Source organism: Pedobacter psychrodurus, from assembly GCF_032678585.1.
Lineage (GTDB): Bacteria > Bacteroidota > Bacteroidia > Sphingobacteriales > Sphingobacteriaceae > Pedobacter > Pedobacter psychrodurus_A.
This window is the reverse complement of record NZ_JAVTSN010000004.1, coordinates 57,672-173,014: the sequence shown is the minus strand read 5'-3', so window position 1 is coordinate 173,014 and position 115,343 is coordinate 57,672. Positions and strand designations below refer to the sequence as shown.

Genomic DNA, 115,343 nt, shown 5'->3' with positions numbered 1-115,343 from the left:
TCAATCTATATGTACCATCGGTTCTCGACTGGACAGAAAAAAAGATTAAAGTGGAGCAGACCACAGATTTTCCGAACGAGGACGAGACGAGGCTAAAAATAAGTGGCAGTGGAAGCTTCGACGTCAATGTACGCGTGCCAGGATGGGCAACCAATGGATTCTTTGTTAAAATTAACGGCAGGACAGAAAAAACCCAGGCAAAGCCAGGAAGCTACCTCAAAATCAGCCGCCAATGGAAAGACGGCGATATTATTGAACTCAAAATGCCATTCGGATTCCATCTTGACCCTGTAATGGACCAGCAGAACATCGCCAGTTTATTTTATGGCCCCGTGCTGCTGGCTGCGCAGGAGCCTTCTGCAAGAAAGGATTGGCGCAAAGTTACCCTGGAGGCGGGAGATATCGGAAAAACGATTCAAGGTGACCCAAAGCTTTTGGAATTTACGATAGATGGAATACTTTATAAACCCTTCTATCAAACCTATGGAAGACACTCTGTCTACCTGAATGTTACCCTGAAATAAAAGAAAACAGCACAACCCATCAGCTATAAGACTGATGGGTTTTTTCGGATAAAATAAGGGAAGCATTTTATATTCATCAGAACAAAAGAGTAACTGGGGTCACATGTAGCGTATTTCTTGCTGAATTGGTGGTGCGAAAAAAAATTAAAAGAAGATCAAAAATTTTAATTTAGCCGTAAAACTAATTATCCCTATTTTTCGTTTATGGCATTATATGAGCACATACACTATTCAAGAGCAGTTTAATCAATACCTCGATCTGCTTAATAAAATCCATAACCTTGGACACGACATCGACGCGTCGATCAATGAAGTAGAAATAAAAGACATTGAGGCTAAAAGGACCACGCTAAAACAACGGTTACAGATGGTTACCAAAAACCTGGTGCTGTCTCTTAAAGAGATGGACAGTAAATACCCGATCCATAACTACCTCGGAAACCAGACCACCTACCTTTTTGTCGAAAACAATAAGCTTGTGTTTGAATATCATTAAAATAAAAACTTTCTGTCATGCTCCTTTTCTAGTTGAAAACGCCACCGTTAATATAAAAGGTGCCACGGATACCTAAAAAACATTATTACATAGCCGTAACAATTGATTTGATATTTGCAGTTAATTTCAACTGTTAAACCAAATCAGATTATGGAAACCATACTGGCCGCAACCGATTACTCCAAGCTAGCAGAAAATGCAGTCCATTATGCCGCAGGGGCAGCCCGCATGAGCGGGTACCGCTTAATCCTATTAAACGATTTTTCTGTTTCCCTGCATGCCGGCAATACCCGTCTCTCGGCCGAAACATTCGAAGAACTCATCGACGAAAATAAGTTACTCCTTGAATCAAAAGCATTATTACTTTCTGATCAATATGGGATAGAAGTAATAGCAGAGGCCACGTTTTCATTTATTGACCATGCCATCAGGGAAGTAGTGGAAAGATATCAGCCCAAAGCGATCGTGATGGGAATGGAAGAAAAATCTCTAGAACAGGAACTTTTAGGAAACACAACCACATTCATCATCAAAAAAATACAGACCCCTGTGCTGGCTGTTCCTGCCTGCGCGCGCTTTACTGTGCCAAAAAAAGTAATTTTTGCATGCGATGTTCTGAATGGTGTGTCTGAACAGGTACTGGCCCAGATTAAAAATATAGCTGTGATTACCAAAGCCGAAATAGAAGTTTTGATCATTAATGAAACAGTGCAGGAACTGAAAGATTTAAGTGCAGGTACAAACGCATTAAACCGTATCGACGAGGGGCTTGAAGGCATCGATTATTATTACAAAAATGTGAGATCAGATTCCATTATAAAAGGGATTGCCAGCGAGGTAAAAACCTCAGGTGCTGATCTGCTGATCATGGTACCTGAAAAACATGGGTTCTGGGGCTCGGTGGTACACCGCAGCAAAACACGAATCATGGCATCAGGCCTGCATATCCCCTTGCTTTCCATTCCTATTTAATTTTATCGCTGAGATACTGGCAGCCTGAACAGATCGCTCCAATGCTTAATTAGTATATATGTCTTGTGGCCTGAAATGAAAGCTTTTTTTAATGGATATTATTATGCTCATTTTTAGCGTTTCTGGATATAATAATATCCATTTAAACTGCTTTTACCAACATCATGATCTTATCGAACTCCTCTCCAGGAACCAGTGCCTTGGCCTTTATGCGCATTTTGTATACATATATCGTGTTAACAGAATATTCTAAAATGGTTGCTATCGCTTCGTTATCATTTATTCCGAGCCTGATCAGTGCAAATATCCGGAGGTCTGTATTTAACAGCTCTGGCGCTTTGGGCCATATCTGGTCTTCCTCCTTTAACAGGGAGTTGAATACCGTTATAAAATTAGGGAAGATGCTCATGAATACCCTATCGAAAGTATTGAAAAGGATTTCACGCTCTCTTTTGATATCAATATCATTTAAGTCGGGAAGGATCTCGCCAAAACGTTTTGCGAGGATTTTGCGTTCCACATTTTTTTTCAATCGATCCAATTTCAATATGTACCCTGAAATCACATCAAAAAAGTAGCCGATGTATTTTTCGTTCACGGTAGCAAATTCCCTCAGTTTATCATTGATATTCAACAACTGATCGTTAATCTGATTCAATTCTTTGTTTTTCTCCTTGATCACCTGGTCCTGGATCTTGAGCTTCCGGAGCTGGATAAAAATCATAAACAACACCAGCGCGATGACAACACTAACCAACGAAATGGAAATAAAATAGGTCAGAAATTTATTCTTCTCGCGTTGAGTAGCCATATTTACCTTTGCGGCGATATCAGGCAAAAGAGATTCAATTTTGAGCTTCCGCAAACGGTTACCATAAAAACCGGCATCATCTCTGGATTGCTGGATAAAATGATAAGCATTATCCACGTCTCCATGTTTAAAAAGATCTTCGGCCAAAAGCAATGTGGCCAGTGTTTCTTTTGTGGACGACCGGATATCACTGATCGCTGATTCGGCAAGTAACCAGATCCTTTGCTCATTTTGATCATCCCTTTGGTAAAAAGCCGCCAGACCTGTTAATAACCTTGCGCGATTATGCTCCGAGAGCTTATGTTTTTTTAAAAGTTCCAGAAAATATTTTGGCGGTTTGTCTGTTTCGCCAGCCACCACCTGCCGGTTGCCCATTGTAAAAAGCAGATCGACAGAATTGGGCGCACAAAAGGCAATGGCAGAATCTATGTAACTTATTGCCTTTTCATTATATGATTTTGTAAAGTTCTCATCGCTGTTGTATATAGCAAGATTGGAGTAAGCACCAGACTTCAGCGCATAATATGCGTATTGAAATCCCCTATCAAGCAGTGTCGCATCTATTTCCCCGAGATAATCAAAAGTTTCCTTAAACATACCTGCGTGCAACAACAGGGAGGCGAGTTTAACCTTGCTTTCATTTTGTTTTACCCGGTTGCGGAGTTTAAAACTGAGATCGAGCATTTTCTTCCCATAGAAATAGGCAGAATCGAATTTATAGTACTCATATTCGTCAAACAGTTTCAGATAGGTATCGAACAACTCATTAGGTTTACGCCTTATATCTGTTCTGAGTTTTTGGATCCTGCTAAGTTTTCGTTCATCATATTCCTTCTTTTTCGATATTTCCATTTTTAGCTTAGCCAGCACACTATCCTTCTTTGCCGAAGAATAAGTGTTAAGACTGAAAGTCAACAGGAATATGTTAAGTATAAAAAATTTCATTTTAGGGGAATGGCTTTTATCCAAAATTATAACAATTTATAATCCGAGAATCAAAAAATCAAATTATCCGTTCATCCACTGAGCTTATAGTGCGCCTAAACATTGCGGAAACAAACCTAAAATAGCTGGCACAACGACTGTTTGGTTTAGTTATATTCCTTAAAAAAACAACTGTTTAACCATGATACCGAGCTCAAGTTAGTCAGATTGGCAGTGGGATACTGAAAAAAAACGCAAATCTGGATCTCATCATATTTACGCTGAGGTTATTTACGGTATAAACAGGCCAATTAGGTTTATATTTTCGCTAAGCACACATATTGCAAGACATTTAATATCAAATAATTACAAATAAAAAAAAGCTTTTTTCCTTATACATTTTACTGCATTCCTCTTCAGGCTATACACCCATGAAAGGCAATTGATAATTTAGTTCTTTCTACCTGGACCGGATAATCCGGTCCTGATCAGAACTATCATTTAACCAAATTAAATACATTTCCTCCGGCCAGAGTTTATCCCGAAAGCTTGATCAGGCAGATCCTTTAAGCTTCGTGAGCTTCCAATTGAACCGTAAGGAGATGCATGATGCATTATGAGCAAAAACAAACCACCTTAAGATTAACAAGGTATCCGCCTGCCAGGTATTACACCGCACTATCAAGCTTTACCTGATTACGATTTGTATTTGTAAAGGAGCATTGCGTGTCAACTTACCTGGTTTTTATAAGTCTGCTTTACCTCAGGCTTTTTGAAAAACTAAACTAACAATAACCAATTTAACATTTGATTACATGTACAGGAAATTTTTACTGTTGCTAGGGGTATGCTCATTTTTGTGTGTACTCGCATTTTCAGCAAATGCACAAACCAAAATCCTATCCGGAACGGTAACCGATATAACCGACAATTCGACACTTCCAGGAGTGAATATAACGGATAACACCAAATCATCAACGGCAACCACAAATGCCAAGGGAATGTATTCCATTACCATTCCCACAAGTGCTAAAACCGTTACATTTTCATTCATTGGTTACAGTTCCAAAACATTGCCGGTTCCGGCAGAAAATACGCTCAACGTAACATTAAGTTCGGCTTCTAACACCCTGGATGAAGTTGTTGTGGTGAGTGTAGGTTATGGAACGCTTGATAAACGGGAAGTATCGAGTGCCATTACGCACGTTTCATCGAAAGATCTGCTTGCTGTTGCTTCAAACAATCCGCTGATGTCGCTTCAGGGAAAAGTGCCGGGATTGAATATCACCAATACAGCTGGCGCTGATCCAAATTCGAGCCCGAGTATCCAGCTTCGTGGTGTTTCTTCCCGTAACGCAGGATTGGGTCCGCTTTACGTGATAAACGGCGTACCTGGCGGAAACATCGACAACATTAACCAGAACGACATTGAGAGTATCGATGTGTTAAAAGGAGGTGCTGCCTCTGCAATTTATGGTACAAGGGGAAGTAATGGGGTAATTATCATTACCACTAAAAGAGGAAGCTCACAATCGAGAATGTTCTATGATGGATACGCCAGTTTTGACTACCTGACTAACCGTTTAGAGAACCTGAGCGCAGATGAGTTTATCGCAAACCGCGTACAGAACAAACAGGGACAGGATTATAAAGCAAAAACCAATTGGCTGGATGAGGTTACCAATTCTCCTGCTTTTGCACAAAAACATACCGTTCAATTTTCGGGAGGCTCTGCAAAAACAAATTATTTTGCCTCAGGAGATTACCGTGATGCCAATGGCATTGACTTGCGGGCCCATAAGCGCGAATATGGAGCCAGATTAACGATAAACCATACAACCGATAACAATATGTTTGTTGCTTCACTCAGCGTAGCACCAAGGATGATGAAGACAAATAACGCTGATCAGGGAAATTTCAACAATGCACTCACACTCAACCCCACTTATCCCATCTTCGATAGTGCAGGAAAATATAACTATATCAATACAGGCTTTTTTTCAAGCAATCCTGTTGAAAATGCAAACCTGATCAGATCAGAGGGTGAAATAAAGGAACTGGATATGAATGGATCCCTAAAAATGAACATCCTTTCCAACTTGAGTACTACGGTAACGATATCAGAAATTAGCCGTTCACTAAAGAATCTGGATTTTTCTCCGTCCACTCTTTCATCAATTGTTCACGACAATAAGACCACACAGACGAATTTCGGCAAGCAGGAACAACAGGAAAATGATCAGAAAAATCTCGAATGGATTGGAAACTATGCATTAGATTTCGGAAAAAATCATTTTAAAGTACTTGGAGGTTACTCTTATTCGCTTTACAATTACAAACAGTTTTCTGCCCAGAACTACGATTTTCCGTTTGATACCTACGAATGGAACAATTTGGGTTCAGGCCTTTACAATGGTGGCGCTGCAGGCCAGGGCCAATCGGCAGTAGGTTCTACACAGAACGGCTCTACGCTTATTTCTTTTTTTGGCAGGGTAAATTACGATTTCAACAACCGTTATATCCTTACAGCCAGTTTACGCCGTGAGGGTTCATCAAAATTTGGCACCAATAATAAGTGGGGAAACTTCCCTGCAGTATCTGCCGCATGGCGACTATCGGAAGAAACTTTTATCAAAGACAAACTTCCCTGGGTTAACGAATTGAAAATCAGGGCTGATTATGGGATAACAGGAAATCAGGATTTCGACAATTACAAGTCCCTTTTGTTATATGGCGGTGCAGGATATTTTCCATACAATGGTCAGTATTACCAGGTGTATGGGCCATCTTCTAATGTTAATCCAGACCTGAGCTGGGAGAAATCAGTAAATTTTAACGTTGGTTTAGACTTTTCGATCCTAAAAAACCGCATTAGCGGTTCCCTTGATTACTATATCAGAACCAATAAGGATCTATTGGCCGACTATAGCGTACCTGTACCCCCAAATCCTCAGGGAAGAACCTTTGCCAATGTTGGTACTATGAAAAATTACGGTATTGAGTTTGCCCTTAGCGGAGAGGTGATTAAACAGGATGATTTTGGTTACAATATTAACCTTGCCTTTTCTTATAACCGCAATAAATTCATTTCTTTTTCAAATGAACTTTATAATGGCGGTACTTTTCAGGATGTTGCCGCACTTCCTGCCCCAGGCTCCCCAGGTAATATCCAACGCATACAGGAAGGCCGTAGTATAGGTGAATTCTACACCCTCCGCTCAGCTGGTGTAAGCGATGCTGGTGCATTATTGGTATACAAAAAAGACGGTTCCATTGTTCAGGCAAATCTTGCCTCCGAGGGTGATAAACAGTTTGTAGGTAACGGACTACCAAAATTTATCGCATCGATGGGCAATACCTTCCGCTATAAACGTTTCGATCTGAGTGTTTTTCTCCGCGGTACCTTCGGATACAAAATATTTAATACTTCTGCCTTTTACCTCGGTACGCCATCCAGCCAGACGGATGCAAATGTGTTAAAATCTGCTTATGACAGCAGTAGCAAATATTCGCTTTTAAAAAGCGGTGCAACAACGTCGATCGCCTCGGACTACTTTCTTGAAAACGGGTCGTTTCTAAAAATCGACAATGTTTCGCTCGGTTACCGGCAGCCACTTAAAACGAAATACCTCAATTCGTTGAAGATTTATGCTACCGGACGGAACCTGCATACTTTCACCAAATTTAAAGGTGGTGATCCGGATCTTATCCAGGTAAACGGGCTAACGCCAGGCGTAAACACTTCTCTTAATTATTATCCTTCCACACTTCAGCTGATTTTTGGCTTACAGGTAACATTTTAAAACTGGAAAAATGAAAAATTACAAATTATTTATCGCCGGCATCCTATCATGTTTTATGATCGTTGCAGGATGTACAAAACTAGACGAACAGGTATATGACCAGGTTGATGCGGCCAACTTTCTTACCCGCAGGGACGATGTGATCAGGGATTTTCTTCGTCCATTTGAACATGCCTACTGGAGCATACAGGGGAACGATGTATATGCAGCTGGTGAAAACGCTACAGATGAAATTGGTACTTACAACCGCCAGGGCGACTGGCAGGATGGCGGGTACTATCAGCGGATGCATTACCATACCTGGACACCTGAAGATGGTTTTACCAACGGGGCCTGGAGAAATTTTTACCAGGGCATTGTGCTCTCTACCAACTCCCTCCAGGATATGGAAGGCATAACCGATCCAGCCAAACTTAATGTTACGGTTGAAGAACTGAACGATTTTAAGGCAGAACTCAGAACCCTAAGGGCATGGTTTTACCTTCGGGCATTTGATTTTTACCGGAATATTGAAATTGTAAAGGATGTAAAAAATACCACCCAGGGTGGCGAGCAAGCTTCTCCACAGGAAACTTTTACCTATATCGAATCGGAATTAAAAGCAGCAATCCCTTTTCTTCCCACCCGCGAACAACTTGGCGCAAATGGCATAGGCCGCTGGACCAAAGCAGCAGCAGCAACCTTGCTTTCGCGCCTTTACCTTAATGCCAAAGTGTATATCGGTACGGATAGGTACAGCGATTGTGAAACCGTCTGCCGTGATATCATCAGTGGCAAATACGGCGCTTATACCCTGGATACCCGTTGGGACGCACCCTTCGATTATACTAATAAAACACTGAACTCGGAGGTGATCTACGGATTTCCGGGCACCCTAGCCAGAACACACTGGCAATATGATGGGGGAATGTTTTTCTGGGGAATGACTTATGATGCCGCTACGCTTTATTGCGGATTTACGGATCTGGGCAAATCGAATCCACGGTATGCCCTTCAGCCTGGTCGTGATGTGGATAGCGTAGAATATACCCATGTTTTGGGAAAACCCTTTGTAAAATTCCAGAAGTATCCTGATGATCTGCGCCTGAAAAAATACAAAAACCTTGGCGACAGTAAACGCGAGGGGATGTTCTTATATGGTTATCTTCCGTATACGGCAACTGTTAATGGTACGCCAAAGGCAGATACGGTAAGGGGAAATAAAGGACCATACGCGCTTTTTATCCGCGATCAGGTGGGCTTTTTCCTGGATGCCAAACCAGGCACCAGGATTGCAGATAAGGAATCTAACATGAACCATGCAGATCACAATTCGGGTATTTTTCTGGTTAAATATCCTTTCTACCCCACTCCAGACCCCAATCGTGTTACCTCTGCATATGCAGAAATCAGGCTGTCTGAAGTCTACTATACGCTTGCCGAGTGCCGTTACCGTAGTGGCGACAAAGCTGGGGCAGCAGGTTACCTGAACCAGGTAAGACAGCGGAACTACCCTGCTGGCTCACCAAGTTTATATACTCCAGGTGGCGAGCAGCTTACCGATCAGGAAATGCTGGATGAATGGGGAAGGGAATTTATTGGCGAAAACCGCCGCAGAACCGATCTGATCCGCTGGGGTGTTTTTAACAAGGGGACATGGTGGGATAAAAAACCAGATGCCGATAACCATACAGAGATCTTTCCATTGGGAAGGGATATCCTTAGTTTAAATTCTAAATTAAAACAGAATCCAGGATATAATTAAATAGTATAAAATTTGGTTTAGTTAGGGGTGTTTCCGGTAAAAGGGAAGCACCTTTTTTATTCTTGTTTACTAATCAGGATTGAATAAATGGAGAATTAATAAAAAAAATGCAATTTCATGGGTGATATTTCATCCATATCATACACCTAGTAATAAACAATCACGATGGCAGAGGATCACAACAGATTATTAAAGGTTGAAGCACGCGAGGCATTTTTTATGGCACTTTATAAAAAGGCTTTTTCTCCTGTTGCCCATTATGTGGCACGGATGGGCGGTAGCCTGGAAGAAGCGCAGGATATTTTTCAGGACACCCTGGTGATCTATTACGAAAAAGTATTGTCGGCAGAAACCGCAACCATTACTAACGAAAAAGCCTATCTGTTAGGCATTGCAAAAAAACTATGGTTGCAGCACTATAAAGTAAGCCATAAAAACCAGCCCTTAAACGATTTTGATGCGGAAGTTGTAACCGATGAACAACTTGCCAGCGGCAAAATACTCCATTACCTGGAAACTGCCGGTAAGCGGTGCATGGAATTGCTACAAGCTTTTTATTACGACCATTTACCGGTTGGTAAGCTCGCCAGCCATTTTGGTTATTCAGGTACACATTCGGCAACCGTGGCGAAATATAAATGCCTGGAGAAAGTTAGGGAAACTGTTAAACAAAACTCATTAAACTATGCGGACTTCATTGAATAACATCAAAAAGATAGAGGATTACCTATTGGGCTGCACCGCACCGGAAGAAGCGTTTTTGTTTGAGGCGAATATGCTATTGGATACAGGTTTGGCAGATGATGTAGCCCAACAGCGCATCACTTATGAAGTGATTAAACAATATAGCCGTAAAAAAATAAAGGCAGAAATCATCGCCGCACAAGAAAAGTTAACTGCTGTACCAGAGTATCAGGATTTTATACAGCGCATCACCAACCTATTTAAAAAGTATTAGCCATGAACGTAAACCGTAACGAATTCAGAAAATATGCAGTGAAACACCATCGGATAGGTAGTCAGTATGTGGATAGGTTTATCAACCGTTCGATAAGCCTCCCAAAAAGCATGACCCCTTACATTACTGAGGAGCGCCAGCTGAACGTGGCACAAATGGATGTTTTCTCGCGGTTGATGATGGACCGGATTATATTTTTGGGCGAACCTGTTGCCGACCGGATGGCCAACATCATTCAGGCGCAGTTGCTTTTTCTGCAGTCGGTAGATGCGAAAAAAGACATTCAGCTTTATATCAACTCGCCGGGAGGTGATGTGTATTCGGGTATGGGCATTTATGATACCATGCAACTGATTACACCTGATGTAGGCACCATTTGTATTGGGATGGCTTTTTCGATGAGCGCTGTTTTGCTCTGCGCAGGCAAGGCTGGAAAACGTGCTGCCCTGCAACATTCGCGGGTGATGATCCATCAGCCTTCGGGCGGAGTCCAGGGGGTTTCAGCCGATATCGAGATCACGGCGCAACAGGTGATAAAGGTGAGGCAAGACCTGTATAACATCATCGCGAAACACAGTGGCCAGAGTTATGATTGGGTACACCGGGCATCCGACAGGGATTACTGGATGACGGGCCCTGAAGCCAAAGCACATGGTATCGTAGATGAGGTATTGGGTGATACGGATTAACTATAACGGAATATGATGAATGAAGAAAAAATGCATAGCAATGAGGTTTTAATTAAAAATGCATATACTGCTTTTAACGCAAGAGATATTGAAGCGATACTCCATGTGATGCATCCCGAGGTTAAATGGTCGAAGGCATGGGAAGGCGACTATGCCATCGGACATGAAGACGTTAGTGCTTATTGGACACGGCAGTGGAAAGAGATTAACCCAATTGTTACTCCCCTTGGCATACAGGAAAGAGCAGATGGAATCTTCGAAGTTGAAGTACATCAACTGGTAAAGGATTTGGAAGGCAATATTTTATTTGATGGCAAAGTAAAACATATCTATACCATCAATGATCACCTGTTGCAGCAGATGGATATTGAATTAAACTAAGGGTTACTATCCTTAGGCTGCCCAATTTCAGATCAAATGTGTTCGCCCAACGCATAGCTAATTGATTAGATTGTTATTCCGAAAAAACCACTGTCGGGTCTATATCTTTGAACAGATAAGGTTTGTGGTCGGGCAATGTATCATGGCTAATTGTTGATGGCATATCTTCTTTCATCGTATTGATATCCTCAACGGTTACCTTGCTGTTAAAAACATCATATTCGACCCTGGTTTGTTGCCCGGCGCCAACATTATAGGTTTCCATATAGGCAAGCACCAGCTCATGATTAATAAAGCGGTACCTGGTTTCGCGGTTACCAACCGGGCCACTGCCGAAGGTGGAGATGATTAAATTTCTTTTTTGATCGATCTTGATATCTTCACTATCATATTGCTGATAATCGCCATTGATATAGGCTGCACCGATGGCCTGCCAGGAAGCAGCATATAAATGGTATCCCCCTTCGGGCTGCTTTAATAAAACCAAGGTAGGCCGTAAATCGGTACTATCGGTTTTGTTCTGAAGCACCAAAACCACATCTTCCAGCTCATCATCATCCAAAAAACCCTTTGCATCCATCGCAATTTCATAGGTTCCGGTTACAAAATCTTCAACTTTGTTTCCACTTTGTGGAAATTCGACATCTGGCATAGCTTTGGGCCCGTCGGTTTTGGGTAGTGATGTTACTTCAGGTGTATCTACAACTGCCTGAACAACACTATCGGGATGACTGATTGCGGCCTGCTGAGGTTTCATGCCCGCACCAAACCAATGTAACTTATAAACAAACACCATGGCGAGCACAAGCACAGCCGCTAAAACGGCAACAATAATTTTGGTCTGTTTCTTCATAAGTTATCTGTTTTTTTGATCAGGTCTATTGGTTTAAACCGTAAACAGCAATAAATGTTGATGAAATTATTCAATTTTCCTTTCAAACGGATATTATTTTTTGATCAAACCGGATTTTCAATTTCCGATTAACTGGCATAAGCCAAGGCATTAACTGTAAAATCAATTCTAATCCTTATTTTTGAGCATCCGTTTCTATACAGCAGATATCCAATACTTTTTAAAACCCAATGATAACAAGAAATTCATTCTCCATAGCCATCCGAAACCTATTACCGCTACTTTTTATCCTGTTTTTTACGGGCAATGCCTTTGCACAAAAGGATAAACCTGTAGATAAGGGTCAGGATGTTTCTATACTTTCAGATTCGGCCACCCTCACCAAAGGCGATTATCTGGCCCATCTGGAGAAAGTATTCGAAATGGTGAATAAAGTTCCGGTTACGGTATCTTCTTTTAAAAAGTTAAAACCGATTGAAGCACATTTAACACAGGATGAAGCCGCACTCACATTGCTTAAAAGCCGCTTAACACAAAGCGACCGCACCATGAACCTGCAGAATTTGCAGATGGATGAAACCTTGCTCGGAGAACTCCGCAGCAATAATAAAGACTGTTTGGCCGACCTTGATGAATATGAAAGAGAACTACGGGCGCTGAAAACAGAAATCCTTAACCTGCGAAAAGATACCGTACTGATTAAGGTATTCACCTTACCTGCCATGCGCATCATGTTTAAAGATCAGTTTGCAGAATTACAGAAGAAACGTATCGTGATGGATAGCCTGTTAAAAACCACCACCCTAACGATCAATAACCTGCAGGCAAGAACTTCATCTAACCTGATCAACATCAAGGAACTATTGTACCTTACCGATAACCAGCTCGATGCGGTGAGCATTAAGGCTTTTGGCAAAGAGCGCCGTTACCTTTGGGAATCGGTGAACCGCCCCGCCAATAAAAGCATGGGCTTCCGAAGGTTTATTAAAGGTGAACAGGAAATATCTGGCTATTATTTTGTGTATACCAGAAGTAGCCGCTTACTGTTGCTCTTTACCTGCGCGGTATTTTTCTTTTGGGTTTTCTTCAATTTCAGGAGTGTAAAACAACGTGGCCGTTTAGAAACCCTCGACGGTTTTTCGTTGATCAGTCCGCAGCCCTACCTGATTACTTTTATCATGCTTTTTGCGCTGGCCCCTATTTTCGATCTGCGGGCCCCGGCACTTTATATAGAAGCAGTACAGGTGATACTCGCCATATTACTCACGGTATTTTTCCGTAAAAAACTGGGTTCAAAGCTATTTTATTATTGGTGCATGTTTGTGGTATTGCTCCTTGCCCCGGTTTTTCTACGTTTATTGGGTATGCCACCAAGATACCAGCGTTGGCTTTTACTTTTCTTAACGGTAAGCTCGGTTGCTTATGGTATAATGGTGTGGCGAATGCTCGATGAGAAAAGCAAAAGGTATAAAATGATCCTGACTACAGGATTTATCTATACCATCTTTGCCGTTATCGCCACCTTTTGCAACCTTTTTGGCCGTTTTACCCTTACACAGATCTTCTATTCTACCGGCGTAAGCTCATTGCTAAATGCCATATCCTTAACCATTCTGGCCACGGTATTGGTAGAAGCTTTCCTGCTTCAGATGAAAAGCAGCAGGATCAGAAAAGGATTCCCGGAACATTTCGACTGGCAGCCGGTAATTACCGGACTTAAAAGACTTACTGGAATTGGTGCTACCATTATCTGGTTTGTGATTTTTACCACCAACCTTAATATCTTCAACGGCCTTTACGAATCGGTAATGGAAATCCTGACGGAGAAAAGAACCATCGGAAGTTTTTCTTTCACCTATGGTGGGATTGTACTTTTTCTGGGCATCATCTGGATTGCCAACTTCCTGCAGAAATACATTGCCTACTTTTTTGGCGATACGGGAGACGATAGCTTCGACGACAATAAAGGTGAACGTTCGAAATTACTGGTTACCCGTTTGGTATTGCTGATCGGCGGATTTATGATCGCCGTTGCGGCATCGGGCCTTCCTATCGATAAAATCACGGTCATTCTGGGTGCACTGGGTGTAGGAATTGGATTGGGTCTCCAGAATATCGTAAGCAATTTCGTTTCGGGGATCATCCTTATTTTTGACAAAACCATCCGTATCGGCGATATTGTAGAATTAAGCAATAAAAAAGGAAGGGTAAAAGAAATTGGGGTACGTGCCAGCACCCTGCTTAGTGATGAAGGTGCCGAAATTATCATCCCCAATGGTTCTATCCTATCCAACAACATCATCAACTGGACATTGAGCAACAACCAGATGCGCGTGGATATTTCCCTATCAATCGCCAAACCATTTAGTTCTTCTGAAGTGGCCAGCCTGATCAGGGAAATTATTGCCGCGAATACGAACGTATTTATCAGCAAAGAGCCGATTGTAATGATCAGTCCGGTAAGCAAGCTGAACAGCACCATCAATATTTATTTCTGGTGTAAGGATATCTCTAAAGCAGATTTAACCCGCAGTATGATCAACGAACAGATTTTTGAAGTTTTCGAACAGAAGGGGATTGAAATTTTGTAATTATATGCGCTACTGATAATGACGATCTAAGTGAGCAATAAAGTAAAAACCTTAACACTCCTTTATATGTTCATTTTTTCAATAAATCTGAACATATAGTAATAATATGTTCAGGTTTATTGCAGATCTGTAGCATTTGTCCGATTTTCAAAAAATGTGGAAGATGATGTATATATTTTAAAAAAATTAGTGACAGCATGAAGGGCATTAGCATAAGTGAAGTTTCCCCGCAGACTAAACAGATCATTACAGATTTTAAATTAAACTCAACTGTATTTACCCCATAAATCAAAATGTGTTTTTTATCTTTAAAGCATGAACCATTTTGTGCTTTCTGAAATCAATATCTACCCCATTAAATCGCTGGGCGGCATAAGCCTTAGTAAAGCACAGCTCGAAGATAAAGGACTGCAATACGACAGGAGATGGATGCTTGTGGATGAAGAAGGTATCTTTATTACCCAAAGGAAACATTTTGAACTGGCCCTGCTGGAGGTAAACATTACCGAAGGAAAATTAGTGGTATCACATAAAACGTCACCTCAACAAACGATTTCTTTTGCTTTGGATGAAGACACCGGCGTGCAGATTCCAGTGGTGATCTGGAATGATACCGCAACTGGCCTTGAAGTGAATACAATGGTAAGCAAATGGTTTTCTGATTTCCTACAGTTCAATGTGAGATTGGTCAAAATGCCGCTGGTAGAAAAAAGATTGGTAGACCCCAGGTATGCTGCCAATGATGAAGTGGTCAGTTTTGCAGATGGCTATCCCTGCCTGCTCATTGGCCAGTCATCACTCGATGGCCTGAATGAAAAACTCCAGGACCCAATCCGTATGGACCGTTTCCGTCCAAATTTTGTATTTACAGGAGGTGTACCACACATTGAAGATACTTTTAAAACATTTTATATCGGTGAGACTTTATTTTCTGCTGTAAAACCCTGCGCAAGGTGTGTACTCATTACCATCGATCAGCAAACAGGCGAGAAAGGACAGGAACCGCTGAGAACATTGGCTGGCTACCGCACCATAAATAAAAAAATCATGTTCGGACAGAACCTGCTGCATCAGCACAACGGCGTAATTGCTGTTGGTGATGAGTTAAAGGTGATTGATTGGAAAACAGAAGATTAGTGCTGTTATTCGTGATTTCTGTCCATACAGCATCATAAAAGGAAAAACAACTCATTCGAAAACATTTCTGAAGGTCTGTACGTTTACAAATTGCTCTCACTCTTTTATTGTAGGGAGTAAAATAATTTTTCACTTGATTATTGCTCCATGACCAAAAAAATTATTATCGCAGTTCTTGCGATCTTTATTGTTTTATCCGGTGTAACCTTCTGGATATTCAACACCTTTGATGAGACGACCAATGAGGCCAAAAACCGTAGCGAAGCAGATTTTAGTACCACCAAGTTTGTGGTAAAAGAGCTTTGGGTAATGCAGCAGAAACAGAACGATCGTGTATTGGTTTCTTATCTCTTCATCAAGCCCGAAAAAGAAGAAATTAACCTCAGACTACCCTGGGAAGGCAGTGCGGAAGATGAAAAGGCTCTTGCCGACAAAATCAAAGAGGGTGATACGGTTGAAGTAAAAGTCCTCACCGCCCAGCTTAACGATGCCAGAAAAGGAGGTGTGTTTAAAGCGATATCCCGTTTTATTATGGGTGATAAAAGGGAGGTGACCATATTTAAACTGTCCGTAAAAAATGAACTGCTGGTGGAGAAGGGAATCCATGACTGGGATGAGGCAAAGATTACCTTATTGGGCCGACTCGCAGACAATCCATGGATTCTGCTCGTTCCATTTTTTATCCTGATGTACATTATCGGCCTGGTAAAAAGAAAGCAGGCAAAAAAACAAAGGGTTTAACACATGGCAAAATATTATCATATCACGGCTGATTCCATTACCATCAGACCACTTGCCTTTTTGGTTCCCATTGGGATAGCGATTGTTGTTCTGCTGCTGCTTTTGCCTTTAAGTACGATCCTCATTCTGGTTAAAGGCCATTTAGGAGATATTGAAACAAAATATTTCGCCAGTTATTTCTTTATGTTGCCATTCCTGTTCGCCTGTATCCCTTTTTTTACCTATGGCAAAAGACAGGTCATATTTGATGCTTTACATCATACTATTAGCCTCAAAACTATTTTTGGCAAAAAGAAATTGATGGATTTTAATGAGGTGGCATCAATTGATCCACAGGTTCGTTTTGGCCTGGTGTATTATCTGAAAAGCAGCGCAGACCGCTATGGCAAAGGGTATCGCATTTCTCCATCCTTTACGGGTGAGCAAGACAAGGACAAACTACATTTCGACAGCCATGTGCTCAGTGAAATTAAACTGATGATCGCTAAGGTGCCAGATCGCCAGGCAAACAACATCCTCCAGCCCATCAGCATGGGGATATTGACCCATTATGTATCGGAGAATGACAGTTACCGCCTAAAAAGTACCGGGATTGGAAAGTTTTTGCCCATGCTGATTTTCTTTGGCCTTTTTGCCTGTTACTTTTGGTATAACCTGTTTACCAAAAATGAGCCGAGTGGTAGCGACAAACAACTATCGTTCATTATATTGATCCCGATACTGATCTTTTTGCTGAGTGTGACTAAAAGAGTTGTTTTTGAAACCAGCACAAAAAAAATAAAGGTCTACAGATTAGGCATCGTATTTAAAAGTTATGCACTTGAGCAGTTTGCCGGCTTTAACATCGTACGCAAAACCACAAACGGACTTTATAGCGGTACTGATGTACGCCTAAAGTTCAACAAATCGGCCGAGCTCACCCTCGCTGATTTTGGCAAAACCAATCCGATAGAAACTTTTATCGCTGAAACCGAATATATATTAAAAAAAATGGAAAGCGGCACCAGTGGTCGCAGTTGAAGGATGGAGAATGGATTCGCTTAATTATTAGGGCTTTCAATTTTGACGAAATTTTTCATTAACATCACATCAAGATCTTTTAAAAAAAGCATGTCCGGAAATATCATTGCAAAACTTTTATTGGCTATCGTTGTGGGCAGTGCTTTTGGCCTATTTTACTCGCTATTGCTCAACCTGCATGGTTTTACCAAAATCAAATTTAAGCATGTGGCGCTCGTGATCGGTAGCATCCTGTTTTTACTTGGGCTGTATAGTTTCGAGGCTGCCGGTATTGGCTGTTTCATTATTGGTATCGGAATTTTTATCCTCGCCATTGCACTGATAGCAAGGGGCACGGCTGATTCACTTAAAGGGCTCTCCGCTAAACTTTCCTCCGGCAACACACCGCAGGATAATGAAAACGGGCAATTGAACAAACCTGGATTTGCGAACTATGTTGGTGTAATATTTCACCTTGTGGTGATCGTACTGATTTCACTATCGATATTTACTTACTCAGATGATACAGTTCTGGACCAGGCTAAAATGGATAGGTTGATTGCTGACGCTATTTTTCAATTTACAAGTACCATTCTGCTGATATTGCTTGGTGTGTTCAATCCATTCGTCCCACCATCACCAAGATTATTGGGCATTGCTGATCATGTTGATAGCTTTAAATACCCTAAACTATATCTTATGCTCTCGGCTAAAAAATTCTGGATCGCTTTAAAAACACTCATTTGCCTGCTTATTATCGTCTACTTTGTTTCTAAAGGTTATTTTGGCCTTTTGGTATGGAACAATGCAACGCCCTATATGAACGTTTACATTTTCATGATAGGCTTTTTTATCCTCGCCAATCTGGTACAGATGGTTCGAAATCCTGAATATTTCTTTCAGAAAAATCTGTTTAGGATCACCATGTTATTACGCTCAGCCTTTGTCAGTATCTTTTTAAGTGCCATCCTGGTTTTCTCCACGCTATTTATTTCATCAATTTTAGGCGCAGACATCAATAAACTCAAAGTAAGTTCGGAAGCGATACTTTTTCTTGGCTTCAATATCATTATGTGTTATAATGAGTTTAGGCTGGCAAGGGCGTAAAGCCGATATTAAGAAATAAGGTTTCACCACAGATGTGCACAGATAAACACAGATTTATTCTTAACGAAAATCGCCTAGTCATATTTACCATTTAAGAAACATAAGCTCATATAAGCCGATCTGCCCTTATAGGGAACCCTAACGGATGTATTCTTAAAATTATTCTTAAAAAATATGTCTAATCCACCAATGGAGAAACCTTTACCGATTTAAAGCTCACCTTTCCATGTTTGGCATAAAACCATAAAAAACTGCCCTTCTGCTCTGGTGTACGGTTAACAATGCAACGTTTGCCATCGATAGACATATCGATAATGTCCCCTTTCATAATCAGAGCGATTTTAATGGTCCTGTTCAGGCCACCTACTGCTTTTATTTCTGTATTGCCCAATGAAACAGTCTGATTATTGGCCGAAAAACTTGATTTATAGCCATTATCGGCCCGGTTATCCGAACGGAGATAAAAGCCAAATTCATCGTTGCGCCCAATAGGTTCCACTTCCAGACTAAGCCTCACATTTTGTGGAATATTTTCTAAATAACTTGCTCCGGTTCCGTTAGGGGCATCGATTGTAATCGAATTTTCGCCGTTTTTGGTTGAATACAGACCATTACTGAAATTTATTTTCAATGGCGCGCCAGTTTGCGGGATCATTTCTTCCGGAAAGCGGGTTTGCAGTGTACCATTTGGCATTTGGATCACTTCTCTAAAAAGTGCGTTACCGCCAAATATCTCGCCGTTATTATCCTTGTTTTCATGTCTGGATGGGATCCAGGAAGCGGAAATCCGCCTCTCATTTTTAAAGGAAGCTGTTTTGAGTACATTAGACCAGGATTCGTTGAGTGCCTGAAATTCAGGTTCCTCCCAGGGGCCATAAGCCTGCTTGGATTTCACATAATAGGTATCACCATTATCTCCATAAACCAGGTAGTACCACCCCTTCCATAAAAAATAATCGGGACATTCTGGTACCGATGATTGCCCGGTAAGTACAGGATCTTTTAGGTCCCATTTCTTGAGGTCTTTCGATACCAGATGAACCAGACAGCCGCCTGCGCGTGCCAGCACCGAATTTTCCTGCCAGCTGGATACAAAAAGATGAAACTCGCCTGTTTTTTCATCAATAAACACTTTAGGATCCCTAAAATCCCTTTTGCTATATCCCGGGGCTGAAGTATAAAATGGATTTGGCTTCTGCTTGTCGAAATGGATACCATCCTTACTGGTTGCATAACTGAGCTGCTCGTTTACCCTTCCGTTTTCATCAATTAACCGCGTAGCATAAAAAGCGTAATATGTGTTATGGTAAAATGCTACCGAACCTGTGCAAATCGACTTTTCCCATTCCTGATCGATACCCAGCACTATCGGCTCTTGTTTCCAGGTTTTCAGGTCACGAGTGGTGCTCAAAGCCCATTGATGTCCGCCCAAACCTTTTAAACTGGCATGATGGGCCGAATCGAGCAGCCAATAGAAAGAAAATTTTCCATCCTGGTAATAAGGCATGCAATCGCCTACAAAAAGATTTCCCTTTGGCCGCCAATATTGCAGGTTTTCTTTTGATTGAATGCCAGGATCGTATTTTACACCCAATTGGGCATCAGCAGCAGTGCAGGAAAGCACAAAGAGGATCAATAACAGAAAATTTCTCATCAAGTTCAGTTGTTATATTTTGGCTTAAGCACTATTTCTTTGGTGCGGTCTGTTTTATTATTAATGTCTGTCCGATAATTTTTACCGGTCCCAAAAGCCCTGATTCGAACAATGGTGAATCAGCATTGTACTGTTTGGTGCTGGTAAAGGTAAACCTGCCGCTGGTACGGGGCTGTCCGTTCAATAACCATTGTGGCCATTGATCACCAACAATACCGTCGTCTGGTTTTTTCTCATCTCCGATCAAACGGTTTGGCCAGAGGTTGGCAATTTCGATGGTAAGTTCATTTTTGCCCTGTTTAATGAAAGGCGAAATATCAATTCTCCAGGGTGCAGCCCACAATACGCCAACGGCTTTGCCATTTAAGGTTACGCGGGCCATGTTTTTAACTTTACCAAGATCGAGATAAATTTCTTCTTTGCTATGGGTTTCTTTAAAATCAAAAGTTTTGTGGTAGGCCGCTATGCCTGAATAATATTTAATGCCTTCGACTTTGTTTTTGGACCAATCGGATAACGAATCGAAAACTGCTGTTTTTGGCCCGCCCCATTTTGGATCGAAATTGACTTCCCAGGCCTCATTAAGACTGAGCAGTTCCATACGCTTGGTTTCGTGCAAACCTGCCAGTGGCTGGTGCTGGTTTTCTTTGGCAAACACGATAAAACAGCTTTGATAAGGTGCAAGTTCCAGCGGGATCAGCGTTTTTCCTTTGGTAACGCTGAACTCTGGAACCCGTCGAGATTTGCCGGTTATGGCATCCCAAAGCTGAGGACTACCTTTTACCGTCCGAAAAGTAGCCTTGAAATTGATTTCGGCGTTTGTGCTATTCGAAACAAAATAAATATCCCAGTCTTTACCCGTACGATGGGTATATCTTACAGGAGCTGTTGTACTGAAATCTTCATCCAGGGATAATTGATGTAACAATCGGGCGGTGAGGTCATACTGAGGATAAAGATGATCTGATGGTTTGAGCAGCGCCTCACCCCAGATGATTTTTCCTTTACCATAATTTCTGATCTCCTGCGTTTTAGGCAAGGTTCCAGCTCCCCAGATTTTACCGGCCATTTGTTTTACCTGCTCATCACAAACAGGGTAACCTACCAGGCTCGGTGAACGTTTTGGCGGATTTCCAATTACGGTTGCGCCGCTGCTAATGAGCGCATTGATTTTTGTAAGCAGTTCGGGCGTGATGGTTTCACTTTCAGGTAATACCAGTATGCGGTATCTGGCACCACCTGGAAATACAATATATTGGTTTTCTACGTATGCTTTCATTAGTTGCGCTGGTGCACAGCCATCAAAATTATAACCTTTACGGTCGGCCAGTGTATCGCCTCTTAGCGCAGTTGATGGCGGAACAAAAACATGTGGAGAGCCTTCAGGTGTGAGGTATAATATATCCGCAACTGTTCTGCCCTGCTGCAGCAAATACTGGCACCTGCTTACATATTGATGGTAGGCATCTACCATGGGCCACCAGGTTTGGTTCCTGTCCCAATGCACCCCATATGGCCCCATTGTTGCCCCTGGACGAAGCGAGTCTGGCAAAAACTGATTCTGAAAGGTATGGTATACAAAACGGTTCACTCCGGCAGCAAATGCCCAGTCGCCCTGGTTTTTCATGCTGGTGGGATGTTGTTTCCAGCCTTCATTATCCTGAGCAGTAAAAGCTTCGGCCGGAATGAGCGAGCGGCCCATTACATGTCCGATAGAAGTAGCTTCAATAACACTATAAGTAGAATTGAAACCAAATCCTTTACTCCAGAATTCGGCCATAGGCACATCAGCAACCGCTCCAAGGCGCAGATCGGCTGTTGGGTTCATATCATAAGGCTCGATGGAAAGCGACAGACCGTGACGGTGTGCATAGGCTTTTACCTGTTCCGCATGGTTTTTCAGGATGAGTTCCTGAGCAGTTTCCCTTAAATCCCACAAAAAGCGTTCGCTTTCTTGTAAACTGCCCACAATATTGCCCGAATAGGCAGGGAAATACTTTAAAGGATCATAGCCCCTGCTTTTGATAAAAGCCTGCCTAAAGCTGCCCGTCCAGTTCTGGGCGCCCATTTCCCAGCTATCCATATGTAAACGTTTCAGTCCGCCAGGGATATTTTTTTGTGGTTTTCCGATAGCACTCAAAAGTCTACCCACGTAAGTATCGAGATGATGGTTTAGCGCCAGTGTATCGAATTTATCAGATTCGAAACCCAGTCCTGGGATAGGCGCAGGTCTGGTAATGGCGCCATTGTTCCGCGCACCAAACCGCATCACTATCCATTTACCAGAAGGAGGCGTCCAGTTAAGCGAACCATCCGCAGACATTTTGGAAGTGAGATCCAGAATAGCGGACTTTTCTATGCCCTTAGCCTTCCCTCCCTCACCGGCAAGTGGAGCAGAAAGATAAGGTTTAACCGTTCCTGAACTGTAAGGTGCCCGGTAATAAAGTGCCTTTTCATCCACATCTGTTATTTTAGTGGTTTGCTCCTTGTAGGGAAAGGCCAGCACGGCCACATCCTTATAATAAGCCATCCATTGTTTTCTAACTTCTGCAGAGAGGTTACCTTCTCCAAAAAACGGTCTTTTGGGCATTGGAAGTGGCAATACAATTTTACCTTTATCTGCTGAAGAAACGGTTATCTCACTGGAAACAAGATGTTGCATTGATTCTTCTGCCTTTACCCAGGGGCCACCACTTCCTGTCCACCCAGGTCCGATACCTAAGGTAATCTCGATTCCCAGGCGCCTCGCTTCTTTTTCTGCATGAGTAAAAAGACTGACCCATTGCGGGCTTAAAAAATCGACTTTACCACGGGGTATGCCTACATTAACTTCAAGAAAAACCAGGTTACCGATACCCGCTTTTTTCATGGCCTCGAGATCTTTTGTGATCGATCCGGCAGAAAGGTTGCCATCCATGAAATACCAATATACCCCGGGTTTATAGCTATCCTTCGGATTAACGAAACCTGTTTTCATTTTACCTATCTGTGCATGAGCAGAAAGGCAAAATGACCCAGATAGGATTGCCGTGCCAAGCAGAAACAAACCAGTTTTTTTGAATATATTTTTCATGTCATTCAGCATAAATATTACTTTATCAAATTGATCTTCACTGGTCCTAAAAGCCCTGAGGGATGCAAACCTGCACCCTGGTCAGGTCCAAATAGTGCTGCGGTTTTTCTCTTCTCTTTTGGTAATTGGGCATCTCCCATCAAACGGTTTACCCAATTGTTCACCACCCTGATCTCCAGTTTATTCTCGCCAGTTTTTATTGCGCGGGTGATATCAAGCTGGTAAGGAGGCGTCCATACGCCACCAAGTTCAACACCATTGAGGGTAATTTTTGCAATGTTATTAACCAGACCAAGATCGATGATATAGCTTCCACCCTTCTCAATGGTTCTTAAATCGAAAGTATTATTGTATACTGCTGATCCGGAATAATACCTGATGCTATCGTTTGGATGAACCGACCAATCGGAAAGCTCATTAAAAATCACTGGTTTTTCTGGTCCACCGCTATTTTTATCAAAGCTTACACTCCAGGACGTTTTCACCTCGATGCTTGCTGAAACAAAAGGGTAATTTGCTTTTGTAGTATCACCCTGCGATCCGTCATTTCTGAAAACAATAAATGCGCTTCCATTTGCCGCTAAGCGAACGGGTACTGTGGTACCTGCAGCAGTTTGACTAAATGCAGGCATATCCCTTACTGTACCCGTTACCGCATCCCATAATTCGGGTTTTTTGCCCTTTATACGAAATGTTGGAAAAATGTCAACGGATTCGTTTTTCTGGTTGGAAAGAAAATAAACTGAGGCATCACCCACCTGTCTGTGGATGAATAATACGGGATCATTTTTTTCAGTCTTAAAATCAGGAATGATGTTAACTGTATGCAAAGCCTCCTGCATATCCATAGCACTCAGCACCATTCCTTTGCCATAGCGGTTTATCTTCTTATTCTGGCCATCAATACCTCCCCAAAGTTCGTTAGCCATTGTTTTTACCTGCTGATCGGCTTTTGGATAATTCTCCAAACTCGGAGATCGCTGCGGTTTCGGCCCCAATATCACTGCACCCTGTGCCACCAGTTCCTTTATTTTTTTTAACAGTTCTGGCCGCATGCTTTCTTGTTTGGGAAGAACTAATATGCCATAACTGATGCCATTGGGCAGGAAAATCCGTCCATTTTTTACCGTCAGCCTGCTTTTGATCACCTCCGCATTGATATAATCGAACGAATAACCCTTTGGCAATTCCGGATCGGTAGTGCCCATTAGTTTTGGTGCATCTTCTCCAATAAAATAAGCCACATCAGCCACATACCTACCCTGTTGCAACATCAGGTTACAGCGTTTAAGGTATTTTACAAAAACATCCATATCAGCAAACCAGGTATTGCCCCGATTAAATTCGGTACCGAACCAGGCACTTATGCCCGGTTTGGGCAAAGTATCAGGTTGATGGATAAAAACATGTAGCAGCGTATTATTGATCCCATCGGTAAAAAAACGGTCTCCCCTTGCTTTCAGCGATGCCGGATGTGCACGCCATGCTGCACCTGCCGAAGTAAATGATTCGGCAGAAACCCTATTTTTTCCATAAATATGCGCTGCCGAAGAAGCGGCCCTGTTTTCTACTGTTCCTAAACGTCCGTCGAGCCAAAACTCACCGGCAACTTCATCCGACTGTCCCCCATATTGTAAAAACTCGCCGGGAAAACCGAAATATCCGTAATTCTCGAGCCAGGTAGTCAATCCATGTTTATGGCTCACCTCAGTTAAACCTCCAACATATTTGAAAGCGGCATCATCGGCAATCAATCTCCTTAAATCCCACAGAAAACGGTCTGAAATTATAGCGCTACCTACCACTTTCCCCTGTAATACTGGCATAAAAGGCAGAGCATCGTAATGGTACTTTGCTTTAAACTCGCTAAGCAACAGATCGGTCCAGTTTTGGCTACCGGTTTCGTAACTGTCTGCCACTACAACGGTTAAGGTTTTGCGGTCTTCGGCAGGGACCCTCTTTAATACCTGGCCGATATAGGCATCAAAATAGCTGGTAATGTGCTGTTTGCTCATCTTATCGGTTTCCAGTCCGGTTGCTTCTGGTGTTGCAGGAACATTTGTGGTATTGGTGGTCGTCATCCCGGTACGTTCAATGATCCATATGCCCTGGGGTACTTTCCAGGTTAACTTTCCATCTTTTTGCATGAAACGGGAAATATCGATCACTTTGGCAGGATCTAAAATAGAGTTGGATGGATCATTCTTTTGCTCGCCCCATACATAAGCGTTCCAGATCAGGTCTTCCGTTTGCCAGGCTTTGGCAAGGGTTTTTTCCGAATAGGCATCAAGCATCGAAGTAGAAGAAAGTTCCAGTTCACTAATCCCTGAATCGCCTGAAACCTGGGTAAAGGAAATCCTAAAATCTGTAGAAGTACTGGCAGGCACCGAAATTACGGATCTGGCCCAGGGCAAAAAACCAAAATTAAGGGCCGGTGCACGTCTATCAATAGTAAAATGTTTAACGGTTATATAACCCGTTTTGGTTTTCACCTGTACATCGCCCTCCAGATACACGGCACGGTGCTGCGTGGATAGGATAATACTGCGTAAAGCATAAGGCTGTTGTGTATGGATATCCAAAGCGAATTTTTCGCCGTTTTTAAAATGAATGGAGGTCTGTTGCTTATGGTCCATCAGGTTTTCCAGCGAATCGATAGGCTGTGGAGAGGTTATTGCTGGTTTCAAGATACTCAAACCTTTTCCGTAATCGGCAGGAACAGGATAAGCAATTACTTTTACGTCCTGAAAATTTTTATCCGGCTTGCTCAGGGGTCCGCAGAATAACTGTGGCCCTTTTACCTTGATCTCTGATGAAGTGAGGTAGCGCATTGCCTGTTCAGGGCGCACCCATGGCCCGCCCGCCTGACTCCAGCCCGGGCCATTGAACAAACCGATCTGGATATTTAAACGGGTTGCAGTTTTAAGTGCAAGGTGCATAATTTCCCACCACTCTTCCGACAGGAACTTAACCTTTCCATAAGGTACATCATGCAGTCCGATATCACCAATAAAGGCTCTATTAATCCCGACCTTTTTCATGGCCTCAAGGTCTTTTACCACACCTTCTTTCGATATATTGCCCGAAAGCCAATACCAATATACACTGGTTTGGATGGAATCCGGCACCGTTATAAAACCTGTCTCCAAAGCCTTTAAAGTATCAGAGCGTTTTACCGGATTTGGTTTGGGTATACTAGATTGGCCATTAGCGATGCTAACGGTAAAAAAACATAAAAGCAGGCAGTTATATGTATTCCTCAAAAATGTCATGTTGTTCGGTTAGTCAACCTGTACTGATTACGGTTGCTGTTATATCTGGTTAAATCCGATTCCTAAAACATAGTGTAAGCATCATATACACCGAATTAGTAAATCGTTTTATTAACAAATATATCATAATAATCCATTACCTGTTTTGACTAAAATGGAATTTATTTTGTGTTTTTTGATACATTATAATGCCCGTATAATAAAAAAGCTGGACCAGTTTACACCGATCCAGCTTTAGCAAAAATATTAATGATCTGCTTATTTATTCACAGGCACACTAATCTGATACAATTTATCGTGCAAGGCTTTCATCTGTGCTTCCGAAAACTTGATATCTTTTCTATCATAGGTCATTAAACCGTTGGTTTCTACTTCTACGTCGGTTGTTTGGGTGTAAACACCTGCAGAAAGTCCCAATGAAATCAATTGCTCTAAACGTTTGGTAAATTCAGCGTATTTATTGAAAAGATCGGTTTTGTTTTTGAAACTCTGGTAACCCCAGTTGTTTTTCTGTTGCCATACATGGCCATCAATAGGAAGACCAAGGCCACCAAACTCACCCAATACAAGTGCATAGTCTTTTCCAAAATAATCCGGACTAGGCATGGCTGGATGTGGATAGTTGTGTAAATCGATAATATCGCCTACCGGATGGAAGTTACCCCCACTGGCGGTATTTACCAATCTTGAAGGATCTTTTTCTTTCGTCCACTTGGCGATTTCTACAGTCTTAAACTGACCCCATGCCTCGTTGAAAGGCGTCCATACTACGATAGAAGGTACATTGTAAAGGGCATCGATAATGGCATTCCACTCTTTTTTGTAATACCCTTCCGATTCGGCACTTCTGTTTTGATCCGATCCATGATCCAGGATACCCGGGCGATTTTCCCATCCGTTACCTAAATCGCCACTTGGCATATCCTGCCAAACCAACATACCGGCTTTATCGCAATAGTAATACCAGCGTGCAGGTTCTACCTTAATGTGTTTCCTGATCATGTTGAAACCCATTTCTTTGGTTTTATCCACATCGAACTTTAAAGCGGCATCTGTTGGCGCAGTATAAAGTCCATCTGGCCACCACCCCTGATCTAAAGGACCATATTGGAAAACAAATTCATTGTTCAGCAACATGCGCTGGATACCGTTCTGATCTTTACCGATGGAGGTCTTGCGCATGGCGAAATAACTCTTCACCTCATCTACCTTTTTATTTTTAGAGATTAGCTCTACCTTGAGGTCGTATAAAAATGGATTTTTAGGGCTCCATAGTTTTGGGTTAGCAATTTTTAAGCTAATGGCATCGGTTCCATTGCCAGTTTGCTCGGCCACCTTTGTAGCACCGTCCCATGCAGAAACTTTAACCTGATCTCCTGCAGCCGCACCCGTTAAAATTGGTGTAACGGCTAACGATTGCTGATCAATATCAGGTGTTACCTTGATATGATCGATGTGCGCTTTATTTACTGCCTCGATCCATACTGTTTGCCAGATACCCGTTACCGGTGTATACCAGATGCCTTCTGGTCTTTTAACCTGTTTTCCTCTTGGCTGAGGACCTTCATCAGTTGGATCCCAAACTTCTACAGTTAAGGTCTGGTTGCCACTTTTGGTTAAAAACGGGGTGATGTTGAAGCTAAAAGGATCAAAACCACCTTCGTGTTTACCCACTTCTTTACCATTGATACTTACGGTACTTCTCCAGTCGACCGCACCAAAATGAAGCAAAATTTCTTTTCCTTTCATGTTCGAAGGAACGGTAAAGCTGGTTTTATACCAGAGCAGACTGTCTTTACCCACCGTTTTACCAACACCCGAAAGTGATGACTCGACAGCAAAGGGGACAAGGATTTTACCTTGGTTAATTGCAGGTTGCTGCGATTTTCCGGCAATGGCGTAATCCCATAGTCCGTTCAGGTTTTTCCAGTTGCCTGTGCGCTCAAACTGAGGGCGTGGATATTCTGGAAGCACATTTTTCGGGTTTACTTCCTGTGCCCATGGTGAAGAGATTTTCCCTTTAACCATCGACCACGATTTGTCCTGTTGCTGCGCAGAAAGGGAAAGAGAGAGCCCCAACAGCGAGAAAAGGATGGATACTTTTTTATTCATCGGTTTAAATTTGTGTGTTAAGGCCGGCTTTCACCGACCCATATTGTGTTTATTTGTTGTTGAGTTTTTTGATCAGATTAACTTCATCCTGGCGGTACGGTGTTCCATCCGGTTGAAAGATTTCGTGGAACCACTCAATCGGATCAGATCCATCAGCCAATGGGGTATCCCATGCATATTTAGTATTGGTTTTACCTGCAGCAAAACCCCAGTTAATGGCACCCACATTTTCGTTTTTAAGCAGTGGTAAAATGTTAGAGAAACGGCTATTGCGCGAGCGGGCCATATATTCGGTACAGATTAATGGTCTTCCGCTGGCTTTTAACAGATCGATTGTTCTCTGGTGCCAGTCTGGTGCCTCATAATTGTGATAGGTAACGATATCGGAGTTTGCCAGTTGTATTTCATTAAGCTTTTCGAAACCCCAGCTCCATAATCCGATAGAAATCGGCTGATCAGGATTTACCGAACGCGCCCAGCTAATGGTTTTGGTTAATAAAGGTATTGTAGCATCAAGCTTTCCACTGTTTCCTGGTTCGTTATATAAATCCCAAAGCAAGATTCTTTCATCGTGTGCGAAATGGGTAAGCACATCTTTTACATATTTTTCGAGTTCAGGGAAGTTTGCTTCTTCTTTGAACGCAGGATCACCCGGATCTTGTAACCAACCTGAATTGTGGATACCCGTTTTTGGCTCTGGCTGTTTGCCAATAGCAGAAGTTTTGTTCCAGCAATCATCAAAGAAAACAAACATCGGTTTAATGCCGTGTTTTCGGGTGATGGTTAAAAACTGGTCCATGCGTTTTTTAAATCCTTCAGGATCCTGGCTCCAGGCCTTGCTGAAGAGAAATACGCGCAAAGTGTTAAAACCAATTCCTTCGGCCCAGCCCAGTTCCTTATCGATTAAATCGGGAGAAAAGGTATCGGCCTGCCACATTTCCAGTTGATTGATGGCATTTGAAGGGATATAGTTTGCCCCGGTTAACCATTTATTTTCCTTGTACCAGGCATTGGCTTTTTCTACCGACCATACTTTTGCCGGCTCAGCAGTCTTTTTGTTTTTTTGTGCAAATCCAACGCTCACGCTAAGACTCAGCGCAGCAAGGACAACATAGTTTTTTAAGTTCATATCGGTTTTATCTGGTTTAGTTTTATTTGTTGTTCGATGGTGAGGCTAAACTTTCACCTGGTTTGACGGGCATTCCGAAATTCGGCGTACCATCAGCATTCCAGCTAAATTTTTGTGCCCTCGGCGAACGGAAACCTCCACAGCCCTGACCTGGTTTATCATTGGCGTGATATAGGATCCAATCTTCCTTCCCATCGGGCGATTTAAAAAATGAGTTGTGTCCCGGAGCATACACCCCATCTTTTGGCGATTGCTGAAAAACAGGCTTTTCAGATTTTGTCCAGGATTTTGGATCGAGCAGGTTGCTCTTGGCCGAAGCAGAAAGCATGCCTAGTGCATAAAAATCTGTCCAACAGCCGCTCGCTGAATAAATAATAAAAATTTTATCGCCATGCACCAAAAACTGAGGCCCCTCGTTAACGTCTACATGTGCACCACCGCCTAAATCACCAATCTTTTCCCAATCAAATTTCGGGGTAGAAATTTTAACCCGTTGTCCGTATACTGTCCATGGGTTTTTAAGTTTGGCCATAAAAATTTCCTGTTTTCCGTTTTCATTTCCTTCCCATCCCGACCAGATCATATATAGCTGGCCTTTAAAATCGATTACATCTCCGTCAATGGCCCATTTATCGGTTGGATCAGCAATTTTACCCTTAAAAACCCATTCGCCTTTCATCGGATCGGCAGATGCGTTTTCCAAAACATACATCCGGTGGTTATCGTTTTTACCATCATCGGCAGCAAAATAAGCGTACCATATGCCTCTCAAAAACATCACCTCTGGTGCCCAGATTTCTTTACTATACGGGGTACCTGCTGGCGCTTTCCAAATGGTTTTCCGCTCTGCGGTTTTAAGACCGTCGAGTGTTCTGGTTTTCCAAAGATCTATACGGTTTCCTGTGGTATGGGTATAATAATAGTAACCGTCTTTATAATAACTATAGGGATCGGCACCTGAAGGCAACAAGGGATTGGTAAATGTTTGTGCATTCAAGATCCCTGCAAACAACAGACATAATATCGCCAATAGGTATTTCATTTTAAATATATTCATTTTTAAGCTTCACACGCGGTGTTTGTACCGGGCTGCAGGCATTTCTTTAATCTTTAAAAAAAGCGATTTTTTTTCGTAAACCGATTTAGTTTTGTTTCAATATTTCTACAAATGCAGTCAATTTAATTTATGTTAAGGAGTACGGTCTAAGTTTTCCTTTAGAAACCGGAAACTTTTGGGATCAACCTGCATTTGATTTATGCCGTTTTTATCTTTTACGAAACTGGCTTTTATAACCATTGTAGCCCTTGGTGATACTTTTTGGTTTGAATAATGGGTATGGAACACATACTGCATCTGGCCGTTTTTATCGGTAAAAAAATCACCATGCCCGGTTCCATTTATTTTGAGTAGTTTCCTACTGATGATCGGATTGCCTGCATATTTTATCCAAGGCCCCAACGGTGATTTTGAGGTCGCATACCCCACCGCATAATCCGGATTCCGGAAATCATTTGCCGAATAAAAAAGATAATATAAATTGTCTTTTTTTAATACGGTTGGCCCTTCGGTTACCGGCCAGTCGGTTTTGGCCGTATTTTCCCAAGCTTCTGTGCCCGATAAACATGCTTTTGTTGTGTTCGGGATGACGTCTGAAAAATCGTCTTTGAGTTCTGCTACAAAAATCCGGTTCCCTTTATCCAGTTTTACATGATAGAGGTAGTTTTTGCCATCGCTATCGGTAAATACAAAAGGATCGATCTGTTTACCTGTGCCCGAAATGGCTTTTAATTCTCCCTGTAAAAAAGGTCCAAGCGGACTATTACTATGGGCAATGGCAATTTCCTCATCAGCGGTATAGGCCATATAATATTTATTGCCTCTTTTAAATACCTGAGGTGCCCAAAAACCTTTGCTTCCAAAAGCATCACCTTTTTTTAAGGCAAAACCATTGTTTTTCCCGGCAGCTTTGCCCCAGTTTTTAAGATCTGTAGAGGTGTAAACCAGAAAACCTTTATCACTGCTGGTCCCGTATAAATAATACACGCCCTTATCTACAAAAATGGTTGGATCGGCAAGATAGATGGTATCATTTAATACCTTGTCAGCGGGGTTGGCGAATACTTTCTGTTGTATAGAAAATATAGATAAGCTTAAAAAAAAGGCAAAGAGAGATTTCATTTAGCTTTGGTTTACGGATAGGTAAGATAATGATCTTTAAAGAAACAAGCCACATATAACAGGAATGCTATATGTGGCTAACAATTATACTTAAAAATTTATTTTAGCAACAGGGGTAAAGATCATGTCATCGACTCCTACAATCTTCACTCCGATACGTGCAAAGACATAATTCTGGATAGGCACGATTGCCGGTATACTCACACTCATATTTAAGTTATTAAGATCGGCTATATCAGCTCCCCCAAGGTCCTGAAAGGCAATATTATTGGCGCCATCAACAAACTGCGTTTTATTGATGTACAGTGATACCCTCTCGATATCTTTTGCATTGACATCGGTAATGATCTTTTCGAGTTTACAAAAACCGTTTACCTTACCCGAAGCAGCTGCGAGTGTCGCACCACGGATCATATAATAAGGCATTACCTCAATGTCCATGGTTTTACCCCCATTAATATTTACAGCGATGGTATCCTGCCTTCCGGCAGCATTCTTTTTCCAAAGAAACGGGCCCTGATTTGGCGAGAAAACAAGTTTATAATCGCCATCAAACAATTTCGCAGAATAGTTGCCATCCTGACTAACGTTGACATTTAATGCTGAATAGTTACCAAAACCCGATTGCCAGAGTTCGAAATTAACCTGACCATACTGTACATTGATCGGCTCCCCTTTATATACAATCCTTCCAGTAAAATCTGCTGCAGGCGCATCGTAATTATCTTTTTTACATGATGAAAAAAGCACCGCAACTGCGGCTATGATGAAATAAAATCTATTTTTCATGTTTTTACTGATTAGGGTTTCTAACAATTTTCGGATTTCCGTTGAGCACTTCCTGTGCGATAGATGAATAGTAATTGCCTAGACGGAAACGGTGAGCAGCTGTTACTTTACTTGGCTTGATTACTTTAAAGATATATTTGCCATTGTTTGCATTGCCCGGATCGTAATATTTATATGGCCACAAACCAAATACCTGTGTGCTGGTGCGTGTGGCACTGCCAATATTGGTGGCATTGATAAAATCAGCCGCCGACATGTTGTTGCCGTTCCATACTTTATCAGCCAGCCTCCAGCGCTTCATATCCCACAGTTCGTGATCCTCGAAGGCAAACTCCACCTTACGCTCATGTACAATCCTGTCGAAAGTGATCTGCGCGGGTGTTAAAGCGGTGGTTAAACCGGCACGGTCTCTTACGGGTTTGATATAATTGGCTGCTGCAGCTAAATCGCCCAGTTCGAAAGATGCCTCTGCAGCATTTAGCAATACTTCGGCATAACGGTAACGCACCCACCATACCTCGCTGCGGGTACCGATCTGACCTGATCCCTTAGCAGGATCTAAATATTTACGGATATAAAAACCTGATTGTGCACTGAACTCCAATCCATCTATCGGACCATCGCCACCCACTACCTGCACTGAACCGGCATTACCCGGCAATACATTGGTTTTACTCTGCGCAAAATTATCTCCTGTTACGATTGTGCCGTTCGCCAATTGGTAACCGGCCCAGATATCGACAGTTTTGCCCTTAAACGCTGTTCCAGGAAGGATCACCGTACCTGCCAATCGGGCGTCCCGGCCAGCAAAAATATCGGTTACATTGGTATAATATAGCGTATTTCCACTTGCATCAACCGAAGCCAGCGATGCATAGGTATTATCTAGTTTTTCGAACGACTGTACCAAATTTAATGATGGATTTAAACGTCCGCCCTGTGCTTCCTCCGCAGAAGAACGTGGTTGGTTATCGATGGTAAAACCATGTACCTTATTGGTTTTTAATTTGAAGTCTTTCACGAAAATCACTTCAGGATTGTTGCTTTTATCGGTAAAAAGTGCAGCAAAATTATCTGATAAAGTTGGATTCTTTTTATAGAGAGTGTATTTGCCGCCATTAATAATTTCTTTTGCCGCATTTAATGATTTTGTAAAATAACCATTGGCCAGAGCAGAAGAAATCCCTACTTCGCCTCCCGGAAGCGTAAGCTGGGCATTGCTGTATTTTGCTATCGAACCTGCATAAAGTGCAGCCCTCGACTCCATGGCAAGCGCGGCAGCCTTCGTAGCCCTGCTTTGAATCGTAGGATCGTCAGGCAAGATGGTTTTAATGGCTTCAAGCTCTGAAATCACAAAATCATATACCTCAGTTTCTTTCGACCTTGGAAATTGAAGGTTGCTCACATTATCGCCATTGTTATACTCCAAAGGGGTAGTGAGCAAAGGAACGCCCCCCATTCTTTTCACCATTTCGAAATATACACCAGCTCTGATAAAACGTGCTTCTGCAAGGAAACGGTCGCGGTCTTCGGTTTTCAACTGGGTTGATTCCTGTCCACGTTTGATAAACATATTAAGGTCGCGTATATAACCATAAACACCTAAATCCCAGTACCTCCAGGCATCATAACCATACTCTATATTTTGATGACGGAAATAGTCACCACCCGCTGATGCAAATGCTTCATCAAAAACGGCAAATGATGCCCAAGACTCTATCGTTTGATTGTCGGGATAGCGGTCGTAAAGGTCTCCCATTACAGTAAGCACCAAATTGGGATCTTTCCAAACGGCATCAATTGGCAGCACATTGGTAGGTTGTTTATCTAAAAATTCTGAATCTTTTTTGCACGACTGCCCAACACTTAACAAAGCGATGGCAGTAAAAGCATATATAATTTTTTTCATCTGATTAGTCTTTTTCATGTTACAGCGTTAATTTAAGACCGATATTATAGAACTTATTCTGTGGATATTGCAATCCATTATCATCCGCGATTTCAGGATCTACGCCATAATCGCTCAGGTTATCAAGCGAAAACAGGTTGTAACCGTTAACATATATCCGGGCATTCTGGATCTTGATTTTTTCGGCCCATTTTTTTGGGATCGTATAACCGATCTCCAGTGTCCGTGCACGCAGGTATCTCACATTGTGAAGCCAAAAAGTCGAGTTTTTATCATAGTTGCTATGCGTACTGTCATTAAAACGCAATGCAGGGTACTTACCTGGTACCCATGGACTGTTTAAGTTAAATGGGTCGGTACGGTGCCAGCTATCATCGGCAAAATTCTGCAATAATGCTCCGGTGTTCTGAAATGCCCAGCGCTGTTCCCAGTTCTGGTTCCATGAGTACATGCCACCGCCAGAAAAATCGGCAGTAAAGTCGAAATTTTTATAAGAACCTCCTATCGAAAAGCCAAACATTACGTTTGGTTGCCCGGTAGTGGTATAACCAATTGGCCGCACATCCAGTGGATCGATCACACCATCACCGTTCTGATCTTTATAAATTAAATCACCCGGCAATAATGAACGGTTTCCCTTTCCATCAATATTCACTTTGTAATTATTGATTTCATCAACATTCTGGAATTGTCCGGTTACTTCATAACCCCAAAAAATATCTGTATAACGTTGATTTTGGCTGTTTCTATAGTTATCCCACGAGTTACCATAACGCGGTTTGTACTGATCTAAATACTTTCTTCTGCTGATGGAAATATTTCCCCCTACATTATAATTAAACTCTCCGATTTTATCACGGTAATTCAGTGCAAATTCGGCACCATATTGGGCATCACTTTCCAGATTTTCGGGAGGCAGTTGATATCCCAGTTCGATCGGTACCACCACATCATTTTTAATGGCCTTCAAACCCGAACGTTTTCTATAGAAATAATCAGCAGTTCCGGTTAATTTGTTATTGAACATGGTAAAATCCAAACCAACATCGAAAATCTTGCTCTTAAACCAGGTGAGGTTATCTATCACAGGTCCTTTATCACGCGAAGTGGTAATGCTTTTTCCATCTAAAATAGCTGTACCCGCATTGTATCGGTAACCGGTAAGATATGCGAAAGGATCAATACCTAGATCGTCATCCCCAAGCACGCCATAGGAAGCACGGAGTTTCAAATCATTTAAAATTGTGCTTTCACCTAGAAGCGATTTCATAAATTTTTCCTGTGTAATTCGCCATCCTATGGATGTCGAAGGAAAGTAACCTACACGTCTATCTGGTGAAAATTTCCATGATGCATCTCTACGGCCAGAAAGTTCGACGTAATATTTATTATCATAATTATAATTCACTCTGGCTACATAACCAATACGGGCCTCTTCTTCCTGAATGTCGGCAAAATCCTGTCCGTCCATATCAGCGAACTGCAAAACCGGCAAAAGATTCGTCTGCGGTACCGCATGTTGGAAAGAATAGGTCCTAAAACGGTCTAAACGTTCCGCAACCAATACCCCACCAATGGTATGTTTACCAAAAGTCCGGTTATAATTGGCCTGTAACTGATAGGTATTGGTGTATATTTTTTCATTCCTGCGTTCTCTGTAGGGATTAGAACTCCCTACTTTTTCTTCATAAACACCAGTTTCAGGATGGTAGGTATATACATTATAAGTATATTCATGTCCGTTGATGATGTTATCGGCAATATAATAAGAGTATAATCCTTTTATTTCGAGCCCTTTAATCGGCGTATCGTAACTTGCTGATAAATTAGTCTGTAAAACCCTCCAGTCTGACTTCCAATAACCCGTAAGGGCTTTACTCTGTACAGCAAACTGTTCGGTATTGTGCCCAATATCATTCGGGTAATTCGGGTTGCCATTGGCATAAGCCTGTTCAGTTGGTCTGTTTCTTAACAAGGCAAAACGTGCGGCGAAATAATCATCACCTCCTGGTACGCCTGGTTGATCACGGCTTTCAATACGGCCATTGATTAACATACCCACTTTGAAACGGTCGGTTATTTTAGCTTCGATATTACTCTGAATATTGGTTCTGTTGAAATCAAATTCACGCTCGGTACCATAAACACCTTTCTGATCTAAGCGGGTAGCCGAAAAATAATAGTTCACTTTATCCGTTCCTCCAGATGCACTTAAGTTTACTGAACTCTGGGGAGCATTTGGTGCAATGATAATATCTTTCCAGTTTTGGCTTTGATAACCATACTCGGTACCCGCCTTCCATTTATCGAGTTCTGCCTGCGTAATATCTGTTTTTCCGTTTGCATTCAATTCTGCTGTAGCTTTTCCCAACATCCAGGTATAAGCATCGGTGGTTTCAGGGAAACGTACCCAGTTCTGCCAACCGGTATAGGCATCAACAGTAAACGTATTACGTGTGCTGTTTTTACCTCTTTTTGTAGTAACCAATATTACACCGTTTGCTGCCCTACTACCATAAATTGCCGCAGATGCATCTTTTAACACACTAATGGTTTCGATATCGTTTGGCGAAATGTTATTAAACTGGCCAGCATCCTGTTGGATACCATCGATAACATATAGCGGGTTACCCATGTTACGGATCTGGATATTGGCACTCGACCCCGGTCTTCCATCAGGCATCCTGAATGAAACCCCAGGTAGTTTACCTGCCAACCCGGTACTTACAGTAGAACCTCCGTGCACTTTTTCGAGTTCTTTACTGCTAATAGAAGAAATAGCACCAGTAATGGCTTCCTTTTTTTGCGTGTTATACCCTACAACAACAACTTCCGAAAGATCGTTATCGGAAGGTTTAAGTTTAACGTTAACCTGTGTTCGGCCAGCAATCGCAACTTCCTGATTGGCATAACCAACGTAAATAAAGATCAGCGTAGCATTTTTATCCGCTACCTGAATTTTAAATTTTCCAGCTCCATCAGTGGTTACACCTGTACTGGTACCTTTAATTTTAATACTGGCACCAACCACGGTTTCACCTTTTTCGTCGGTTACTGTTCCGGTAACGGTAGTTTGCTCCTGCGCACTAAGCTGCAAAGAGAGTGAGAGTAGCGTAATAGAAGCGAAAATAAAAGAAAGTACCTTGCGTTTCAAGAACATTTTTTGAAGCGGGTACCAATCCAGGCGTACAAAGCCGCCGTAAGAGAATAAACTTCTTTTCATATGGGTAAGATATTTGGTTAGTTACTAGAAGTAAATGGTTTTAGTTCGATTTAATTCTTTCCAAAGATTCGCTTTTTAGCTGTAGCGCGGGATACGCATTTGTATCAATATTTCTTCATTTTGTCTCGATTTGTGTTTGCGATGGATAGTTTTTGTAATTGTTTTTTTTGCCACGGAAAACACTTGAGGCCGGGGAAATGCATGCGCTTTGTCATCGTGAAGAATAATTCATTGCATAAAATCAGTATGGATGAAAGGAGGATTTAAGGAAAATAAATCTCCTCGGAGCATCGTCATTGCAACGAAGACACTTCATTAGGATCTGTTAATTATGGTTTATTCAGTATTAATAGTAAACTGATCGCGCATGGTAGATACTGATCCCTAAATTTCAAAACGGTATAGCGAGTAAGGAGATCACAAATCTCATCTTTTATTTTGAAACCTTCCAACCGTGGGTAGCGGTAAAGTAAATGCAGGAAGTCAAGCTTCAAAAGCTTTACTTGCTCGATATGTTAATCCATTAAGGCTGCCCCAGATAAAAATCGAAGGGTTTATCGCGGTCGCATACGAGTATTCCATCTTTAAATTCGATTTCGGCAACATGGATAGAGGTACGTTTATTGGAATACGAAAAGGTATAGTCTTGATCTAAACTGCCTTCGAAATGCGTTTTCCGTCCCGGATGGGTAAAATAAAAAATGTAAGCCTTCTCTCCCACCACCTGCACATCGGCATGGGCACCAGTTGGCGTGTCTTCTGGGCGGTGACCTGGAACGTCTAGTATCATACCCTGCTTCTCCCAGCTTTTACCATCTTTCGACCGGTAAACACGTTGCCCGTGCCACTCGTCGGTAATCATCCAAAACCAGTTGTTAAAGAAAAATGCTTTGGCACCTTCGTGCGGGACACCGCCAATGGCCGGTTCGGCCTGTGCGGTCCAATGTTGGAGATCAGTACTTTCTGCCGTCATGGTAATGCTCCCTTTCGAACTGTCCTTATACCACATGTGCCATTTTCCATCGGGCATTTTCAGCAAGGTAGGATCAATCACATGATCTGAATTTAGCGAGATAAAGCCCTTGTATTTCCATTTGAGTAAATCTTTACTGGTATAATGTGCAATTTTTGCCGTGCCTCCCCAATGGTTGCGTACGCCTTGGATATAAGCAAGGTACATGTGGTATACACCTTTCTCGTAAATAACATCAGGTGCCCAAAAGGTATTTACACCAGGCTCGAAATCTAAATCGAGCGCGCCTTTGTATACAAAGGTTTGCCCGTTATCGATAGAAGTGGCCACACCGATATTGGTACCATAACAATAGGCTACATCATTGGTTTGTGCATTTGCCCTGCGCTGGGTATAAAGCATCCACCAGCTTTTTTCGGCATGATTGTACACCATAACCGGATCTGCAGCACCATCATATATCGGGTCGCGGTACAATGGTGAGGGTGCGATCCGCAGCTGTTGGGCAAGAGCATTAACGGATAAAAACAACATTATCGATAAACTTAAAACCTTGATTCTTTTCACGTTTAGTTGGTTTGGTTAGAAAGGCACAAATAATAGAATTTGCCCCGCAGCACAAAACCGATCCGTCTCAATCTTTCTACTTATCCTCTCAAATGCGATTTCAGTTAAAAGCAAAGCATTTCTTTAATATATTTGAAGCTGCTGACCAATATATATTGAAAAAACTCCTTATCCTTTTATGCCTCCTGTTTTCGACCAATCTGCTTTTGGCCCAGCCTTACTATTTCAGGCATTATCAGGTAGAAAACGGGCTCTCTAACAACACGGCATTTTGCAGCGTTCAGGATGGAAATGGCTTTATGTGGTTTGGCACTAAAGATGGCCTCAACCGTTTTGATGGTTATTCTTTTAAAACCTATCGCCACGATCCGGATAAGGCAGGCAGTTTGGGCAACGATCTCATCTATGCCCTTCACCACGATCAGGATAAAACCCTGTGGGTGGGTACAAATAATGGGGTTTACCGCTATAACCCCTCGAAAGAAAGTTTCAGCATGATCAATAGCACCAAAGGGATGCGGATCATCGATTTGGGCAGCGACCAGAAGGGAAATTTATGGATCCTATCTTCCTTCAAAATTTACCTCTACCAGAAAAGTACCAGGAAAATACAGGTTTTCGGCAGCAATGCTCCGTTTGATGCTTCACTGATTAGCGTTTTAAAAAATGGAAGTGTGTGGATCAGTACCGGAAAAGGAACAATAGAGAAATATAACCCCAAAGAAAATAATTTCCAGAGTTTTAATATCAATGGCAAAAACCAAAAGCCCGAATATGGCTGGGTATCGAGACTCACTGAAACCGAAAACGGCAAATTGTTAATCGGCACCACCAACCAGGGTGTAAAACTTTTTGATCCAGCTACACTTCAATCCAAAAATATTTTAAGACTGAACGACGATCAGACCCCAATTTTTGTAAGGGACATCAAAAAAACAGGGTTACATGAGTTTTGGATTGCGACAGAATCGGGGATTTACATTTATAATGATTCGACTGAAAAAATTACACACATCCAAAAACAGTATAATAATGATTATTCATTAAGCGATAATGCCGTTTATACGATTTGTCAGGACCGCGAAGGCGGTGTTTGGACAGGCACTTATTTTGGAGGTGTAAATTATTATTCGAGTCATACTTCATTGTTCACTAAATATTTCCCACAAAAGGGCACCAACTCCATCAGCGGAAGTGATGTTAGGGAAATTACCAGAGACCAGGCCGGAAATTTCTGGATTGGGACTGAAGATGCGGGCTTGAACAAACTCGACATCAAAACCGGACAGTTTAAACACTTCCTGCCCGATGGGGTGCCCGGGAGCATTGCATATTCCAACATTCATGGGTTGCTTATTGATGGCGACAAACTCTGGATAGGAACTTTTGAACATGGACTGGATGTGTTAGATTTGAAAACCGAAAAAGTAATCAAACATTATCAGGCAGGTATTGGGAATGCTTTACGCACCAACTTTATCGTTACCTTCTGCAAAACGAGATCGGGCGAAATTTTGGTCGGCACCATTAATGGCATTTACCGTTACAACCGCAAACGTGATGATTTTGAGCCTATTGAGGGCCTGCCCTTTCTTTTTTATGATTCGGTTATCGAAGATCGTGAGGGAAATATCTGGGCAGGCAGTTTTAACGATGGCATTTTCCGCTTCAATTTATCCAAATCTGGATCTGTAAATTATCGGAATATTCCAGGTGATGCAAAGAGTTTAAGCCACAATACGGTTAATAGTATTTTTGAAGATAACAAACAAAATATTTGGGTCACTACTGATGGTGGCGGGCTTTGCAGGTTTGATCAAAAAACTCAACAGTTTAAACGCTATGGCACAAAAACCGGTTTTCCAAGTAACTATCTTTTCCGCATAGAAGAAGATTCTGCGCATAAATTTTGGATCAGCAGTACCAGGGGCCTTGTCCACTTTGATCCGGCAACAGGCCTTAGTAAAACTTATTCTAAAGCAAATGGATTGTTAACGGATCAGTTCAACTACAATTCGGCTCATCAGGGGAGAGATGGGCGCATCTATTTTGGAAGCGTAAAAGGATTGATCAGTTTCAACCCAACCGATCTGAAAGCAACATCTTATGAAACCCCTGTGTTTTTAACCGGCTTTCAGGTAAACAGTACCGAAAAAGGCTTAGATGGAGCAGATGCGGTATCTGATAAATCTATTGTTTATGCCGATACCATTGAACTTAATTATAACCAGTCATCCTTTAGCATCGATTTTGCAGCCTTAAGCTACCGTTCTCCTGAAATGACGGAATATGCTTACAAAATGAGCGGTCTTTACAAGGATTGGGAATATTTAAAAACCAACAGAAAGGTATACTTTACCAAACTGGCGCCGGGTAAATACATTTTTGAGGTGAAAGCACTGGTAGAAGGAAGCAATATTTGGAGCAATAAAAACGTAAAATTACTGATCAGAATCAGTCCGCCATTTTATTTAAGCCCTTTTGCCTATTTTATTTATTTTATCAGTGCAGGCGCGATTATCTTCTTTTTGGTGTTGCATTACCACCGTAAAATCGCGTTAAAAAATAGCAGGCGCATGGAAGTTTTTGAACATGAAAAACAGAAGGAAGTTTACCAGGCCAAGATCGAATTTTTCACCAACGTGGCCCATGAAATCAGAACACCCTTAACGCTGATTATCGGCCCGATGGAAAAACTGATCAAGCAGGCAGATGCCATACCGGCCATCGAAAAGAACCTCCGGATTATGGGGCGGAATACCGATAGGTTATTAAAACTGACGAATCAGTTACTGGATTTTAGGAAAACAGAAACCAGCGATTTCAGCTTAAACTTTGTAAAAGCGGATATTGCGGAGATCCTTCGAGATGTATTTCTCCAGTTTCAACCGGCAGCCGACCAGCGGAACATCAATTATATGATCAATCTGCCCGAAAAGACATTCCTTGCTTATATCGATAGGGAGGCTTTTTATAAAATCATCAGCAATCTGGTTGATAATGCCATCAAATATGGAAAAACAACTGTCGAAATCAGTTTAGAAAAAACAGTAGAAAGAGATAAATTCACGGTGTTGGTTAAAAATGACGGCAATAAAATCCCAACAGAAATAAAAGAGAAGATTTTTGAACCTTTTTTCAGGGCTAAAGAAACGGAGATCACCACTGGAACAGGAATAGGACTTTCGATTTCAAAATCGCTGGCACAGCTCCACAGTGGCGAGCTTTATCTGGATTTTAGTCGGCACGATTTTAATATATTTGTATTGGAACTGCCCATTCATCAACTTATAGAATTTAACCTGAACGGCAAATGGAAGAAATTGTAGGTACACACGCGATAAAAGATCCGCAGGAAAGCGAAAAGGCCGTGGTGTTGTTGGTAGATGACAATGAGGATATCCTCGATTTCATATCAGATGATCTGGAGGAGAAGTACCATGTGTTGCAGGCCAGAAATGGTGTAGAGGCCTTAAAAGTTTTGGAGCACGAAATTGTACAATTGATTATCAGTGATGTAATGATGCCTGAAATGGACGGTTTCGAATTCTGTGCAAAAATTAAGTCAACATTAGAATTTAGCCACATACCGGTAATTCTGCTGACCGCAAAAAATTCACTACAATCAAAAATCGAAGGTTTGGAACTCGGCGCCGATGCTTACGTAGAAAAACCTTTTTCTCCAGAATTTCTTCAGGTGCAGATTTCCAGTCTGATCAAAAACAGGAATAAAATCAAAGAATACTTCTCCAGCTCGCCCCTGTTGCATATCAAAAGTATTGCTTATTCTAAGGCTGATGAGATATTTTTGGAGAAACTTCAGGATACGATCAATAAAAACATCAGCAACCAGGATCTGGATGTAGAACACCTGGCCGAAAAAATGAATATGAGCCGCCCTACCTTATACCGCAAGATCAAATCCATCTCTAACCTGAGCCCCAATGAACTGATTAACCTGGCCAGATTGAAGAAAGCAGCCGAGCTTTTAAATGAGGGCATGCTGAAAATATATGAAATTTCGGAAATAGTGGGTTATAGTTCTCAATCACATTTTGGCAGAAACTTTGCTAAACAGTTTGGAATGTCGCCCACCGACTACATAAACAGCAAAACCACAGATAAAAAAAAGCCTTAAAATCAAATAGTTAAGCATTGTTTTCTATTAAATTTTGCGTAAATTGTCATAACCAAAATATAGAAGTTATGAACATGCTAAAGAAAATCGAAAACTGGGGCGATCACCATCACCCAAAATGGTTAGACTATTTTAGAATCTTATTGGGCCTTGTTTTAATTTGGAAGGGCATTGATTTTTATATCAATATGCAAGCCTTTAGCAATTTAATGAGAGGTGCATTTTTAGGCACCGCGGTAAGCATCAGTTTATTGGCACACCTTATTATTATGTTGCACGTTATCGGAGGTCTTGCCATTACATTAGGTACACATACCCGCATATTCTGTTTGGTTAATTTACCGATACTCATTGGTGCTGTATTCTTCATCAATATGTCTGGAGGTATTTTTAAACCCTACTCGGAATTTTGGTTTTCGGTTTCAGTACTGGTAGGTTTAATCTGTTTTGCCATCGAAGGAAACGGAATATTATCTGTAGACAGAGACAAAGTTTATCCCAAACAGGTGGTTTAGCTTAAATATATATGGATCAATTAGCGGATAAATAGCCCATTTGAGCTACTTATCCGCTTTTTTTTATTTTTTTTCTCCCGCTAACTAAATGATTAGCAAGGCTTAGAAACTTTTTTAAAAAATTTAATTGGAAATCATTTGCAGATTTGCTTCAAGTTTGTACTTTTGCGGCGGAGAGTTGGCAGAGTGGTCGATTGCGGCAGTCTTGAAAACTGTTGACTTGTTAAAGGGTCCGCGGGTTCGAATCCCCCACTCTCCGCCAAAATGGTTTCAAAAACCAACAAAAGCCTGCAAATCGTATGATAGCAGGCTTTTTTCGTTTCCGGCACTACACAAAACATGCATGAATTCACATAGTTCTGGTGAGTGATTCGGTGAGTAAAACGAAAAATTGAAATGACTCACCGAATTAGTTATAAAACACTGACCATCAATATGTTCATAAAATGAACATCTTGACTTTTGAATACTGCAAAGCTAAATTTGTTAACCATTAATGTAAGACATTATGAAAACCAATTTCAGCTTGCTCTTCTATTTGAAGAAGTCAAAAAATTATCAAAACGGCCCTGTAGCAATCTACATGAGGATTACTGTTGATGGTAAAAGATCCGAAATCACGACAGGAAGATCCTGTGAACCGGAGAAATGGATTGTTGCCACCGGTCGGATCAATGGGAAAAAGGAGGATGCAAGGTCCTTGAACGCCTACCTAACGGACCTACAGATGAAGGTCTATGAAGCGCACCGTCAGCTTACCCTATGCGACAAACTGATTACTGCGGAAGCCATATGCGACAGGTTCCAGGGAAAAGAAGAGAAACAGACTACATTGATCGAGGTCTTCACGGAGCATAACCGTAAGATGGAAGTTCTGGTAGGGACCGAGTATACCAAAGGCACAGCTCAAAGATACCGCACTTCCCTTAAACACACTGTGGGGGTTCCGCTAAAAGTGGTTCTTCGTCACTTTTAGCGGAACCCCCACTCAGTTTCCTGCCCTTATAATAATCCGGCAAAAAAAGAGGTTTTATCATAAATATAGATTTGTCATCCTGAGCCTGTCGAAGGACCTGTTTAAATACTCTTTAAGGTGTTTCGACAGGCTCAACATGACATCATCTGGGCTAAAATCCTTTTTATAATACACCCTCTTTCTTTTGGCTTTCAGGCACGATCGAAACGAATATGAATTTGGATTACAGATCTTGTTATTGAAAATATAATGTATCATATAAACACGTTATAGCCCCCCACCGTGGTTTAACAGCGTCGATAACTCTCTAAATTCAAGTTAAAGGTAATAGCACGATTCGAAAGAAAATAGCTATCAACTAGAGACCGCTATTTAGTTTTATCATTTTACAAAAGCATAAACTCATTGAATCTGTCTTAAAATCCATTGTTGATTATTACCTCCATTAACTATTTTTTGGGCAATATTAGCACCGTCTGCTGTAGATGATCCCACAACTTCTACGACCTTATTACTATTCACATTTGTAATGGTGTAATAACCTAAAGTATTGGGTATTAATTTAAACTTTTGGCTATCTGTACTGACTGGTGTCGATTGAAGAATATTTGCTCCGTCGGCTGTCGAGGCTGCAGCAACATCCATCACTTTTTGGCTATTCACATTTGTGAAACCATACATCAGGTTACCTAATGTATTGATTTTCCATAAACGGGCATCTGTAATTGAATTTGGACCTTGCTGTATATTCGCACCATCCAAAAGAGATGCATTAGCTACTTCCATGAGCTTACTGCTAGTTCTATTCAGTAAATAATAATTTGTAGAAGGGTTGAAACCACTATTATTTGCTGCTGTCTCGTTGATTAATCTTGCCAACGAACTGTTATCTTTTGTATCAAATAAAATCTGCCATATCATAATCCCACCCATATTCTGTTGCAATGCGTATTCGACTTTTTGTCTCATGCGAGGATGTCCGTCAAAGTAAGTTACCTTATATGGATCCAGATATTTATAGTTTAAACTATAGGCATAAGGAAACTGGGCGATGATCGATTTGTATGAAATTGTGCCTGAACTTGCCCCGCTCGTAAAATTATCCCCGTAAAAAGGCACCCCACCGTTAAATTTCGAAGCCGGTATTCCTCTGGTATTCTTAAAATATCCAAAATCATTAACAAAATCACTGAATGGTGCCCTGGTTCCGGCACCGCCTTCTGCTGGCCCACCATAAGATTGAGAATTAATGTAATCTATTTTTGCATAAGCAGCATCAGAGACAACCGCCCCTTTCCAGGTAGAAATTGATATAGAAAGCTTCTTTGAATATTTATGTAGTGTATCGGCCAGTTGCATTACAAAAGCATTGTAATTAGAAGTAACCCGTTCTCCTTCCAGATCTACATCAACACCATCAAAATTATGGTCTGTAGCAACTTTTCTGATATTTGAGACAAATTTTGTGCGGTTCTGCGCATAAAGTAGTGTATCAAAATATAAGGCACTACCTCCTCCTCCAAAAGAAAAGTACATGCGGACGTTTGCATTATGTCCTTTTACTACAGCATCACTAATGTTGCTACCAACGGTAAAATCGCCCTGATTATTGGGGTTTACAAAAGACAAGGCTACATCGGTGAACTGGTTCAGGTCCAATGAGTCCATATAGTTTGAAAAATCTTTGTCTGAACGGTAAAAATATCCAAATACCCTAAATTTGTTCTGCATTGCTGCAGTGGGTACTACTGATCTGGATTTGGTTTTGAATGAGGTTGATCCAATTTCTCCTTCAGGCACCTGCTTTTTACAGGAAATAAAAAAGAGCATGGTCATGGCTACTAGTGAAGCCGAAACGCTTAACTGAAATTTAGTTTTCATTTTTCAGATTGATTTAGTTTATAGAAAATAATATTTGATTTTATTTGTTAAATTCTTTCACTCATAACTTTCAAGAAAATTCTGCTTTTCCAGGATAGGAGATAACAGTAAGGTTTAGCTATTTGCCCGAAACAGCAAAACAATAAATGCTTCCGTCAAAACCTGCAACAAAGGCTTTACCTTCGGAAATTGTACTTTCTGCGTAAATCGGCGTACCTAAATTAATCTTGGAAAAAATATGTCCCGTAGTTCCGTCAACAGAATAGAAATACCCATCCGATGCGCCATAAAACACCCGTTTATCATTTCCAACCAAAGAAGGTTCAACGGTTTGGATTGGTGTTAAACGATCTGGACTGTAATAAGGAGAAGAATAAATCAATGCTTCTCCTGTAGGTTGGTGCCAAACCTGCTGTAAAGTATTTTTATCGTAAGCAATTACACCATTGGCAGCAGTTGGGAGGATCACTAGATGATCGGTTACCAAAGGCTGGGCCATCACCTTAAAATCAAAAGGGGAAATTATTTTCTTTACTGTTTTGCCATCTTTCGGATCTAATACAAAAAGGCCGTTGTAACCTGTAATGTAAATCAGCCCATCCTTAAAAGCAGGGCTGCTACTCCTGAAGCGTAAACCTTCGTCGTCCCGCTTCCACAACAATTTCCCCGTTTTAATATCATGGGCAAAAAGTGCATTCCAGTTACTTCCAACCAAAAGAGTATTCCCTTCAATTGCCATTTGCGCTGGTGTTCCCATACCCGATGTCCAGGCCGTGTTTTTCCAAAGTAATTCTCCATTGCTTATGCGGATAGCCTGTAGGTATTTTCCGAATCCAGTATAATAAATGCCCTGGTGTGCAATACTACCGATGAGGTTACCTGGCAGATAGGTCATACCAAGGCTTTTCGTCCAGATGAGTTTTCCATCTTTGGCATTCAAAGCATATACCATTCCTTCCATATCAGTAACCAGCAGCATACCATTTTCAAAACAAAGACGGTTTTTAACCGAATTCTTGGTCTGATACTTCCACAGTACCTTTCCTGTTCTGGTATCTAGTGAGGTTACACCACAACGCCCGTTTCCACCATCATCTATTGTGCCTACAAAAAGCTGCTGTCCTATTACAAGTGGTGCTGCTTTCCAAACCCCTGCCCCAATATTGGTACTCCAATTTAGCTTTAATGCTTTTTCAGTTGGGTGATTGTTCAGAAAAAAGTCCTGGTGTTTTATGGTATGCGCTCCATTGGCATATTCTGCCTCAACATATATCGTAAATTCTTTTCCTTTCCAGTTCGCCACTCCAGCAATACTTCCACGCCAGTCCCAATCTCCCTTTAAAGTAAGTTGCTGTGAGGCAAGACGAATCCCCGAGCGTGTAAAAATAGTCGCTAAAACACTTCTTACAGTCCATTCGCTATCATATACCTTGGCACTTATCTTAAGAATTCCATTATTAACAAGGTCCATATTACCTGCAAATGGTTCAACAATGGCCAGATGTTCTTTTAGATTGGCATAACGGGGTTCTATTTTTTTGATTCCATTTTCATCAAAATCAATAGAAAGGAACTGGCCGGCAGAGTTATCAATACCGCCTTTATTGAGCGGACCGGTGCAGACTGTATATATTCCTGTTTTTTGGTCTTTCTGTACAAAGTTACTGTGCCAGTGACCATAAATCCAGGCCTTCAGCCCGTTTTGGTCCAAGGCGATACTATCATTAATCCCTTTAAGCATAAAACTCCCATTCTGAAACGGTAGATTATGATTGAACATAATGATCGGCTTACGCTTACCAGTTGCTTTCAGATCATTCCTAAGCCACACGATCAACTGATCGAGCGTGTAATCAGGTTTAAAATCTCCATAAGCCATTGGTGTGATAATGAAGTGTGCCGGGCCTGCATCAAATGAATAATAGGGCGGTCCAAACAATGATTCAAACATCGACTCGCCATATGGCCCTTTTACCAGATCGTGGTTTCCCATCGCATAGTGAACTGGTTTCTGAATCCGTTGTGCATTTACCTGTGCGGCATGAAAGTTCATTCCTTTTTCATAACATATATCCCCGGTATGCACCACAAAGGAAGCATGATGTTCTCTTGCAAAGTTCCGGGTATTAGCGATCCAGTCTCCGTACACATCTGTTTCGGTATCTGATATATGCAACATCCGAACCTGTTTACCTGAAGTTGTAGAATCCCTTTTCAAGCCAAAATTATAGATAGAGTCCTGCCCTATTGCTTTTAGATAATGTGATTTAACGGGTGTATAACCTGCAGGAGCAGTAATAAAAATAAATCTGGTTTTTGCAAATCCAGGAAGAGAGAAGCTACCTTCAGAATTCGTCTGCACGACATTTAATCCATCCGAGACATTAATATTCGAAAGTCTTTCCTCCCCCGCATCAGGCTTCCCATTCTGGTTGGCATCTACAAACACATTTCCGTTATACTGGCCATAAACATTAACCGAAAAGGCTAACAAGAACAGCAAAAGCAATTTTTGTATCATAAAATCTTCTGTAAAATGAAAAATGCACGAGATCTGATCTGACCTTCGTGCATTTAAGTTATCTGTTACCAGCCCGGAGACTGTTTGAGGTTCGGATTGAGTACCGTTTGCTGAAGTGGAATTGGGAAATAATAATATTTTGGCGCAATAAATTCCCTTTTCTGCGTCTTGTCCTTGGTAAACATAATATTACCAGAACTTCCGTTTGAAAGGTAAAATGTACCGTCACTGATAAAATATTTAACCAGTCTTGCCTGCTCTGCGGCTGGAAGTGATGAAATCGGGCCAAGTGAACTTGGATTTTCCAAAATTGCAATATCATTGATACCGTCTCCTGTAACATCAAGTGCTCCCAGTGCAGGTACATACATACCTTTTGGGTCCTGGGCTAAAAGCGTCCCTGCTTTCCATCGCATTAAATCGTCATATCTAAAACCCTCGCAGGCCAGCTCGGTTCTGCGCTCACGTCTGATCTCCAATAATAAACCTTTATTTGCACCGGTAATGTTTGGATATTTTGCTTCCTGAACAGGATCGATGCTTGTATTTGCAACAGCCATATTTAGGGCTGGCAATCCCGCTCTTGTTCTTAACAGACCTACAGTCTTATCAAGGTCTGCCTGGGTAATGGTACCCAGCTCGGCCTTCGATTCTGCATTGATCAACAATACTTCTGCATAGCGCATAATCGGCAAGTCAGTATAATTTAAGGCAAAACCTCCACGCTGTGCCGGGTCTCTCGGGTAATATTTTACCTGAAGGTACCCACCAAAACTTGGCCGGATCACATAAGGCTGTGGCAATGCAGGGTTTGTTGAAAATCCCGGGGGCATAATGGTTTCCCCCATACGTGGATCTCTGTTGGTAAAAATTTCGGTCAGTGTTTTGGTGCTGTAATTAGGTACATCTGTAAAACGTGTTCCATCTTTCATCAGGAAATCGTTTGCCAAACTTCCGCTTAATGCCCATTGATAATCGAATACAGTGTGTGAATTATTGGCAACACCTTCGTTTTTATCGCCTCTGTTCAAAAATATCACCTCAGGATTCGAAGCCAGACTGCTGCTGCAGAACAAAGTCCTAAAATCAACAGAAGGATTGCCGGTACTGTAAATCCTCAGCCCGCTGTTATCCATAACTGTTTGAGATGCGCTCACTGCCCTTTCCAAAAACCTGCTTGCTGTACTTTGTAAACCAAGTTCGTCATGGTATTTACGGAAAGTGCCCTCATGCTGGGCAACCCTTGCCAATAATGTAAGCGCGGCCCATCTGGTTATTCTTGAATTAAGTGTATTCGTAGCAGCATCAGATTTGATATTGGCAGCAGCATACTCCAGATCAGCCATTACAGAATCTACTACCAAGGTACGCGGATCCTTTGGTTTAGTCAAGGCTGCCTGATTTTCGGTAGCGATAACGTGATTGTACCAAGGTAAATCGCCATACTTTTTTACTTCCTGGTAGTAAACATAAGCCCTGAAAAACCGGGCTATGCCTACGAAATGTTTAATTGAAGCGGCATCTCCGATAGTCTGGTCAAGGTGGTCCATCATAAAATTGATCCTTCTGATATTCCCCCAGGCATCCCAGCCCGAAACATTTGCCGGCGTTACCCCTCCACGGAGCATATTATCAACCGTTGATGACCCTGTGTAAGCTGAAAGATTATCTGAAAAGATATCTTCGTAAACTGCCGGTACCATTCCATAAAAACCGTTGGTATAGGTTTCAAGGTCAGCTGGGGTCCTAAAGAAATTCTCCTCTGTTACACCTGTTTGTGGCAGGCGATTTAAAAATTCTTTCTTACATCCAAGTACAAAGACAGTAAGAAGAAATAAAACATACTTTATATTTCGCATGATGATATAATTATAAGCCAACATTTAAACCAAAAGAATAAGTCCGCTGAAATGGATAGATATTTCCGTTCAGCCCTTCAGGATCAAGTTTTACCTTGAGGTGTGATATTTCGAAAAGGTTTTCGCCGCTCACATAAAAGTGTACATTACTCAGGCGTATCTTTTTCAACAAGTTTTTAGGAAGACTATAGCCCAGGGTTATGTTCTTTACACGTAGGTAACTTGCATCCTGCATATAACGTTCGTTAGGGATACCCAATACCTGATTGGCCCTTTCGGCAGTGTACGCCCTAACTGCGGGGAAGTAAGCATTTGGATTTTCAGGGGTCCAATGATCTAAATTTTGAACGGTAACATTTGTCCAAGGCTGTGCGTATATGCCCCAAAAATAGATATTCGCAGCTGGCGGATACCAGTCACGTTTGGCTACCCCCTGCAGAAACACCCTGATATCGAAGTTTTTCCATCCACCCGATAAATCAAAGCTGTATGGATAACGGATGCTAGAATTGCCAACACGCTGAAGATCGCCATGATTGGCAAGTGTATTGTTGCCAAAATTTACTTTATTATCACCATTTATATCGGCAAATTTAACATCGCCTACATAAAACTTATAGTTCTGGTTCGTAGATCCTACCGCTGTCTGATCCGCATGTGATGCCAGTTCCTGGGCATTCTGAAAAAACCCTTCGGTTTGCAATCCCCATATTTCGCCGAGCTCCTTGCCCTCATAATAATCGGTCAAGATGCCCGTAGGATTATCGTACTTGGTAATAATTGCCTTATTGTCTGAAATTACAAATGCCGCGCTATAAAAGAACGGGGAACCGGCAAGGTCACCGCTATCTCTCCAACCCAAACGCAGTTCCCATCCTTTGGTTTTGAGGTCGGCCGCATTAAATCTTGGTGCTGCTGTACCGAATACACCTGGCAAAGTACGCCCTGGTACAAGCATGTCTTTTGTATAACGGGTGTATTTATCAAAATTCACCTGTAACCTATTTTTAAACAGGCCGAGATCCACTCCAAAGTTTACCGTAGAGACCTTTTCCCATGTCAAGCTTGACGCCACCGCACCAGGGGCGTTCACAGTTGTTGGTCTGGTTGGTCCGAGCAACTGCCCGATCTGAGAACTTGGCATTGTAGGGATGTAAGGATAGTTCAACAGGTTACCTGCTGAATCGTAAACGTACTGATTACCCAGGGAACCGTATGAAGCCCTGATTTTAAAAACATCAAACACATTTTTTAAAGGCTTGAAGAATGATTCTTCAGATACCAGCCATCCTGCTGATGCCGAAGGAAAAAAGCCCCACCTATCGTTCTGTGGAAAACGTGATGAGCCATCATATCTACCATTAAGCTCTACCAGATATCTATTTTTAAAATTATAGTTTACCCTGTAGAATAAGCCCCTTAATGCCCAATCATCGATCGATTCATTAGTTGTCATTGTGCCTGTTGCCAGCTGAACAGACGGTAAGGTATTTGATATTAAATTATTGCGTCTTGCAGAAAACCAGTCATCTTTTCTATATTCCTGGTTGTACCCCACCAATCCCTGAAGGTAATGGTTCCCCATCTGTTTATGTGCGTCGGTATAAATATTAATCACATCATAACGGGTATTATCGTTTCTGCTCTGTGCGTAAGAGGTTGTAGAACCGGCATACTGAACCGGATTGTTCGGTCCTGTTTTATACTCAATCGGGATATCGAAAGAGTTGGTTTTCCCCGCTGTTCTTCTAATGGTAGCATCCCCTTTAATGCTCCAGATATCTTTAATTAAGGAGGCATTAAGTGATAAACTGGTCTGAAATTCATTGATGCGGTTTACCGATCTTCCCCCTTGCTGCATTCTTCCCAAGGTTCCTGCTCCTGCAGAAGTCCAGCTTCCATCCGGGTTTTTCACAACATCCAGAGGATTTTGGCGGTTCACATTCCAGAAGAAATCGCCATCCGAGGCCATATATACGGGCTGGTCATAATCGCTGCTGGTAAGCATGGTATTGTTTGCAAAACTCAACCATTTGGTAAGCTTCACATCGACTTTGCTCCTCAAATTATACCTGTTGTATACATCATTTCCATATTTCAACATTCCATCCTGACTATAGTATTCGCCAGAGAACAGGTAATTGATATTTTCAGTACTGCGGCCAATACTTACATTTGCTGATGTGGTAGGGGCAGTATTATAATAAGCTTCATCCACCCAGTTTGTAGTGCCATAGTAAGCCCAGTTCTGGGTATTCCCCGGACTCAGGATCACCTCTGGAAGTGAGGGATCTGCCGAACGTTTTTTGGCATAGTCCCTTACCGATTCCGGATACAGGTTATACAAAGGTATCCCGGCTGCATTTTTAAGATCCATTACCGTATAGGGATCTGTTACCAGCTCTGGCATTTTACCTATCGTGCGTAATGCAGTATAAACATTTGCATTTACCGTTAACGCATTGTTTTTAGCCGTTTTGGTTGTAATCAGCACCACTCCGAATGATGCACGCCCGCCATAAATGGCCGCAGATGCAGCATCCTTTAGAACACTTACACTTTCGACATCGGCTGGATTGATCCTCGCAAGTTCAGCTTCGGTGAATGGAATGTTGTCAACCAGGATCAGAGGACTACCGCCATTGATGGAAGTTGTACCACGGATATTAAAGCTGGCGCCCCCATTTGGCCGGCCGCTTGGTACGGTAATATTTAGGTTGGGAATAAGACCCTGCAGGCCTGCACCCAGGTTATTAATCGGCCTGTTTTTTAACTGCGTTGCAGTAACCTGATCAACAGCTCCCGTTAAATTTACCTTTCGTTGCGTGCCGTACCCTACTACTACTGTTTCATTTAAGGTAGTTGCTTCTTCTTCCATTAAAACATTAAGGTCGGTATCCGAACCAAGCTGAACTTCTTTGGTAAAATAGCCAACAAAACTAAAAACCAGCGTCGCTTTTTCAGGTACGGCAATACTGAACCGTCCGTTTTTATCGGTTATGGTCTGTTTTTTAGCTGCACCTTTTACATAAACTGAAACTCCGGGCAGTACACCTGTCTTATCCTTAACCGTTCCTTTTATTATAACATCAGCTTTAGTTGTTAAGCTGTGGATTAATGCAGTTGAATTATCCCGTTTGTCAGGAAAATTATTTGAGGAGCCGGCGAACGAAGATAAGCTAGCCATCAACATGGCGCCTGTCAGAATAGACGGCAGCTGAAGCTTTAAAGGCAGGTGCCTTAGCCAGCGATTATTTTTTTGCTGTAAGGAAAAGTTATCCATATATTGGAGAAATTAATGTGATGACATTTGACAGATAAATTAATTTGATTCACTTTAATAAAATGGAGGTGTTAGCGCACTTCCATTTACTTGCCTTTGATCAGTCGATCGGCACATGAACCATCATGTATTTCTAAATTTCATATTGGGGATCCAACAGGATCGTTTACTTTGAGAAAGACTAACTATCATCGATAGAAAAATATTGCGGGTTCATAATAACGGTTGGTTTTATCCTTATTTGGATTAAACAAGGAATTAATATTGTTTAGCAAAACTAAACTTTGTTTATTACAAATACGCTAAATCTTTGTTAAATTTTGGTTACCAAAGGAAAACTATGCTGAACAATTTTGAGACATTCTATCTGGCAACTTGACAAACCGGTTCGAAGTGGAGCATTGGGTATTTCAGAAAAAACAACAACCCGTTTATTTTTCAAACTGACGCCTGATTATAGAAAAAAGTGCATTTTTTGACCATTCGGTTATATTTTAGACAATAGCTTTATTGGATAATTCTTCGAACTTTAGCGAATTGGAGCCCATAGGGAGCTTAGGTTTGTACGCGCTAAAAGGAGCGCTATGTACCAATTAGTAATAATATCTTCTACTTTGTTCCCAAAGTAATACATGTCATATTTAAAAATCAATAATTGCCTTGATTACGTTTTCTTCAGGAAGATATAATCTTTCGAATTCATCTACCAGATCGTTAAATGCAATACGATGGGTAATATAACCAGAAGTATTAATTACACCACTTTTAAACCCTGCAATTACCTTTCTAAAATCTTCAGATGTTGCTGCTCTGCTTGCTTTAACATTTAACTCTTTTCGATGAAAATTCGGATCATTAAAGACAACGTCTCCCTGAAATAAACCAACAAAAACAATTGTTCCTCCAGCAGCGGCATAATCAAAACTCTTTTCCATGGAATTTTTGTTCCCACTGGCGTCGATTACAACCGTAGGAAGGTCGTTACCGAGTAAATTTTGAATGTCATTAATCACATTCTCGCTGAGCAAAATGGTTTGCACTGCAGGATAATTTTCTTTTATATAGCCGAGCCTATGCTTATTTAAATCAAGGGCAATTAGTTTAGCTCCTTTTAAATCTGCCATGGCAATTGCAGCTATGCCGATCGGACCTATTCCTACTACCAAGACGATATCTTCAGCGGTTACTTCTGCGCGTTCAACAGCATGACTTCCTATAGCAAAGGGCTCTACTATTGCAACCTGATCTGGCGTAAGGCCATTTGCCTCGTGCACGTTTTCACCTGCGTAAATAAAGTATTCTTGCAATGCACCGTCTTCATGAACACCGAGAACGGTTAACTGGCTGCCACAGGTTGCTCTACCTCTTCTAACTGCCTGGTCTATCATAGCATTGCGATATGGCTCTATACTACATAGATCACCAGGTTTGAGATGGGTAATACCCTCACCAATTGCTACAACTTCAGCAGCGATTTCGTGCCCAAGGATACGCGGATACGAAAAAAAAGGTTGTTTGCCTCTATACGCATGTAAATCAGTGCCACAGATAGAAATATTTTTGACCTTCATCAGTACTTCTCCCTTGCCCGGTTGGTTGGGCATAGGTTTGAGAATTGTTTCAAATTTTCCCGGTTGTTGCAATACAATAGCTTTCATGATTGAGTATTAATCTATTTATTAAAAATTAATCGCTGCTCCTCCATCAACTGGTAAAACTACACCAGTTATATACCTGGCTGCCGTTGAGGAAAGGAATACGGCAGTATAACCGATGTCTGCGGGCGTACCAAAACTATCCATGGCAATACGGCTTGTTATTTTCTGTTTGCGCAAGGGATCAGAATTAACAGCATTCAAAAACATAGGACTTTCTATCCAGCCGGGAACAATCGTATTTATCCTGATGTTGTAGGTGGAAAATTCAGTTACCAGGCTATGCATCAAACCGGTTAGTGCGGCTTTAGAAGTACCGTAAGCGGCCACCCTGTCGATCCCAAAAATACCGGCCATGGAGCCAATGAAAAGGATAGTGCCACCTGTGCGTTCCGACATTTTTTTAGCACAGGCTTTGCTCAGGCCAAAAACACTGAGCAGGTTTGTTTGGATAATGTTTTCAAATTCAGCATCTGAGGTATCGAGTGCCCATTTTTTAAGGTGGATACCTGCATTGTTTACTAAAATATCAATTGGAGCGACAGCATTTTCAATTTCATTAATAAAATGGGGTATAGCTGCTTTTTGGGTCACATCAAATACAAAATAAAAGCAATTATCTCCAAGTTTTTTCTGGGCCTTCAATAGCTTATCTGCATCTCTTCCGGTAATCACTACGGTTGCTCCTGCTGCTATCATCGCCTTTGCAATACCTAAACCGATTCCAGTTCCCCCACCCGTTATTAAAGCCGTTTTTTTTGTTAGCGAGAATATTTCTATCCCCATATTTAAGTTCATCGTCATTTAATTTCCGTTAGTTGTTCATCTAAAAACCTAAAACCCCAGCCTGGCTGCTGGTGTGGATAAGCATAACCGTCTTTTATCTGCGTGGGGTTATCAATGAGATCATCTATCCAGTCAAAACTTTCTACGCCTACGCCATTGGCAATCGTACATACCAGCGGCACATCATAATCCTTGTAATAGTGTGGTAAAACAGGGATTTGATATGCGGCAGCCAGGGCAGCACTATCTCTCCAGGCATCAACCCCACCTATCCTCAAGATATCGGGCTGCCAAATATCAATGGCATTTCTTTTGGCAAGCTCTACCATTGGAAAGGTATCATACTCTCGTTCTCCCATGGCAAGAGAGATCCCGGTTTGAGCTTTCAGGCTTTGATAACCATCAAAATTCTGATGGTTTATCGGCTCTTCGAACCAGTAAATATTGAGTTTGGCAGCTTTACGGGCCAGTTGTATGGCTTGCGGAACCTGCATACCCTGATTGGCGTCCATCATAATATTAACCTCATTACCTACAGCTTCTCTTACCAACCTTAGGCGTTCTTCGTCCGTTTGCCAGTCTGGAGAACCAACCTTTATTTTCACCGCTTTAAAGCCACGCGCTTTATAACTGCTTACCTCTTCAATTAATTCATCTGTGGTATAGGACAGCCAACCGCCGCTACCATAAATGGCACATTTTTCCCTATAAAGTCCGAACATCTTCCAAATCGGGACATCCAGCGTACGCGACCAGGCATCCCACATGGCAATATTTATAGCTCCAGCAGCCCATTTATTTAGGCCGTTATTCCCAAAATATTCTGTATCATGTGCCAATTTTTGGGCAACTTTTCCCATTTGGTTGGCTTCATATCCCAAGATACCAGGCAAAGCATCCTTTAATGCACCTAAAATGGCATTGGGTGAATATTGAAATGACAACAGGTAACTTTCGCCAACAATACCATTTTCAAGCTGTAGTCTTAATACCAAAAAGGATATTTCTGTTAAAGTATGTGTAGCATCGGCAATTGGTTTCTTGAGCTTGCTTTTTGCTGAGAATAGGCTATAACTCTTTATTTTTGTTGAAGACATGTTATTGTTTAATTAAATTTTGTCGAAGTATTTATTAACCTTTAATCCACATGGAATACTTCTTCCATACGGCTCCAGGTTTCTCCTTTGGCAGCCGCATCTGGAAGCGCCAACTGAGTAGGTGCTGTTTCTTTCCACCAACGCTGTGTTGTGGTATCTGCAGCCATTTTTTTCATGTCGGCGGCAAAGTTGGCGCCGGTATATTCCCAATAACTAAACAGATAAGGTTTCCCATCAATTTCTTTTAAATAAACAGAATAGTTGCTGATATTACATTCGGTATTTTTTTTCAACACCCCAGGCCAAACTGCTGCGTGAATTTTTTTGTAATAAGCAACTTTTTCAGGCTTTAAGCCCGTAACCATACCGTAGCGTTCCACCTTATTTTTTTTAACTGCTCCATTGTCTGAAATATTATTTTTTACTGGCTGACTGCATGATGTGAACACAAAAAAGGGCATGACTAGTGTTGATAAAAACTTTAATCTTTTCATGTATTTGGTTCTAAATATTTTGTAAAATCAGTTGCCTGCGCCAACTTCGCTGATCATAGCTTCATCAATTGATTTCAAAATCTGCAACTTAATGTATCTTGCTTTTACTGGAGAAAAACTGGCAATTTTAAGATCAGAGGTTTTACTCCAATAATCACTTTTAACGGCTTTAAAGCTTTGGTTATCATTTGAGACCGATAATACGTATTGAGTAACAATACCGCTATAACCTTTTAATTGTGCAGGTAAGTAATAGAATTTGCTGATGCTCTCTTCGGATCCTAAATCCAATACGATGTAACGTTCTGTATCCGGAGAAAATTTCCAGTAGGTTTGAAATGCCGCAAAACCTCCGTTGTCTCCTACAAGATCGCTTATACCATCGGCCATTACCGAAGCTGTTTTCTGGCTAAGCAAATCTGCAATGGGAGATCCGTCGCCTGCCGCACCTTTCGGCTCTATAAATGCTTCTCCTGTTGAGGATGATACAATTGTTGATTTGAGGTATACCCTTGGGATAACCGGTTGTTTTGGCAATGGTAACCTATCAGCTTTCTTCCATCTTTTTCCAACTCCTTCCAGGTGCTCCACGGCTTCCCGATCAAAAAGACCTTCTCTATTAGGGCCAATGTTTATCATATAATTGCAGTATAGTGGAATAACCCTTTGTAATTTATCTAGCGTATAATTAATATCCTTTACTTCTTTTGGGGCATTGGTATGCCAGAACCAGCCATTGGTAAGCGTTAGGGCCATTTGTGAGGGATAAACATTATTACCTTGCGGATACACACCTTTAGGGCCCTCGTAATACACAAGATCGGTTTGTAGCGGGCTGTTTCCGTTATGCTCGCTTACTAAACAATTGGGCTGAAGTTTCTTGATGTGATCGTAAATACGCTGATAAGAAATGGATTTATGCCCCATCTTCCAGTTCCATCCATCAAAAATAATCATTGGAATTTCTCCATAATTACTGAGCAGTTCGGTTAATTGGTTCATTACAAATTCTTCTTGTTTTGCCCCTCCGTTTTCTACCCCATTATGTCTGTCCCAAATAGAAAAGTACAAACAGGGTTTAAGCCCTTCTTTACGGAACGCTTTCACATATTCGGCAACAACGTCCCTTTTTAATGGACTATTGCCGATGTCGTAATCGGTATATTTCGAGTCCCATAAACAAAAACCATCATGATGTTTTGTGGTTAAAATACCATAGGTCATACCTGCAGCCTTACAGGCTTTTGCCCATTGGCTACAATCAAGCTTTGTAGGGTTAAATTCTTTGGGGTCATGCCGGGGACTGGCCCACTCTTCATCGGTAAAAGTTCCCATGTTAAAATGTATCATGGCACCAAAACGCAGATCCACAAAATTTGACTGGAGCAGGTATAAATCCTTTTCCATCTTCTGCTGCGCAAAGGTGAGCACTGTACATAGGCAAATGCAAAAAGTTAATATGTTTTTCTTGACGGTACTATTCATTATATAATTTGGTTTAACGTTATGGGAGCTAATTTATAGGTAGAAATATCGAATAACCAGAGTTTGATTTGCCAATACCGAAACTATATTAACCAGTTTAGCCATAATCCTTTTTACTAATGATAATTTAGCTATTTTTATACATCAAATTTCAAAAGATCTTCTTACTATGAAACCGATTTTCGCCAAAATACTGGATGGTAAAATAAACGATATCTATGGGCTAAAAGTGATAGATGCGCCTTATTTTTCAACTGATTTCCATTTTCACGAGGAATGTCAACTGGTATATCACATAGAAAGCGAGGGGCGGGTAATGATTGGCGACAGCATCGGTAGCTTTGATAACGAAGAACTGATTTTTGTAGGCTCCAACTTGCCACATGTATGGCACAATAACACACATTATTTTAGTGCTTCATCAACAGACCTTCATGCAAGGTCGATCTCACTTTTTATACATCCCGAAAAGATTTTGTTTTTTTTTAGAGAGCCAGAAAACATACAGCAGGTTAAATCTTTTTTTCAGCTTGCCAAACGGGGCATGAAGTTCGGTGCATGTACAAAAAAAAAAGTAAAAACATTATTGATTAAAATGGCATCCGTAACCCAGGAATTTAGTCTTTTAATAGCTCTTCTGGAAGTCTTAAATACACTCTGTTATGCTACAGATTATGAATTGTTAACCAGCCCGGGTTATATCAATAATTTTCAGCTAAAAGATAATGACAGGATGGATAAAATATTGAAGTATGTTTTTAACAATTTCGACAAAGAAATTCTACTCAGCGAAGCTGCAGATATGACCAATATGAGTAAGCAGGCTTTCTGTAGATATTTTAAACAGCGCACGCAAAAAACCTTTGTAACTTTTGTTAATGAAGTAAGGATAGGCCATGCCTGTAAATTATTAGCGGAAACTGATAAACAAATCGGCGAGCTGGCTTATATCTGCGGTTTTAATTGCCTGCCTAATTTTAATAAATTTTTCAAAATGGCCAAAGGGGTTACTCCAAATGAGTACAAAAAAATGTTGATCAGGCGCTAAAGATTAAAACGTTAAAATGACTGAACTATATTTTTCAGAGCATTGCCACCCTCGGTTTAATGCATAAGTGGTGAATAATACCATCTTAACCGAGATCCAGATTAACTTAAAAAGTTAATTTCTATGAAACAGGTTTCTTTAGTATCATAAACGGTGGATTAATAATCCACCGTTAAATAGTTTAAGTATTTATTTTGCATTGCTTAAACCAACCACTTAAGAATCTGTCCTAAGGGATGAATTATAAAAATTATTCCTTCCTACAATAATCCTTCTATCTTGTAAACTTTAGTAAACTTAAAGTTATTGTCTACCTCAACTGGAATGATCAATTTATCTCCGCTTTGTTTAAAATTTATTTTTTTATTGTTCCCCATGGCTTCAACATTGGTTACTTTTTTTGTATTGTAATCGGACTGGTAACCTAATGAAGGGATCTCAACGTTCCCTTTCACAGGATTCAGAACAAAAACATACAGGTTTTTCCCTTTGCTTGTAAAACGGATCTCATTATTTGGATAAGGTTTACTGGCCTTAGTGCGCTCATTAAAATCTTGGCTTTCCTGCTTTTTGTTAGCTTCCAGATCTGCATTGGTTATATTTTTCTCTTGTTTGCCACCATGCAGGTTATCGCCGTACATTTTCCACGGTTTACTGGCATAAATGGCTTCTGCATTTGTATTGATCCATTTACCAATGGTATCCAGTATAAGTTTATGGTCGGCTGGTATCCGCCCGTCTGGTAATAATTCAACATTTAAAAGCAGGTTTCCGTTTTTACTGATAATATCAGTAAGGGTTTCTATTACCGTTCTGGCATTGTGCCTTATCGGTTCGTCACTTTTGTAAAACCAACTACCAAACGTTAAGGTTCCCTGCCATGGATAAGGCAAAATTTCTTTCGCACCACCCCGCTCTATATCTTTTACGGTTGAGGGTTCGTTATTAAATTTACCGGCAACTATGGTGGTAACTTTGCCATGCTCCTGCAAACTTTTATTAAAATAATAGGTACACGCCTCTTTGCCATAATCCCCATACGGGAAACCATAGCCATCGAACCAAAGTAAATCGGGTTTATATTTGGTCACCAGCTCTTCCGTACGTTTCACATAAGTTTCTTTAACGCTTTTAATCCATTCGGGCGTACGTTTTTCTGGTGGTAGTCCATATAAATCTGCCGGATCAAGGCCTTCCCACCATTTCCCTTTTCCATCAGCCTTTGTCATCCATCCATCGTATTTCACGCCTTTTTTTGCACCAGAAGTATCGGCACCAAAAGCAGTTTTCCACCAATCAAGATATCGATCATCATGAGAACTTACGCCAAAGGGAATACCATACTTTACTGCCGATTTTTGAAACATTCCTATAAGGTCCTTTTTAGGGCCTACATTTACCGAATTCCAGGGTTGATAGGTGGAGGCAAAATTATCGAAATGGTCGTGGTGGTTAGCCAGGGCAACAAAATACTTTGCACCAATGCTTTTGAAATATTTAAGCAGTTCGTCGGTATTTAATTTATCCGCTTTCCATTCGTGGATTACATCTTTAAAACCTTTTTCGGATGGATGTCCATAGGTTTTGAGCTGATAAGGATAAGCTTTTTCGCCCCAGGTTTCCTTACCAACATTTTGCATGTACATGTGTTTGGCGTACCAACCTCCACCTTCGGCAGGTTGGGTTTGAGCACCCCAGTGCACCCAAATACCAAAGCGCGCTTCGGTATACCATTTAGGAAACTGGTAATCTGTACGGAGTTCTTCCCAGGTAAGGTTTTTCTGCTGGGCAATTACAACTGTTTTTGTTAATAACAGGCATAGCAGTAAATAAAATTTAGTTTTTGGTTTCATTTGTGTTTTGGTTTTTGGTTCAGTGGTTAATGCGTGGTACAAAATATCTATAGCGATAAGACATGTATTTTGGGCGTGCCCCCAATCTGCGCATGGGGTCGGGCTATACGCTACAAGTCCTCGCTCGTGCCTCGCTGTGGGCTTTCCGCTGCTATCCCTCACGCTTAACAACATGCGTATTATGGTATTTAATTTTAATTTTTAAGTATTTGCTTTAGTTTTTTTTCGTAGGCCAGGGCATATTTCATCATGCCTAAATCAGTGGGATGCGTTCCGTCTATAGTGCTTTCAGTGTCAAATGCAATTTCTTTAGCAGTTAACAGAAAAATATTTTTTGAACCTGATTGAACAAGCTGTTTAAACGTTTTTTGCAAAACCTCATTAACCCGGGTATATTTGTTATAAAACGCGCTATCCAGATTTACTCCAGGTATACCACAAGCATGTTCTGTTAATAATATTGGCGTTGAAGCATGAACATTACGAATAGTTTTTACTGCATTAATCAGTCGTTTTTCCACTTCAGCATTAGAAAACTTTTTAATGTCGTGTAAGTTTGGCAAACAATCGAGCACGTACACACTTGCATCAATTTCATTAATCAGATCGAGCAACGGGGGTTCCAATTGGCCATTTCCCGAAAAACCAAGGTTGATTATTTCATTATTAAACTTTCGTCCCAAAATACTGCTCCACGCCAGGCCGGGCCGGCTTGCGCTGGTTCCCTGTAAAATAGAGGTACCATAAAGCACAATAGGCTTTTGCAAGTTATCTGGTTTAGCAAATTCAAAAGCAGTATGTTGAGGTACACCTATCTGCAATTCTGAAACTATCCTGTACATCGGCATATATAACCGATATTCTACTATAACTCCTTTATGGAGCAGGTTTTCAAACTGTACGCTTACAGTGTCGCCAAATGTTGATTTTCCATTAGCTCAATACCATTTATTATGGTTATCCCTCGCATAGAGGTCTACCCCACTCATCATCATCAATGTTGAATTAGATGGCAAATAACCTTTATTTACTTTGTACTTGACATGAATCTGGGTAGCATTGGAAGTAAAAGAAATGTATTCTCCTGCAGCGTTTTGAGCTAAATTCCATAATTCAGGGCGAACCGAAGCCTTTGCCTGTGCGGGCAACCTATCGAAAGGTTTCTCCAAACCAGTTTGCCAGTATCTGCCGTGTATTACAGAAAATGTTGCCCTGGTAGGATCATGCCATTGATAGGCTTGGCCCATACAAAACGTGCTCATACCAATCAATAAAAAAATTATACCAAGCGATACGTTCAGCCTATTAAATATTAGTTTTAACATCCTCATATCTTACTTATGTTTTAGCATTTCTGTTACAATTGGCTTCAATGCCGTTGCCCAGGCTTTATACCCCTCCGGCAATAAATGAATACCGTCTGAACTATATTTTAGTGGATCTAAATCGCCGTTGGGCAACATAAATGGTGTTGCAATAGATTGGTATTTAAATTTGTTATGTGGTTGCTTAGCCAGCAGTCGATGAACTTCTTCATATTTTTTTCTCCTTTCTTCATCCTTTTTTAACCCTGTGGGTAATGGTCCTAATAAAAGCACCTTGGTTGAAGGCATATTTTTCGTTGTCCAGTCGGTAACTTTTTTAATTCCTTCTACAATTTCTGAGGGACTATCGCCTGCTGAGATGTTGTTAACACCAATCATCACCACCATTACCTTTGGCTTAGCTTTTGCATAATTGCCATTTTGCAAACGCCAAAGGATATTTTGACTTCTATCGCCAGAAATACCTGCGCTTTCCCATTTTAAGTTTACAAAAACACTATCGAAAGCTTTAAAGCCCGGTTTATAGTTTACTGATGTTCTATGTCCACCAGTACCTTGTGTAATGGAGTTGCCCAGGAAGAGAATGTCTAGGTCTTTCTCTGCGAGCAACAAACTATCTATATCCTCATGTTGTGACCACCAATCTTTACCTTGAATCCAGCCAGCGCCTGATCGGTATTCTGCACCTGGCGCAGCAATAGCAGCGAAATTCACTTTTTGGCCAGTAGCTTTTAAAATGAAATCGGTAATGGGTGTTGGGTTTGGTAAACTGTGTGGATGGTGGTTAACATCTGGCTTATGGATTACCGTAATATCGCCACCATTTTCGCGGACTATTTTTTCGAAAGGTGTGGTGTTTTCGGCAATCGGTATCACATCATCAACATCGCCAACTACGTGTAACATCGGGAAACCAAGTTTTGCTATTTTCGACGCATTATCTAATGGATTTTTATCAAACGCATTCGCCTGATCGTCCGTTAACTGATAGTCTTTTTTCACAATCTCCCAATCGCTTTTACTCCCTGGGCCTTTACCTTTACCTCCAGGCCAGCTTTTTAAATCGAGTACAGGTGCATCGGCATAAATACAGGCCACTTTTTCTGGATTGGCCAAAGCCCAATTATATACATACACGCCACCGCGGCTCATCCCTTCTAAAGCCACTTTTTTGTTCAGGCCATTTTTTTTCATCAACGCATAAAATTTATTCCACAAAGAGATTGCTTCAGCATTGCCAAAAAGCTCAGCCACATCGCAATAAACTACATAAAAACCACGCTCGAGTAAAGATATGTCAGTTTGTGGCTCATGCCCCCAAAAACGTGCACGCCACACCCAAGGATGGTCTTTTGCCACTACTTTTGGTTTTACTACTTTACAATTCCTGCCATTTAAAGTAAAATCGGCACATTCATAACCATAAAAGTTGCTTATGGTAATGGCTTCTTTAATTTTCGGAAAAATGTCGAATTTTTGATCAGCGCCCAACTTAATCGTTTCATATAGTTTTGTGGCCATAATCGTTGCCCCAAGGGAAGATGGATGGATTTTATCAGGAAATAGACCTGCTTTATCAAGAAACAGGCTATGCAGGTTAACTACTTCTAAATGGCTTTCGTAAGCCACTTTTTGAATCATCGGGATAATCTTATTTTTTAATACCGGTTCGTAAATATAGGTTGTATCGGTTGAAAAGCTAGGCAAGGGCAGCAGCAGAATAATCCGCGGGTTAGTTGGTAACTGACTAAAACTGCTGATCAGTTCTTTATATGTACTTTCAAATTCGTTGTACCTGCCCCGGTTTGCAATCTTGCTATCATTGCTGCCAAGTTTTATGAATACCACATTGGGCTTGCTTGCTAAGGCATCGGCATATGCTTTTGTTTTCCAATAAGGGTTAGTGGTATTTTTTAACAGGGTTGCTCCACTGTGGCCAAAGTTCATTACTTCGTAAGTATTGCCCAACATATTTTGCAGCTGAGCGGGGTAACTGTTTTTTTCGCGGTTGGCAATATCCATGCCGTAGGTAATGCTATTGCCAACACAGGCAATTCTAATTTTTTCCTGGGCAAATGCAGATAAACAGGTCGTCAATAAAATGACCGTAAAAAAAAAGTACTTTTTTCTCATTTGTATTTTGATTGTTTTATATAAATTCTAAGTTCAGCCTACTGATTATTTACCCCCGTTGAATACTTTTTGAAAAAATTCGTATGCACTTTCCATCACAACCATATCCATATAAAAAACATGGCCTTTACCTTCTTTTATTTCCAATTCAGTTAATATTCCGTTTTCTTTGTAACGCTTGAACATATCTACCGGCTCTTCAACGGCCACTGTGTTATCTGCACTTCCATGAATAAATAACATTGGAGCATCATCAGGGCTAACATGTTTGTATGGAGAAATCTTATCAAACCAATCAGGCAAAATATCTCCATTTCCTATCGGCCAGGTTTTTCTGCCGGTTAAAGTTGGCGTAGCAAATCCAGCAGCTGCCTGTATCTTACTTGAGAATTTCAGGTTATCGCCATCTCCTTCTAGCTTAGGGTCGTTACCCGAAGTGGCTAAAATAGCCGCTAAATGTGCGCCTGCAGAGGCACCGCAAGCACCTATTTTATTGGTATCGATATTAAATTTTTGAGCGTTGGCCTTTACCCACCGAACCGCAGCCTTTGCATCATAAACAGATTGCAAGGGTGTAACAGCATCAATCATCCGGTAATCGATATTAATTGCCGCATATCCTTTTGCTGCAAGATACCGAGCATGTGCCTCAAACCAAGCGCGCTTGTGTACTGCCCATCCGCCATCGTGCATAAATACAACACACGGAATAGCTTTGCCTGCTACGCTTTTAGGTAAGAAGAGATCGAGTTTCTGGCTATAACCATTAGGTGTGGTGTAAGCAATATTGCGGTATGCTGTAGAAGCGGGAATCATTTTGTCCATATTTACCGGACTGGCATCCGTAATGAGTTCGAAACCCAATGTACGGGCCGCTTTTGCAAATTGTTCCTGATGGTTATTTAGCAAATTTTGTGCCTTACAATAATCTAAAAACACTTTTAAAGCTTTATCAGGATTTTGTACATGTGGGTTTTCAAAATACACGTCTTTAACAAAAGTCAACCGAGCCTGGTAATAAGCAGGTGTGAGTTTTATAACCGCCTGTTTTTCGGCTTGTAAAAAATGAGCATAGGGTTCAATTTGCTTTATTTTTTTGATTAACAATTTATGAAGATCATTCGAATCGGGGGATAATTTAACATTAACAAGCTGCTGGTTATTTAGCTGTAATGTTTGGTCCAGGTACCCTTTGGCAGAAATCTGAATATTGGCATTTGCATCAACATCCATTTCAAACCTGCCATCAGCATCGGTAGTGGCTTTTTTGCCTGTTTGTTTTTCTTTGATTTGCACACCTTGTAAAACCTCCCTGTTATCTTTTATGGTGCCTGCTAATTTTATCGTCTGACCAAATGCTGTCAAGCTATAAATAATAGATAAGCAAGTTACCGTTGTCGTAAAAAAAACCTTATAACTGAAACAATTTTCCATCTGTCTATTTTTTTATTAGTGATGAAGCCATCATAAAATTAAATTATTGTTGTGTGCTTGCAGGCCAGGCCACAGGTTGTTGATTTGTTTTATAAACCGGCATTGGTGCATTCCAAGTTTTAAGCTGATTTCCTAAAATTTGTTCCAATTCATTTGTTTTCTGCAGATTTTTTGTCGCCAAATCTTTGGTTTCGCCAATATCATCCTTTAAATTATAGAGTTCCTTTTTCCCATTTCGCAGGTTGTATACTAATTTCCAATCGCCTTTGCGGATAGCACTAAAATAGTTAATGCCTACTTCTTTGGCATTGTTCCATTTGTTTGGATAATGCCAAATCAAACTTCTATTATTATCTACAAATGCAGGGTTTTTCAGCACTTGCGTAAAACTTTTACCATCTATTTGCTGTACCGTCTTATATTTTTTCACACCCGCTAATTCCAACAAGGTTGGAAAAAAATCTTCGATGATAACATACTGATTAGTCACTGTTGCAGGTTTAATCAATGCAGGATATTTAACAATCATGGGTTCGCGGATCCCCCCCTCGTAAACAGAACCTTTACCTGCTTTTAAGGGTAGATTCTGCGTATGTTCTGCACCTCCCCTTTCGCTGGCTAAACTTAGTCCTCCGTTATCACTCATAAAAATAATTAATGTATTTTTTTCTACTCCTTTTTTCTTCAGGAAATCCATAATATCACCCAAACTTTTATCCATGCCTTCAACTAAACTTGCATACATGGCTTCAGTACTATCAATACCTGCATCGAGGTATTTCTGTAAAAATCTTTTATCACCCTGAATAGGGACATGCACGGCATAATGCGCCATATTTAAGAAAAAAGGTTGCTTATTTTTAATAGGTGCATCGAGCGTTTTTAATGCCTCTAAGGTTAAGGCCTCAGTTAAAAAAGTTTCACTGCCAAAATATTCTTCCATATCAGGTACAGCCCTTGGTGTAGCTTTACCCGTAATATTGCCATAATTTTCTTTCGGTAAATAGCTTTGTGGATTGCCTGCCGCATGACCAGCAATGTTTACCATAAAGCCCATGTTGTATGGGTTTGCCCCTGGAGTACCTGCAGCAGCCCAATGCGCCTTACCTACATGGATGGTAAAGTATCCGGCATCTTTTAACAACTGTGGAAAAGGCGTGGCATGCAAAGTATTGGGCACACCCGCCACAGGGCTTAGTCCGTTAATATTCCATTTTGTAGGCAAAAACTGTCCGTCGACAGCATCAGTGTTTTTGTCTTTTTCGGTATTAGTCCAATTGGTAATACCTGCATGCGCCGGATTTACCCCTGTAAGCATAGCCACCCTGCTTGGTGTACAAACAGGTGCAGCATAAGCATTGGTAAATTTCATTCCCTCTTTAGCCATACGTTCCATATTGGGCGTATGGTAAATTTTGTTTAGGGCTGTTGCTTTATTCCAAAATGGCAGTGAGGTATCTTGCCAGCCCATATCATCAACCAAAAACACAATGATATTTGGGCGTTGCGTTTGGGCCTTAACACTTATTATGGTGAGTACTGAAAAAACAAAAAGGGCTAATATTGACTTCATTTTATGTTTAATTACGGATGGCATTTTCTGATTGAACATGATATATTTTAAAGAAATCGATTATTGGCTCATCAATAGTTTGGTCAACTACCAAACGTAGCTGCTTTGTTGTTACTGTTTTAAATGTCTGTATCCTTTTATTTCCAATTGATTCGCCTTCGCAAAGCGTTTGCCATTTATTACCTAATTTTGCCTCAACTTTATATTTTCTAATCCGCTCGCCTTTAACAATATCTTCGCCGATTGCCACTTGATTTATGTTTTCGGTTTTGGTTAAATTAATGGTGATTATTTTGCCTTTTCCTTGTGCAGCAGCTAATGGTTTAGCAAAACGTTTGTCTATCTCGTTACCAAATTCGGCTAAACGCTGTACATCGCCCTTTGGCAATAGGCCTGTATTATCAGGGGTTAAGCCTAAAATCAGGGTAGCATTCCGGCCAACAGATTTATAGTACATATCGACCAGATTTTCTAGTGGAAAAACAGTTCCTTCATCTCCTGGTTCCCAAAACCATTCGTGTCTGTTATTATTACCGCGCAAAGGGGCATCTGCCATGGCAGGCATCCAATATTTCCCATTAGGATCGCCATGTTTTAATAGGGCATAATTATTAGCTGAAATGGCCTTACTTGCACTTTCACCTGCTCCGGTTGATGGATAAGGGAAAGTTGCCCAGCATGGATAACCAATGGTACCACTTTCTGATCCTCCCCAGCGCGCTTCGGCCAATTGTTCGTTATGGTAAAACAATGCTTTGGGCTGGTATTTTTTTACAATAGGTAATACATCTGGCGCACCTTTTTCTGGGCTGCTTGCGCCTCCATCGAACCAGATTTCGAACAAGTCGCCGTATTTGGTACACAGTTCTTTTACCATACCTTCGACCATTTTGTTATAATATTTTTGCCTTTCCTGTTGTATAACTCCGGCTCCGGTTACTTTAAAATCGTGTACCCCGAAAAAAGAATTCCAACGAATGCCCAGATATATCCCTGGCTTTACGCCATGCTTACGGCAGGCATCAACAAAGTCTTTTACCAGATCGGCTTTCCCATCACGCCACTTTAAAGCCTTTAAACAGTAAGGATTATAATCTGATTGGAATATAGCGAAACCTGTTTCATGGGTCGCGGTTAGAATAGCAAACTTAGCACCTGCAGCCTTTGCAGATAGTACCCATTGTTCTACATCCAAATGCTCGGGATTGAAAATGTTATAGTCATAAACGGGTGTATTTCTGTTGATATCCTGAACATATTTTGTGGTATCGAATATGTGCAAATCGTAATGAAACACTACACCAAGCTCTGCTTTTTGCCAGGCCAACTGCTGTACGTTTGGTAATGGTTTATTTACTGTTTGGGCAAAACCTCTTTGACAAAAACACAAAGTAATGAGCAAAGAAAAAAAGTATTTAGGCATTTAATTTCTTATAATATTTATGAATATGCTGTAGAATAACATACTAAAGATGAATATCTTCTCTCACCTTTAGTATGTTTTATTTAATTTATTATCTGGTAAGCATCTCGGCTTGTCTTACGATATCAATGCCTTTTAATGATAAATTGTTGGTTATCCCCATTACCATCTGGCCATTGTACAATTTTTGTACCTGGCGTTGTAGAAGCACCAAATACAGAGGCTAACCTATTACTAGCTACATTTACCACTTTATAATACCCTAAAGCATTAGGCACTAATCTATAACGTTGGTTACCTCCACCATGCCAGGTGTTCTGAATAAATTGTACACCTTGGCCACTAGCGGTTTCATCAACCTCATCTAACACTTTACCGCTATTTTTATTGGTAATTTTAAATTCATTGTTGGTTGCCGCAAGAAACCACTTTTGATTGTTGGCGTTTGTCCAGGTATTTTGTTGCACACCTGCCCCACTGTTTAAAGATGCCCCTGCGACCTCCATAGGCAAATTGCTATTTTTGGCCGTAAACGAATAATCGACCAATGGATTGAAACCTGCCATAGCGGGACTACCCGCACAAAAGTTCATCAATTTTAGCAATGACGATTCATCATCTTTCGGATCATGCATCATTTGCCAGATCATCATGCCGCCTACACCTTGCTGCAAGCAGTAAGCCACTTTTTGCCTTAATACCGGATGCCCATCATACCACCATGATTTTGTAGCATTGGCGTATTGATAATTGAGGGCATAAGCCTTAGGATATTGGCTTAAAATACTTTTGATAGAAACTTGTGTAATCACTGTATTTCCTTCATATTGATAAGCATAGCCAGGTACACCCAGATTTATTTTAGCAGCAGGAAGTTTACTACTAAAGATCCCAAAATCATATTGAAATTGCGCGAATGACGAGTGTGGCCCCGCAACGCCAGATTGATAATCATAAATCATAGCATTGAGATAATCTAGTTTTGCATAAGCGGCGGTAGTAACCTGATTGGCTTGATAACGCGCAATGGCAATTGACACCAGTTTGGAATAACTGTGGATAGAATCAGCCAATTGTATTAGAAATGCGTTGTAATTAGCTGGATTATTGCTGATACGGGCGCCTTCTAGATCGACATCAATACCATCAAAGTTGTAGTTGTTTAACACGTCCATCATGTTTTTTATTACTTGTGTACGATTGGCTGGAGTGATCAGGTTGTCCCAATAGGCAGGCCCACCCCCTCCGCCAATGGAGTAATGCACTCTTACACCTTGCAGATGCGCTTTTGGCACGGCGTCAATTATATCCTGCCTTACGTTAAAGTTGCCATTTACATCGGGGTTAACAAATGAAATGCAAAGATCTGTTAATTGTGTTAGGTTAATCGAATCGAGGTATTGAGCATAGGAGGTTCCCCAGGTTTCCATATATCCATACATCCTGAGGTTGGTTTGCAAACCCACCGGATGGCCAACAAAACTTTTAGCACCCTTTTGCTTAAACGTTGACGCCTGATCATTGAATTCTTCGAGGTTTGCATTCTTTTTACAAGAAACAATAACGATAGCCAGCAAAACAAATGCAAGCACTTTAAAGCTCATTTTTTTTTGATTTTTCATTCTTCTAGGTTTTAGGTTAATTATTATTTAAATCAATTGTTAAATTGACTGTGGTTCATTGTTAATAATCCCTTTCTCTTGTAACCGTAAGTTAAATCAGATACTATAATTTTATTTAATCTCGTTATTCTACTTTTAGATTAAACTTACCATGATTGTGCGGTTATCATTTTTTGCCATTTTGTAAAGCGTTTCATTTATAACTCTTGTTGGCTTGCCACATAACCATTTGGTCTTACTACTGTGATTACTGCTTTTCCTTCATAATCTTTTTCGAGTTTCATTTTAATTTCCTGTCCCGGATTTAACGTTGGCAAGTCTTGAGGTTTTTGAGTGATCCAATTATCCGTTCTGCTCGATACATAAATTTTATAGCCCTTAACAATGTGTTGCGGCAAACCGATGCTACCAAAAATAGTTACGGGTATAGGTGCTTTTTTTTCTGGATTTAATACGTTGGCTACCTGTACCTCAAGGGGAGAAGATAATTCCCGCAACACTTTCATTGATGGTTTGGCTTTGCCATACATATCATACACGCCGTGAATTCTTCTCTTAAATTTGGTAGTATCGCTAGTACCTGGATAATGGGTGCGATAGTCAGTTAAGTCGAAATAGATTGCACCTTGTACAAAGGCTTTACTTTCGAAAACAGCCATATGGTACACCAGGTCGTTAATCCGGCGTTCATCGCCACCTTTAAAATTGGGCTCGCATAAACCGAATTCAGAAATGATAAGCGGTTTATCAGGGTAGCTCATATGGATGCTATCGAGGTAGTTGCTAATTTTAGCTATGGGTACTTGCCACCAACTGCCACCATATTCGTTCATCATCAGATAATCGCCCTGACTAGCTCCATCGGGCACGAAGTTTTTATGGTTAATAAAACTGCTGGTTAAGGTATTGCTTACATAGGCTTTCATCCGTGTTTTATCCAGATCGGCAGTCCGTTTCATTAAACCGGCAATCATTTCCTTAACATCGGCATCTCTACCTCTTAACTCGTTACCAACTGCCCAAGAAAATATACTGCTGTGGTTATAAAAATTGTTTACCATGCGCTCGAGTTGTTGTAGCGCAATTTTATTAACATCGGCACTGGCAGGCGTTTCTGGTCCCCAAAGTGGAATCTCTTGTTGTACCAGAATACCATTCCGGTCGCAGAAATCGTAAAACAACTCATCTTGCTGAAAATGCATACGGGTAAAAATGCTATTTACTGCTTTCAGCATTTTGCAGTGTTTAATGATGATAGAATCGGGTTCTGCAAAGCCGTAATTAGGATCTGAACCAGCGGTCCACTCTGTTCCCATTAATTTTACCGGTTCGCCATTTAAAAAGATCTGACCTTCTTTCATCTGCAGATCCTTAAAGCCAATGCTTGTGGTCACTTCATCAACAGCTTTATTCCCGAGCATTACTTTTACCTGTACTTTGTAGAGGTTTGGGAAATCGAAGTGCCAAGGATTCACCTTTGCTAAATCGACTTCAGTTATAGCCTCATTACCTTGCCAGCTTGGTTTTAAAATTTTGCTAAATACCGTGTTATGGGTAGTTTGATTATCCTCGGTTATTTTTACCTCGTACTGCAGATTACCAGCTGGTTTATCGAAACCCAGTTTTATTTTAAGGTGACCGTTGTTATTTGTTAAATCTAATTTTGGTTCTACATGAATGTAATTGGCAGTAGGTTTTCCACTTACAATCAGGGCAACCTTTCTAATGATACCACCGTCATTTGCCCAATCGAAAGAGTTACTGAAAGGCACTTTTTTTTCACTATAGTCATTATTTACGGCTACGGTAATCACATTAGACTTACCATAATTTATTTCCCCATTAAGGTTAACCTTGATCTGGTTAAAACCATCGCCAATGTTTTCGGCAATTTGTTTGCCGTTGACATAAATTTTCGAAGTGTGGTTAATGGCGCCAAACTGCAGTATTACATTTTTGTTTTTCCAGTTGGCAGGTACTTTTAAAGTATAACTGTACCAGCCCCATCCATAATGGTTTTGCGTGGCCGTTTCTACATTCCAGGTGTGTGGTAAATTCACCGATATTGCCTCGGGTAAATCTTTTGTGCTCCAGTTTTGTGTAATGCCAACTCCTTTTAAGTCAACAGCAAATTTCCAATTGGTATTAATCGGGATGGTATCGCGTTGAGCAAAAAGTTTAAGGTTCAAAAAAATAGCAGTAAATAATAAAATAAACTTTATTTTCATTTGTGTTTAAGTGTCTAATTTTCAGCAATAATTTTATTTCCCAATAGAGTTAAAGGGTATAAAAAGTCACTATCAAGTGCGTATAATTGTTACAATAAAAATTATTTCTCTGGATCTTCTATATTTCAGGTAGTTGACAGATTTAGATGGTTAGCGGTTGGATTGGGCAGTTCAATGACAAGCGGGACGAAATTGACCCCGATTTTGACACTTCAGAAAACAGAAGCTAACCAAAACGGCAAGTTATTTACCGCTCTGGTTAGCTTATCGCATTATGGTGTGATTGAGAAAGTTAAAGTCCAATCTCTCGTAGTTCCATTTGCCGAAAATAAACGGTACGTATAAGGACCTTTTGAAAAATCGCCAATTAAACCTGCTATTGGTGCACCATTAATGGGTTCAACACGTTGCGCATCGGTATTTATGGCAATACCAATTTTAGTTAAATCGGTTAAGTCGGCCCCGGTTGCTTTGGCCAAAACAATGTTTATCTTTTTGTTTGCATTATCTATGCTTTGGGTATTGGTGACGGTTAGTTTTTGATAACCGGTTACCTGCTCACCGTAATTTAAATTAGATTTCACCTCCTTGTAATAAAAAGTGTTAATCGAATTTACAAAGGCCTTATCGCCGTAAACCGAGTAATCGGGTTCTATACGGGCTTTGGTACAGGCGAAGCAAAAAAGTACCAGAGTTAGCTGTACTGCTATAAAAATTCTACTTTTCATAATTCAAATGTTTAAAATTATCTCCAACCTGGATTTTGTGTTAATACTACGTTTTCAGCTTTATACAATTGGATCTGAGACAAGGGAACAAAAGTTAAATAATCTCTTGAGGGATCGATAAAAAAGCCTTGTGCTCCTTGTTGAAACTGTGAGGATTTAAAATAAGGATTAATGCGCCCCGTGTTGGCAAAAGCCGCTACGTTCGCGTTACCGCCACTGGTATTTAAGAGCGGAAAGGTTATTCCCCCAACATCAAATCCATCAGCTATTAATTTGGTCCGATCATTAAAATAGGTTAAAAATTCCTGTAATTGTGCTCCTCTTGGCGTATAACCATTCACCACTTTTTCATATACCGACCAACGTTTAAGGTCATCCAATCTAAAGCCCTCTAATGCAAGCTCTACTGTTCTTTCGCGACGGATTTCGTTTACAATATTTGATTCTGAAGGAGAGAAACCTAATTCTTCTTTATAAGCTGACAAAGGAAAGCCAGCAACGGTGGCCAAATTCATATTAGCCATGCCAACCCTACTCCTAATCACATTAACAGTCTTGTCCAGATCAGCTTGAGTGATGGTGCCCAAAATTGCTTTTGCCTCTGCCAGGTTCAATAAACCCTCTTCGTAACGGATAAAAATTTCATCTACATCACGTCCGGCCAGTACTGAAGTTAAAACCGCACCTTTCCAGTTTCTGTAACCCGTAGAGATAAAGTTTGTCCCGATAGAAAGTACAGGTGCAATAACCGGATACCGGAGGTTAAGTGAGAATTGGTCACGACCTGGGATTTTAGCTGCTGGTCCACGATCTGGGGTCCATATGGTTTGTCTAAATCTAGGATCTAAATTTGTGGATAATGTATTTAGTTCACCGTAACTATTGGGTACCACCTGTGGACTTCCATCCTTATTCAGATACTGATCTACTAAATGATCGGTTATTGAGGCTGCATTATCAATCACCTTCACATAAAAGTTATGAGAAAATGTTGTTTTAGTAGGGTCGTACACACGGTACCAAAAAACGCCGTCCACATTCGATAAGTCGTTTTGAGCAAATAACTGGTTATAAGGTTCGGTTCCGGTTCTAAAGATTCGGGTTCCCTGAGTGGCAATTAGCTGTTGCATTGCAGGCTCTACCATTTCCAAAAATTCGCGACCATCTTTACCGGCAACGGCAAATGGACTTCCTTTTTTTCCATGATAATACTCCCATGTGCCCTCGTATAACGCTACACGCGATTTGAGCACAATAGCAGATTCTTTATTCACCCTGCCTGCCGCTGCTTCGCCCTGGCCCTTAGCATATAAACCTGCAATGGCAAGATCAAGATCTTTAATGATCTGTTTAGCAACATCGTACCTCGAGTTACGCGGTGTATATAACTGGCCATTATCATCATAGGCAATCAGATCAGTTACGATTGGTAAATCGCCATATTGTTTCAATAAAGTAAAGTAATCTAAAGCCCTAAAAAAATAAGCCTCACTAAGGTAATGAGCTGATGCCGGGGTTTTCTCTACTTTCGGTAAGGCATAATGCAACAGATAGTTATCTTGTCTGATACGTGAATAACCAGTTGCCCAGGCATCACCTCCGCCACCATTACCGGCAACGCCAGTAGCGCTTACCTGATTTAAAGACCCTGTAATTACATTTGAATTGATAAGTACATCTGATTGTAAATCAAGCAGTACATTATTAACATTCGTTTGTGCATTGTAAACGGGCAATCTGCTTTCGTACATGGAATTTAAGTAGATTCTTAAATCAGATGCACTGTTAAAAAAGTTTTCGGGCACTACTCTATCTGGAGGAGTGGTATCTAAAAAGTTTTTTTTACAAGCTGTAAATAATGCCAAAATAATTACGGCAATGTATATTTCGCAGTTGTTTATATATTTTGTTTTCATCTTCGATATCATTTTGTTATGATCAAATATTTATAGGTGAAAGCACTAAAGTGAAATATTTAAACCAAATGCATAGGTGCGCATTGGTGGATAGCCACTTCCGTTAGCCGCTGGGTTTGCCACTACATTAAGCAATGCAGGATCGTACTTTACATATGCTTTATTGTAAATAAAGCCCAGGTTTTCGCCAGTAACGAATATGCTCACTTTTTGCAGGTTTACTTTATCCAGCCATTTTTTTGGCAAACTATAACCCAAAGTGATGTTACGGATTCTTAAATGCGCTAAATTTAACAGGTATTGATCGTTGGCTGCAGGTAAACTTGGAGTAATAGATGGAAAAAACGCATCTTTATTACCAGGAGTCCAATAACCTAAAGAAGCACTTTCTTTGTAAAACGGAGAAAAGAACTGGTTACCGTTTGTGCCAAATACATATTCGCTTGAAACATATTGTTTCCATTGCATAACCCCTTCCAATATAGCCGATAGGCTAATGTTGCGCCATGAAACAGATGGCAAAATAGAAAAGCTTTTTCGCGGGTAATTGAAACCTGCAGTTTTTTGATCACCTAGGTCAAACCAGCCATTTCCCGAATCAATTACACCATCGCCATTGCTATCTCTATAAGTTAAATATCCTGGATAGTTAAAACCGTTGTTTAACACTCGACTATTTAAATCAGCTGTATTTTGTACTATGCCGTTACTTGCATATACATAGTTCTGGCCAAATTTCATTCCTGGGAACCATTGATCGGTTGTGCCGGTACCATTGTTGGCATATTTAACTACATAACCCACATAATCGCTTATCAAAAAGGACAAGCCATAATCAAAGCTCTCGCCAGCTAATTTAAAGTTATCTCTCCAACCAATGTTCAGCTCCCATCCACGCGTTTCGGTAACCGAGTTGTTGGTAGATGGACCTCCAACACCTAGTGTTTGTGATAAAATTTTAGGTGGCCCGGCCTGATCATAAACAGTTCTCTGATACCAATCGGCTGTTAGCGTTAATCTGTTATTCAACCCGACAATGTCGATACCAAAATCTAACACCCTGGGCTTGGCCCATGTTAGGGTATTAATTACCAAGCCTCCGGGGTTAAGAAAAGGGTTTAAACTTCCGCCCAAAATAGTGGTTGTACTGGTACCAGAAGGTAAGGTTGGCAGGTAGGTATAATAATTATCCTGCCCAGCCGAAGCCAAATCTCCTGTTTTAGACCAGGAAACCCTTGGTTTAAGCTGGCTTACATAATTTTTGAACTTCCAGAAGCCCTCGTTCGCAATGTTCCAACCTGCCGAAATTGACGGGAAATAGCCCCACCTTGCGCCTGGTGCAAAACGTGAACTGGCATCGGCCCTGGCTGCAATTTTTAAGAGGTATTTTTCTTTATAATCGTAGGTAAACACGCCATAATAACCTAAGGTCGTCCAGTCATACTGCTGATCGCCTGCGGTATAAGGCCCTGCAGAGGTGTTAATCGATGCTGCTGTTTCCTGGGCATAAAGTCCCTTAGAAGTACCCGTTAAATTACCGAAGTTATTTTCTTCGGTCTGCGCCCCTACCTGTACGAAGAAATGATGGTTTTCTGCAATATTTTTAGTGTATTCCGCTGTTAAATTCCCAAATTTATAATCGTTTGCCCCGAAAACCTTTACAATTCCATTGCTGGCTGGTGATCTTAATCCTGGGACAATCAAACCTTTTGATAAAACATTTACAAGCTTGGTTACATTTTCATTTTGCGTGTTGCGGTTCCTGAAGCTATAGCTACCTGTAATTTTAAGTCCTTTAACCGGTCTTAAATTAAAACCTCCTGTAAAAGTCAGGTCATCTCCCTGACTGGCCACCTGGCCAGAGCGGAAATATTGTATATTATTTATCGAATTGTAATAATTTTCGTCATCTGGGTTTTTAAGTGGCACGTTAAGTGCCTCTCTTCCAACTGCAGAAAATAAAGTATAATAATCACTATTGTTCGCATTAACCATTGGGCCCAATGCACTTACCCGGGCATAATTCATACTGGCATCGAAATCAAGCCATGAAGTAGCTTTAAAATTAATTTTGGTTAAGGCATTATACCTTTTGTATTGATTGTCAACCAGCGCAAAAACACCTTCCGATTTATTATAGCCTAAACCTACATAGTATTTTACGCGATCAGATCCGCCTGAAAAACTCAGGTTCTGCTCGGTTGAGGGCACATTAGATTTAAAATAAGCATCCTGATAATTATCTGTACCAAAACTAGTATACCTGCCAAAACCAAAATTTGAAGTTGGATCAGGAAGAGAACCATTAATTACATACTTACGGTCTATCCCGGCAAATACCGGATTTTCATAATCGCCAGCTGCATGCGCTTTGATCCGCTGTAAAGTAAGATCAGAAAATAAGGCTACTCCTGTTCCATTTGGTGTAGAAAGGGCAAGTTGATTTTGAAAATTGGCCCAATCATAAGAATTTGGCAGCTCTGGAAGCATAGCAGCTGTGGTAAATTTATAATTCGAAGAATAATTTACAGCAACTTTACCCGCACTACCGCTTTTTGTGGTAATTAAAATAACGCCATATGGTGCTCTTGAACCATAAATAATACTTGCTGCGCCATCCTTTAATACAGAGATACTTTCCACGTCGTTTGGATTAACCTCCTGCATGGGTCTTTCAACACCATCAACTAATATTAAAGGTGCACCAGAGTTGGCCAGCTGCGTAAAGCCTCTAATATTTACAGACGGATTTGCTTCAGGGGCACCACTTGACATCCCGATGTTTAAACCGGGTGTTAACCCTTTTAAACCTTCAGCAATAGAACGGATTGGTCTATCTTGCAACTGTTTGGCATCTATAGAAGCTACCGCATCGGTAAGATTTTGTTTTTTCACCTTACCGTAAGCTGTTACCACGACATCACTTAAAGTTTCCTGGCTTGGTGAGAGTGCAATTGAAGTACCTATTACCGTACTGGCTAAAACTTCTTTGCTTTGGTAGCCAATAAAAGAAATCACTAAAATGGCATCCTTATCTTTTACATTAATGGTAAAATCGCCTGCTCCTGTTGAAGAAACCACATTTTTAGTTCCTTTTTCGGTAATACTGGCTCCAGGTACTGGCTGACCATTTTCATCAACAATTTTCCCACGGATATCAATTTTAATTGGAAAAACCATGAGGTTGTTTAAAAAGGTATTAATCTTTTTTTCCTTTATCATTACGGTTTTATCCGAAATTTCGTAAACCAATGACTGGCCTTCAAAGCAAAGCGCAAGTGCCTTATTGATATCGACATTGTTTAGCTTAACTGTTACTAGTTTAGCATTTTTAAAAGCCTGATCTGTGTAAATAAAATCGTAGCCGCTTTGCTTGCTAATGGATTTCAATACTTTTTGAAGCGTTTTCCCATTCTCGTTCAGCGTAATCTGGGCCTTGGTTGCAGCACTCAGCTGAAGCAGAAATGCTGTCATAATGAAGATAGTTAGTTTCATTACAAGTAGGATTTTATTTTTACCCGTGAAACGGTTGCTCTTTCCGAGCACCATATCAGAGAAAACTTGCAGGAGATGACCAACAATAGGTCTTTCCCCATCATTCTGGTTAATTTTCATTATTTTTGTTTGTTTGGTTCTTGTTGATCTGTTCGTTCGTAAAGATGTGCTATTGACAGTACCAAATACTAAGGCGGGAGTAGGTCGAAGCATTCCCGCTTTTTCTATTGTTACTGCCAGATGGGTAGAGTTTAAGGCATAACTACTATCCTCCTTCCTTCTAATGTTAAGTGAGCACCACCTGTATAGTTTATTTTGTTTAAAATTTTCGAAATGTCATCATCACGGTTCATTACGCCAGTAAATGTGGAAACCGGAGAATCACTTTTATACACCACCTCTACATTGTACCAGCGCGAAAGCTTACGCATTACACTGGTAATATCTTCTGAGTTGAAAATAAATTTGCCGTTCTTCCAGGCAATGGTTTCTTGTACATCAACCTGCTCAACCGAAATTTTACCTGTCGAACTTAGGCTTGCCTGCTCATCAGGTTTAAGAAGCGTAGCACGGTTTAACAGAACCGAACCTTCGAGCAAAGTGGTTTTGGTAATTGCCTCATCAGCATAAGCGTTAATGTTAAAATGCGTACCTAAAACCTCTACCTGTTGTTTACTGGTTTCTACTATAAAAGGATGCTTTTTATCTTTCGCCACCTCAAAATAAGCTTCCCCTTCAAGTTTTACATTCCGTATACCATCTTTAATCAATGTGGTAGCATAGGTTAAGCTCGATGCTGCATTTAACCAGATGTTGGTGCCATCTGGTAAACGCAATTGGTAAGTTTCGCCCTTATCGGTCGAAATTGTATTTATTTTATTGGCAGCACCTGTTTGGTTCTGAATCTCATATATTAGTTTGCCATCTGCAGTTTTACTAATTGCAACGCCTGCCTCATTAGCTAGCTCACCACTTGTTGCATCCGAGAGTGAAATTCTTTTCCCATTGGCCAGCGTTAGTGTTGCACTATATTTACCTGGTTTAACCATATCGCTTTTTACAACGGCGGCTAGCATTCGGCTTTTAGGTTTATTGGTAAAAAACAATAAGCCTGCTGTAACAATCACAACAATTGTTGCTGCAATTGCAGCCCACTTACTGTAATTTAAACGGACTGTTTTAACAGGATTCTTATTTTCTTGAACGTTCTTCCAAATCATAGCCTTTTCCATTTCCAGATCCTCATCTATAACTTCAGCACTATGTTCTGCTGCATAGCCATTGTACCAGGCTTCTACAATTGCACTTTCTTCTTCTGTGCATAAGCCTTGATGATATTTTTCCAGTAATGCTAATACCTTTTCGTTTTCCATTTTTTATAGGAGAGAGAGTACTCCCGTATATAGATAGGACACACAAGGGCTGCCTTGGTAGTACTTTCGATGAAAAAAAAATTAAATGGCTCTATTTTCGCTTATGAGACACCAACCAACAGGATAAATGCAGCTAATCATTTATCAGTTGAAGACTATTCTATAAATAAATAACTTTTATTTGGAGCACAAAAACAGTGCATAACATCCAGTTTGATCCCGTTTTACGCTTTCCCGAAAGTTCGGGATACCTCGTTGCTGCAGGGTAACGCTTCAAACCGCGCGCTCGCTTCGGGCAGGAGACTAGATGGCAAAAACAGTATCTCATTTTCGTGGTTGCAGAGTGCAGAACCGCAGTTCCTAAACCCGGAATGGAACTAAATTAAGAATCCGTGTTTATTTGTGTCCATCTGTGGTCAAAAAATTTTAACTCACTAGCACTAGATGAGACACTAACCAACAGATAAAATTTTATTTTGTATTAAGATAGATGAATAAAACCGAGAGTGGAATATCTAATTTGTGCCTTAAAATATGGAGGGCTTTGTTAATTTGTTTCTTTACCGTAAGATCGGAAATATTAAGCTGCTCGGAAATTTTAGCATGACTTAGGTTTTCGTTTCGGCTCATTTCGAAAACCTGACGCATTTTTTTCGGCAGTAATTTTACTTCCCGATCGATGAGGCGTTTCAACTCATTAAAATTTACCTGCACATCTGTGCTAAATTCTCCTTTTTCGTAAAATGCACCAAGCTCGGTAATGTAATGATTTTTTGTTTTCTCTTTCCTAATCAGGTTTAAAACACTGTTTCGAGTTGAGCGGTATAAATAGGCATTGATATTGGTAGATGGTTCGAGATCTTTTGCTTTGTTCCAAAAACAGGTAAAAACCTCCTGAACAATATCCCTTGCTTCATCACGATTATGGAGCATATGGCGGGCATGTAAGTAGAGTACCGACCAGTAATGGTTATAAATTTCGGTAAATGCATCTTCTTTACCCAATTTGAGTTGGACAATTAAATCAGCATCAGAAAGGATACCACGAGGTTTCATTGAAAAAAATTAAAAGCCAGCCACTTTTATTTTACGATTGGTTAGGAGATCGTTCGATAAATATAGAAAATATCTTAAACAATAGTATTTAATGTTTATAAAAGCTAAACAAATATATACTATTTCTATAGACTTTATATGATAAATAAAAAAAACTAATACCTCTGCTAATAACTATTTATTTTTCAATCAATTACAAAACAAAAATACTTAACTAATAATCTTACTAAGAATTACGTGTACTGCCTGGTTGTTCCATCAATTTTTTTAGCTCGCCAAAATGCATTTCGTATACACCCCGTGGCGTCGTTTTGTGTTTAATACAAACCGCTGCTGCCTTACCTACAATTTCGCCCATCATTCCGCAGGTACGCATTACCCGTACAGGGCCAAGTCCATCGTTACTTACACTAATATCCCTTCCAGCCATAAACAGGTTGTCGATATTGCGGCTATAAAGAATCCGGTAAGGTGCCCAATACACCGCACCATAAACATAGCCCTCGCCAGTAGAGGCGTGCGATATAAACTCCTCACCTTTTAGCCCTTTGTCAAACTGTCCGTTTGCTTTATGGATATCGATGTGCCATGAACAAGGGAAAACGGCATCGTCAAATACTTTCCGCTTTAAAAAATCATCGCCTGTAAGTACTACATCGCCCATTAACCTTCGCGACTCGCGCTTGCCTGCTATAAATGCGCACCAACCTAAACGATGGTTGGGATATAATTTATCTACATTCTTTAGTGCATCCCAGGCGCCGTACATTGCTCTTAAATTTAAATCTCTTATTTTTTCGATGTCGGTGATCGGATTTTTATCAAAACCACTCTCCCAAAACCAGCCGCCCAGGTTACCTAAAGGATCGGTACTACCCCATTGGCCTTTATAATTTTTACGGCCAGGAAAAGGTTTATCGCTTAAATCTATTGCCCATGGACAACGTGGAAAAGGCTGTTCACGGTTACCGGTTTCCCACGATAAGGTAAGTGCAGTTTTATCTTTACACTCGCAATCCAATACCTGCTTTTCATCAGCTGCATCTAAAACGTTCCACAAATTAGAAGAACCCATCATATTTGAGCTGGCAATTTCGTAGTCGGCACCCGCTAAAAAACCGATGGAGGCATCGCCAGTACAATCGGCAAAATAGGTAGCGCTTATCTTTTTTTGCAGCGCTGTTTTGGTACTTTGAACAACCACTGCTGAAACCTTATTTTTTGTATGTTCTACGCTAATTGCCCTAAAATTGGTCAGTAAGGTAATACGGGGTTCATCAGCTATTATTTTCAACTTGCGTTCATCCCCAAAGTGTTGCCCTTTTATGGCGTTCCGCGAGCCATATACAGGTTCAGGTGTACCGGGCAGCATAATTTCTTCTACAATATCGCCAATATGCACGAAAGGTTTTTGTTGGGTCTTTCCTTCAGGCCATACCCTAACCTCCGAACTACCATTACCTCCTAAAACAGGTCTATCTTGTATTAAGGCTACTTTTAAACCATTCCGGGCAGCTGCCAAAGCGGCGCAGGTACCTGCTAAACCGCCACCAACTACGGCTAAATCAAAACTTCCACCATCTGCTGGCTGGCTTGGCAAACCAAGTAACTTCCGCCTAAACTTTGTTAGTGCCTTAACATCATTTGTAGGTTTAAAATTTTCGTCCCTGCAAAAAAGTATCGAATCACAGCGTCCTTCAAAGCCAGTTAAATCGTGCAGGGCAATATTGGCTTCTTTACCTACATTAACCAAGCCACCATCATGCCAATGCCACTCTTCTTTTTTGGTGCCAAAAATTTCTTTTACAGATTTACCATCAATAATGACCTGAAATTTCCCTGGCGCACCTGGTACTTTCCATGGAGCTACCCAATCGCGGGTGCGCACCCATATTCGATATTGACCAGCTGATGGAAATTTCACTGCGGTTTTGGCATCCTTAACCGGAATACCTAAACCGTGCGCCAATAAATATGGCGAGCCCATCTGGTCCATAGACTGTTGATCTAAATCCCAACCGCCCAGATCAGCAAATTGCTCCGCTTCTAAAAAAAGGAATTCGCCGCTTAAAGCTTCTTTTTTACTGCTGGCAAATAAATTTGCTCCGGCCAGCAAAAATAAACTGGTGCTTCCTGCTTTACCTATAAACTGTCGTCTGTTCATTGTTATAATTGTAATATTGATTATCTATTCTCATTTACCAGGTCAATTCATTGTATATAGCAAAAAGAATGAATGTAAACTTAACGTGGAAATAATCAAAAATGGACGGCAGCAGCCGCCCATTTTATTTGAGAGCGTAACTAAGGGTAACATTTAACAGCTTTACTTAACTCTGTTTTTCATAAACATTTAAAAATTCGGTCCGGCCTTATCCCACCACACGCGTGTACCTGCATTATCTGGACCGCCAAGTGCGCTTAATCCAAACTTCAGACCCTGTGCATTATTCAGCCCTTCTGATAGAATAAAAGGTAATCTGCGTGGGCCTATCTGCGTATCGACAGTTCCATTGCTTTTGTTCTGTGCAGCTGTAAACAGTTTGGGATAACCGGTTCTTCTGTAGTCGCACCAGGCTTCCTGGCCATCGGGGAAAATAGCCAGCCACTTCTGCGTAATAATGCGTTCTAGTTTTTGCTCCTGTGCTACACCTTCATCCCATTTAATGGTAATTGTAGACACGGCAGGTGTGCTATTGGAAGGCGCTAGAGGATCGATACAGGCAGTCTGTTTAGAAAGGTCATCACTTAAATAACTACCAACCTGTACGCCCCATTGCTCCATTGATTTTTGTACTCCTGTTTCGTAATTATCTTTGGCCGTACCTGTATTGGCCCAGCCACGAAGTGCAGCTTCTGCTTTTAAAAACCATACTTCTGCTGCATTAAATAGCATTTGCGGTGCAGCTCTATTAAACGTGGTTTCGTAATTATAGGTTGAAAAAGTTTTGTAGTTAAATTTTGAAACATCGATGCCTGTTCTTATACCCATGAAAGTGCCATTGATGCTCCCCTCTGTTGCAGGTAAAAGCATCTGCCGTGCTCTAGGATCTTTATATCCATCAAGATACGAGCCTAAAGAAGCGTTAGCCATATTATCTCTTACATATTGAAAGGTAATTAAATAGTAATCGTTGGGCCTGTTTCCGCTTTGTTTAAGTAATGCGTTATCTGTATTATCTGTAATTAATCCACCTTGTGCTGCCAAAGCAATTTCGCCTTGCTGTTTAGCCATGGCAGGGTCTATTTTGGAAATACGCATCGCCAGTCTCAAACGCAACGAGTTTACAAACTTCAGCCATCTTGTATAATTACCTCCATAAATTAAATCGTTGGCACCTAACCTATTTATGGGAGTTGCGGCGCTTGCGATATAGTTTTTCAGGTTACTAGCTGCTGTATCAAGCTGTTTAAAAAAGGCGGTATAAACTGTTTTTTGTTCATCATATGGGGTATGGGTAAATGATGTACCTGTTTGGGTATATGGAATAGGGCCAAATTTATCGGTAACCCTATCCATTGCAAAAACCTGGACGGCCAGTGCCACTGCCCAAACTTCTGGCAGAGTTACCCTGGCTCCGGCATCGCCAATTTTTTTAACTGGTGCCATTACGCCCAAATACAGAGGGCTAAAAGCTGCAGCATTCCAACCATCTACCATTGAATAGTTTAAATTATTTGTGCCGGCAACAAAATTTGTCGGTGACATTGAATATCCAGCATAAGCATCCGCATTTAAGTTATGCTGTAATTGGTAGGCGTTACCAGGTATAATATTGGTTTCGATCGGTCCTATTGCTGTTGCCAGAGCAGCGAGGGTCTGCTGTTCTGATAAGGCATTTGGATTGGAATTAAACTCTTCGAATTTTTTTGTACAGCCTGTACCAAAGGCTATTGTTAGCAAAATGGCACTGCATAGGCTAACAATATGGCTATATTTAATTTTTTTCATCTGTCTTTATTTTTTTATCAGTAATACGCTAATTAATTTTCAATATTTTTCGAAAATTGTCTTAACTTATTAGATCTTCAATGAGGTTTCAACAACGGTTAATTAAAAGTTTAGGCTTAAGTTTAAACCAATTTCGCGCGTGGCGGGCAAGCTGAAAAAATCAACCCCTGATATACCATTACCTGTCGACATTGTCAACTCGGGATCGTATGGTGCTTTGCGATAAAAGTAAAATAAGTTACGTCCCGTAAGCGATAGCGATGCTGTTCTTAAAAAACCACCTTTTAATGAGAATTTATAACCAAGTGCAGCTTCACGTAAGCGAACTACGGTAGCACTGTACATATATGCACCTGCAAAACTATTAGGCGCACCGATAGTTTCGAAATATTTTTTGGCATCTATTGTACTTACCGGATTTCCATTCACATCTACAGCATTGATAGATACGCCTCCTGCATCCCTGGCTGCCCCTGATTCTGCTGATACACCTTTAAAATCCATATAGGCCTGAGTTAGCGACATTACCTGGCCGCCAAATTTGCCATCAACCAATAGGCTTAAGCTAAAATCTTTGTAAGTAAAGGTGTTGTTCCAACCGGCCTGGAATTTTGGATTTGGATTACCCACATACTGAAATGGAGTTTTTTGAGGTGTGCCATTAGCACTTAGTTTAATCCTACCCTGATCATCTCTTAAAAAATCTTCGGCATAAATATCACCATACGAACCATTTTTCCTTACTACCGACTGGTATCCATAACTCGTACCCGTTAAATAATAAGGACTGGTATCATCCGAGCCATCAGCCAAGGTAGCTACCTGTAAAATTTTGTTTTTGTTTGATGATGCATTGATAGCGCTATTCCAGGAAAAATTGCCATTCCTGATGGCATCAATACCTAAAATAGCCGAAAAACCAGTATTCTGAACATTACCTGCATTATAATATACGGTACCAAACAAAGTAGTAGTTGTTGGCGTACTCGGGAAAAACTGGTTTTTGGTATTTGTTTTATAATATGTGAAATTTAAATTTATCCTGTCTTTCATAAAACGTAGATCGGTACCAAACTCAAAAGTTTTTGTACGTTCTGGCTCTAATTTTTTGTTCGAACCTGCAAAATTAAATATCAGAGATCCTGCTGCATTCTGTGTATTTTGAACGCGGGTTAAACCTGTTGGAATGGAACTGCCTACGATCGTGTAAGAGCCGCGTACTTTTGCATATGAGATAAACTCAGGTAGCTTTGTCATTTCCGAGACGATCAAAGATAAGCCCGCAGATGGATAATTATAGTATTGCTTATCTGTAAAGGCCAGAGCAGAAGACCAGTCTTGCCTAAATGTAAGTGTGGCATAGGCCCAGGTTTTATATGACAAATCTAAACTCCCAAATACCGCCTGCAACTGGCCATGGTTAGGGGAAAATGTTGAGGATGGATTGAGTACAGGCGCAGTAGTGGTTGCCTGTGTAGAAGCACCGATTTGTTGTGGTGCTAATGCAATAATATTGGTTGCTACAAAATAATCAGGGGTTAGCAGTGCTCCGCCCATTGAAAAACCATTATTTTTCGTGTCAGTGATGCTCCCCCCAATTAAACCACCTATTTTAAAATCTTTAGTTTGCAAAGGGATTTTAAAATTGGCAATCGCATCTGCATACTTTTGAGTACGGGTAAGCGAATTGATAGTATATAAACTTGTTCCTGCTCCGCTACCCAGGTACTGAGGATCGGTACCCCAATATACCTTTCTTTCAAAATCGTCGGTTGAACGGTCCATATTGCCACGAACCTGTATATTCAACCAATCAGCAAAAGTATATTTTGCACTTGCGGTAATAAACATACGGTTACGTTTATTTACTATAGGATGTTTATTTAAAAGCCACCAAGGGTTTTCTTGATGTAAAGCACCAAGTTTATACGGCCAATTTTCACGGTCGGTGCCAATCTTATCAGTAAAAATATAATTTTCTTTATATGGAGTAATATCGGTACCCCGTGGAAATAAGTATAGCGACATTAAAGGATTTGGAAACCCCCCAACAGTTGGCGTATTATTTACATTTTGACTAATGTAGTTCAAACTCCCATCAATGGTTAGTTTGTTATCTAAAAAGTTAGCCGTTTCTCTTAAATTAAGATTATGTCTATCTAAATCATTGGTAGGCTGTATACCACGCGCAGCAGTATTTGCATAGGATATATAGGTTTGTGCAACACTATTACCAGCCGAAAAATTAATAGCGTTGGTAAAATTGTTACCAGTTTGGAAATACTGATCTAAATTATTGTAACTAGAATTTATTGGATCACCCCAACTTGGTAAATCAGTTTTATTAGCAAGGTTTGATGGGCCATAGTTATCTTGGAATTTTGGTCTGTAGGCAGCATTACTGATCTGGAACCCACTATTGATATTAATTTCGGCCTTACCTGCCTTACCTTTTTTAGTAGTAATTAAGATCACGCCGTTTTGCGCCTGGCTACCATACAGAGCAGATGCTGAGGCTCCTTCAAGTACAGATATACTTGCTATATCTTCTGGGTTAATATTAGATATACCATCGCCACCCTCGCTGGCACCAAAACCGTATAAAGAGTTGGCCTGCCCTGAAGCATTACCTCCATTTTGCAATGGCACCCCATCAATTACATATAATGGTTGATTGCCACCGCTGATAGACCTGTTACCGCGCAGGTTAACTTTTACCGAACCACCAACTCCAGATGCACTCGGCGAAATGGTAACACCAGCCACTTTACCGTTAAGCGCATTAATCATATTAGGCTGCTTTACTGCAGTTAACTGCTTGCCATCAAGCTGTTGTACATTATAGGAAAGTCCTCTTGATGATTTCTCTACCCCTAAAGCCGTTACCACCACCTCATCTAATTTCTGTTCCGAAGGTGTTAATGTAATGGTGGCTGTACTAACATCGCCAGCCGTTAATTCTTTGGTCTGGTAACCGATATAGCTAATTACCAAAATTGCCGCATTATCTTTTACCTTAATGGCAAATTCGCCAGTTCCTGAAGTAGAGGTTATATTCTTTGTCCCTTTTTCTGTTATGGTTACACCAGGTATGGGCTGCCCCTTTTCATCCACTACTTTTCCATTTATCGGAATTTCGATAGTTTGATTAATGGTGTTATTATATATTAAATTTCCTTTCAGTTTTAATAAAACAGCGCGGTCTTCAATCTTGTACGATATGGGCTGATTGGTAAAGCAGAGTGCAAGTACCTCTTCTATGCTGGCATCCTTAACATTAATGGTTACAGGATGGGCATTTTTTAATATTTTGTTGTTGTATAAAAAATCATAGCCACTTTGCACCCTGATGGCGTACATGATCTGGCGCAAGGAAGCCTGATTTTTATTAAGGGTAATTTTTTGCGCAAATGTTGATGCACTTACCTGCATAATTACCGTAATGAGTAAAAAAGCAATTAATTTCATAACCAGCAAGATTTTCTTATGGATAGGGCGGTTGCCTCCATGCCTGGATTGTAAGTTTAAATTCATAAATTTGAATTGTTGGGTTTAGTTGAAAATGGTTCAAGTCATTTTTTATTCCGGTTTTCCGGAAAGGGTAATCCCATCGCCCGGTTGAAAGTGTTGACGCACTTTCAGCCATTTTTTGGCATTACCATGATAAAGTATTAATTGATCACAGTAACCCTCCTTCCTTCAATTTTAAAATGTACGTCGCCATTATATTCGAGCATCTTTAAAATGGCAGATAGATTTCTTGATCTCGAAATTTTACCCGAAAAGGTAAGGTCTGCATCTGGCTTGACTTGGTACACTATTTCAACATCATACCATCTGGCAATTTTGGTCATAATGCCTTCAAGGTTTTCATTGAACTGAAAATCTCCATTTTTCCATGCCACTGCTTCCTCTATATCTACATCATCTGATAAAACGATACCCCTGGCATTCACCTGCGCCTGCTGGCCAGGCTTTAATAATTGAGATTGCCCTTTGTTAACCACCTTTACCGAACCTTCTAGTAAAGTGGTTTTAATCAGTCTATCGTCCGCATATGCCATGATATTGAAATGGGTTCCTAATACTTCGACTAGCTGTGCGCCACTCTCTACTCTAAAAGGTAGTTTTTTGTGATGCGCAACTTCAAAATAAGCCTCGCCCGTTATTTTTACCCTTCTTACGTTACCGGCAAATTTGGTTGGATAGGTTATACTCGATTGGGCGTTTAGCCAAACCTTAGTTTGATCTGGAAGAATGATCTGCCATTGTCCGCCTGCCGGAACCTCGATAGTATTGTAACCGACCTCACTAGCTTGACCAGTTGCACCAGATAGATCATAAACCAATTGACCATTGGCTGTTTTTACAATATTAACACCAGATTCGGAGGCCAGTTGGCCGTTTGAGACCTGATTGAGATTAATTTTTGTTCCGTTGGCCAGGGTGAGCATAGCTTTGTTACTACCGGGCGTAATATCTTTCACCGAAACTTTGCTCAAATGTTCGTTGTTAGAATGGCGGTCATTTCTAAAAAACAGCCCTGCACCTAAAATTAACATCAATGAAGCTGCAACGGCATATTTTGTAAAAAGATTAAACCAGCGAAGCCTGAATATGGTATTTCCACCTGAAATACGATAATCCAGTTTGGCAAACTGGTTTTCAGCCTCTTGTGCAGATAGGCTATTGCCTAGTAGCAATACCATTGCTTTTAGGCCGTTTATCTCATCCCTACGGTCGGGATTGGCTATCAGCCATTGCTCCCAATAATGGACATCTTCCGGATTTTTCTTGAGGCAATAATTTAAAAAACGCTCGTCTTCCAGAAGTGCTCTAATATTTTGATACTGCATTATACTTGGTTTTAAACAATAGAGCAACCTCCATTAGATTTTCACTACTGTTTAACAAAAAAAAAGTAAAAAAAAGCAGAAAGTATTAATAACGCGAGTGAAAGCAGTTTAACCTGCTCTTTTCCCATTAATTCCTTAAGTTTATCAACAGCATTATAAATGGTATTGTAAACTGTGTTAATGGAAATGTTATTTGCCAGAGCAATTTCCTTATAACTCAGGCCAAGATAAAATTTTTGGTAAATCAATGATTTTTGTCGCTGAGGCAATTTATCGAGAAAGCTATTCAAAATCCTGCTTACGTCTTGTTGTGTACCTTTTGCAATATAATCGGCCTCAACAGAGTTCGTTACGACCAGATCAGGAAAATCATCATTCAATACATAGTCATCCAGGTCATATTTTTTCCTTTTATAAAGTTTGCGTAAAAATGCGGTAACAAGGTAATTGTGATGATCGTGTATGTGCGTCAGTTTACCCTGGTTTTCCCAGATGTAAAGAAACAATTCGTTAAAAACATCATTAGTCTTGCTGCTAGAAAAACCCTTTTTTAGAGAAATAAAACTAAAATAGTGATAATAATGTAGATAAATCTTTTTAAAAGCATCACCGTCTCCATTTGCAATAAACAAACTCCAGTGCGGTTTTAAATTGCTGCCATGCAATAAATCTGGGTGCTCCTCCATTTAGTTGATCTAAATATATTGAATTAAGTTTACAGACATTAGAAAGTTAAAATTTTTCAGGTCAGCGTATTTTAAATTTGTACGGTTTTTCCAAAAATTAATAAATCGTTACTGAACAATAGCCCGCATTTTGCCGCTCTTAGGAAACATGCGACGGATATATAAATATAATCCGGCCCAGTACTGGTTATAAATTTCGGTAAACGCTCCTTCTTTACCCAATTTTAGCGTGACAATTAAATCAACCTCAGAAAGTATACTGCTTGGTTTCATAAAAAACAAAAAAGCTTTGCACTTTTATTTTGCGACTGGTTAGGGATCACGCTATAAATATAGAAAAAATCTAAACAATAGTATTCGGTGTTTACAAAGGCTAAACAAGAACATACAGATCCTAAATGTATTTGCACATTTAAATCTTTTGAATATTGCAAAGCTAAATTTGTTAACCATTAATGTAAGACATTATGAAAACCAATTTCAGCTTGCTCTTCTATTTGTAGAAGTCAAAAAATTATCAAAACGGCCCTGTAGCAATCTACATGAGGATTACTGATGATGGTAAAAGATCCGAAATCACTAAAGGAAGATCCTGTGAACCGGAGAAGTGGATTGTTGCCACCGGTCGGATCAATGGGAAAAAAGAGGATACAAGGTCCGTGAACGCCTACCTAACGGACCTGCAGATGAAGATCTTTGAAGCGCATCGTCAGCTTAGCCTATGCCGCAACCTGATTACATAAGCTAAACAAGAACATACAGATCCTAAATGTATTTGCACATTTAAATCTTTTGAATACTGCAAAGCTAAATTTGTTAACCAATAATGTAAGACATTATGAAAACCAATTTCAGCTTGCTCTTCTATTTGTAGAAGTCAAAAAATTATCAAAACGGCCCTGTAGCAATCTACATGAGGATTACTGATGATGGTAAAAGATCCGAAATCACTAAAGGAAGATCCTGTGAACCGGAGAAGTGGATTGTTGCCACCGGTCGGATCAATGGGAAAAAAGAGGATACAAGGTCCGTGAACGCCTACCTAACGGACCTGCAGATGAAGATCTTTGAAGCGCATCGTCAGCTTAGCCTATGCCGCAACCTGATTACATAAGCTAAACAAGAACATACAGATCCTAAATGTATTTACACATTTTAATCTTTCATATGATTCAACAGAAAATCTGCGATATTACCCTCAACCGTATTCATATTGGGTTTCCCAAAAGTAGTCTTTGTCACGTCGCGGCCTTTTATTGCTGTACTCAACTTGGACGTATCTATTAGTTTCAACAAATGTCAATAATCCCAAGTTCATAACTCTTTAAAGCGTGCTGAGGATAAGTTCTCGTGAATATAAATATTGTAGATATAGTAATTCCACAGAAAAACGCACTTTCATATCATACACATAAGTGCCAATTCTAATCGCTTTCCGCTTCGGGCCCGCCAGATTGGCAAATTATTTACGTATAACTAAGGCTTTGTTGTAACCGGCATTCATCCTTGCAATATGTAGCACTGAAATTTCCTGTGGGCACTCTGCTTCGCAGGCCTCGGTATTGGAACAGTGCCCAAATCCTTCTTCATCCATCCTGTTAACCATATTTATAACCCGATCTGATGATTCTACTTTTCCCTGGGGCAGAAGAACCAGATGGGATATTTTAGCTGAAGTAAAAAGTGCAGCGCTTGAGTTTTTACAGGTAGCCACACAGGCTCCACAGCCTATACATGCTGCAGCATCAAATGCGGCCTCAGCTGTTTCATGAGCTATTAAAATACTGTTAGGTTCTGGTGCCTGCCCTGTGGATGCTGAAATGTAGCCCCCCGCCTGGATGATATGATCAAAAGCCGAACGGTCTATCTTAAGATCGCGCAGGACCGGAAAAGCTGCTGCTCTAAAAGGCTCGATGTAAACCGTCTCACCATCTTTGAAGGTCCTCATGTGCAGCTGGCAGGTTGTAGTGCCTTTTAACGGCCCATGTGCACGGCCATTGATCATCAAGCCACAGGTACCACAGATCCCTTCTCTACAGTCGTGGTCAAATTCGATCACCCGCTCTCCTTTTTGGATCAGCCTCTCGTTCAACAGATCCAGCATTTCCAAAAAGGACATATGCACAGAAATCCCATCAACTTCATAATTCACCATACTTCCTTTTGATTCCTTATGCTCCTGTCGCCAGATTTTGAGATATAATTTCATAATAATCCTTCCTTAACTATTTATAACTTCTAACTGTAAGCTTTACCGCTTCGAAGCTGAGCGGTTCTTTATGTAACTCCTGTTGCTGCCCCTTGCCTTTCCATTCCCAGGCTGATACATAGCAAAAATCTTCATCATTACGCACAGCCTCCCCATCAGCAGTCTGATATTCTTCCCTGAAATGCGCTCCGCAGGATTCTTCGCGCTGTAAGGCATCATAACACATCAGCTCGCCCAGTTCCAAAAAATCAGAAACCCGCCCTGCTTTTTCCAGTTCCGAGTTGATTCCATTATCTCCTGTGATCTTAAGTTCGTGGTCAAAAGATTTCTTCAATGCCCTGATTTCAATTATTGCCTGTTCCAGGCTTTCTTTGGTACGCGACAATCCACATTTATCGTAAAGCAGTTTACCCAAAGTTTTATGGAAATAATCGGCAGAGAGGTGTCCATTACAGCTTAAGAACTGCCTAATCTCTTCCTTTACCAATATTTCGGCCTCAGCAAATGCAGGATGATCCGTAGTGATTTCCTCACCTTTAATTTCTCCTGAAAGGTAATTTGGGATGGTATAAGGCGCGATAAAATAGCCATCAACACAGGCCTGCAATAAAGAGTTGGCCCCTAAACGGTTTGCCCCATGGTCAGAAAAATTGGCCTCGCCCAAAGCAAAGAGTCCCGGTATGGTGGTCATCAGCTCGTAATCTACCCACAGGCCTCCCATGGTAAAATGGGCTGCAGGCGAAATGAGCATAGGCTCTTTATATGCATTTACACCGTTGATTTTATTGTACATCCTAAACAGGTTGCCGTATTTTTCTTCAATCTTGTCTTTTCCCTGTTCCTTTATCGCTCTGGAAAAATCAAGGCATACCGCGTTTTTCATCGGGCCAACCCCACATCCAGCATCAATTCGTTCTTTTGCAGCTCTCGAAGAAATATCGCGGGGAGAAAGGTTACCAAAAGCAGGGTATCGCCGCTCAAGATAATAATCTCTTTCTTCCTCAGGGATATCGTTTGGCGTTCTGGTATCCCCCGCTTTTAGGGGCACCCAGATCCTGCCATCGTTACGGAGCGATTCGGACATCAGGGTTAGTTTAGACTGTGTTTCGCCAATCTGGGGCAAACAGGTAGGATGAAACTGTACCCAGCTCACCCCCGACATAAATGCACCTTTTTTATGTGCCCGCCAGATTGCTGAAGTATTACAGCCCATTGCCAGTGTAGAGAGGTAATATACTTTCCCATATCCTCCTGTAGCTAACACTACAGCATGGGCAGCATAACGTTCAATTTCTCCCGTTTCAAGGTTACGGACAATAACGCCCCTTGCTTTTCCACCAACTAGTACCAGATCGAGCATTTCGTGGCGAGTATATGTTTTTACCTTCCCTGCATTAACCTGCCGCATTAATGCCTGATAGGCTCCGATCATCAATTGTTGCCCGGTTTGGCCCCTGGCATAAAAAGTGCGCGAGACCTGTACACCACCAAAAGAACGGTTATCCAGATAGCCGCCATATTCCCTTGCAAAAGGAACCCCCTGGGCCACGGCCTGATCGATCAGGGCCAGTGAACATTCGGCCAAACGGTACACGTTTGCTTCACGCGAGCGGAAATCCCCACCTTTAATGGTATCGTAGAACATTCTATAAACGCTGTCACCATCGTTTTTATAATTTTTAGCCGCATTCACACCGCCCTGAGCTGCAACTGAATGCGCTCTTCGTGCCGAATCCTGAAAACAAAAACTAGTCACATTATATCCTTGTTCGGCCAGCGTAGCCGCACAAGAAGCGCCAGCCAAACCAGTGCCAACCACGATGATATTAAGCTTTTTGCGGTTCGCTGGATTGATGAGTTTGGAAGTATCCTTATAGTTCGTCCATTTGTTGGCAAGCTCGCCGGGTGAGATTTTCGAGTTCAGCATAATTAAATGTGATTAAAATAAACATATAAAGGGATCGTCATAAAACCAAGGGTGATCAATGTGGTATATACCCAGCCAAGAACCCGCATTACTTTAACATATTTGGGATGATAAATCCCCAAAGTTCTGGTAGCACCAAAAAAGCCGTGCAGCAGGTGAAAGCCTAAGGCCAAAAACGAAATTTCGTAAACAAATACATACCATCCTTGCTGAAAAGATCTTACAACAATTAAGTACAGGTCCTTATTCCCCTTTTCATCCAATGGAAGACTGCCAAATTTGTACACATACCAGTAATCTTTAAAATGGATGACAAGAAAAACCAGTATAATTGTTCCCAGAATGCCCATATTCCTACTGTTCCAGGTACTTACCTCACCTCGCCTGTCATAAACATATTTCGCTCCATTAGCTTTACTGTTCTTTCGGGAGATTAACAGTGCATAAACCGCATGGCCTATTAATGAAAGATACAGGATATACGAGATGACGTTGATGATAATATTCCCCGACAGAAGATGCGAGTACCAGTTAAACTGCTCTCTGGCGGTAGATGGCGGCAATAATAACTGTAGGTTTCCCAACAAATGGATAATGAGAAAAAAGCAAAGAAACAGCCCTGTTGAGGCCATGATGAGCTTATATATGAGTGTTGTCTGTTTCATCACGCTATATTATAAAGGGATAATTGTTTATTAAGGTCGACCTACCATAGCCCGATTATCTTCCACCATAAGCCACCCACTAAAAACCAGACCAACAGAAACAATGTGCTCATAAAAAAGCCCTGTTTCCACCAGTCCTTAAGATCGACATAAGTGCTGCCGAAAAATATCGGGGCTGGTCCATGTCCGTAGTGGGTCAATGAGCCCATCAAAGAAGCACAGGCGCCTAAGAAAATGGCAAGCATGGTACCAGGTACCCCAACAGCAATACCAACAGCAAGGAAAACAGAATACATAGCCGCTACCTGTGCGGTTGCACTGGCAAACATATAATGACAATAGGAATAAACCAGGATAATAACCGGAAAGGCTAGCTGCCAGCTCAAATGAGCCATTTCTGCACCTACCAGATGACCGAACCAACCGATAAAACCCAAAGAATTCAAGAACGATCCCATCATTACCAATGAAGAAAACCATACAATGGTATCCCAGGCGCCTTTTTCCGATTTCACATCATCCCAGGTGAGCACACCGCATAAAAGCAGGATGCACAGTCCGATAAGCGCACCTGTGGTCGCATCTATCGCAAAAAGATTTCCAAAAATCCAGAGTACCAACAGGATTACAAATGTTGCTACCATCAGCCACTCGGGCAAGGTAATAGGTCCCATTTCTTTTAATTGTTTTGCCGCGATTGCCGGGGCTTCTTTAGTCGTTTTTAATTCTGGCGGGTAAAACCTATATAGAAAAAGTGGAATAAGGAGGAAACATACCAGGCCGGGAACAATAGCTGCAATGGCCCAACTTCCCCAGGTAATGGTAATTCCCAGATCCTTGGCAAATTTCTGCGCCATCGGGTTACTGGCTGTAGCGGTTAAAAACATAACCGAGGTAATCATATTTGCATTATAACTGCTTAAAGTTAAAAAAGCTCCGATCTTTCTATGACTAACGGGCTCTTCTGGCAATGAGCCCATATTTACCGCGATGGATTTCATGATCGGAAAGATGACACCTCCCGCCCTTGCGGTATTGCTCGGGATCGCTGGTGCGAGGATCAGATCGGCAGTATTCAGTCCATAAGCTAAGCCCAGTGGACTTTTGCCAAAGATCCTGATAAAACTATAGGCAATCCGCGTACCCAGGCCGGTTTTGATAAAACCTCTCGCAATAAAGAAAGCCAGACCTATGAGCCAGATTGTTGAATTACCAAAGCCACTTAAGGCATTAGTGATGGATTTTGTCGGATCACCTGGAGCAAGAACCTGTGTAGCGGCACAAAGTGTGATCCCAATAATGGCCATTGTGCCCATAGAGGCTGCTTTTGAAATAATGCCCACAATTGTAGCTACAAAAATAGCCAGCAGATGCCAGGCATTGGGTTTTACGCCTTCAGGAGCTGGAATAAGCCAAATGGCCAGGCCGATAACAAGTGTGATAATGAGCGATTTTAAATTGATCTCTTTCATGTTTTTAAATTAAAAGCGTATCTGTAACTGTACGTATCCCAGGTTATGGTTATAAGTATTGGAAAGCGGGATCTGATTTTTGTACCGATCAATTGCTACCCCCATCTGGAGTGCCGCAAAAAAATCATCGGCAAAAACAAGCGATACATTTGGGATAACAGTTTGTCGCGGATTGCTTGCAAGCTTGTAATTTTCATCAAAATACTCATATCTGCAGGAAAATTCTATAGCACGGAGCCTACGGCTGCCGTGATTTAAACGTAGTGTGGGAAAGAAATAAAAGCCATGCATTTTATATTCATCCAAATCAGGGCGTTCAGGCTGCTTATCAGCATTATATGCAAGAAAGTTAGCGCCTGTTTTATATTCGGCCATTAACAGTAGAACAATTTTCCCGGATAGTGCTATCTTTGCAGTCGCATCCGCACCATAGGCGTTTCCGATCCCACTGGAAGCAAGACTTCCTGAACCGGCATTTATACCGAGGGTAAAATCTTTGATCAGATCTGTTTCTAACCTAGTATAAAGATTCTTGGTATTGTTATCATCCGAAGACTGGTTTTTGTTGTTTCCATTATAAGCGCCGGCAAAATACCTGAGTTTACCGTTCTTTGTTACTTTGCCTAAAACCGAAAGCCCTGTTTGAAAACTCTGCCAGCCGTTTTTACCAAAAGCATAATACTGATTGGAAAAGTCGAGCGTTCGGATAATATCAACAGGAAGTGCGTCCTCAATCCCAAAAAATGGCCTGAACTGCCCCGCCTGCACCTGAAAATACGGATTGAGCGAATATTTAATATAAGCGTTTTCAAGCACCTTATTGGCCGGATCGCTATTAAATTCAGCAAGATTCGCCAATATGTTTGCCGAAAAATGGTCATTTATATCCCCTTTTACCATCACCCTGGCACGTTTGACCAGAAAACTGTTTGATATTGCCTTAGAAGTGGCAGGATCAAAATGTTTACCGTTGATATCTACATTTTTATCTAAAGAAAGCACATAACGCGTCTGTAGAACTCCGGCAAAGGTCATTTTTCGCTTGTAGGCCGAATAATTTTTAATTGTATCTGTCAATGTTGTCTGATCCTTTTGCTGTGCCTGGCTAAATGTTGCCAAGCCGAAGGTGGCCGCGATGATTAGTGGGATGATTTTTTTCACGCATTAAAATTTTGGTAAAGATTTAAAGAAATCTCCAGTGTATCTGGAATTCCCCCTATTTCAATTCTTCCTCCTTCGTTCACTGCCCAGAACTCAATCTGTCAATCATTGGATTAAGACTGCATACCTGATCTTTTTTTTGAGCATGCAAGTATCTCTGCATACAAATTGTAATCACGCTAATGATTTTGATTTCTCTCTGTACTAACAACACCTTTAAACCGGGCTTTCTACTTATATTAGTTGAATTGTTTACAAAGTATTATTTTTTCCCACTAGATCTTATCTCCTTAAGAAATAAAAAGTAGAAATACAACACTAATATAGCAAATCGATTGTATTTTCCATGAATGATCTACAATAAAAATAAGGACTAATTGGGTATTTCAATAAAGAATCACAATTCATCGAGCTATTGATTTAAGCGCTCAGCATATACACAGCCCCACTATTTTTTAAACGTAAAGAACAAGTTTTATTTTGACCTTGTCTGAAAGATGCTCGCATAACAGCGCCCAAAGTTTCACTGGACCGACTGACTCAAATTTATAGCAGAGGCATAGTGGGTTAAATAACTTACAAGTCTAAATGATATTTATTCATAAGATTTAATCAGAAATTTATAAATCGTTGGCTAAAGGCACATAAACTATAACATATGGAATATCAGTTAATTTCTAATGTTTTAGCGCCAATAGAATAGCCAGCTGCCACATATTCTTTTGCATGAGGTCTGAGTATATAGTATCTACATAATAATAATTAGTACTAAAGGTCCTAATGCCGATTGTTGCAATGAAATAACCGTGGCTTTTAATATTAGCAAAGGCCAAATGTGGATTGAGGCCTAGTTCTTTAAACATTTTTTCAAATACAAGTATTTCACCTTTAATTTGCTTATCCCGGTTTTTAGCGGTGATCGATGAATAATTAATTGTTCCCTATTTATTAAATCACTAGTTTGGCAAAAAAATAAAGATGAAAAAAATGCAGATTAAAATTTTGATTACCTTCCTATCTTGCATAGTGGGCTTTACTGGCTACGCCCAAACTTCAAAAGAACTTGTCGGAAAGTGGAAACTTGTAAAAGAAACCAAAGATGGTGTGGTGAGTTCACCGAAAGACACCTATCAGGTTTTTGTGGAAGGCGGAGAATTTAATGGAATTAACGGAGATAAATCACGCAAAGGGAAATGGAAGTTATCGGATGACAACAAAAAACTGACGATTAAAATCAGTATCATTTCTCTCACTTTTACTGTAGATTATTTTGATAGCAAAAAGAGAATAATCAGTAATGATAAAACAGGGTCACTGGAATATGAGAAAGTTGACTGATTAAACTAATAAGTCACAAACTAACCAAAGAACTACTTTCAAATTAATATTTTCTTCTGTTAATTATCTAATTATGAATAAGTTTTTTTTTAATTTTATACAATAGCATTTGCAGTTAAGAAAATACGGCTGAGTGATTCGGTGAGTCAGTTACCAGAAGTGTCTTTTAAGCCATATAGAGCGGAATTTTAAGCTGGGGTTCGAATCCCCCACTCTCCGCCAAACAAAAATGCTACCCAATTCGGGTGGCATTTTTTGTTTACAGCCAGATCTGCACGTTTCGTGCAAGGCTAGATGAAGACAAAAAATAGCCAGGAGCGCAGCGACAGCATTTTTGCCTGAAGCCCCCCTCAGGGATCAGCGAGCTAATCCACCACTCTCCGCAATAATGGCATCAATTTTTGGACGAATTCCATCCTATAGGCAAGTGAAGTTTTCGTTTAGCATTGTATTACCAATTAGATTTTATTTCAAGTGTATTAACCCCGATATTATAAGCATACACAGCTGCTGGCACATAAGTGATATTTATATCTTCAATGGTTTTGTTGTCTGATATATCGATGGTGGTTACCAATGTGGCTTTGAAATTATTTTGCTTACAGAAATAGATTAAGCTATTCAATTCTTGTGGTTTTTCCACATAACGATTGCTCCATTTGATTTCTATGCACCATTGGGGTTTAAACAATTTGTTGTCCAGTAATACAATATCCACTTCGCCTTCGGAGCGTCCCATTTTCCATCGGGCATATTTTAAATCAAGATTTTCACGATGCATCCATTGCGAAAAAATAGCTGTTTCGACCATATTGCCAGTTTCTTTATCGGTTTCTACAATTGGTGAAAATAAAGCGGTTCGTAAAGAGGAATTGGTTAAATAGACTTTAAAACTTGTTACTCTTTTAAACTTTTTAGCGTTATCATCAATCTTATGAATCACTTTGATTAAAAATGCTGCTTCCAAGTACTCTAAATATTTTTTGATGATTTCTTTAGTAATACCGCTGTCTTTTCCTAAACGTTCAAAAGAAAATTCATTTCCTGTATTATAGGCCAGGTAACTAAAAAAGCTATTTAATTCCTGTACGTCTTTAATGCCATATAAACTAGGTAAATCCCGAAGCAATACTTTATCTACAATATCATTTTTTACGTAACGCCCCATATCGCTCTGTATTTTTTCCGATAGGACTACTTCCGGATAGCCACCAAAGTTGAGGTAGTGAAAAAATTCTTTGTTGAATGCCCTATTGTCGTGTGTGGTAAAAAAAGGAATTTCTTTACCATTGTACATGATGGTTTTAGGTTGTACTAAATGGTTTAATCCTTTTAAATGTATGTATTCGTGAAAAGTAAGCGGTGGCAACATAAAATCGGTAAAACGACCAGCACCGCTTTCGGAGCTTTGCAATCGTAAGGCTGCTGCAGCCGAACCTGATACGATGAATTTTGTTTTGGGATAAGAATCTACCAATACTTTTAGGTGGCGTTCCCAATCTTTGAGGTATTGAATTTCATCAAAAAAAACAAAACAACCTTCTATACTATCTAGTTGCACAGCTTCTTTTGCCAAGAGCAGAATATCTTCTAAACTCAGATGCATATAAATAGGGTTATCAATACCTATGAAAAATATTTTTTGTGGTACAATTTTTTCTTTAATAAGTTCTTGAATGGTATGATACATCATTACTGTTTTACCCACACGGCGTGGCCCCATAAGTACTACGGCACGCTTGATGGCTATTTCTTTTACAAAAGGGTAAAACAAATCAAAATACAGCCTTTTAGACATATCTTGATAGGTTTGCTGCACATTGCCCGATGCCCACCAAGGGTTTTCGTATTGCAAACGCTCTATTCGTTTGGATGTTGGAATAACGGTATCGAAACTCATAATAGTGCTTATTTTTACGTAAATGTACAAATAAGCATTTAAAGAATCACTTATTTTAACAATTAATGCAACTTTAAGTAAGTTTATATGCTTTTAAAGTTTTATTTTTACAATTGCACTCGTACTTCCCCACTCAATAGTATAGGTAATAATCATCTCTCGTTTTGGTATTGTGTTAATCATATATACTAAAAACTGAAATTACCGGTCATCGGTATAATTTGTTTATACTTGGTGAACATCAGTTAATTAATCCAAAATCAGATCAGCAACCTTCAAAGATGCTTAGTAGAGTGTTTCAGGAATTCTATACTAGGTAATTTTATATTCTGGACAATTTGAATCCGCGTTTAAATAACATTAGAGGCTCTAAATCTACTACCTGTTCAATTTACACATTACCCTTTTCATCCATTCGCTCCTTATTCTTGTAAATTTCCCTGATTATTCTGAAAAGTTCCTGTAGATGTTGCAGTGGGTAATCCGATTCCCCGCACTATTGCAAAAGGAGTCCTTAGAGGCTCCTTTTTCTATTTCAGGACATATCAGGGACAAACCTCTGTTATTAAAGCACGCACAGGGCTATCATAAATAAATACTTGCCGTCCTAAGATAAATTGAAACCCGTCAAAACTTGTTCATATAGACTTTTAGGGGAAATGCCGCTCATTTTCATTTCTTTAAAAATAGATTTAGCCGGCAAGGCTACTTATTATGTTGTATTTCAAAATAAATAAACTAAAATATATTTAATAACCCACTACGATTTATTAAGCATAACATATTTATTATGCTTCATTAGTATATTTCTGACGAAAGCTGGTTTGATATAAAAGTGCATATTGCATTTTTCACAATAAATCATGTATTTTTAATTACCGATCACAGCAATTGTATTCCTTTACCATCGGCTAAGCTCTTCCCTATAAAGTTCCCAACTTTTTCAAAAGAACAAGGTGTTCTCCAAATTTCTTTAAAAGTGCCATACCATATCTCATTCCATTTCTCCGATGTAATTTTTCTTTTGGTGTAAAAATACAATAGCTTTGTTTAGTAAACAAAACTATTGTATTTTTACACCAAACACTTTTCCTTATGATACTTCAAAGCATTCTCAACCAAATCATCCATGCGCAAAGCCTGAACATAGCTAACAAGGACATAGGACTAAAACGAGACACACTTCCATTATTGCCAAATTTAGCAGCACATGCCCTAATTGTATCAGGCATAAGGAGGTGCGGAAAAAGCACTTTGCTATTTCAATTATTAAACAGTAAATACCCTGATGCACTATACCTCAATTTTGAAGATCCCAGATTATATGAATTTGAAAACAACGATTTTTTAAGATTAGATAATTTGATTCGAGAACAGAACCTTTCAGTGCTAATGTTTGATGAAATCCAAATTATACCAGAATGGGAAAGATATGTACGACGAAAATTAGATGAAGGCTATAAGACCGTAGTTACCGGCTCAAACGCTTCCCTACTAAGCAGGGAGTTAGGAACAAAACTTACAGGGCGACATATTACTAAAGAGTTATTTCCATTTTCTTATCATGAGTTCATTTCTTACCAGAAAATAGAACCTTCATCCGAATCATTAATTAGCTATCTGGAAATCGGTGGCTTTCCGGAGTACATAAAAGAAAGAACTGATGATATTCTAAACCATCTTTTCGAAGATATATTGATTCGTGACATTGCAGTTCGATACAACATCAAAGACGTAAGAACATTACAACGTTTAGCTCAGTATTTAATCTCAAACGTTGGAAAACCAGTATCAGGCAATAAGCTCAAAAATATTTTTGAAGTGGGGGCTACCAGTACTGTATTGGAATATTTATCGCATATGGAATATTCCTATTTATTGCATTTTGTCCCTAAGTTTAGTTATTCTTTAAAAAAACAAATTGCAAACCCAAGAAAGGTCTATGCAATTGATACAGGCCTTATCAACGTAAATTCAGGATCTTTTACCGAAGATAATGGACGCAAATTTGAGAATCTCATCTTTTTACATCTTCGCCGGACTTATAAAGAAATCTATTATTTTTCGGAAAAAGGAGAATGTGATTTTATTATATTTAAAAATGGGGTTTTTCATCAAGCCATTCAAGTATGTTATGAATTAAACCCAGATAACTTGGATAGAGAAATCAATGGTATGATTGAAGCCCTAGAATTATTTAAAATTAAGGAAGGGATTTTAGTCACTACTTCACAAAAAGATCAATTCGAAAAGAATGGAAAGATCATTCATGTAATTCCAGCCCATGAATACTTACTGAAGTAGTACTCTAAGACTTAGAATATTATTATTTTCGGTAAATATGCTGCAAAATCAAGAAAATACCACTAGGGTATTCAAATGCCCCCCTCCTTCCCCGCCACTTGGCAACTAGATTTCGAAAAAGCCTGCATATCATACGATTTGCAGGCTTTTTCATTTAAGACCTATGCCAAATAAAGCATCAATTCACATAGTCGATCAAGATGAAAATATGCCTGAATTCCAAAAAAATCAGGTCTTTAAAAGTTAAGGTCAAAGGTAGTTGAGTGTATACATAATATTCAAATACCTCCTCATCTAGATCGCTTAATTTGAAAGAAAAATAAATTTCGCTAGCGTCATCTCCTATAAGCCATTGATTCTTATTTTCATTGGACGGCTCTATATACTTGTTTAATATACTTTAATACTTTCCTCAGATAAGGAGCTTTGTTTCTCTTTATAGAAGTATAAATCGCAACTCATATTCAATTATGAATATGAGTAAAGATGAAATGTTTTGCTGCATTCCACAGCGCAATAAGCAATGATTTATTTTAATTTTAAATATATAGTTCATGAATGATGAAGTTAGGAACCAGCTTCTTACTTTCGCACTATCAAAATTAATGAGAAAATAAGAAATATGAGAAGTCTGACTGCATTCGTAATCACAATGCTATCTCTTTTTAGTGCCAATGCATTCGGTCAGATTAGTCTGCAGCCAGGCGGACAATACTTGCAAGGTATTGCGATTAAGAAGGTTGTTGTTACCTATGAAGATCATACCGTGTGGGCAATTACTCAATCGGGACAGATATATATTAAAAGGGATGCAGAACCTGATTTTAGTATTTATAGTCCAATGGTAGGGGAAATGGTTGATGACCTTACCGGTTACAGTGAAACAGAAATGTACTTCCTGATTCGACCCAAAAAACTGATTCAGATTAAAAATCATATTAAAACTACGCTTGTATTTCCCGGTACAGTTTCGAATATCAGGGGGATAGCAGTAGTACTTGATGCAACCAAAACTCCCCAATCCTCCGGTAACCCTACCTTTCTTAAAGACAAATTGGCCATTGCAACAGATGAATATCTGTATGTCATGCTAAAGGGAGAAACAATACCAAGCAAGTTTGATATTTACAGACAGCCGAGTTATGATATCAAAGATTTCAGCATTACCCGCAGTAGTATTAAAGATGTCGAATTTAAAGGCAAATTTTCTAGTTCAGGAAGATGTTCAATCTGGGAATCTGATTATTCTATAATTAAACAGAAAGAACCAACAACTTTTTTATCTGTAATTCCAGATAAAGGAGCATATTCAGATATTCGCTGTTCCCTTTTCTATCACGGCTCAGTTTTGTCCAGTGACTATGCTTTCGATTTTTGGGGTACTGCACAAGGTTTATATGTTAAGAAATTTGGTGGATGTCCGGATACCAATCCCGTTAAAACCGTGATATCTGGGGAGACTGTCAACTACCTGGATGCTGTATATCAGCTTTCTGCGTTAGATAGAAATGTATTTGTACTGGCCGCCACCGACAATGGGCTATATTATACGCCAAAACGTATTAACGATAACATTTATAATAGCGACGTAAACAAGGTTAGTTTTCAGGCCTTTGCACCTTTAACTGGGATAAAGATAAACAACCTTACCACTGATTTCACAGAATTCACACCTTATTTGATTAACGGTTACTCTGATTACATTGCTTGTGAAAAAGTTATTTGGCTCGCGACCAGCGAGGGCGTCAAAAAACTGTATACCTCTTTAGAGGGCGAGGAATTTCAAGATAAACAACTGACAAATGACTTCTGGTATAGTAAAACTCCTGATCTTCAAAATGAAAATGAAGTTCGTTTCAGTCTTTGTAGCGGTGAGGATGTTGAAATTAATTCAGGTATTCAAGACAATTTACTTAACCAATTACTCATTCAGTGGTACAAAGATGATGTCGAAATGCCAGAATTGGTAGGAAAAACTAAAGTAACCTTTACTGAAACCGGAAAATATAGGGCACAAATTACCGCTCTTTGCGAAGGTGTCAGAATGAAATCTAAGCATTTCACTATCCAGCAAAATAGCGCACCAGAAATTACGCTCAACTATCCTGCAGTAATTAATCTTTGTGAAGGTCAATCCAAAGTATTACAAACCCTAAGTAAAACTGATTATACCTATAAATGGTTTAAAGATGGAAGTGAATTACCGGGACAAACAAATGCTAATTATTCCGTTGCAGAAACCGGAAAGTATAAGGTCGCAGTAAGTAACTGTACCGGGGTTTATACCTCATCATCAGAAGTACAGATCAATGTGCTCAATATAACTAAACCGCAAATCACTGCTAACCGACTTGTTTATTGTGACGGAGATGTACCTAAACTTTCCATCAACAATCCTGCCGGTCATAAGGTAAAATGGTATTTTAATGATGTTGAAAAAAACGGCTTTGCAGATCAAAACGAGATTGAAACCACTGCTGAGGGCAGCTATAAAGCCTTATTGTTTAATGATCTGGGTTGTGAAAAAGCTTCTGATGACTTTACTTTAAAAATTAATGCCAAGCCAGTGATTGTAGTCTCGAAGCAGCCTGACAGACTATTGTGCTATGGTGAAAGTGCCTCTTTATCGGTTTCTTCGGTCCCCAATTATACATACGCCTGGAGTAACGGCGCAACTACTCCAAGTATTCAGGTGGTTAACTCGGGCACCTTTACCGTGACAGTGACAAACGAAAATGGATGTAGCAACCTGAGCGAAGCAACAGCGGTAATCGTTAATGCTAAAATTAACTTAAGTATTCCACCAGAGTCCAAAATCTGCACATTTACGGGGGAGAAACTCACTCTTGTCGCAGATCAGGGATATCAGAGTTATACCTGGAACGGCGTTGAAACCGCGACCAACAGCTTTAAAGTAAGTGTTCCGGGTACTTATATTGTAGAGATTACCGATGTCCTAGGCTGTAAAGCCAGTACGGTTTTTAAAGTAACTGCCTGGTGTAAAGAGCTCGTTATTCCTAACGCATTTAGCCCCAATAACGATGGATATAATGATATTTGGCGCGTAGGTGGATTAGATTCTGAACCACAAACCTCTTTACAAATCTTTAACCGTTCCGGCAATATTGTGTTCCAAACCAATGGGTCAAATCCACAATGGGATGGTAAAATTAAAGGAAAGGATGTTCCGGTAGGTGTATATTACTATGTGATCAAAAGCAGGCAAAGCACAACGCTATTAAAAGGGAGTGTTACTTTAATAAGATAGTGGTCTTCTCCCAATCTAACTTCAACTTCAGTGTCACGTATTTTGTGAATCAATTATTAAAACCAAACACTAATAGTGTATGTTTAGATGGAAATCGTCGAAAAGGTTTCCGACATCCGTAGCACTATGAAGGGTGATATGCACCTACAAAATCAAAATATTAATGCAAGACTAATCTTGTTGAAAAATATCAATACTGGTATAGCGGTTCACGTGAGCGCACTGAAATGGTTTAAAAACGAACAAAAAAGCCTACAGGCTTAGCAAGCTTTTGTTTTACATTTCCCCAAAAATATCAATAAATTATCATTCCAAAATGAGGGTATGGTGATATCAGCATAATTTGCAATGGGTTTAGCATCAGGCATAGAACCGCTAATGAAAAAACGCCGTTTGTGGAACTGGCTGTTTGGCAAACAAAGTCCCAGACCATTCTAAATCGACATTACTTAAGCCATAAGCAAGCTTTTGACAATAAAGTTTAATGGGATGCAGACCTGCCTTGAGTTTGATTTTAGTCACTTTTTCATTTTTAGGAGTGTATCCATAGTCTTCATCGATCAGTACTGCATCATGGATCCTGAGAAATGCTTTACCTGCCGCACTGAGGTGGAAAATATAATCGCCATCAGCAGGAATTTTGATAAATCCTTCGAAGGCTACCATATTTCCAGAACCTTTACCAGCTTCGCCCAGGCTTGAACCTGCATTTGTACCACTTGAAATTAAACTCAGCCCATGTGGATTGGGTATCCATTCGGTGGCCGACTGATAGGTTTTCCACAAAAGTCCCTTGCGTAGCTTACGATTTGCAGTGGCGGGCACAGCTGCAGTATCGTATGGTCTTGGGGCTTCTGCATCTGCGCGGCGTACATATAGTACCATATCTTTCATTTTATTTTGAAGGCCGGCCATATTTTTATTTTGGGACAGATCAAACTGTTGATGAAAATCTTTAGATACATCAAAAATCTGAAAATTATCCTTTTGAGATTTAATATCATACCTTATGCCTACCATATTATCGATTCTGATCATCTGCATCTGCTTTCTGATCCGGCCCTGGTTAACGGATGCAAAGTCAGGGTAAGCCGGCGTTTTACCGCCTTCAAAATATTCTGAGTAAATCATACTCGCAGACTGCCTTCCTTTTCCGGTTAGGGATGGCAGTAAGGAAACACCATCTGCCACTACCGGCGCAGCTAAACCTGCCGCATCCAGAAAAGTTGGCATCCAATCATACGAAATGCTCGGCGAGTGCACTGTAGTGTGTGCTGGAATATGGCCTGTCCATTTGGCTATCACCGGCATGCGCATGCCACCTTCCAACACATCTCTTTTTATACCATCAAATGGTCCAAAGCTGCTGAAGAAATTGGCATCGTAACGCACCTGGGGTTTTGGAAGATAAGACTCAATAGACGGGCCATTATCGGAGCTAAATACCACCAGTGTGTTTGAATCAATCTTGAGGTCTTTTAGCAACTGTAAAATATCGCCCACTTCGTCATCGATCCTTCTGGTGGAGGTAGCAAATCTTTTATAAGTATCAGGCCAGGGTTTTTCAGCTGTTGCTACATTATGGTCATCATCATAGGTGGCTTTATCGTAATCGGGATGCGTATAACTATCAGGAATTCCATTGGCCGTATTGATCATTTCCCCTGGTTTTCCCAGCCATTGCAACCCGCCATTTAAGCCACCCCCTGCGGGATAGGAAGAAGTAGGAAGCTCTAAAACGGCATGCGGAGTATCGTAGGCTAAAAACATAAAAAACGGTTGATCCGTCCCTTTGTCTTTTTGGTGGTCAACAATCCATTTTTTTGCTCTTGCCGTCCACAAATCGCCGGTATAACAATTATCGAGATCCTGGCTTACTTCTACCCTATTTTCCCAAACTTCTTTTTTCCCCCTGTACAAACCTTCTTTTGGATAATGTTCGTGTCCATCCGAATGGCGCATATAACCATAATAATAATCAAAACCTCTATTAAGTGGGTGGGCAGCCCATTCCTTATCGCCTTGTAAACCCCATTTGCCGATGGCTACAGTAGCATAACCCGCCTTTTGCATCACGTTGCCCAGGGTGTAGTTATCGGTTAATGCCTTATCGAACTGATTGTCTCTAACATTGGCATGCCCCTGACTTTGGCCAAGCAGAATGGATGCTCTGGAAGGAGCACAAACAGGGGCGGCACAATAATGCTGCGGAAGTGTTGCGCCCGAAGCAGCCATTTCATCCAGATTTGGCGTGAGGGTAAATGGTTTGCTTCTATCCTGGGCGGCTGCCCTCTTATTTTGAAAGAACACACCAACATCGCCATAACCAAGATCATCGGTGAGTATAAAAATAATGTTGGGTGCTTTTTTCTTTTTTTGCTGGGCAAGGCTGTTGCCCGCGGTAAATAAGGAGATGAGTATCAGTGCGTAAACAACAGGTTTCATTCGGTACAATTGTGGTTGATTTTTCTGTAATATATAAATTTAATTTTCTCCCCCAACTGTTCCCTGAACTGGTTTATTGGTTGCGGTAATCTTCGTGGGCAGTGGTGACTTTGTTTTTTCCATCCAGCATAAAAGATCTGCCAAAAGCTCATCCCGCTTTGTGCGGTTGGTGCTGGCCAGATTCAGGTGTTCACCTTCATCAGTTTTGACATTGTATAATTCTACAGCATTATTTTCATTGATTTTAGCTTTTCCACCTTCAAGCATCCATTCCTCGAGATAAAGATGTAGCTTAAAATCTCCTTTCCTGATGACGGCAACCGGCCTGGTGCGGAATACTTTATCGCGCCCTCTGATGACAGGATTATCCAGATAACCTGGAAAATACCAATATATCGATTTTCTAATGGTTTCTGTTTCCTGGCCCAGCAAAAGTGGCATCAAATCTTCTCCATCGCCCTTAAATTTATGATCGCCAGCCAGGGCCATAAAGGTGGGGTAAAAATCGAGATTGATGATCGGAGTAGAATTAACAGTTCCCGGTTTGATGTGGCCAGGCCAATAGCCAATAAATGGTTCTCTGATCCCCCCTTCATAATAAGACCCTTTATTTCCACGTAATGGCTCCTGTGATGATTGTTGGGTGGCACCATTGTCGCTGGTAAAAATTACAAGTGTATTTTTTTCCAATCCTGATTTTTTCAAAAAATCGAGTATTACACCTACGCTCGCATCAAAATCGTATGTGCAGGCGGCGTAAACCGCCATCTGATCACTTAAACCTTTTTTCTTGAATTTGGCGATGGTTTCAGCTTTTGCTTCTAGTTTAGAATGGATCGCATTGTGGGCCAGATAGGCAAAAAAGGGCTTATCTTTGGTTTGCTGCATAAATTTAATGGCGGCTTCGGTAAGGTATGCTACCCCTTTTGGGTCTGCGGCTTCATTGCTGCCCTTTGCTGATTGTTCTTTTTGGCCTTCCCTGTACAGATCGAATCCCTGCGCCTCAGGTTGTGTTTCTTTCGAATCAGCAAGGTGCCATTTACCAAAAATAGCAGTGGCATACCCCTGTCCTTTCAGTCCTTCGGCAATGGTCTTAAATGACGGATTGAGGGAAACGTTATTGCGTACAGGAACAAGTTTCATCAATTCCACCGGACCACGGGTAGTGCTCCCTACGGCATACACGCCGGTTCGTGGCGAATACTTTCCGCTAATCAGTGCTGCACGGCTCGGCGCACAGTTACCGGCGCCAGCATAGGCATTGTTAAATACAATTCCTTTTTTTGAAAGGGCATCAATATTTGGGGTTTCCATGATCTTGCTTCCGGTAAAACCACAGTCCATGTAACCAAGATCATCTGCAAAAACCAGCAGTATATTGGGTTTTGAAATAGAAGGCTGAGTACCTTGTGAATTGGCGTTTAAATAGAATGAAAAGACGAAAACGAATAGTGAAAACTTAAAGAAATATCTCATAAATATTGGCTAAGGTGTTAAGGTGAGGTACTATAGTTGCTAAATAAGGGCAAAGTAATTCATCTGGACAGCAACGAAAATTAGCAAACAAATTTAACAAACCCTAAATACGATAACAATCAGCAATTAACGGATTAAAACAAGATATTAACCCATAGCGGTAATGACTTGTCAGGGCGGTGAAAGGCAATACGATGTTGTTAATGGCACTAAATGAGATGGCTTTTATGGATGCTTTCTTTAAGCAATATAAACTCGTAACTATCCTGAGGAATGATTCTTCGGAGCGACTTCAGTTTTTCGGGCACAAACCTAAACCTGATTTTACCATAAAGATCCTGATAAACACCAATCTGCTGAGTGATTTCGCGCACCATACATTCGTACCTCTGATAGGTTTCGATTAAATCGCCCCTAAGGTCTCTGATCTGTTCGCAACCTTTAGGATCATTACCAATTATCCCTTCCAGTTCTTCCAACTGATCGAGCAGACCAATCATGTTTGCTACCGTTGCTTTGCTTATCCCCTTTAAACTCATATCTATTTTATAAAACCGTATCATACCGGCAGCAAAAATCTACCTCCGGCTTTTATTTTTAATATCTGATAAACAGATCATTACTTAATCCAAAGCTGGCTTAACCAACGTTTTCTTTCCCATTCTGGATACAAAAAGCGCAATCGTAGCAGATAACACACATGCTATTGCGGTTACAATAAAAATATTGTTGCTGTCGCCGGTAATATCGATTACATAACCCAGAAAGGGCTCACCAATGGCTGCAAAAAGATAACCGCACATATTCATAATCCCCACACCAGTACCCGTTAATTTATTTCCCAACATATCCGGACTTAACGGCCAATAACAGGCCTGCGGTCCATAAACAAAAAAACCGGTAAGCAACATCAGCACGCTACTCAAAGCAATCTGTTGTGTAGGCACAATAAAAATAAGCAGTGATAATACCGCGCTTACCGACATGCCAACCACTATGGCTTTTAACCGGTTTCCCTTGAACAAGGTATCGGATAAAACCCCAAAACAGATTGCACCGATAGCCATACCCACCGGAAGCAGAAATGTTACCCAGATATTGCCAGGATTATCTTTCCAGTTTTTACCTAGAAAATGTACCGGAACCCAAAATATAAGACCATAACGGGCCATACTTTCGAAGCCGAAAGACAATGAGGTAAGCAGAAATTTTTTGTTTCTGAAAGCTTCCTTGTAGCGATCCAACCAATCTGACCCATTATCTGTTGAATACTGATTCTCAGCACTTCCATTTTCTTCAGGTTTATCTTTTGCAACAATCAAAAGTATGGTTGCGGTAACCAATAGCAATAATACCGGCAGGCGGAACAACATCCGCCATTCAATGCCCTGTTGCAGTAGTACAATAGAAATGAGGTAGGTAACTGCCGACGACAGCCCTGCGGCCATGGTATAAAAACCAAAGGCCTTGCCCCTTTCGTGTTCATCCCACCAGTTATTGATCAGTTTCGCACCTGGTGCCCAGGCCATCGACTGAAAGAAACCATTGAGGCCCCAGAGCACCATAATCATAGTAGCGGTATTCGAAAAACTGATGGCAATATTGGTCAGGATGGATAAATAAGCTCCAGCTGCAATCATCAGTTTAGGACTTAATTTATCAGCAAGGTTCCCATTAACAAACTGGCCTATTGCATAACCGATCAACATACAGAAGCTGATCCATCCAATGGTGCTATAGGGAATGTTCAGCGAAGCAGCCATACCTTTTACCGCCCAGCCGAAATTATGCCTACCGGTATAAAAGAAGAGGTAACACAGCATGGTTACCAATAACATTCTCCACTTTAATCTGCTGCTACTATTATTGTTGTTCATCATCAGTTTTTTTAGCAACATTTATCCCAACCCGTATAGGTTTATCAGCTACGGCATAATTAAATGCCGATTCGGCATCCCTTAATGAAAATTCTGCTGAAACCAGGTCTTCAAATGGAAATTTTGTATAATTATTTTCGATAAACTGAACTGCTGCTACAAAATCTTCATAATTATAATTGTGTAGCCCCTTAATAGTAATGAGATTGCGTACTACTCGCTCGGCATTCACCCGTACCTCGCGGTTTTTAAATACGGCTCCGATCCAAACCGCTGTTCCGCCAACCGCAAGTGTTGCCA

General features: G+C 40.6%; 75 protein-coding genes, 1 tRNA gene and 2 pseudogenes (2 of these 78 cut by a window edge). 25 read left to right on the top strand and 53 right to left on the bottom strand.

Annotated features, from left to right (window positions below):
• The 3 genes from R2S57_RS04235 to R2S57_RS04225 form a co-directional block, all read left to right on the top strand.
• Window positions 1–524: the 3' portion of a beta-L-arabinofuranosidase domain-containing protein gene (locus R2S57_RS04235; RefSeq protein ID WP_316843864.1), read on the top strand. 2,539 nt of this gene lie to the left of the window's left edge; the window shows 524 of its 3,063 coding nt (coding positions 2,540–3,063); the start codon falls outside the window, past its left edge; it ends in the stop codon at window positions 522–524.
• A gap of 214 nt (window positions 525–738) precedes the next feature.
• Window positions 739–1,020, top strand: coding sequence for a hypothetical protein (locus R2S57_RS04230; RefSeq protein ID WP_316843863.1), 282 nt, complete (start codon window positions 739–741; stop codon window positions 1,018–1,020).
• Between the two features lie 150 nt (window positions 1,021–1,170).
• Window positions 1,171–1,992 (top strand): universal stress protein, encoded by an 822-nt coding sequence (locus tag R2S57_RS04225; protein WP_316843862.1) that lies wholly within the window; start codon window positions 1,171–1,173, stop codon window positions 1,990–1,992.
• Between the two features lie 142 nt (window positions 1,993–2,134).
• On the opposite strand, the gene R2S57_RS04220 is transcribed toward R2S57_RS04225, so the two are convergent.
• Window positions 2,135–3,748 (bottom strand): DUF6377 domain-containing protein, encoded by a 1,614-nt coding sequence (locus R2S57_RS04220; RefSeq protein WP_316843861.1) that lies wholly within the window; start codon window positions 3,746–3,748, stop codon window positions 2,135–2,137.
• Window positions 3,749–4,542: 794 nt separating this feature from the next.
• On the opposite strand from R2S57_RS04220, the gene R2S57_RS04215 reads away from it, so the two are divergent.
• The 6 genes from R2S57_RS04215 (at window position 4,543) to R2S57_RS04190 (ending at window position 11,302) form a co-directional block, all read left to right on the top strand.
• Window positions 4,543–7,530 carry a SusC/RagA family TonB-linked outer membrane protein gene (locus tag R2S57_RS04215; RefSeq protein WP_316843860.1) on the top strand — a complete coding sequence of 996 codons (2,988 nt, stop codon included), beginning with the start codon at window positions 4,543–4,545 and terminating at the stop codon, window positions 7,528–7,530.
• A 10-nt stretch (window positions 7,531–7,540) separates the two neighbouring features.
• Window positions 7,541–9,274 (top strand): RagB/SusD family nutrient uptake outer membrane protein, encoded by a 1,734-nt coding sequence (locus R2S57_RS04210; protein WP_316843859.1) that lies wholly within the window; start codon window positions 7,541–7,543, stop codon window positions 9,272–9,274.
• A 165-nt stretch (window positions 9,275–9,439) separates the two neighbouring features.
• On the top strand, window positions 9,440–9,979 hold the full coding sequence (locus tag R2S57_RS04205) for a sigma-70 family RNA polymerase sigma factor (protein WP_316843858.1): 540 nt from the start codon (window positions 9,440–9,442) through the stop codon (window positions 9,977–9,979).
• Window positions 9,972–10,232, top strand: a complete 261-nt coding sequence (locus R2S57_RS04200) for a hypothetical protein (RefSeq protein WP_316843857.1) — start codon at window positions 9,972–9,974, stop codon at window positions 10,230–10,232. Before R2S57_RS04205 ends, R2S57_RS04200 begins: the two co-directional genes overlap by 8 nt.
• Before the next feature lie 2 nt (window positions 10,233–10,234).
• On the top strand, window positions 10,235–10,921 hold the full coding sequence (locus tag R2S57_RS04195) for an ATP-dependent Clp protease proteolytic subunit (RefSeq protein WP_316843856.1): 687 nt from the start codon (window positions 10,235–10,237) through the stop codon (window positions 10,919–10,921).
• A 12-nt stretch (window positions 10,922–10,933) separates the two neighbouring features.
• Window positions 10,934–11,302, top strand: coding sequence for a nuclear transport factor 2 family protein (locus R2S57_RS04190; RefSeq protein WP_316843855.1), 369 nt, complete (start codon window positions 10,934–10,936; stop codon window positions 11,300–11,302).
• 73 nt (window positions 11,303–11,375) lie between these two features.
• On the opposite strand, the gene R2S57_RS04185 is transcribed toward R2S57_RS04190, so the two are convergent.
• The gene (locus R2S57_RS04185) at window positions 11,376–12,155 is read right to left on the bottom strand and encodes a hypothetical protein (protein WP_316843854.1); all 780 of its coding nucleotides are present in this window, start codon (window positions 12,153–12,155) and stop codon (window positions 11,376–11,378) included.
• Between the two features lie 230 nt (window positions 12,156–12,385).
• On the opposite strand from R2S57_RS04185, the gene R2S57_RS04180 reads away from it, so the two are divergent.
• From R2S57_RS04180 to R2S57_RS04160, 5 genes are all read left to right on the top strand, one after another.
• Window positions 12,386–14,746 carry a mechanosensitive ion channel family protein gene (locus R2S57_RS04180; protein WP_316843853.1) on the top strand — a complete coding sequence of 787 codons (2,361 nt, stop codon included), beginning with the start codon at window positions 12,386–12,388 and terminating at the stop codon, window positions 14,744–14,746.
• A gap of 315 nt (window positions 14,747–15,061) precedes the next feature.
• Window positions 15,062–15,883, top strand: coding sequence for an MOSC domain-containing protein (locus tag R2S57_RS04175; protein WP_316843852.1), 822 nt, complete (start codon window positions 15,062–15,064; stop codon window positions 15,881–15,883).
• A gap of 147 nt (window positions 15,884–16,030) precedes the next feature.
• On the top strand, window positions 16,031–16,624 hold the full coding sequence (locus R2S57_RS04170; protein WP_316843851.1) for a hypothetical protein: 594 nt from the start codon (window positions 16,031–16,033) through the stop codon (window positions 16,622–16,624).
• A 3-nt stretch (window positions 16,625–16,627) separates the two neighbouring features.
• Complete coding sequence (locus R2S57_RS04165; RefSeq protein WP_316843850.1) at window positions 16,628–17,644, top strand: hypothetical protein; 1,017 nt, start codon at window positions 16,628–16,630, stop codon at window positions 17,642–17,644.
• 90 nt (window positions 17,645–17,734) lie between these two features.
• The gene (locus R2S57_RS04160; RefSeq protein WP_316843849.1) at window positions 17,735–18,730 is read left to right on the top strand and encodes a hypothetical protein; all 996 of its coding nucleotides are present in this window, start codon (window positions 17,735–17,737) and stop codon (window positions 18,728–18,730) included.
• Between the two features lie 178 nt (window positions 18,731–18,908).
• On the opposite strand, the gene R2S57_RS04155 is transcribed toward R2S57_RS04160, so the two are convergent.
• From R2S57_RS04155 to R2S57_RS04105, 11 genes are all read right to left on the bottom strand, one after another.
• Window positions 18,909–20,384: a family 43 glycosylhydrolase gene (locus tag R2S57_RS04155; RefSeq protein ID WP_316843848.1), complete on the bottom strand. Its 1,476-nt coding sequence runs from the start codon at window positions 20,382–20,384 to the stop codon at window positions 18,909–18,911.
• A 31-nt stretch (window positions 20,385–20,415) separates the two neighbouring features.
• The gene (locus R2S57_RS04150) at window positions 20,416–23,457 is read right to left on the bottom strand and encodes a glycosyl hydrolase (RefSeq protein WP_316843847.1); all 3,042 of its coding nucleotides are present in this window, start codon (window positions 23,455–23,457) and stop codon (window positions 20,416–20,418) included.
• 17 nt (window positions 23,458–23,474) lie between these two features.
• Window positions 23,475–26,729, bottom strand: coding sequence for a glycosyl hydrolase (locus R2S57_RS04145; RefSeq protein ID WP_316843846.1), 3,255 nt, complete (start codon window positions 26,727–26,729; stop codon window positions 23,475–23,477).
• Window positions 26,730–26,987: 258 nt separating this feature from the next.
• Window positions 26,988–28,841: a glycoside hydrolase family 2 protein gene (locus R2S57_RS04140; RefSeq protein WP_316843845.1), complete on the bottom strand. Its 1,854-nt coding sequence runs from the start codon at window positions 28,839–28,841 to the stop codon at window positions 26,988–26,990.
• A gap of 49 nt (window positions 28,842–28,890) precedes the next feature.
• On the bottom strand, window positions 28,891–29,970 hold the full coding sequence (locus R2S57_RS04135) for a cellulase family glycosylhydrolase (protein WP_316843844.1): 1,080 nt from the start codon (window positions 29,968–29,970) through the stop codon (window positions 28,891–28,893).
• Between the two features lie 22 nt (window positions 29,971–29,992).
• Window positions 29,993–31,027 (bottom strand): glycoside hydrolase family 43 protein, encoded by a 1,035-nt coding sequence (locus tag R2S57_RS04130; RefSeq protein ID WP_316843843.1) that lies wholly within the window; start codon window positions 31,025–31,027, stop codon window positions 29,993–29,995.
• Window positions 31,028–31,159: 132 nt separating this feature from the next.
• Window positions 31,160–32,149: a glycoside hydrolase family 43 protein gene (locus R2S57_RS04125; RefSeq protein ID WP_316843842.1), complete on the bottom strand. Its 990-nt coding sequence runs from the start codon at window positions 32,147–32,149 to the stop codon at window positions 31,160–31,162.
• 90 nt (window positions 32,150–32,239) lie between these two features.
• The gene (locus R2S57_RS04120; protein WP_316843841.1) at window positions 32,240–32,938 is read right to left on the bottom strand and encodes a DUF3823 domain-containing protein; all 699 of its coding nucleotides are present in this window, start codon (window positions 32,936–32,938) and stop codon (window positions 32,240–32,242) included.
• 4 nt (window positions 32,939–32,942) lie between these two features.
• The gene (locus R2S57_RS04115; RefSeq protein WP_316843840.1) at window positions 32,943–34,865 is read right to left on the bottom strand and encodes a RagB/SusD family nutrient uptake outer membrane protein; all 1,923 of its coding nucleotides are present in this window, start codon (window positions 34,863–34,865) and stop codon (window positions 32,943–32,945) included.
• A 1-nt stretch (window position 34,866) separates the two neighbouring features.
• Window positions 34,867–38,070 (bottom strand): TonB-dependent receptor, encoded by a 3,204-nt coding sequence (locus R2S57_RS04110; protein WP_316843839.1) that lies wholly within the window; start codon window positions 38,068–38,070, stop codon window positions 34,867–34,869.
• A 523-nt stretch (window positions 38,071–38,593) separates the two neighbouring features.
• Entirely contained in the window at window positions 38,594–39,610 is a 1,017-nt protein-coding gene (locus R2S57_RS04105) for an exo-alpha-sialidase (RefSeq protein WP_316843838.1), read from the bottom strand.
• 155 nt (window positions 39,611–39,765) lie between these two features.
• Between R2S57_RS04105 and R2S57_RS04100 the strand changes: the two genes are divergently transcribed.
• From R2S57_RS04100 to R2S57_RS04080, 5 genes are all read left to right on the top strand, one after another.
• Window positions 39,766–42,939 carry a two-component regulator propeller domain-containing protein gene (locus tag R2S57_RS04100; protein WP_316843837.1) on the top strand — a complete coding sequence of 1,058 codons (3,174 nt, stop codon included), beginning with the start codon at window positions 39,766–39,768 and terminating at the stop codon, window positions 42,937–42,939.
• The gene (locus R2S57_RS04095) at window positions 42,924–43,748 is read left to right on the top strand and encodes a response regulator (protein WP_316843836.1); all 825 of its coding nucleotides are present in this window, start codon (window positions 42,924–42,926) and stop codon (window positions 43,746–43,748) included. Before R2S57_RS04100 ends, R2S57_RS04095 begins: the two co-directional genes overlap by 16 nt.
• 68 nt (window positions 43,749–43,816) lie before the next feature.
• Window positions 43,817–44,263 (top strand): DoxX family protein, encoded by a 447-nt coding sequence (locus tag R2S57_RS04090; protein ID WP_316843835.1) that lies wholly within the window; start codon window positions 43,817–43,819, stop codon window positions 44,261–44,263.
• Window positions 44,264–44,435: 172 nt separating this feature from the next.
• Window positions 44,436–44,525, top strand: a tRNA-Ser gene (locus R2S57_RS04085).
• A gap of 246 nt (window positions 44,526–44,771) precedes the next feature.
• Window positions 44,772–45,239: an Arm DNA-binding domain-containing protein gene (locus tag R2S57_RS04080; RefSeq protein ID WP_316843834.1), complete on the top strand. Its 468-nt coding sequence runs from the start codon at window positions 44,772–44,774 to the stop codon at window positions 45,237–45,239.
• Window positions 45,240–45,641: 402 nt separating this feature from the next.
• Here R2S57_RS04080 and R2S57_RS04075 read toward each other — a convergent pair whose 3' ends face one another.
• The 9 genes from R2S57_RS04075 to R2S57_RS04035 form a co-directional block, all read right to left on the bottom strand.
• The gene (locus R2S57_RS04075) at window positions 45,642–47,120 is read right to left on the bottom strand and encodes a glycosyl hydrolase family 18 protein (RefSeq protein WP_316843833.1); all 1,479 of its coding nucleotides are present in this window, start codon (window positions 47,118–47,120) and stop codon (window positions 45,642–45,644) included.
• A 118-nt stretch (window positions 47,121–47,238) separates the two neighbouring features.
• Window positions 47,239–49,641: a PQQ-binding-like beta-propeller repeat protein gene (locus R2S57_RS04070; protein ID WP_316843832.1), complete on the bottom strand. Its 2,403-nt coding sequence runs from the start codon at window positions 49,639–49,641 to the stop codon at window positions 47,239–47,241.
• A 65-nt stretch (window positions 49,642–49,706) separates the two neighbouring features.
• Entirely contained in the window at window positions 49,707–51,500 is a 1,794-nt protein-coding gene (locus R2S57_RS04065) for a RagB/SusD family nutrient uptake outer membrane protein (protein ID WP_316843831.1), read from the bottom strand.
• A 10-nt stretch (window positions 51,501–51,510) separates the two neighbouring features.
• The gene (locus tag R2S57_RS04060) at window positions 51,511–54,783 is read right to left on the bottom strand and encodes a TonB-dependent receptor (protein ID WP_316843830.1); all 3,273 of its coding nucleotides are present in this window, start codon (window positions 54,781–54,783) and stop codon (window positions 51,511–51,513) included.
• Window positions 54,784–55,424: 641 nt separating this feature from the next.
• A complete protein-coding gene (locus R2S57_RS04055) occupies window positions 55,425–56,441 on the bottom strand; it encodes a zinc-binding alcohol dehydrogenase family protein (protein ID WP_316843829.1) in 1,017 nt (338 codons plus the stop codon).
• Window positions 56,442–56,462: 21 nt separating this feature from the next.
• On the bottom strand, window positions 56,463–57,242 hold the full coding sequence (locus tag R2S57_RS04050; RefSeq protein WP_316843828.1) for an SDR family oxidoreductase: 780 nt from the start codon (window positions 57,240–57,242) through the stop codon (window positions 56,463–56,465).
• On the bottom strand, window positions 57,239–58,321 hold the full coding sequence (locus tag R2S57_RS04045) for a mandelate racemase/muconate lactonizing enzyme family protein (protein ID WP_316843827.1): 1,083 nt from the start codon (window positions 58,319–58,321) through the stop codon (window positions 57,239–57,241). Before R2S57_RS04045 ends, R2S57_RS04050 begins: the two co-directional genes overlap by 4 nt.
• A 41-nt stretch (window positions 58,322–58,362) precedes the next feature.
• On the bottom strand, window positions 58,363–58,815 hold the full coding sequence (locus R2S57_RS04040; protein ID WP_316843826.1) for an L-rhamnose mutarotase: 453 nt from the start codon (window positions 58,813–58,815) through the stop codon (window positions 58,363–58,365).
• 27 nt (window positions 58,816–58,842) lie between these two features.
• Complete coding sequence (locus R2S57_RS04035; protein ID WP_316843825.1) at window positions 58,843–60,300, bottom strand: alpha-L-fucosidase; 1,458 nt, start codon at window positions 60,298–60,300, stop codon at window positions 58,843–58,845.
• Window positions 60,301–60,469: 169 nt separating this feature from the next.
• Here R2S57_RS04035 and R2S57_RS04030 point away from each other — a divergent pair, with 169 nt between their 5' ends.
• A complete protein-coding gene (locus tag R2S57_RS04030; RefSeq protein ID WP_316843824.1) occupies window positions 60,470–61,348 on the top strand; it encodes an AraC family transcriptional regulator in 879 nt (292 codons plus the stop codon).
• 260 nt (window positions 61,349–61,608) lie between these two features.
• Here the strand turns inward: R2S57_RS04030 and R2S57_RS04025 are convergent, their stop codons facing one another.
• The 20 genes from R2S57_RS04025 to R2S57_RS03930 form a co-directional block, all read right to left on the bottom strand.
• Complete coding sequence (locus R2S57_RS04025) at window positions 61,609–63,201, bottom strand: alpha-L-fucosidase (RefSeq protein ID WP_316843823.1); 1,593 nt, start codon at window positions 63,199–63,201, stop codon at window positions 61,609–61,611.
• Between the two features lie 194 nt (window positions 63,202–63,395).
• Entirely contained in the window at window positions 63,396–64,043 is a 648-nt protein-coding gene (locus R2S57_RS04020) for an SGNH/GDSL hydrolase family protein (RefSeq protein ID WP_316843822.1), read from the bottom strand.
• Window positions 64,044–64,139: 96 nt separating this feature from the next.
• Window positions 64,140–64,463 (bottom strand): SGNH/GDSL hydrolase N-terminal domain-containing protein, encoded by a 324-nt coding sequence (locus R2S57_RS04015; protein ID WP_316843821.1) that lies wholly within the window; start codon window positions 64,461–64,463, stop codon window positions 64,140–64,142.
• 72 nt (window positions 64,464–64,535) lie between these two features.
• Window positions 64,536–66,659, bottom strand: coding sequence for a GDSL-type esterase/lipase family protein (locus R2S57_RS04010; protein ID WP_316843820.1), 2,124 nt, complete (start codon window positions 66,657–66,659; stop codon window positions 64,536–64,538).
• A 45-nt stretch (window positions 66,660–66,704) separates the two neighbouring features.
• Window positions 66,705–68,093: a prolyl oligopeptidase family serine peptidase gene (locus tag R2S57_RS04005; protein WP_316843819.1), complete on the bottom strand. Its 1,389-nt coding sequence runs from the start codon at window positions 68,091–68,093 to the stop codon at window positions 66,705–66,707.
• A gap of 43 nt (window positions 68,094–68,136) precedes the next feature.
• The gene (locus tag R2S57_RS04000) at window positions 68,137–69,666 is read right to left on the bottom strand and encodes a sulfatase (protein WP_316843818.1); all 1,530 of its coding nucleotides are present in this window, start codon (window positions 69,664–69,666) and stop codon (window positions 68,137–68,139) included.
• A 7-nt stretch (window positions 69,667–69,673) separates the two neighbouring features.
• On the bottom strand, window positions 69,674–71,089 hold the full coding sequence (locus R2S57_RS03995; RefSeq protein WP_316843817.1) for an alpha-L-fucosidase: 1,416 nt from the start codon (window positions 71,087–71,089) through the stop codon (window positions 69,674–69,676).
• A 125-nt stretch (window positions 71,090–71,214) separates the two neighbouring features.
• Window positions 71,215–72,711, bottom strand: coding sequence for an RICIN domain-containing protein (locus R2S57_RS03990; RefSeq protein ID WP_316843816.1), 1,497 nt, complete (start codon window positions 72,709–72,711; stop codon window positions 71,215–71,217).
• Between the two features lie 197 nt (window positions 72,712–72,908).
• Window positions 72,909–74,939 (bottom strand): glycoside hydrolase family 2 protein, encoded by a 2,031-nt coding sequence (locus tag R2S57_RS03985; RefSeq protein ID WP_316843815.1) that lies wholly within the window; start codon window positions 74,937–74,939, stop codon window positions 72,909–72,911.
• A gap of 272 nt (window positions 74,940–75,211) precedes the next feature.
• On the bottom strand, window positions 75,212–75,667 hold the full coding sequence (locus tag R2S57_RS03980; protein WP_108199935.1) for a DUF5018-related domain-containing protein: 456 nt from the start codon (window positions 75,665–75,667) through the stop codon (window positions 75,212–75,214).
• A gap of 17 nt (window positions 75,668–75,684) precedes the next feature.
• Window positions 75,685–77,583, bottom strand: a complete 1,899-nt coding sequence (locus R2S57_RS03975) for a RagB/SusD family nutrient uptake outer membrane protein (protein ID WP_316843814.1) — start codon at window positions 77,581–77,583, stop codon at window positions 75,685–75,687.
• 45 nt (window positions 77,584–77,628) lie between these two features.
• A complete protein-coding gene (locus R2S57_RS03970) occupies window positions 77,629–81,198 on the bottom strand; it encodes a SusC/RagA family TonB-linked outer membrane protein (RefSeq protein WP_316843813.1) in 3,570 nt (1,189 codons plus the stop codon).
• Between the two features lie 131 nt (window positions 81,199–81,329).
• Window positions 81,330–82,451: a FecR family protein gene (locus R2S57_RS03965; RefSeq protein WP_316843812.1), complete on the bottom strand. Its 1,122-nt coding sequence runs from the start codon at window positions 82,449–82,451 to the stop codon at window positions 81,330–81,332.
• Window positions 82,452–82,922: 471 nt separating this feature from the next.
• Window positions 82,923–83,507 carry an RNA polymerase sigma-70 factor gene (locus tag R2S57_RS03960; protein WP_316843811.1) on the bottom strand — a complete coding sequence of 195 codons (585 nt, stop codon included), beginning with the start codon at window positions 83,505–83,507 and terminating at the stop codon, window positions 82,923–82,925.
• A gap of 226 nt (window positions 83,508–83,733) precedes the next feature.
• A complete protein-coding gene (locus R2S57_RS03955) occupies window positions 83,734–85,671 on the bottom strand; it encodes an FAD-dependent oxidoreductase (protein WP_316843810.1) in 1,938 nt (645 codons plus the stop codon).
• 189 nt (window positions 85,672–85,860) lie between these two features.
• Window positions 85,861–87,459, bottom strand: a complete 1,599-nt coding sequence (locus R2S57_RS03950; protein ID WP_316843809.1) for a SusD/RagB family nutrient-binding outer membrane lipoprotein — start codon at window positions 87,457–87,459, stop codon at window positions 85,861–85,863.
• Between the two features lie 102 nt (window positions 87,460–87,561).
• A complete protein-coding gene (locus tag R2S57_RS03945) occupies window positions 87,562–90,927 on the bottom strand; it encodes a SusC/RagA family TonB-linked outer membrane protein (RefSeq protein ID WP_316843808.1) in 3,366 nt (1,121 codons plus the stop codon).
• Between the two features lie 203 nt (window positions 90,928–91,130).
• Window positions 91,131–92,315, bottom strand: a complete 1,185-nt coding sequence (locus R2S57_RS03940) for a FecR family protein (RefSeq protein WP_316843807.1) — start codon at window positions 92,313–92,315, stop codon at window positions 91,131–91,133.
• Window positions 92,316–92,359: 44 nt separating this feature from the next.
• Window positions 92,360–93,001, bottom strand: a complete 642-nt coding sequence (locus R2S57_RS03935; RefSeq protein ID WP_316843806.1) for an RNA polymerase sigma factor — start codon at window positions 92,999–93,001, stop codon at window positions 92,360–92,362.
• 108 nt (window positions 93,002–93,109) lie between these two features.
• Complete coding sequence (locus R2S57_RS03930) at window positions 93,110–93,274, bottom strand: hypothetical protein (RefSeq protein ID WP_316843805.1); 165 nt, start codon at window positions 93,272–93,274, stop codon at window positions 93,110–93,112.
• Between the two features lie 245 nt (window positions 93,275–93,519).
• Here R2S57_RS03930 and R2S57_RS30465 point away from each other — a divergent pair.
• Both R2S57_RS30465 and R2S57_RS30460 read left to right on the top strand, forming a co-directional pair.
• Window positions 93,520–93,744: pseudogene (locus R2S57_RS30465) on the top strand (Arm DNA-binding domain-containing protein); the annotation flags it as partial.
• A 146-nt stretch (window positions 93,745–93,890) separates the two neighbouring features.
• Window positions 93,891–94,115, top strand: a pseudogene (locus tag R2S57_RS30460) (Arm DNA-binding domain-containing protein); the annotation flags it as partial.
• Between the two features lie 348 nt (window positions 94,116–94,463).
• Here the strand turns inward: R2S57_RS30460 and R2S57_RS03925 are convergent.
• Genes R2S57_RS03925 through R2S57_RS03905 form a run of 5 tightly spaced genes read right to left on the bottom strand, consistent with a single transcriptional unit; the run spans window position 94,464 to window position 100,435 of the window.
• Window positions 94,464–95,210: a succinate dehydrogenase/fumarate reductase iron-sulfur subunit gene (locus tag R2S57_RS03925; protein WP_316843804.1), complete on the bottom strand. Its 747-nt coding sequence runs from the start codon at window positions 95,208–95,210 to the stop codon at window positions 94,464–94,466.
• A gap of 16 nt (window positions 95,211–95,226) precedes the next feature.
• Window positions 95,227–97,137, bottom strand: a complete 1,911-nt coding sequence (locus R2S57_RS03920; RefSeq protein ID WP_316843803.1) for a fumarate reductase/succinate dehydrogenase flavoprotein subunit — start codon at window positions 97,135–97,137, stop codon at window positions 95,227–95,229.
• A 2-nt stretch (window positions 97,138–97,139) separates the two neighbouring features.
• Complete coding sequence (locus tag R2S57_RS03915) at window positions 97,140–97,802, bottom strand: succinate dehydrogenase cytochrome b subunit (protein ID WP_316825134.1); 663 nt, start codon at window positions 97,800–97,802, stop codon at window positions 97,140–97,142.
• 41 nt (window positions 97,803–97,843) lie between these two features.
• A complete protein-coding gene (locus R2S57_RS03910; RefSeq protein ID WP_316843802.1) occupies window positions 97,844–99,274 on the bottom strand; it encodes an anion permease in 1,431 nt (476 codons plus the stop codon).
• A gap of 9 nt (window positions 99,275–99,283) precedes the next feature.
• Window positions 99,284–100,435 carry a porin gene (locus R2S57_RS03905; protein WP_316825132.1) on the bottom strand — a complete coding sequence of 384 codons (1,152 nt, stop codon included), beginning with the start codon at window positions 100,433–100,435 and terminating at the stop codon, window positions 99,284–99,286.
• Window positions 100,436–101,422: 987 nt separating this feature from the next.
• On the opposite strand from R2S57_RS03905, the gene R2S57_RS03900 reads away from it, so the two are divergent.
• Window positions 101,423–101,773: a hypothetical protein gene (locus R2S57_RS03900; protein ID WP_316843801.1), complete on the top strand. Its 351-nt coding sequence runs from the start codon at window positions 101,423–101,425 to the stop codon at window positions 101,771–101,773.
• 451 nt (window positions 101,774–102,224) lie between these two features.
• Here R2S57_RS03900 and R2S57_RS03895 read toward each other — a convergent pair whose 3' ends face one another.
• Window positions 102,225–103,628 carry an ATP-binding protein gene (locus tag R2S57_RS03895; protein WP_316843800.1) on the bottom strand — a complete coding sequence of 468 codons (1,404 nt, stop codon included), beginning with the start codon at window positions 103,626–103,628 and terminating at the stop codon, window positions 102,225–102,227.
• Between the two features lie 1,140 nt (window positions 103,629–104,768).
• On the opposite strand from R2S57_RS03895, the gene R2S57_RS03890 reads away from it, so the two are divergent.
• A complete protein-coding gene (locus R2S57_RS03890) occupies window positions 104,769–105,977 on the top strand; it encodes an ATP-binding protein (protein WP_316843799.1) in 1,209 nt (402 codons plus the stop codon).
• 622 nt (window positions 105,978–106,599) lie between these two features.
• On the top strand, window positions 106,600–109,245 hold the full coding sequence (locus tag R2S57_RS03885) for a gliding motility-associated C-terminal domain-containing protein (RefSeq protein WP_316843798.1): 2,646 nt from the start codon (window positions 106,600–106,602) through the stop codon (window positions 109,243–109,245).
• A gap of 375 nt (window positions 109,246–109,620) precedes the next feature.
• On the opposite strand, the gene R2S57_RS03880 is transcribed toward R2S57_RS03885, so the two are convergent.
• The 5 genes from R2S57_RS03880 to R2S57_RS03860 form a co-directional block, all read right to left on the bottom strand.
• Window positions 109,621–111,690, bottom strand: a complete 2,070-nt coding sequence (locus tag R2S57_RS03880; RefSeq protein WP_316843797.1) for a sulfatase-like hydrolase/transferase — start codon at window positions 111,688–111,690, stop codon at window positions 109,621–109,623.
• 39 nt (window positions 111,691–111,729) lie between these two features.
• A complete protein-coding gene (locus R2S57_RS03875) occupies window positions 111,730–113,166 on the bottom strand; it encodes a sulfatase (protein ID WP_316843796.1) in 1,437 nt (478 codons plus the stop codon).
• Between the two features lie 209 nt (window positions 113,167–113,375).
• Window positions 113,376–113,705, bottom strand: a complete 330-nt coding sequence (locus tag R2S57_RS03870) for a hypothetical protein (protein WP_316843795.1) — start codon at window positions 113,703–113,705, stop codon at window positions 113,376–113,378.
• An 84-nt stretch (window positions 113,706–113,789) separates the two neighbouring features.
• Window positions 113,790–115,043, bottom strand: coding sequence for an MFS transporter (locus R2S57_RS03865; protein ID WP_316843794.1), 1,254 nt, complete (start codon window positions 115,041–115,043; stop codon window positions 113,790–113,792).
• A protein-coding gene (locus R2S57_RS03860; protein WP_316843793.1) for a zinc-binding dehydrogenase crosses the window boundary here: on the bottom strand, window positions 115,030–115,343 show its 3' end. 772 nt of this gene lie beyond the right edge of the window; only the last 314 of its 1,086 coding nucleotides appear in the window; its start codon lies beyond the right edge, outside the window — the gene reads right to left on this strand; it ends in the stop codon at window positions 115,030–115,032. The genes R2S57_RS03865 and R2S57_RS03860 overlap by 14 nt, the downstream gene beginning before the upstream one ends.

Bases quoted from the DNA above. Each gene is read 5' to 3' on its own strand.
- R2S57_RS04230 (WP_316843863.1), top strand. From the start codon at position 739: ATGAGCACATACACTATTCAAGAGCAGTTTAATCAATACCTCGATCTG.
- R2S57_RS04225 (WP_316843862.1), top strand. From the start codon at position 1,171: ATGGAAACCATACTGGCCGCAACCGATTACTCCAAGCTAGCAGAAAAT.
- R2S57_RS04220 (WP_316843861.1), bottom strand. From the start codon at position 3,748: ATGAAATTTTTTATACTTAACATATTCCTGTTGACTTTCAGTCTTAAC.
- R2S57_RS04215 (WP_316843860.1), top strand. From the start codon at position 4,543: ATGTACAGGAAATTTTTACTGTTGCTAGGGGTATGCTCATTTTTGTGT.
- R2S57_RS04210 (WP_316843859.1), top strand. From the start codon at position 7,541: ATGAAAAATTACAAATTATTTATCGCCGGCATCCTATCATGTTTTATG.
- R2S57_RS04205 (WP_316843858.1), top strand. From the start codon at position 9,440: ATGGCAGAGGATCACAACAGATTATTAAAGGTTGAAGCACGCGAGGCA.
- R2S57_RS04195 (WP_316843856.1), top strand. From the start codon at position 10,235: ATGAACGTAAACCGTAACGAATTCAGAAAATATGCAGTGAAACACCAT.
- R2S57_RS04190 (WP_316843855.1), top strand. From the start codon at position 10,934: ATGATGAATGAAGAAAAAATGCATAGCAATGAGGTTTTAATTAAAAAT.
- R2S57_RS04185 (WP_316843854.1), bottom strand. From the start codon at position 12,155: ATGAAGAAACAGACCAAAATTATTGTTGCCGTTTTAGCGGCTGTGCTT.
- R2S57_RS04180 (WP_316843853.1), top strand. From the start codon at position 12,386: ATGATAACAAGAAATTCATTCTCCATAGCCATCCGAAACCTATTACCG.
- R2S57_RS04175 (WP_316843852.1), top strand. From the start codon at position 15,062: ATGAACCATTTTGTGCTTTCTGAAATCAATATCTACCCCATTAAATCG.
- R2S57_RS04170 (WP_316843851.1), top strand. From the start codon at position 16,031: ATGACCAAAAAAATTATTATCGCAGTTCTTGCGATCTTTATTGTTTTA.
- R2S57_RS04165 (WP_316843850.1), top strand. From the start codon at position 16,628: ATGGCAAAATATTATCATATCACGGCTGATTCCATTACCATCAGACCA.
- R2S57_RS04160 (WP_316843849.1), top strand. From the start codon at position 17,735: ATGTCCGGAAATATCATTGCAAAACTTTTATTGGCTATCGTTGTGGGC.
- R2S57_RS04155 (WP_316843848.1), bottom strand. From the start codon at position 20,384: ATGAGAAATTTTCTGTTATTGATCCTCTTTGTGCTTTCCTGCACTGCT.
- R2S57_RS04150 (WP_316843847.1), bottom strand. From the start codon at position 23,457: ATGAAAAATATATTCAAAAAAACTGGTTTGTTTCTGCTTGGCACGGCA.
- R2S57_RS04145 (WP_316843846.1), bottom strand. From the start codon at position 26,729: ATGACATTTTTGAGGAATACATATAACTGCCTGCTTTTATGTTTTTTT.
- R2S57_RS04140 (WP_316843845.1), bottom strand. From the start codon at position 28,841: ATGAATAAAAAAGTATCCATCCTTTTCTCGCTGTTGGGGCTCTCTCTT.
- R2S57_RS04135 (WP_316843844.1), bottom strand. From the start codon at position 29,970: ATGAACTTAAAAAACTATGTTGTCCTTGCTGCGCTGAGTCTTAGCGTG.
- R2S57_RS04130 (WP_316843843.1), bottom strand. From the start codon at position 31,027: ATGAATATATTTAAAATGAAATACCTATTGGCGATATTATGTCTGTTG.
- R2S57_RS04125 (WP_316843842.1), bottom strand. From the start codon at position 32,149: ATGAAATCTCTCTTTGCCTTTTTTTTAAGCTTATCTATATTTTCTATA.
- R2S57_RS04120 (WP_316843841.1), bottom strand. From the start codon at position 32,938: ATGAAAAATAGATTTTATTTCATCATAGCCGCAGTTGCGGTGCTTTTT.
- R2S57_RS04115 (WP_316843840.1), bottom strand. From the start codon at position 34,865: ATGAAAAAGACTAATCAGATGAAAAAAATTATATATGCTTTTACTGCC.
- R2S57_RS04110 (WP_316843839.1), bottom strand. From the start codon at position 38,070: ATGAAAAGAAGTTTATTCTCTTACGGCGGCTTTGTACGCCTGGATTGG.
- R2S57_RS04095 (WP_316843836.1), top strand. From the start codon at position 42,924: ATGGAAGAAATTGTAGGTACACACGCGATAAAAGATCCGCAGGAAAGC.
- R2S57_RS04090 (WP_316843835.1), top strand. From the start codon at position 43,817: ATGAACATGCTAAAGAAAATCGAAAACTGGGGCGATCACCATCACCCA.
- R2S57_RS04080 (WP_316843834.1), top strand. From the start codon at position 44,772: ATGAAAACCAATTTCAGCTTGCTCTTCTATTTGAAGAAGTCAAAAAAT.
- R2S57_RS04075 (WP_316843833.1), bottom strand. From the start codon at position 47,120: ATGAAAACTAAATTTCAGTTAAGCGTTTCGGCTTCACTAGTAGCCATG.
- R2S57_RS04070 (WP_316843832.1), bottom strand. From the start codon at position 49,641: ATGATACAAAAATTGCTTTTGCTGTTCTTGTTAGCCTTTTCGGTTAAT.
- R2S57_RS04065 (WP_316843831.1), bottom strand. From the start codon at position 51,500: ATGCGAAATATAAAGTATGTTTTATTTCTTCTTACTGTCTTTGTACTT.
- R2S57_RS04060 (WP_316843830.1), bottom strand. From the start codon at position 54,783: ATGGATAACTTTTCCTTACAGCAAAAAAATAATCGCTGGCTAAGGCAC.
- R2S57_RS04055 (WP_316843829.1), bottom strand. From the start codon at position 56,441: ATGAAAGCTATTGTATTGCAACAACCGGGAAAATTTGAAACAATTCTC.
- R2S57_RS04050 (WP_316843828.1), bottom strand. From the start codon at position 57,242: ATGACGATGAACTTAAATATGGGGATAGAAATATTCTCGCTAACAAAA.
- R2S57_RS04045 (WP_316843827.1), bottom strand. From the start codon at position 58,321: ATGTCTTCAACAAAAATAAAGAGTTATAGCCTATTCTCAGCAAAAAGC.
- R2S57_RS04040 (WP_316843826.1), bottom strand. From the start codon at position 58,815: ATGAAAAGATTAAAGTTTTTATCAACACTAGTCATGCCCTTTTTTGTG.
- R2S57_RS04035 (WP_316843825.1), bottom strand. From the start codon at position 60,300: ATGAATAGTACCGTCAAGAAAAACATATTAACTTTTTGCATTTGCCTA.
- R2S57_RS04030 (WP_316843824.1), top strand. From the start codon at position 60,470: ATGAAACCGATTTTCGCCAAAATACTGGATGGTAAAATAAACGATATC.
- R2S57_RS04025 (WP_316843823.1), bottom strand. From the start codon at position 63,201: ATGAAACCAAAAACTAAATTTTATTTACTGCTATGCCTGTTATTAACA.
- R2S57_RS04020 (WP_316843822.1), bottom strand. From the start codon at position 64,043: ATGTACAGGATAGTTTCAGAATTGCAGATAGGTGTACCTCAACATACT.
- R2S57_RS04015 (WP_316843821.1), bottom strand. From the start codon at position 64,463: ATGAGCACGTTTTGTATGGGCCAAGCCTATCAATGGCATGATCCTACC.
- R2S57_RS04010 (WP_316843820.1), bottom strand. From the start codon at position 66,659: ATGAGAAAAAAGTACTTTTTTTTTACGGTCATTTTATTGACGACCTGT.
- R2S57_RS04005 (WP_316843819.1), bottom strand. From the start codon at position 68,093: ATGGAAAATTGTTTCAGTTATAAGGTTTTTTTTACGACAACGGTAACT.
- R2S57_RS04000 (WP_316843818.1), bottom strand. From the start codon at position 69,666: ATGAAGTCAATATTAGCCCTTTTTGTTTTTTCAGTACTCACCATAATA.
- R2S57_RS03995 (WP_316843817.1), bottom strand. From the start codon at position 71,089: ATGCCTAAATACTTTTTTTCTTTGCTCATTACTTTGTGTTTTTGTCAA.
- R2S57_RS03990 (WP_316843816.1), bottom strand. From the start codon at position 72,711: ATGAAAAATCAAAAAAAAATGAGCTTTAAAGTGCTTGCATTTGTTTTG.
- R2S57_RS03985 (WP_316843815.1), bottom strand. From the start codon at position 74,939: ATGAAAATAAAGTTTATTTTATTATTTACTGCTATTTTTTTGAACCTT.
- R2S57_RS03980 (WP_108199935.1), bottom strand. From the start codon at position 75,667: ATGAAAAGTAGAATTTTTATAGCAGTACAGCTAACTCTGGTACTTTTT.
- R2S57_RS03975 (WP_316843814.1), bottom strand. From the start codon at position 77,583: ATGAAAACAAAATATATAAACAACTGCGAAATATACATTGCCGTAATT.
- R2S57_RS03970 (WP_316843813.1), bottom strand. From the start codon at position 81,198: ATGAAAATTAACCAGAATGATGGGGAAAGACCTATTGTTGGTCATCTC.
- R2S57_RS03965 (WP_316843812.1), bottom strand. From the start codon at position 82,451: ATGGAAAACGAAAAGGTATTAGCATTACTGGAAAAATATCATCAAGGC.
- R2S57_RS03960 (WP_316843811.1), bottom strand. From the start codon at position 83,507: ATGAAACCTCGTGGTATCCTTTCTGATGCTGATTTAATTGTCCAACTC.
- R2S57_RS03955 (WP_316843810.1), bottom strand. From the start codon at position 85,671: ATGAACAGACGACAGTTTATAGGTAAAGCAGGAAGCACCAGTTTATTT.
- R2S57_RS03950 (WP_316843809.1), bottom strand. From the start codon at position 87,459: ATGAAAAAAATTAAATATAGCCATATTGTTAGCCTATGCAGTGCCATT.
- R2S57_RS03945 (WP_316843808.1), bottom strand. From the start codon at position 90,927: ATGAAATTAATTGCTTTTTTACTCATTACGGTAATTATGCAGGTAAGT.
- R2S57_RS03940 (WP_316843807.1), bottom strand. From the start codon at position 92,315: ATGCAGTATCAAAATATTAGAGCACTTCTGGAAGACGAGCGTTTTTTA.
- R2S57_RS03935 (WP_316843806.1), bottom strand. From the start codon at position 93,001: ATGGAGGAGCACCCAGATTTATTGCATGGCAGCAATTTAAAACCGCAC.
- R2S57_RS03930 (WP_316843805.1), bottom strand. From the start codon at position 93,274: ATGAAACCAAGCAGTATACTTTCTGAGGTTGATTTAATTGTCACGCTA.
- R2S57_RS03925 (WP_316843804.1), bottom strand. From the start codon at position 95,210: ATGAAATTATATCTCAAAATCTGGCGACAGGAGCATAAGGAATCAAAA.
- R2S57_RS03920 (WP_316843803.1), bottom strand. From the start codon at position 97,137: ATGCTGAACTCGAAAATCTCACCCGGCGAGCTTGCCAACAAATGGACG.
- R2S57_RS03915 (WP_316825134.1), bottom strand. From the start codon at position 97,802: ATGAAACAGACAACACTCATATATAAGCTCATCATGGCCTCAACAGGG.
- R2S57_RS03910 (WP_316843802.1), bottom strand. From the start codon at position 99,274: ATGAAAGAGATCAATTTAAAATCGCTCATTATCACACTTGTTATCGGC.
- R2S57_RS03900 (WP_316843801.1), top strand. From the start codon at position 101,423: ATGCAGATTAAAATTTTGATTACCTTCCTATCTTGCATAGTGGGCTTT.
- R2S57_RS03890 (WP_316843799.1), top strand. From the start codon at position 104,769: ATGATACTTCAAAGCATTCTCAACCAAATCATCCATGCGCAAAGCCTG.
- R2S57_RS03885 (WP_316843798.1), top strand. From the start codon at position 106,600: ATGAGAAGTCTGACTGCATTCGTAATCACAATGCTATCTCTTTTTAGT.
- R2S57_RS03880 (WP_316843797.1), bottom strand. From the start codon at position 111,690: ATGAAACCTGTTGTTTACGCACTGATACTCATCTCCTTATTTACCGCG.
- R2S57_RS03875 (WP_316843796.1), bottom strand. From the start codon at position 113,166: ATGAGATATTTCTTTAAGTTTTCACTATTCGTTTTCGTCTTTTCATTC.
- R2S57_RS03870 (WP_316843795.1), bottom strand. From the start codon at position 113,705: ATGAGTTTAAAGGGGATAAGCAAAGCAACGGTAGCAAACATGATTGGT.
- R2S57_RS03865 (WP_316843794.1), bottom strand. From the start codon at position 115,043: ATGAACAACAATAATAGTAGCAGCAGATTAAAGTGGAGAATGTTATTG.